Here is a 115,343-nt window from a genome sequence, read left to right on the forward strand (position 1 = left end):
GGCGCGTACTCAGCCCGGTGCTGTACGCCATCGTGCTGTACTTCTTTTTGTTCGGCAAACGCGCCCGGCGCAGCAGCTGGCTCTACCAGCAGCGGCTGGCCGACTGGAGCGGGCGCAACGAACTGCGCCCTACCCGCTGGCGGGTGTTCGGGCAGTACATGGCGTTCGCTGATGCCCTGCTCGACAAACTCGATGTATGGAACGGCCGCCTCAAGATCGAAGACATCGAAATCGTCGACCCCGCCCTGCTGCGCAATCAGTTGCGCGGCGAACGCGGGCAGATGCTGGTGGGCGCGCACCTGGGCAACCTCGAAGTGTGCCGCGCCCTCGCCGAGCTGGGCGAGCAGGTGACCATGAACGTACTGGTGCACACCCGCCACGCCGAGCAATTTAACCGTCTGCTGGGCGAAGCCGGGGCCAGCCACTTGCGCCTGATCCAGGTCAGCGAGCTCAACCCGGCGGTCATGCTGCAACTCAATCAGCGCCTGGAAAATGGCGAATGGCTGGCGATTGCCGGTGACCGTGTGCCGCTGCATGGCGGGCGCAATATCGAGGTCGACTTCCTTGGCCATCCGGCGCTCTTTCCACAAGGCCCGTGGCTATTGGCCGGGTTGCTCAAGTGCCCGGTCAACCTGATGTTTTGCCTCAAACATGAAGGGCGTTACCGGGTGATCCTCGAGCCCTTTACCGACGCCGTACTCTGGCGGCGCAGCGACCGCGAGCAGGTGATCGCCCATTGGGCCACTCGCTACGCCGAACGCCTGGGGCACTACTGCCTTGAAGCGCCGCAACAATGGTTCAATTTCTACCCATTCTGGAAGACCGATGACGACGCATCCGCATGAGCCAGTAACCTTCGGCCAAACCCCGTTGCGCATTGAAGACGTGCTGGCCCTGGCCAATCGTCAGGCGCCGACCCGTTTGCAGGACGACGCCGACTACCGCGAGCGCATCGCCAAGGGCGCGCGCTTTCTCGACTCGCTGCTGGACAAGGAAGGCGTGATCTACGGTGTGACCACCGGCTACGGCGATTCTTGCGTGGTGGCCGTGCCGCTGGAGCACGTCGAAGCCTTGCCGCGCCACCTCTACACCTTCCACGGTTGCGGGCTGGGCAAGTTGCTCGACGCCCAGGCCACCCGCGCTGTGCTGGCGGCGCGCTTGCAGTCGCTGTGCCACGGCGTGTCGGGTGTGCGCATCGAACTGCTGGAGCGGTTGCAGGCCTTTATCGCCCACGACATCCTGCCCCTGATCCCCGAAGAGGGCTCGGTGGGCGCCAGCGGCGACCTGACCCCACTGTCCTATGTGGCTGCAACCCTGTCAGGCGAGCGTGAAGTGCTGTTCAAGGGCGAGCGCCGCCTGGCAGCAGACGTACACCGCGAACTGGGCTGGACGCCGCTGGTACTGCGGCCCAAGGAAGCGCTGGCATTGATGAACGGCACTGCGGTGATGACCGGCCTCGCCTGCCTGGCCTATGCCCGCGCCGACTACCTGCTCAAACTGGCCACGCGCATCACCGCCCTCAACGTGGTGGCGCTGCAAGGCAACCCCGAGCACTTTGACGAGCGCCTGTTTGCCGCCAAGCCGCACCCGGGGCAGATGCAGGTTGCTGCGTGGATCCGCCAGGACCTGGCCATCGACGCCCCGACCGCGCCGCTGCATCGCCTGCAAGACCGTTACTCGCTGCGTTGCGCGCCCCATGTGCTGGGCGTGCTGGCCGACAGCCTGAACTGGCTGCGCGGGTTTATCGAGATCGAACTCAACAGCGCCAACGACAACCCGATCATCGACGCTGAAGAAGAGCGTGTGCTGCACGGCGGGCATTTCTACGGCGGCCATATCGCCTTTGCGATGGACAGCCTCAAGACCCTGGTAGCCAACGTCGCCGACCTGCTCGACCGCCAGCTCGCATTGCTGGTGGACGTGCGCTACAACCACGGTTTGCCGAGCAACCTGTCGGGCGCCAGCGCAGAACGGGCGATGCTCAACCACGGTTTTAAGGCGGTGCAAATTGGCACTAGCGCCTGGACTGCCGAGGCGTTGAAAAACACCATGCCGGCCAGCGTGTTCTCCCGCTCCACCGAATGCCATAACCAGGACAAGGTCAGCATGGGCACCATCGCTGCCCGCGATGCGATCCGCGTGCTGGAACTGACCGAGCAAGTCGCCGCCGCCACCCTGCTGGCGGCCAATCAGGGCGTATGGCTGCGCAGCCGTGCCGAAGACGCCCGCCCGCTGCCGCCAGCGCTGGCGCAGATGCATGCCGAACTGGCCAGGGACTTCCCCCCGGTGGTTGAAGACCGCGCCCTGGAAGCCGAGCTGCGCCTGTGCCTGAGCCGGATCGCCCAACAACACTGGAGGCTGCATGCGTAGCAAAGGGGTTTTGCACGTTGATACCGAGGTGCTGGTGCCGTTTTTCGACATCGACACCATGCATGTCGTATGGCACGGCCACTACGTCAAATACCTCGAAGTGGCCCGCTGCGCGCTGCTCGACCATATCGGCCACAACTACACGCAGATGCTCGATGCGGGCTATGCGTGGCCGGTGATCGATATGCAGTTGCGCTATGTACGCGGGGCCACGTTTGGCCAGCGGATCAACGTGCGCGCCAGCCTGGTGGAGTGGGAGAACCGCTTGAAGGTCAATTACCTGATTACTGACCTGGCCACCGGCGAACGGCTGACCCGGGCCGTGACCGTGCAAGTGGCGGTCGAGATTGCCAGCAAGGAGATGCAACTGGTGTCGCCCAGGTGCTTTACCGAGGCGGTGGCGAGGGTGCTGGCATGAACGCGATCATCTGTGGGAGCGGGCTTGCTCGCGATTGCATCACCGCAGTGTGGCAGAAGCTGCGCAGCGCCTGCATCGCGAGCAAGCCCGCTCCCACATTGGGGTGTGTGCTGTTGCTCGGATTCACTCCCATGGCCCACGCCTTCGACCTGCAACAACTGAGCGAGCAACTGGCCAGGCCCCAGGTGATCCACGGTGATTTCATCCAGGAAAAACACCTGCGCGCCCTGCCCAAGCCCCTGACCAGCACCGGCACCTTTGTGCTGGCCAGGGACCACGGCCTGCTCTGGCAACTCAAGACCCCGTTGCAGCAGGACTACCGTATCACCGCCCAGGGCATCGCCCGCCGCGACGGGACAAGCTGGCAAATGCTGCCCGGCAAAAGCGCCGGCGCCGAGCAGAACCGCCTGTTTCTCGCCGTGCTGCAAGGCGACAGCAGCGGCCTGCAACGGGATTTCGACCTGCAACTGCAAGGCATACCCGATCACTGGACGCTAACGCTGACTCCACGCTCCCTGCTGCTCAAGCAAGTGTTCAAACAGATCAATATTGAAGGCGGCGAGTTGGTGCAACGCATCGAACTGCAAGAAGCCCAGGGCGACAGCACGCAGCTGAAGATGCACAACAGCGTCAGCAACCAACCGTTGAGCGATGCGGAGCAGCACGATTTTGCGCAGTGAACGCTGGTTGCCCCGTGGCTTTCTGATCCTGCTGCTGGCCGTGCTCGCACTCGCCGGCTGGCAGTGGCGTCACGGTGCACCGCTGTCGGCCAATTTGATGGACCTGGTGCCCGGCGACGCGCCGGACGCGCTGGAGCTGAGCGCCGAGCAACGCATGCAGGAGCCGCTCAACCGCGAAATGCTGGTACTGGTGGGCAGCAGCGACCGTCAGCAAGCCATCGCCACGGCCCGGCAACTGGGCACGCAATGGCAGGCCAGCGGCCTGTTTGAAAAGGTCCAGTGGGACCTGCAGGCCGACCTCCCGGCCCTGCGCGAACAGCTGCTGCGCGGGCGTGTGGCCATGCTCTCGGCCGCCGACCGCACCCAGTTGATCGAACACCCCGAGGCTTTTATCCAGCAACGTGTGCAAGCGTTGTTCGACCCTTTTAGCGGGTTCAGCCTGGTGCCCAGCCAGGACGACTGGCTGGGCCTCACCGGGCGTATCCAGAACAGTCAGCCGCAACGTGGCACGGTACAACTGGATATCGGCAGCGGCGCGCTGATCGCCGAGGCCGACGGCAAACACTGGGTACTGCTGCGCGCCCGCACCCGGGGCAATGCCTTCGACATGAAGCTGCCCGTGCGGGTCGCCCAACTGCTCGAAGACAGCCGCACCCAAGCGGCCAACAATGATGTGCAACTGCTGGCCGCCAGCGGCCTGCTTTACGCCGCCAGCGGCCAACAGCAAGCCAGCCGTGAAATCACCTGGGTCGGTGGCGGCGCCACCGTGGGTATTCTGCTGCTGTTGCTGCTGGCGTTCCGGCGCTGGCGGGTGCTGCTGGCCTTTGTGCCAGTGCTGGTGGGCATGCTGTTTGGCGCCGTAGCCTGCGTCGCGTTCTTTGGCAGCATGCATGTAATGACGCTGGTGTTGGGCTCAAGCCTGATCGGCGTGGCGGTGGATTACCCGCTGCATTACCTGTCCAAAAGCTGGAGCCTGAAACCCTGGCGCAGCTGGCCCGCCCTGCGCCTTACCCTGCCGGGGCTGAGCCTGAGCCTGGCCACCAGTTGCATCGGTTATCTGGCCCTGGCCTTTACGCCGTTCCCGGCGCTGACCCAGATCGCCATTTTCTCCGCCGCTGGCCTTGTCGGTGCCTACCTGAGCGCCGTCTGCCTGCTGCCCGCATTGCTCAAAGGCGTGGATTTGCGCCCTGCGCAATGGCCGCTGCGTATCGCGCAAACCCTGCTCAATATGCGCGAAGCACTCCTGAACAAAATCCCCACCCCGGCGCTGCTGGTGTTGCTGCTGGCGTTCTGTGCCGCCGGCGTGTGGCAACTGACCAGCAAGAACGACATCCGCCAATGGGTCAGCGCGCCGCCCCAGCTGCTGACTGAAGCCCAGGCGATTGCCCGTATCACGGGTTATCAGCCCACCAGCCAGTTTTTCCTGGTGCGCGCCGATAACGAGCAGCAGTTGCTGGAGCGTCAACGCGCCCTCAGCGAGCGACTTGACCAGTTGGTCGGCCTGGGCAAGCTGCAGGGTTATATGGCCCTCAACCAACTGGTCAGCCTGCCCGTCGAGCAACAGCAGGTACGCGCCGCCCTCAACGTCTTGCCACAGCACTGGCAGCCGCTGCTGGAGCTGGGCGTGCCCGAAAGCGCCCTGCAAGCCGAACTGGCGCAACTGCAAGCCTTGCCCGGGCAGTCGATTGACGATGCGCTGAGCGGCCCGCTGGCCGAGCCGTGGCGGGCACTGTGGCTGGGCAAGAACGCCGAAGGCGTGGCGGCAATGGTCAGCCTGCAAGGTTTGAACAGCGCCAGCCTGTTGCGCATACAAGCACTGGACTTGCCCGGCGTGAAGCTGGTGGATCGCCTGGGCGATTTGAACAACGTATTTGCCGCCACACAAATCAGCGCCGCCGAACTGAAACTGCTGTCCTGCGTGCTGATCGTGCTGCTGCTGATCGCTCCGTTCGGCTTCGGCGGCGCGCTGCGTATCGTTGCGCTGCCATTGCTGGCGGCCTTGTGCAGCCTCGCCAGCCTCGGCTGGCTGGGCCAGCCCCTGACCCTGTTCAGCCTGTTCGGCTTGCTGCTGGTGACGGCCATCAGCGTCGATTACGCGATCCTGATGCGCGAGCAAATCGGCGGCGCCGCCGTCAGCCTGCTGGGCACCCTGCTGGCGGCACTGACCACCTGGCTGTCGTTCGGCCTGCTGGCGGTTTCCGGCACCCCGGCAGTCAGCAATTTCGGCCTGGCGGTCAGCCTGGGCCTGGCGTTCAGCTTTATCCTCGCGCCCTGGGCCGGCAAGCAGGAGCACCGCCAATGATGATCGCCGCATTCTGGCTGCTGGTTCTGGCCCTGTTTGCCGTGGCTACCCGGGTGGGCCGCCACTTTGGCGTGATCCCGATTGTCAGCCAGTTGCTGCTGGCGTCCATCGGCCTGCCGTTGCTGATGCTGCTGTGGATCGAACCGCACTGGCAGCTCAGTGGCGCACAACTGATCGCGCCGGTCTGGCTAAAAAGCCTGTACAGCCTGGGTTTTGCCCTGTTGCTGGGGACCATTTTGAGTGATGTGATCGACTTGCGCCTTGATCGCCAGAGCCTGAAAATCGCCCTGCCCAGTTTCGCCGTGCCGTTTGCCTGCGGGCTGGCCTGCGCAGTCTGGCTGCTGCCGGAACAACCCTGGCTCAGTTCACTGGCCATCGGGCTGGTGTTTGCCATCACCGCGATCCCGGTGTTGTACCTGTACTTGCGCCATATCCATTACCCGCCTGCGGCCACCCGGCGTCTGGTGCAAAGCGCGATCCTTATCGACCTGACCTGCTGGAGCCTGTTTGGCCTGGCCCAGGGCAGCCTCGATTTCAACAGCCTGCTGCTGCCCATTGCCGCAGCCTTGCTGCCATTGCTGTTGCGCGCCCTGCAGATTCGTCAGCCGCTGTGCTACAGCCTGAGTTTTTTCGCCCTGCTGGTGGTGGCCGAGCATTACCGCCTCAATGCGCTGATTTTCGGTGTCGGCTACCTGCTGTGCATGGCGTGGCTCAAGGTCGCGTGGGTGATGCCGCTAAAGACCCTGTGGCTTGGGCGCTTGCAAAGCCACCTCGCGGTGCCGTTGATCCTGGCCTTCGGGATTGTGCAGATCGATGTGCATAGTGCCCTGAGCGACATCAACATGCTGCAATTGGCGGCGCTGTTGCTGTTGCCCATGCTCAGCAAAGTGCTGGGCAACTGGCTCGGCTTGAGCTGGGCCACGCCGTCGTTTGCCGGCGCCAGTAAATGGCGTGAAAGCCTGTTACTCAATATTCGCGGGTTGAGTGAGATCGTGTTTCTCAACCTGCTGCTGCAACAACAGCTTATCAGCCCGGCGCTGTACTTTGCGCTGATGCTGATGGGCCTGATCGCCACGCTGTTACCGGCGCTGGCGGGCATGAACAAACCCCCTTTGAAGTCGGCTGTAGTCCCCGGCAAGGAGCCTCTGTGTCAGTAGTAGAAATGGAATGTCGTCAGGTTGTGGTCATTGGTGCCGGGCCTTCCGGGGCCATCGCCTCGGCGTTGCTCAAACGCAAGGGCCACGATGTGCTGATCATCGAGCGCCAGCACTTCCCGCGCTTTTCCATTGGCGAGAGCCTGCTGTCCCATTGCATCGACTTTATCGAGGAAGCGGGCATGCTGGAGGCCCTGCAGGCCGCCGGCTTCCAACTGAAAAACGGCGCGGCCTTCGCCTGGGGCGAGCAGTACAGCGCCTTCGATTTTGGCGACACCTTCAGCAACGGCAAACCCACTACCTTTCAGGTGCAGCGCGCCGATTTCGACAAGCTGCTGGCCGATCAGGCCGCCTTGCAGGGCGTTGAAATCCGCTACGGCGAAACCGTGATGACGGTTGACGTTGAACGGGAAAAACCGCTGCTGCAGGTTGAACGCGAAGATGGCAGCCGCTATCAGCTCGAAGCCGATTTCATTCTCGACGCCAGCGGCTACGGCCGTGTCCTGCCACGCTTGCTCGACCTTGAAGCACCGTCGAACTTTCCGCTGCGTCAGGCGGTGTTCACCCACGTTGAAGACCGCATCGACCACCCGGGTTTCGATCGCAACAAAATCCTCATCACGACCCACCCTACCCAACGGGATATCTGGTTCTGGAGCATCCCGTTCAGCAATGGCCGTTGTTCGGTGGGCGTGGTGGCCGCAGCAGAACATTTCAAAGGGCGTAGTGAAAACCTCGACGAATGCCTGCGCAGCTTTATCGATGAAACCCCAAGCCTGCAACATGTGCTGGTCAATGCCATATGGGACACCCCGGCGCGCACCCTGGGCGGTTACTCGGCCAACGTCAAAACCCTGCACGGCCCCGGCTTTGCCCTGCTGGGCAACGCCGCCGAGTTCCTTGACCCGGTGTTCTCCTCGGGCGTCACCATTGCCATGCGTTCGGCGAGCATGGCCGCCGGTGTACTGCACCGCCAGTTGCAAGGCGAAGCGGTGGACTGGCAAAGCGAATTTGCCGAGCCGCTCAAGCGCGGGGTCGACACCTTCCGTTGCTATGTCGAAGGCTGGTACGCCGGGACCTTTCAGGACGTGATCTTCCACCCCGGCAGCTCGCCGCACATCCGGCGCATGATCAGCTCGATCCTGGCCGGCTATGCCTGGGACGAAACCAACCCGTTTGTCAGCGAACCCAAGCGCCGATTGCGCATGCTGTCGGATATCTGCGCCACGGAGCCCGCATGAAACCTCTGAGCGATACCTACGTCGAAGAAACCCGCATCGGGTTCTGGTTCTTGCGCAGCCACACCTGGCAGCACCATGTGCTGCGGGTGGCCATCAACGACCTGCGCAGCCTGTTCAGCGAGCCGCTGCCCACCGCGCCGGTGATCCTCGATGCCGGTTGCGGCCAGGGCAAATCGTTCCAGTACCTGTACAAGACCTTCGCCCCCCAGCGCCTGATCGGCCTGGATGCCGACCCGCTGAGCCTGCAGCTGAGCGGCGAAGAAGCACAGCGCCAGGGCTTTGATGTGGAACTGATCGGCAGCGACTGCGCCGAACTGGACGTGCCCGACGCCAGCGTCGACATCCTGTTCTGCCACCAGACCTTTCATCATCTGGTGCAACAGGACCGTGCGCTGGCCGAGTTTTACCGGGTGCTCAAGCCCGGCGGTTACTTGCTGTTTGCCGAGTCTACCGAAGCCTATATCGATACCTGGGTGATCCGCTGGTTGTTCCGTCACCCCATGCATGTGCAGAAAAGCGCGGCGCAATACCTGGAAATGATCCGCGACCAGGGCTTTGAATTCGAGGCGCAGAACGTCTCTTACCCGTACCTGTGGTGGAGCCGCTCCAAAGACTTCGGCCTGCTGGAGCGGGTTGGCCTGTTCAAGCCAAAACCGGTGGGCCAGCGCGAAGAAACCCTGGTCAACGTGGTGGCACGCAAGCCCCTGCCAGGCCAGGCCCAATGATCAATTCAAACCCTGTAGCCGCTGCCGAAGGCTGCGATGGCATGCGAAGCAGGCCCGTTTTCTTGAAGGCCCTGCGGGCCTTTTCGCAGCCTGTCGGCAGCGGCTACAGGCTAAGCGCAGCACTGTGGATGCTCTTGCTGCTCAGCGCCTGCACCAGCCTGCCACTGCCACGGCACACGCCAACCCTGGCCTTGCCCATGCAATTGCATATCCAGCGCCAGCAGGCCGATCAGCGTCAGGACTGGTTGCTAGTCATCCAGCAACAAGACACCGCGCTGCGCTGGTCACTGATGGACCCGCTGGGCATTCCACTGGCGCGCCAACTGCTGCAAGACGGCAGCTGGCACGCCGACGGGTTGCTGCCGCCCAACCCCGAAGCCCGCGAGCTGTTTGCCGCGCTGCTGTTTGCACTCACACCAGCAACGCAGCTTGCGGATAATTATCCACAGGCCAAAACGGCGCCTGACCTGCGCTTCATCGAACAACGCTGGCAAGTGCACTACCCGCAACCCGAGGTGTTTCGCATCGACATGAAGGGCGATCTGCATTACACCGTAAGCCCCCTGGAGACCGCCCCATGACGGCTTACCTCAATGCTCTTGGCGTGGTCTGCGCCCTTGGCCGTGGCGCCGATGAAGTGGCACGCAAGCTGTTTGCCGGTGACTGCTCGGGCATGCTGCGCGCCAGCGGCTGGGTGCCCGAACGCTCAGTGACCATCGGTGCGGTGAACGGTGAGCTGGCTGCAATCCCGGCCGAACTCCATGCGCAAAACAGCCGCAACAACCAGTTGTTGCTCGAAGCCGCCCTGCAGATCCGCGACGCTATCGAGCAGGCCATCGCAACCTTCGGCCGCGAGCGCATCGCCATCGTGCTGGGCACCAGCACCTCGGGCATTGATGAGGCCAGCCAGGGCATTGCCCACTACCTGCAGAACCAGCAGTTCCCCGCTGACTACACCTATCAGCAACAGGAACTAAGCGCGCCGGCCACCTTCCTGGCCGACTGGCTGGGCATCAGCGGCCCGGCCTATGTGATTTCCACCGCTTGCACCTCCAGCGCCCGCGCCCTGATGAGCGCGCAGCGGCTGCTGGAAATGAACCTGTGCGACGCGGTGCTGTGCGGCGGCGTCGACACCCTCTGCAAATTGACGCTCAACGGCTTTTCGGCACTGGAAGCCGTGTCGGATGAGCGCTGTAATCCGTTTTCGGTAAACCGCCACGGCATCAATATTGGCGAAGCAGCGGTGCTCTTTGTAATGAGCAGGCAACCTGCCGCCGACCACGCCATCGCCTTGCTCGGCGCGGGGGCCAGCAGTGATGCCCACCATATTTCCGCCCCAGAGCCTGGCGGGCGCGGCGCCGTTCAAGCCATGCAACAAGCCTTGAAGCGCGCGGGCCTGCAGGCAGACCAAATCGGCTATCTGAACCTGCACGGCACCGCCACCCAGCACAACGATGCGATGGAAAGCCACGCCGTGGCCCAGGTATTCCCCGAAGGGGTACCGTGTTCATCGACCAAACCCATGACCGGCCACACCCTGGGTGCCGCTGGCGCGCTGGAAGCCGCCTTCTGCTGGCTGAGCCTGAACCACGACGGTGCCTTGGCGCCCCACGTCTGGGACGGCCACGGCGACCCGGCGCTGCCTGCCCTGAACTGGGTAACCCCCGGCCAGACCCTGGCCCCGACCTCACAACGCTGCCTGATGAGCAACTCGTTTGCCTTCGGCGGCAATAACGTCAGCCTGATTATCGGAGAGGCTCCATGATCGATTGGCCGCTCGCCGAACTGCTGCCCCACGCTGGCGACATGATCCTCATCGATCAGGTACTGGCGTTCGACGAAGAACAGATTCAAACCCGCCTCACCGTGCGCGCCGGCGGTTTGTTCAACCGCGAAGACGGCAGCCTGCCCGCCTGGGTGGGCGTTGAGTTGATGGCGCAAAGCGTCGCCGCCTACGCCGGTTGCCGCGCCCGCGTGCAGGGCAACCCCGTGGCCCTGGGTTTTTTGCTCGGCACGCGTAAATTTGAATGCAACGTCGAACACTTCCCTGCGGGCACCGAGCTGCATATCCACGCTCTGCGCTCGCTGGAAGACGACAACGGCATGGGCGTGTTCGAGTGCCACCTCACCGGCCCCGGCATCCATGCCAGCGCCCGCCTGAACGTGTTCCGCCCGCCCCGGGCCGAAAACTACCTTGCCCAGACACCCCAGGAGACCCGCCATGACTGAGTCCATTTTGGTCACAGGTTCCAGCCGTGGCATTGGCCGCGCCATCGCCTTGCGCCTGGCCCAGGCCGGTTTTGATCTGGTGCTGCATTGCCGTAGCGGCCGCAGCGAAGCCGATGCCGTAATGGCCGAAGTACACGCCTTGGGCCGCAATGCCCGGGTGTTGCAATTCGACGTATCGGAGCGCGCCCAATGCAAGGCCATTCTCGAAGCCGATGTCGAGACGCACGGGGCCTATTACGGCGTAGTGCTCAACGCCGGCCTGACCCGTGACGGTGCCTTCCCGGCGCTGAGCGAAGACGACTGGGACGTGGTCATGCGCACCAACCTCGACGGTTTTTACAACGTGCTGCACCCGGTGATGATGCCGATGATCCGCCGCCGCGCGGCCGGGCGCATCGTCTGTATTACCTCGGTTTCGGGCCTGATCGGCAATCGCGGGCAGGTCAACTACAGCGCCTCCAAGGCCGGCCTTATCGGCGCAGCCAAGGCCCTGGCCATCGAGCTGGGCAAACGCAAGATCACCGTCAACTGCGTCGCGCCGGGTCTGATCGACACCGCCATGCTCGACGAAAACGTACCGGTAGAAGAACTGATGAAAATGATCCCCGCCCAACGCATGGGCACCCCGGAAGAAGTCGCGGGGGCTGTCAACTTCTTGATGTCGGCCGAAGCGGGCTATATCACCCGCCAGGTGCTGGCCGTCAACGGAGGGTTGTGCTGATGAAGCGCGTCGTCGTCACCGGCATGGCCGGCATTACTTCACTGGGCAGTGACTGGGCCAGCATCGAGGCCAATTTTGTGGCCGGACGCAGCGGTATCCGGCGCATGGACGAGTGGGACCGTTTTACTGAACTCAACACTCGCCTGGCTGGCCCGATCGATGATTTTGCAGTGCCCGCCCACTGGACCCGTAAACAACTGCGCAGCATGGGCCGCGTCTCGCGCCTGGCCGTCGGCGCTGCAGAACAGGCCTTGCAGGACGCCGGCCTGCTCGGCAACCCGATCATCCGCGATGGCCGCATGGGCGTGGCCTGCGGCTCGTCCACCGGCAGCACCGACGAGATCAAGGCATTCGGCAACATGCTGCTCAACTCCGTCGCAGACGGCCTCAACGCCAACAGTTATGTGCGCATGATGCCCCATACCACGGCGGCCAATATCAGCATCTTCTTTGGCCTGACCGGGCGCCTGATCCCCACCTCCAGCGCCTGCACCAGCGGCAGCCAGGGCATCGGCTATGCCTATGAGTCGATCAAGTTCGGCCGCCTGCCGTTGATGCTGGCCGGTGGCGCCGAAGAACTGTGCCCCACCGAAGCGATGGTGTTCGACGCGCTATACGCCACCAGCCTGAAAAACGACGCCCCGCACACCAGCCCCCGCCCCTACGACAGCGGTCGTGACGGACTGGTGATAGGTGAAGGCGGCGGCATGCTGGTGCTTGAAGAACTGGAGCACGCCTTGGCCCGTGGCGCCCATATCCATGCGGAGATCGTCGGTTTTGGCAGCAATGCCGACGGCCAGCACACCACCCGCCCGGAAGTCGGCACCATGCGCCGGGCGATGGAGCTGGCACTGGAAGATGCAGGCATTGGCGCGGATGCCATCGGCTATGTAAACGGCCACGGCACCGCCACCGAACAGGGCGACATTGCCGAGACCCTGGCCACCAGCGAGTTGTTCGGCAAGCACATGCCGATCAGCTCGCAGAAGAGTTTCCTGGGCCACACCCTGGGTGCCTGCGGGGCGCTGGAGTCCTGGTTCAGCATCGAGATGATGAACCGCGACCGCTATGTCCCCACGCTCAACCTCGATGAAGTCGACCCCCGCTGCGGCGAACTGGACTACCTGCGCGGCGGGTTTCGCGTCATGCATAACGACTACGTCATGAACAACAACTTTGCCTTTGGCGGGGTCAACACATCGTTGATCTTCCGTCGTTGGTCCTGAGATTTCTGGAACCCACGCAATGACTTACCTGCTGCGCATCACCCTGATTGCTCTGGCCCTGCTGACCACTGTGTCCTGCACCAGCAAACGCATGCTCACCCCGGACCGCACGTTGCATGCCTCGATCCACAGTGACCGGGCGCAGATGCAACAAGCCATCGTCAAGGCGCTGGTCGGGCGCGGCTGGACTGTGCAAGAAATCACCCCGCAGCGGGTGCAGGCGCAGATCACCGTGCGCGAGCAATACCACGCCGAAATCGACATCCCCTACAGCGCCGACCACTACCGCATCCAGTACCGCAACAGCAGCGGCCTGGACTACAAGGACGGCAAGATCCACAAAAACTATATCCGCTGGGTGCGCCTGCTCGATCGCGACATCGTGCGCGACCTCAAGGACAACCAGAACGAGCGCACGGCCAGGCAATTGTCGGAGTCAGCGCTGGTAAAACCGTTGTAACCCTGCATTTTTAATCGTCAAGGAGACTACCCCGATGCACTTCAAAACCCTGGCTGCTGCCACCGCGATACTGCTCTGCGCCCTGCCAGCCGTGAGTCAGGCCCGCGACAGCGCGTTGTACCTGCCGTTTGAACAGGTCGTGAACGAAGCCATCAGTTCCGGCAAGATCGATGGCAGCGTCAAGTTCTACCTGGCGGGCAACACCCCGGGCGGTAAAGTCACGGTGCTCAGCCCCGGTGCCGTGACCAACAAGAAAACCAATGCGTTTAACAAGACCGATTACCAGGCCTGTTCCTGGGCGCTGCAATCGGCGCTGATTACCCTGCATGAAGCGGCGAAAAAAGTAGGCGCCAATGCGGTGACTGACATCGCCAGCTTCTACAAACGCAACGAACGCAAAGATCCGAAAACTTACGAGTGCCACGCCGGTGCCGTGATCGCAGGTGTCGCCTTGAAGGGTGATTTGTCGAAGGTGAATTGAAAGCCGCTGTAATGGCTTGACCCCAGACATGACAAAGGCGCCTTTCGGCGCCTTGTTTACAAACAGACAGGCTTGTCATCGCACTGTGTCTGTCCGGCTCTGCGATGGCTGGTTGCCCAGGATCCTCAGAGTCTCGCGCGCCTTGGCAACCCTGCCAAGGGCTTTAGCGATGAATGCCGGATCACCTCCAGCTTCGTCCCTGCTTGCTTCAAGGTAGTGCTGGATATCTTCTTCCGTCTTGAGGAATTCGGAACTGTCCCAACGCGTGAATGTTTCAATCACCTTCCATTCTCCTTAAATGCTTTGGCAATCAACCGGGCTTGCTTGATATCGCGGATTTGACTGTTCTTGTCTCCAGCGCACAATAAAACGATCCATTGATCACCATGCTTCATTAAGTACAACCGGTAGCCAGGGCCGTAATCGATCCGCGCTTCGCTTAACCCCGCACCCAGTGATTTAGTGTCCCCCAAATGGCCTTCAGCCATTCGATCAATCCTGACCGCAATTCGCGCTCGGGCACGGCTGTCGGGCAAGTTTGAAAGCCAGCGGGAAAAGGTAGAGCTGCGAATAATTTCAATCATTCGCAAAAGGTAAACTTAAGGCTACACCTGAAGAATCAGCCCATTACACTCCCTTTCGTCTGAAATAGCAGTTTGTTGATTCAGTCATCGGCGGCCATGTACAAGCACGATCCCTGTCATTCGCAGGACGATTCCTAGACCCTGGCCACGGTCTTGCGCGTCAGCAACTGCGCAAACGCATTCGCCATCGGCGAGTTGTTGCCCTTGCGCTGCACCAGCCACACGGCGGTATTGGCGTCCGGGTCCAGCAGCGGCCGATAGACCACACCCTTGATGCGCATATGCTGGAATGACGCCGGCAGCACCGACACCCCCAATCCCGCCGACACCAGGCCAATGATGGTCATGGCCTCCCCCGCTTCCTGGGAGATATGCGGGCTGAACCCCGCTACTCGCGCCAGGCTGAGCAATTGTGCGTACAAGCCGCTGCCGTAGCTGCGCGGGAAGAACACAAACGGCTCGTCCGCCAACGCCGCCAGTTGCATCCCCTCCTCACTGCCCTCGGCCAGGGGGTGATCGGCACGGATCACGGCCACCAGCGGCTCGCGAAACAGCTCCACGGCCAGCAGCGACTCCGGTAACGCCAGCGGGCGCATGATGCCGACTTCGATGGACTCGTCCTCCAGCCCCTCGGCCACCTCGCGGCTGCTCATTTCCTTGAGGTCCAGATGCACCGCCGGGAATGCCTGGCGAAAGGCAAAAATGGCCTGTGGGATGCTGGAGTTGAACGGCGCCGACGAGGTAAAGCCAATCTTCAGTTCGCCCAGCTCGCCCAACTGCGCACGCCGGGCCACGTCGGCGGCCTTGTCGACCTGGGCCAGCACCCGCCGCGCCTCTTCCAGGAACAATCGTCCGGCCTCGCTAAGCGCTACCCGACGGTTGGTGCGATCGAACAAACGCGCCCCCAGTTCCTGCTCCAGTGCCTGGATCTGCTGGCTCAGCGGTGGCTGGGATATGCCCAGCACCTGCGCCGCCCGGCCAAAATGCAGCTCTTCGGCCACGGCAATGAAGTAGCGCAAATGGCGCAGTTCCATACAACCTCCATTAAGTCGTAAAACCTCTTAAACAGGTCGAATAATATATTGGAAAGAATCGTTAGCCGCCTATATTCTTTTGCCATTGCCGTTCGGCTTTACCGCACTTTGAGGTCCCCGTGAAAACTGCCGCTGCACCCCTGGCCCACGAAATCCCGCCGTCCGCGCTGGATGATGTTGTTTCCCAACTCAATGATGTGTTTATCGAGAAAGGCACGCCGATGTTTATGCGCACGGTGCTGGCCCTGTTCTCGGGTGGGTTCGCGACCTTCGCCCTGTTGTATTGCGTACAGCCGATGATGCCGGTGTTGAGCCATGAGTACGGGATCAATGCCGCGCAAAGCAGTCTGATTTTATCCGTGGCCACGGCAATGCTGGCCATTGGTCTACTGATTACCGGGCCCATTTCTGACGCCTTCGGCCGCAAGCCGGTGATGGTGTTTGCGTTGTTTTCCGCGGCGCTGTTTACCGTGCTCAGCGCCATGATGCCAACCTGGGAAGGGGTGCTGGTAACCCGCGCGCTGGTGGGCTTGTCCCTGAGCGGTCTGGCTGCGGTAGCCATGACCTATTTGAGTGAAGAAATCCATCCGCAGCACATTGGCCTGGCGATGGGCCTGTATATCGGCGGCAACGCCATTGGCGGCATGAGCGGGCGCTTGATCAGCGGTGTATTGATCGACTTTGTCAGTTGGCACACCGCCATGCTGGTAATTGGCGTGCTGGCGCTGGTGGCCGCAGTGGTGTTTGTGAAAATCCTGCCCGAATCGCGCAACTTCCGCCCGCGCGCCATGAACCCGCGCAGCCTGCTCGACGGGTTCACCATGCACTTTCGCGATGCCGGGTTGCCGTGGTTGTTCCTGGAAGCCTTCCTGCTGATGGGCAGCTTTGTCACCCTGTTCAACTACATCGGTTATCGCCTGCTGGCTGACCCGTACAACATGAATCAGGCCGTGGTGGGCTTGCTGTCGATTGTTTATCTGTCGGGTATCTACAGCTCGGCGCAGATTGGCGCGCTGGCCGACAAGCTGGGCCGTCGTCGCGTGTTGTGGGCCGTCATTGTGCTGATGCTGGCCGGTATCGCGCTGACCCTGCTCACGCCCATCGCGTTTGTGATTATCGGCATGCTGATGTTTACGTTCGGCTTCTTCGGCGCCCACTCGGTGGCCAGTAGCTGGATCGGCCGCCGGGCCACCAAGGCCAAGGGGCAGGCGTCATCGCTGTACCTGTTCAGTTACTACGCCGGATCGAGCGTGGCCGGCACCCTGGGTGGCGTGTTCTGGCATCTGGCGGGCTGGAACGGCATCGGCGGGTTTATCACCGGCATGCTGGTGATTGCCCTGTTGGTGGCGTTGCACCTGGCCCGCTTGCCGGTGCTGCCGGGGAATGCGAAAAGTGCGTAACTTCCCGTCCTGCAGCCGCTGTCGAAGGCTGCAAGCGTGAAAGTCTCGGCGCAAGGCCCTGCGTCAGCTCGGGTTGTGGATCTGCAGCCGGGCCTGGAGGCTGCTATCACGCTTTTCCAGGCTCAGGCTTTCGAAACCTGAGCCCTCCAGCTCAATACGGTTGAGCCAGCCTAACAGCGCGGCCGCATCCCCGTTCAGAGTGATGCGCACAACGCCGGCATCCAGTTCAAACTGCTCAACAGTCAACCCCGAGCTGATGGCACTTTCACTCAGACGTGAGGCCAATGGTTGATCGGATACCCTGGTAACTGACCCGGGTCGCGCCTGCTGGATTTCAGCGGCAAGTGCCATCTGCTTGAAGAACAACCCCCGGGCCGCATCCAGTCGTTGCTGAGCCGGCAACCAAAGCCCGTAAATGCTGAACACAACCAGCAAAAATACCGCGAGAACACGGCACAATTGACGGTCACGGGACGGCAACTGCGACCATCGCTCACGCAACCCCACCTTCATGATTCGTCCCCCAGGGTCAGCATGGCCTGCACCCGGTTGCCCTGCTGACTCGCATTGTCCAGGGTGATCGGCAGTGCGCTTTGGGCGCCTCGCTCGCGCAACTGTTCAATCTGGGCAAAACTGCCGGCAGTGATGCTCAACACCCACCCGATGTTTGCCCGCCACTCCATGCGCTGCACTTGGACACTGCTGGCGCCGATAACCTGTTCGGTCAATTGAAGCAGCCGCACCATATGTCCGCCCTGCGTGCCCCTGGGGTCTTGCTGCAATGCCTTGAGTTGTGCGGGCAAATCAATAATGCGGGTTTGCTCCGGGTACAGGGTTTTGAAGCGCTGCTCGCTCATGGCATAAACCCGCGCGGCCTGGCCTTCCAGAAAACTGCTGCGCAGGTGGGTAAAACCCAGGGCAAGGGCAAACACCAGCAGCGCCGATGCGCTGAGCTGCTGCCACGGCCACCCCTGCACCTGACGTCGAAAGTCGCCTTGCAGCAGGTTGATGGCCCCTCCCGGCAACGCGCTCCAGTCAATGTTGCGGGCAACCAATGCTGTGCTCATGCGCGCCTTTATCAGCGCCAGCCCCTGCACTGAGACTGCCAACCTGGCCTCAAGCGCCCCGCCCACAATCCAGCGCCCGCCCCACCATGCCATGCAGGCCTGATCGTGAGGCAGAAGATCCGCGTCCACTTGCACGCTGACGATGTTCAAACCCCGCTCATGGAGTTGGTCCAGCAACGTTTTGAATCGCTGCTTGTGGACAATCAGCAAGGGATAACGCTGCTGTGCATCCACCGCTCCGACAGCGATATGCAAGTGCTCCAGATCTTCGGCCAGTTGCTCCTCCACCGCAAATGCAAGGGCTTGCGCGGTGGGTCGACGCTTGCCCGGCCAGGGCTCGGTCAGCAGCCAGCTGCACATTTCCATCGGCAGGATCAATGTGATACCCCGGCCTTGCAACCCGCCGACAGCCTCGCGCAATGTGGTGTGCGCAAACGGCTGCAAGTCGTGCCCGACGAGCACGGGGGCAGTATCGAAATCAAACTCGGCGCTATGGGAAAACCCCGTGGCGGTCAGGTAAAGCCAGCTGTTCATCAAGAATGCTCGTTGTGTTGGGGTGCTAAAAAACGACGCTGCAACAGACGCCACTGGCCCGTCTGAAGGTTGCCGACCATATCGCTTTCGAGGCAAAAACGGCTTTGCCCCACGCGCACATGGGTGGTGATCCGAAACCAGCGGCTGTTGATGCCCAGGCCCTCAGCCTGAATGCCCAACCCGATCAAGGCCGGGCTGAACGTGAAATCCTCGACGCTGGCATAGCCCTGCAACGGTCTGTTGGCCACCAGTTGGCGCGCCAGCTCGGGCGTCACGCCTTCCAGCGTGGCCAGCACGGTGGCAGGCGCGGTGTTGATATTGACGGGGGCTTCGTTGCCCAGCAGCGCGATCCACGGCCGCATGCGCTCGTACCACTGGCTGTCGACACCGGGCAGCCCACGCAACTGGCTGATCTCACTCAAGCCCTGGCCCTGCAGTACGCCGGCATCCAGCGCGGGCAACTCAAGCAGGGTTTGCAGGCGCAACCAGCGTTGCACCAGTACGGCGTCGGCAGGGCCTTTGCCAAGCAAGGCGGAAAGGTTGAAACGCCCGGCGAGGTCTTCAATGTCGACTTCGATTTGACCATTGTCGATGCGCAACTGTGGCTGGCCGCTGGTCCAGGCCTGACCGGCAGCTACGGCCACCTTGGGGTCGCGGATCAGGTTACGCAGGTGTTCACGGGCCCAGCTTTCGCCAGCAAATGCCAGGGTGCGCATCTGCAATTGGTGAATCTGCTGGGCGCTGCTGTGCAGGACCAGACGGTGACTGCGCAGCATGCCTGCGGTAATCAGCAGCGCCAGGCTCATGACCAGCAACACGGTCATCAGCGCGATGCCCTGCTGATTACGGCGCATCACGCGCCCTCCGGCAGCAACAGCACACGACGCACGCCCTCGAAGCGCCCCACGGAGAGTTGCAGTTCCAGTGCGTGTTGCGCTGCCTTGGGAGCAGGCGTGCCTGCATTGCGCCAACCCGTCTTGCGGTCAAAAATCCGCCAGCGTACTTCGCGCACATCAGCGAGCAGTTTTTGTTGCTGCAGTGGCGCGCCCTCCTCCAGCCCACGGCTATAACGCCAAAGCTCGCCGTTCTTGAGTTGATAACTGACGTCCTGCAGCTCACTGCGCGGCAGGCCTAACGGGTTGCGCCAGTTGGCGCGACGCACATTGAGCCGATCGGGGTACAGCGTGATCCCCGGGTCTTTGGCTGAGCCCTGAACCTGCAATACATCGCGCTCGATCAACGCCACTGTGCGTTGCAGGCTGCGCAGGGCCTGCTGATGCGCCGTGCTGCTGCGTTCGGCGCGCACAACGCTGTCAAACAGGCGCCAGCAGCCAAGGCCCAACAAGGCGAAAATTGCGATGGCGATCACCAGTTCAAGCAGGGTGAAACCGGCCTGGGGCTTAGTCATGCCTGACCGCCAGCCAATGGGTTACAGACTGCACCGCCTGTTCGCTGCCCGCCGGGCTGACCCGCAATTCCACCCGCAGCAGGCCCGTACCGGGTTCGACCGTGATATGTCGGCTCAAGCGCCAGTCACGTTGCGCATAGGTCACATCAAAGGTTTGTTGCCCCACTGCAGGAGGGACGCTTTGCAGCTGCATATCAGTGAGGTGATTGTCGGCCAGCCATGCGCCAAACAACCTCGCCTCGACCCTGGCACTCTGGCCCAGCACATACTGGCTGGCAGACATGACCGCCGCCGCCAGGGTGGCGAAGATGGCGAGCGCGACCATGACCTCCAGCAGGGTGAAACCTTTTTCAGCCTTCATGGGAGACCTCTGGCACAACGACCTGCGCATCGCCAAGGCCATCGCTGACAATGCTGCGCCAGCGCTGCGGCGGGCTGTCAAGGTGCAGGCTGAACGCGCTGTTTTCATCGCTGCTCAACCACAGCAACTGCGGTACTTGCGCCATTGGTAGCAGGGGCTGTGGGCGGCCTTCCAGGGCCAGGGCCAACACCAGCCCGGAAGGCAGTTGCACACGGCTGTCTGCCGGTTGCCAGCCAACGCGCTCAAAACGCATTACCTGATAGGCGTCAGGCTCCAGCCGCAGGCCATATTCCTGGCCGTCAAGGACTGCCTTTTCGCGCAAACCGTACATCACCTCCAGCAGGACATCGGCTTCCAGCCGGGCATTGCGGCTGTTGTTGTCACCCAGGCTGATATGCACCATTGAAGCAAGTACGCCGACCAGCACAATGACCACCATCACCTCGATCAGGGTGAAACCCGACGACAGTTTGCGCATGACTCAATCGCCCCAGTTGCCGATATCCGCGGCGTAGCCTTCACCACCAGGCATACCGTCCGAACCGAAGGACAGCAGGTCGTAACCCGTCGAGCGCGTGCCCGGGTTCAGGTATTGATAGGGCATGCCCCACGGGTCCAGCGGCAGGCTTTTGAGATACCCCTGCGGATTCCAGTTTTTCGCTGCAGGCCCCCCGGCCGGGCGCTTGCTCAAGGCTTCCAGGCCTTGCTGGGTTGAGGGGTAGCTGAAAGTGTCGAGGCGATACATTTCAAGCGCCGTGGCAATCGCCTGAATATCGGTGCGTGCCGCGGTCACCTTGGCCTGATCCGGGCGACTCATGAACTGCGGCACGACAATGGCACCCAGCACGCCGATGATGACGACCACGACCATGATTTCAATCAGGGTGAAGCCGCGTTGAGAAGACGTTGAAACAGTGCGCATCGGTCAGTTTACCCATTGGTTGAGGCCAAGAATCGGCAAGAGAATGGCCAGGACGATCAGCAGGACAATGCCGCCCATCAACACCAGCATGATGGGTTCGAGCAGGCTCACGACCAGCGCGATTCGCGCAGCCAGGGTTTTTTCCTGTTGCTCGGCGGCCCGCGCCAGCATGCTGTCCAGCTCGCCAGCCCGCTCGCCGCTGGCAATCAGGTGCAGCATCATCGGTGGGATATCACCACTACGCTCCAGCCCCCGGGCCAGGGTGCCGCCTTCACGCACTGAGCGGGCAACATCGAGCATGCGTCGGCGGATGGCCAGGTTACTGATGACCGTGGCGGCAATTTCCAGCGCATCCACCAGTGGCACGGCGCTTTTGCCCAGGATCGCCAGGGTGCTGGCAAACCTTGCCGCTTCCATTGCCCGCACCACCCCGCCTGCCAGCGGCAGATTGAGCAACAACACATGCCAGCGCAGCTTCAGCCGTGGCTGGCGCAATGCCCAACGGACCGCGCCGCAGGCGGCCAGCAGCACCATCAGCAGCAAACCGCCATGACTGCGCAGCCCATCACTGATGGCAATCATGGCCCGGGTCAGCACCGGTAATGGCTGGCCGCTATTGATGTAGATCTTGACCACATCGGGCACGACATAACCGAGCAGGAAACCGACAATCGACAACGAGGCAACCAGCAGAATCAGGGGGTAAACCAGTGCCAGCTGAATTTTTTGATGGGACGCCTGACGGGCTTCGCTGTAGTCGGCCAGTTGCTCCAGCACATGACCCAAATGGCCGCTGCGCTCGCCAGCAGCGACTGTGGCGCGAAACAGTTCCGTAAAGGCCTTGGGGAACGCCGACAGCGCGGCGGCCAGGGTATGGCCTTCAAGCACCCGGCTGCGCACAGCGGCAAGCAACTGGCTGAGCCGACGTTTTTCACTCTGGGCACTGACTGCAAGCAAGGCTTCATCGAGGGGCAGGCCGGCATGAATCAAGGTCGATAACTGCCGGGTGAGCAGCGCCAGCTCGCTTGCCCCCAGCCGGATACCCGATTGCGCATGGCTGGCGCCCTGGCGGTTTTTTCTGACGGCCCCCAGATGACTCAGGCGCAGGCCTCGCTCGCGTAAAAGCTGGCGGGCATGGCGCGCACTGTCAGCCTCTTGCAGGCCACGGCAATTGCGTCCATTGGCGTCCTGCGCACGGTACTCAAAGGCAGGCATGCTCAGTCCTCCCGGGTAATGCGCAGCAGTTCATCGACGCTGGTCAGGCCTTCTAGTACCAGACGCTGACCATCCTGAAACAGGCTACAAGACAGCTTTAGTGCTTCACGGGCCAAGTCCGGCTCGCTGGCCCCCTGATGAATCATCCCGGCGAGGGTCGGGGTGATGCTGACCAGTTCGTAGATACCGGTACGACCGCGGTAGCCTTGCTGGCAGTGCTTGCAGCCCTGGGCCCGATACAGGGTTGGCCAGGTTCCCGGGGCAAGACCAAGCCGTGCGCCCGTTGCCGGGTCGGCTGTATAGGCAGCCTTGCACTCCACACACAACGTGCGCAGCAGGCGCTGGGCCAGTACCCCCACCAACGAAGACGACAGCAGGTAAGCATCCACCCCCATGTCGACCAGGCGGGTAACGGCACCAATGGCACTGTTGGTGTGCAGGGTGGACAGCACAAGATGCCCGGTCAACGACGCTTGCACGGCAATTTCGGCGGTTTCGCGATCGCGGATTTCACCCACCATGACCACGTCCGGGTCCTGACGCAGAATTGCTCGCAGGCCACGGGCAAACGTCATGTCAGCCTTGGTGTTGACCGGTGTCTGACCAATGCCCGGCAGGTGATATTCCACCGGGTCCTCAACGGTCAGAATATTGCGGGTCTGGTGATTGAGGTGGCTGAGCGCGGCATACAGGCTGGTGGTTTTACCCGAGCCGGTCGGGCCCGTGACCAGAAAAATCCCGTGGGGCCGCGCAAGGATGTGCTCAAACCGGCGCAAAGTCGCAGCGGGCATGCCCAGGCAGTTTAAATCAAGGCGCACGGCCTGTTTATCGAGCAAGCGCATGACCACCCGCTCACCGTGGGCCGAAGGCAGGGTAGAGACCCGCACATCGACCTCATGCCCGGCCAGACGCAAGCTGATGCGGCCATCCTGAGGCACCCGCCTTTCGGCAATATCCAGACGCGCCATGACCTTGATCCGTGATACCAGCAAACTGGCCAGTTCACGTCTGGGCCTGAGCACTTCACGCAACTGGCCGTCAATGCGCATGCGTACGGACAAGTAATGCTCAAAGGTTTCCAGATGCACGTCCGATGCTTTTTCGCGCATGGCTTCACGCAGCAGGGCATTGATAAGGCGAATGATCGGCGCATCGTCTTCCTGCTCCAGCAGGTCGGCGGTTTGCGGCACCTGCTCGGCCAGACTCATCAGGTCGAGTTCTTCGTCCAGCCCCTGGGCCACTTGCTCGGCAGCGCTGTGACCTGCGCTATAGCTGCTGGCCAGGCGCTCGCCGAAGTGGGCATCGGTGAGGGGGCTGAAGGTCACTTCACGCCCAGCCCAACGCTGCGCTTCGGCCAGTGCGGTCAATGGCGTATCGGCGCGAATCAACAAGGTGGCAGGCGTGGACGAAGCGTCCAGCACTATCCCGAAGCGCCGGGCAAAGCCGAAAGGCAGGCACGCACCTGGCAGTGTCATGGCTGAACGGCTTTGGCTGGCTGCGCCTGTTTTTGCGCAGGGGTATCGAACATTTGCTGTGGGTTGTCGGGCAACAATTGATCGGGGTTGCCCTTGGCACCGGCTTGATCAAGGTTGCGCAATGCGTTGTAACGGCTTTGGCTGAGTTCACGCAGATCGTTTTTGCTGCGTACGATCGTCGGGCGCAAAAACACCATCAGGTTGGTTTTGGTACGGGTTTCCTTGTTCCAGCGAAACAGGGCGCCCAGATACGGAATGCTGCGCAACAAGGGCACGCCACTGACCTGGGTGCGCACACTGTCCTTGATCAACCCGCCAATCACGATGATTTCGCCGTCTTCGGCCAGGATGGTGCTTTTCAAGGCACGTTTGTTGGTGATGAGATCGGTTGAGTCGACACCTTGCAGTGTGGGGGCTATTTCGGAGTTTTCCTGGGCGACCTCCGGCGCATCAGGCTGCCGTCATTGATATGCGGTTTAACTTTGAGGCTGATGCCTATGTCTTGCCGGGTCACCGTGGTGAAGGGATTTTTGGTGTCATCACCAGAGCCGGCATAAGAGCCTGTTTTGAGCGGCACGTTTTGCCCGACCAGTATTTCGGCTTCCTGATTGTCCAGGGTCAGCAGGCTCGGTGTGGACAACACGTTGTTGTTGGTGTCACTGGCCAGGGCCGAAATCAGGGCGCTGAAACGATCATTACCCACTTTCAGCACGCCCCCTTCCGGCAGCTCAATGTCACTGTTTGAAAACGAGCCGATCTGAATGCCGGTACCCGGAAAAGTAATACCGCCTCTGGCCCTGCCTGTGTTGACGCTCCACTGCACACCCAGGGTTTTGGCAATGTCCCCGGATATTTCCACGATGGCGGCATGGATCAGGACCTGGGAGCGCGGCTGATCCAGTTCGCGCACGATGTTTTCCAGCGTACGAACCTTCGCCGGATCTGCCACGATCACCAGCGCGTTCTGACTTTCATCTGCCGCTACTGTCACTTCCCGTGGCGATGCTTTCTGGGTGCGGCCCTCTATGGCCACGTCCTGTTTCAAGCCTGACCCTACCGACTCCAGCACTGTGGCCAATTGCTTGGCATCGCTGTGACGAAGACGCAACACCCGCGAATTTTCCTGCTGGATGCTGCCCGGAGCATCCAGAGAGCGGGCAAGTTCGCTCAAGCGTTTGCGGACCGTGTCGCTGCCCAGAATCACCAGGCGATTGGTCGACGTGTCTGCAATCACCCGACTGCCTGCCCCCGCTTCGGTTTTATCCAGCGACTGCTCCATGATCGTGGCAATGTCGCTGGCCAGACCATGCTTGAGCACAACCATCGAATGGCCTGAGCGCGCGCCCGAATCCAGTTGCAGAACGATCTCGACAAGGCGGCGCGTATTGGCAGCAGTGTCGGTGATGATCAACGCATTGGCCGATGCCGAAGGGCCGATATACCCATTGCTCGATACCAGTGGGCGCAGCAGGCCTGCCAGATCGGCCGCAACGCTGCCATTGAGCACCATGACCCTTGTGACAAAGGCCTCTGCTTCAGTGACCCTGGTACCCGGGCTGCCAGCCCGGGTTTTGGCCTCGGCGGCAGGGATTATCAGCAAACGGTCGCCCTGGTCGATAACCGAAAATCCATGAGCATCAAGCACCGAGTAAAACAACTGACGTACACCTTCACGATCCAGCTCCTTTTCGGAAATAACCGTAATCCGCCCCTGTACCCTAGGGTCCAGAACCACGGTGGCACCGAGAATCGATGAAATCTCTTGCACGACATCACGCAATTCGGCCTCCTTCATCGACAACTTCCAGTACTGTTTTTGTGCCCACACCGGGGAATGCAGGAACATTGCGGTGCATAGCACGCAACAGGTCAAAAGTTGGCAAATGCCGAACGCATTGGGCTTGGTCATGGCGGTACTCTAGGGTTGCTCGGCAGTGGGCCGCAGGTAAAGGGAAGGTGCTTGCAGGGCGGCCCCGGAAGCAGCAGACACTGGCAGCACATGCTGGCCTTGAGGCTTGAACGCCAGGCGCTCCTCACGGCCATTGCGCCACAGCACCACATGATCGACCTCGATCCTGCGCAGAACACTGCCACTGGGCAGGCGTTCACCCTCTGCATAGAAACGCGCGGATTGCCCGTCGCCCAGCAAGGCTTGAGAGGCCCCCTGACTCGAGACAAAACTGGCGCGCCACTGCAAGGGCTCGGCACTCGGGACCCAATTGTCCTGAGCCGCGAGACCAAAGACCGCAGCAATGGCTTGGGGCTGGAAAGGCTGCGGTATCGCCGGGGCAGATGCATTAAATGGCGCGAACTCAAGTTGCACTTGTACAGACCTGAATATCTGCTCTTGCCACGCCAGGTAGCTGCCATAAACCAAGGGAACTATCAGCACTGTCCACTTGGAGAAAAAAAATTTATTAAACACTCGCATTGAACTGCCCATCACTGCTTCAGTGTTATAAGGCTTTGCCAAAAGCAAATATAAAGAGCAACGGCTCACGGACCGGGTACTGCTACTTATTCAACCCTGCAAAAAACAATAGCCAGCTGCCATACCCGTGCTGACCAAAAGCGAAAGCACTGTTCGGCAACCTGTCTTTTATAGTTTGGGCAAACACCCGACCACTGTTTATCAGTGGCCGGGTATTTACAGTGCTATCTACTTCTCGAGCCAGGCATCTTTCCAATTCGAGCCGGTGCCCGGTTCATAATGAGTCGCAGACGGAGAGTACTGCGCACAATAACCCGAGTACGGGAACGGCTTGCACTCATACACCAGGCCGGTCTTGGGTTGCAGGACGGTAGTCCCAGCCTTGTAAGCCTTGAAGCCTTCAGGGTAGACAGCGTCATAATTCTGGCTACCGCCCTCACCTGTCAGGCTGATGGTTTTAAGCTCCTGGAAGTTCTCGCGGCCGTTTTCACTGCTGGCGATCAACTTCAGGGCGTGGGCACCCGGGGCGCTTTTGACCGCTACGGTCAAGGGAGCCGTGGTCGAGTCAATCGTTTGCCTGGTGTAACCCACTGCCTTGTTGGCTTCGTTATAAACCGTGGCTTCAACCGTGATGTTCTTGTTGGTCATCAAGGTAAAGCCGACGTTGCCAACGCCTTTATCCAGTACATACTCGGCGGCGACATCATGAACATGCATGTAAGCCATCGGGTCCGGGACCAGAGTTGTTTGCATCTGATAGCTGGTCACACCGCTTTGCGCTTTGGCGTAGAAATTGTTGGTGCCCTTGGTCGGCTCAATACCACCCTCTTCGTTACGCACACCGGCCCTTACAGGCTCGTTCGCAGCGTTCACGGTTTCGGCCAGTTTAAACGCCCAGTTTGCAGGCTGCCCTTCTTCTACCGAATCGATACCCACGCTGAAGCTGTACTTCGCGCTTTCAGCACTGCCCATGAAAGCCCGCGCCTTGGCCGAATCACCTGGTAGCAGGGTCTGGGTCGGCACCATCACCCCCACGTTGGTCCAGCCATCGGGGTCTGTCGCCTCGACCTTGATGTTGACATCGACCACGTCGTAAAAGCTGGCACCCGTATCATCGATGGTCCAGGCCCCCAGAATGACATGCTGGCCTGTGCGGTCGGGCGGAATGACGCAGGCGTGTTTTTGCGCGATCTGGCCGTGGCCTCCCGCCGGGCCTTCAATTGGCACGGCACCACCGCCTTGTACAGTACAAAACGGCGTCAGTTCAAAGGTATCGCGAGCCAGTGGCAGGTTAGGGTTCCAGCCGGCCTTGGTGATGAAGTATTCCCACTTGGTGGTTTTATGAGCTGCCGTAAAGAACCAGCTGAATTCGGTCTTGCGGTCGTTGATTTCGGTCAGGTGCCAGCGATTTGCGGCCTGGGCATCCAGGGCACTGAATACGGCATTGGCGCCACTCGGGATCTTGCCATCGACCGGCCCCAGGGCCGGGAAACCTTTGGGGGCCTCGCCTACGGTTTGTGGCTCATATTGGGCCTGGCCGCAGTTGGTGTTCAGCCCCAGCTGGCAGGAATAGGCACGGGATGGCGGTGAATCCATATAACCGTGGGCGACCACCTGTTGAGAGGTGAAAACTGCGCTCATCAATGTTAATGAGCCTACGCACGACATAAAAGTACGGGGGTTTGAATGTGCTGACGTCATTGATCTATCTCAGACTATTTATTATTGGACCTTTATGAAGCCAACTTGCCTTACCCTTCAATTAACATAAACGGCAGAGCCAGCCAGCCAACATAACGGCATTGTCTTAACGACCAGTCGTACAACTGCAAATGCAAATGACCAAGCGCGCCATGAAGTTATTTCCACACCACTTTCCGGCAACTTTCATCTACAGGCTTTATGCAAAAGCGAAGGGCGATTGTCACGGGCGCAATAAAATATTAATGTAAGTTTTATCTTCCGGGCTTGTAGGATCCACCCTAATTTCTTGGCGCTCGCATAGTGAAAGGCTTACAAAACCGAAAAACAGCAAATCGGCTGTCCCAGAAATAAAAAAGCCCCGACATGTCGGGGCTTTTTTAGTGTTGATTGAGTTTACTGGTGATACTGCCCCGAGAACTCATGAACCGCACTGATAAAGGCGCCGGCGTGCTCCGGTTTCACTTCCGGGGTAATGCCGTGACCCAGGTTGAACACATGGCCCGAACCGTTGCCGTAGCTGGCCAGGATGCGCTTGACCTCGGTGCGGATCGCCTCCGGGTTGGCGTACAGCACCGTCGGATCCATGTTGCCTTGCAGCGCAACCTTGTTGCCCACACGCTTGCGGGCTTCGCCCAGGTCGCAGGTCCAGTCCAGGCCCAGCGCGTCTGCGCCAGCATCGGCGATGCTTTCCAGCCACAGGCCACCATTTTTGGTGAACAGGATGACCGGTACCTTGCGGCCTTCGTGTTCGCGGATCAGGCCGCTAACGATTTTGCGCATATAGGCCAGGGAAAACTCCTGATACGCCGCAGCCGACAGGTTGCCACCCCAGGTGTCGAAGATCTGCACAGCTTGTGCGCCCGCCAGGATCTGGCCATTGAGGTAGGAGGTCACCGACTGCGCCAGCTTGTCGAGCAGCAGGTGCATGGCCTGCGGGGTGTCGTAGAGCATGGCCTTGGTTTTGCGGAAGTCCTTGGACGAGCCGCCTTCAACCATATAAGTGGCCAGCGTCCACGGGCTGCCGGAGAAGCCGATCAATGGCACACGGCCATTTAGCTCCTTGCGGATGGTGCTGACAGCATTCATCACGTAGCCGAGGTCTTTTTGCGGATCGGGAATCGGCAACGCTTCGATGTCGGCCAGGGTGCTGACAACCTTTTTAAAGCGCGGGCCTTCACCGGTCTCGAAATACAGGCCCTGGCCCATCGCATCGGGGATGGTCAGGATATCGGAAAACAGGATCGCCGCATCCAGCTGCGGGAAGCGGTCCAGAGGCTGCATGGTGACTTCACATGCGAATTCGGCGTTCTTGCACAGGCTCATGAAATCGCCGGCCTTGGCACGGCTGGCGCGGTATTCCGGCAGGTAGCGACCGGCCTGACGCATCATCCAGACAGGCGTTACGTCTACAGGTTGCTTGAGCAAAGCGCGAAGGAAACGGTCATTCTTGAGAACAGTCATGTCAGCATCCGGAAAAAAAGTGGGGGCATTTTCTCAGAGACGGACGCAAAAGGCACGGCAAGTGCCGTGCCTTTTATCTATCGGGTCGATTTGCAGCGGTTTAACGGCTTATTTGGCAACACCGCGAAACAACTGTGGGAGCGGGCTTGCTCGCGATAAGGGCTTCACATTCAGCATCTGCACTGAATGGTCTGTCGCTATCGCGAGCAAGCCCGCTCCCACATTTTGATCTCATTCCCATTCGGGAAAGTGATCAGACACCCAGGTAATCCATGATCCCTTCCGCCGCGGTGCGGCCTTCGAAGATCGCGGTCACTACCAGGTCAGAACCGCGCACCATGTCACCACCGGCAAAAATCTTCGGATGGCTGGTCTGGTGCTTGTACTGCGATTGCTCGGGGGCAATCACACGGCCCTGGCTGTCAGTCTGGATCTCAAACTGCTCGAACCACGACGCCGGGCTTGGACGGAAACCAAAGGCGATGATCACGGCGTCTGCCGGGATGATCTCTTCTGAACCCGGAATCGGCTCGGGGCTACGACGGCCACGCGCATCCGGCTCGCCAAGACGGGTCTCGACCACCTTCACGCCTTCAACCTTGCCTTCACCGACAATGGCAATCGGCTGACGGTTGTAGAGGAATTTCACGCCTTCTTCCTTGGCGTTCTTCACCTCTTTGCGCGAACCCGGCATGTTGGCCTCGTCACGACGATAGGCACAGGTCACCGACTTGGCGCCCTGGCGAATCGAGGTACGGTTGCAGTCCATGGCCGTGTCACCACCGCCAAGCACCACAATCTTTTTGCCTTTCATGTCGACGAAGTCTTCCGGCGACTTTTCAAAGCCCAGGTTGCGGTTGACGTTGGCGATCAGGAAATCCAGGGCGTCATGCACGCCCGGCAGGTCTTCACCGGCAAAACCACCTTTCATGTAGGTGTAGGTGCCCATGCCCATGAACACGGCGTCGTATTCGGCCAGCAGCTGTTCCATGCTGATGTCCTTGCCGATTTCGGTATTGAGACGAAACTCGATACCCATGCCGGTAAACACTTCGCGACGGTGGCTCAGTACGGTTTTTTCCAGCTTGAACTCCGGGATGCCGAAGGTCAGCAGACCGCCGATTTCCGGGTTCTTGTCGAACACCACCGGGGTCACACCGCCACGCACCAGCACATCGGCACACCCCAGGCCCGCAGGCCCGGCACCGATAATGGCCACACGCTTGCCGGTGGGCACGACCTTGGACATGTCCGGGCGCCAGCCCATCGCGAACGCCGTGTCGGTGATGTACTTCTCCACCGAACCGATGGTCACTGCGCCAAAACCGTCGTTGAGGGTGCAGGCACCCTCGCACAGGCGGTCTTGCGGGCACACCCGGCCGCATACCTCAGGCAGGGTGTTGGTCTGGTGCGACAGCTCGGCGGCGGCGAGGATGTTGCCCTCGGCCACCAGCTTGAGCCAGTTGGGAATGAAGTTATGCACAGGGCATTTCCATTCACAGTACGGGTTGCCGCAACCCAGGCAGCGGTGGGCCTGCTCGGCCGACTGCTGGGGTTTGAAGGGTTCGTAGATTTCCACGAACTCTTTTTTGCGTTGACGTAACAGTTTCTTCTTCGGATCTTTGCGCCCGACATCGATGAACTGGAAGTCGTTACTCAGACGTTCAGCCATGGTTAAAACCTCATCAAACTTTTCAGGCGCATATCACTGCGGGTTGGCACGGATGCTGGAAAGCAACGATTTCAAGCTGGCAGCCTTGGGCTTGACCATCCAGAAACGACGCAGGTAATCATCGAGGTTTTCCGAGAGGTTGCGACCCCACTCGCTGTTGGTTTCCTCAACGTATTCGTCCAGCACGTGTTGCAGGTGATTACGGTAAGCCTCCATCGCTTCGCCACTGATCCGCTGGATTTCCACCAGCTCGTGGTTAACCTTGTCGACGAAGGTGTTGTCCTGATCCAGCACGTAGGCGAAACCGCCGGTCATGCCCGAGCCGAAGTTGTAACCGGTTTTACCCAGCACGCAGACAAAACCGCCGGTCATATATTCGCAGCAGTGATCGCCTGTGCCTTCCACCACGGTGTGGGCACCGGAGTTACGCACGGCGAAACGCTCGCCCGCCGTGCCCGCTGCGAACAGCTTGCCGCCGGTGGCGCCATACAGGCAGGTGTTGCCGACAATCGCGCTGTCCTGGGTTTTGTAGACGCTGCCTGCAGGCGGGACAATGACCAGCTTGCCGCCGGTCATGCCTTTGCCTACGTAATCGTTGGCGTCGCCTTGCAGGTACATGTGCAAACCACCGGCGTTCCACACACCAAAGCTCTGACCGGCAGTGCCTTTGAAGCGGAAGGTGATCGGTGCCTTGGCCATGCCCTGGTTGCCGTGGGTACGGGCGATCTCACCCGATATACGAGCACCGATCGAACGGTCGCAGTTGCAGATATCGAGGTCAAACTCGGCACCGCTCATGTCGTTGATCGCCGAGCGCGCCATGTCGAGCATCTGCTCGGCCAGCAGGCCCTTGTCGAACGGCGGGTTGCGGTCGACCTGGCAGAATTGCGGCTTGTCGGCCGGGATATGGTCGCTGCCCAGCAGTGGCGTGAGGTCCAGGTTGTGCTGCTTGGCGGTTTCGCCCTGGAGGATTTCCAGCAGGTCGGTACGGCCGATCAGCTCTTCCAGGGTGCGCACGCCCAGCTTGGCCAGCCATTCACGGGTTTCTTCGGCCACATAGGTGAAGAAGTTGACCACCATGTCGACAGTGCCGATGTAGTGGTTTTTACGCAGCGATTCGTTTTGCGTCGCAACGCCGGTGGCGCAGTTGTTGAGGTGGCAAATACGCAGGTATTTGCAGCCCAGGGCGATCATTGGCGCGGTGCCGAAGCCGAAGCTTTCAGCGCCCAGGATCGCCGCCTTGATCACGTCGAGGCCGGTTTTCAGGCCACCGTCGGTTTGCACCCGCACTTTGCCACGCAGGTCGTTGCCGCGCAGGGTCTGGTGGGTTTCAGCCAGGCCCAGCTCCCACGGTGCGCCCGCGTACTTGATGGAGGTCAACGGCGATGCGCCCGTGCCGCCGTCATAGCCGGAGATGGTGATCAGGTCGGCATAGGCCTTGGCCACGCCTGCGGCGATGGTGCCCACGCCCGCTTCTGCTACCAGCTTCACCGATACCAGCGCTTTCGGGTTGACCTGTTTGAGGTCAAAGATCAGCTGCGACAAGTCTTCGATGGAATAGATGTCGTGGTGCGGCGGTGGCGAAATCAGGGTCACACCCGGCACGGCGTAGCGCAGTTTGGCGATCAGGCCGTTGACCTTGCCGCCCGGCAGTTGCCCGCCCTCGCCCGGCTTGGCGCCTTGCGCAACCTTGATTTGCAGCACTTCGGCGTTGACCAGGTATTCCGGCGTCACACCGAAACGGCCAGTGGCCACTTGCTTGATCTTCGAGCTGCGGATAGTGCCGTAACGCGCCGGGTCTTCGCCGCCTTCACCGGAGTTGGAGCGTGCGCCCAAGCGGTTCATGGCTTCGGCCAGGGCTTCGTGAGCCTCGGGCGACAAGGCGCCCAGGGAAATACCGGCCGAGTCGAAACGCTTGAGGATCGAGTCCAGCGGTTCGATATCGTCGATCGACAGCGGGGTATCGAGGGTCTTGACCTTGAACAGGTCGCGGATCATCGACACCGGGCGCTTGTCCACCAGTGCGGTGTATTCCTTGAACTTGCTGTAGTCGCCCTGTTGCACGGCGGCTTGCAGGGTGGCCACTACATCCGGGTTGTAGGCGTGGTACTCGCCACCGTGTACGTACTTGAGCAGGCCGCCTTGCTGGATCGGCTTGCGCGCACTCCAGGCTTCGGCCGCCAGCAGCTTTTGCTCGGCTTCAAGGTCGACGAAACGCGCGCCCTTGATGCGGCTTGGCACGCCACGGAAGCTCAGTTCACAAATTTCTTCGGACAGGCCGATGGCTTCGAACAGCTGCGCACCACGGTACGAAGCGATGGTCGAGATACCCATTTTCGACAGGATCTTGAGCAGACCCTTGGTGATGCCTTTACGGTAGTTCTTGAATACCTCATAGAGGTCGCCCAGTACTTCACCGGTACGGATCAGGTCGCCCAGCACTTCGTAGGCCAGGAACGGGTAGACCGCCGAGGCGCCGAAACCGATCAGCACCGCAAAGTGATGCGGGTCACGGGCAGTAGCCGTCTCGACCAGAATGTTGCTGTCGCAACGCAGGCCTTTTTCGGTCAGGCGGTGATGCACGGCGCCCACAGCCAAAGAGGCGTGAACCGGCAACTTGCCCGGCGCGATATGACGGTCGCTCAGCACGATCTGGGTGCGACCGGCGCGTGCGGCTTCTTCGGCCTGATCGGCGATATTACGCACGGCCGCTTCCAGGCCGACGCTCTCGTCGTAGTTGAGGTCGATGATCTGACGCTCAAAGCCCGGCAGGTCGAGGTTCATCAGCGAACGCCACTTGGCAGGCGAAATCACCGGCGAACTGAGGATCACACGGGAAGCGTGCTCAGGGGATTCCTGGAAGATGTTGCGCTCGGCACCGAGGCAGATTTCCAGGGACATGACGATGGCTTCACGCAGCGGATCGATCGGCGGGTTGGTGACCTGCGCGAACTGCTGGCGGAAGTAGTCGTATGGCGTGCGAACACGTTGCGACAGCACGGCCATTGGCGTGTCATCGCCCATCGAACCTACGGCTTCGTAGCCTTGCTCGCCCAGCGGGCGCAGCACCTGGTCGCGCTCTTCGAACGTGACCTGGTACATCTTCATGTATTGCTTGAGCTGATCGACGTCGTAAAACGCGGAGCCGTGGTCGTTGTCTTCCATCGTCGCCTGAATGCGCAGGGCATTCTTGCGCAGCCACTGTTTGTACGGGTGGCGCGACTTGAGGCGGTTGTCGATGGAGTCGGTGTCCAGCACCTGGCCGGTTTCGGTGTCCACGGCCAGGATCTGACCCGGGCCGACACGGCCTTTGGCGATCACGTCTTCAGGCTTGTAGTCCCATACGCCGATTTCCGAGGCAATAGTGATATAGCCGTTGGTGGTGGTCACCCAGCGCGCAGGGCGCAGGCCGTTGCGGTCGAGCAGGCAGACCGCGTAGCGACCATCGGTCATGACCACGCCCGCCGGACCGTCCCACGGCTCCATGTGCATGGAGTTGTACTCATAGAACGCCCGCAGGTCGGGGTCCATGGTTTCAACGTTCTGCCATGCCGGTGGAATCAGCATGCGCACGCCACGGAACAGGTCGATGCCGCCGGTGACCATCAGCTCGAGCATGTTGTCCATGCTGGAGGAGTCGGAGCCTACGCGGTTGACCAGCGGGCCGAGTTCGTCGAGGTCGCCGATCAGATCGTTGGCAAACTTGGTGCGACGGGCCTGGGCCCAGTTGCGGTTGCCGGTAATGGTGTTGATCTCGCCGTTGTGGGCGAGAAAGCGGAATGGCTGGGCCAGCGGCCATTTCGGCAGGGTATTGGTCGAGAAGCGCTGGTGGAACACGCAGATCGCGGTTTGCAGGCGCTCATCACTCAGGTCCGGATAGAAGGCGGTAAGGTCCGCCGGCATCATCAGGCCTTTATAAATGATGGTCTTGTGGGAAAAGCTGCAGATGTAGTGATCGCTGTCAGCGGCGTTGCTCACCGACGAGCGGCGGCGGGCGCTGAACAACTTGATCGCCATGTCCTGATCGCTCAGGCCGTCACCGGCGATAAACACTTGCTCGATCTGCGGCAAACGCTCCAGCGCCAGGCGACCCAGCACGCTGGTATCGATCGGCACCTTGCGCCAGCCCACCAGTTGCAGGCCGGCGGCGAGGATTTCGCGATTCATGTTGCTGCGGGCCGCTTCGGCCTTGATCGGGTCCTGGTTGAAAAACACCATGCCGACCGCGTATTGCTTGGGCAAATCGGTACCGAACTGTTCCTTGGCGGTTGCACGCAGGAACAGGTCAGGCTTTTGAATCAGCAGGCCACAACCGTCACCGGTCTTGCCGTCTGCGTTGATCCCACCGCGGTGGGTCATGCAGGTCAGGGCTTCAATGGCGGTTTGCAGAAGAGTATGACTGGGCTCGCCCTGCATATGGGCAATCAGGCCGAAACCACAGTTATCCTTGAATTCATCGGGGTGGTACAGACCTGCTTTCATAGACACTTTCTCACCAGGCTGCCCCAAAAAGGGGCAAATTTCTTTTAATTCAACCACTTGCTTCCCGCGCTGAACGTACGCCAGCTTGGCAGGGGCAAAAGGGTGGTCATTCTACACACCGTCACAAAGACCCACAAATTTAGCGGCGATTAACCGTAAGTTCGTGTCGCATTTATGAAAGGTTTAAAGCGATTGCTCGTGCTAGTCAAAACATTTTTGATGTCGACTGCAGCGCGGCGCAGACACCACAAGGCACACGTCTTGGAAAGCACGTATGCACAAGCAGGGATTTGATGTGCTAGAACGGCGACCTGGGTAAGGTCGCCGGATCATCAGCGAGCTGTAGCCAGCTCTTTTTGAACGCTGGCGACAGTGCGAGGCCAAGGTTTACCAGCCTGCGTCTTCGCTGGCAAGTTCTTGATTGCTGCAGTGGCCGCAGCATGGCTTGGGAAGTTGCCGTAGGTGACGACGTACAACGGCTTGCCATTCAAGGTTTTCTTGAAGTAACGAGCGTCGCCGCCCAGTTCTTTGGCGACATTTTGTGCAGACGCTTCAGAACTGGTGCCGACGATCTGCACCACATAGTTATTGGCAGGCTGACTGCTGTACCAGCTACCGCCCGGTGCAGCCTTGGCCAGGGTGACCGGCTTCTCGGCCGGCTTGGCCACAGGCTTGGCGGCCGGTGCTGGAGCGGGTTTGGCAACCGGTGCTGGTGCTGGTTTGGCCGTAGCTACGGTCGGCGCCGGTGTCGGGCGCGGCGTGGCTACAGGCGCAGGACCCGCTGGCACGCCAACCGGTGGCGCGGTGGTGGTGACGGTCGGTGGCGAAGCTACGCCGCCATCAACCGCTGGCACACCGCCATCGTCGCCTTCAGCGATACCACCGGCTGCTTCAGCCAGCGGGCCACGCATGACCGGCTGCGATTGCCCAACCAGCGGCAACGGCATCGGCTGCGAAGAGCCGGCGAAATCAACCGAAGGCTGGGCACCGCTGTTCGGCGCGGCCTGACCCAATTGTGTCTGTTCAGTACCCGGCGCCGTTGGCGCCTTGCTGCGACCCGGAATCAGAACGGCAGCAGCGACGGCCACTACCACTACTGCACCAATGGCCAATACGTGTTTCTTCGGCATCTTGAACCCCATACTTGGACGCTTGACCGCTGAGCGGCTGGCAATCATGGCTTCGATCATTGCATCGCGGGCGACCTGGTTGATAATCCCGGGCCAGCCTTCGGAGCTCTCGTGTATATCTGAGATCTGCTGAGCGCTAAAGAGTTCGATCCCGCGCCCGGCACCTTCAAGACGCTGGGCCAGGTACTCGCGGGTTTCTTCGAGGTCATAGGGCTGCAGGTCGATGACATGGAAGCGCTCTTCATCAGCGCTCAGTTCCTCAAGACCGGCAATCATCGACGGCTCACCGAACAGGAACACATGCGGACGGCCTTCCGGCGTGCCCGCAGCCAGCGCCAGCAAAGCTTGCAGCGCAGACTCGTCGAGCTGCTCGGCATCATCGACCAGCAGGTAGACTTCCTGCCCGGTCAGTGCCAGTTGCACCACTTGCGCCAGGATGGAGCCTACGTCTGCACGGGCAACGTTCAGGGTTTGCGCCACTTGCTGCAGGATGCCGGCAGCATTGCCGGCCCCGCGCGCCGAAACCACGACACTTTGCACCGACTGCTTGTTGGTGCTCGCCACCAATGCCTGGCGCAGCAAGGTCTTGCCGCTGCCCTCAGGCCCGGTGACCACCAGCAGCAGCTGGCTGTAGCGGGCAAGGTGATGCAACTGCCCCAGCACCGGCTTGCGCTGCGCCGGAAAAAACTTGAAGCCCGGAACCCGTGGGGCAAAGGGGTCGTGGTTGAGCTGGAAGTGACCGAGGAACGCCTCGTCGGCATGCAAACTAGTCATCGGGATCTTATTAACCTTTAAGCTGAGCCAGCGCGCGGTAATCCGCACCCAGCGTGGCTTGTAGAACCTCTTGTGGATAATCGTCAGTCACTGTGGCTTCGCCCATACGGCGCAACAGCACCAGGCGCATACGACCGTCGATCACTTTTTTATCTACTGCCATGTGTTGCATGAAGTCGGCCGGGGTCATTTCGCTGGGCGGCACTACTGGCAAGCCGGCGCGCTGAAAAATGCGAATGCCGCGATCACGCTCCGCATGGCTGATCCAGCCCAGACGAGCGGACATTTCCAGCGCCATCACGGTGCCTGCAGCGACGGCCTCGCCATGCAGCCACACGCCATAGCCCATATGGGTCTCGATGGCATGGCCAAAGGTATGCCCCAGGTTGAGCGTGGCACGCACGCCCGACTCGCGCTCATCGGCGCCGACCACTTCGGCCTTGGCCGCACACGAACGCTGGATCGCTGCCGTCAGGGCAGTCTGGTCCAGGGAGCGCAAGGCATCCATGTTGTCTTCAAGCCAGGTCAGGAACGGCTCGTCGCAAATCAGGCCGTACTTGATGACTTCGGCCAGCCCTGCGGACAGTTCGCGGGCCGGCAGGGTGTTGAGGGTCTGGGTGTCGATCAGCACCAGGTTGGGCTGGTAGAACGCACCGATCATGTTCTTGCCCAGCGGATGGTTGATGCCGGTTTTGCCGCCCACCGACGAATCGACCTGGGACAGCAAAGTGGTCGGCACCTGGATAAAGTCGACACCACGCTGGTAACAAGCCGCTGCAAAACCGGCCATATCGCCGACAACGCCGCCGCCCAAGGCAATCACGGTAGTGCGTCGGTCATGACGGGCAGTGAGCAGGCCATCGAAAATCAGCTGCAGGGTTTCCCAGTTTTTGAACGACTCGCCATCGGGCAGGATGATCGGCAATACCGAGAACTGCGCAAGGCTACGGGTCAAGCGTTCAAGATAGAGTGGCGCGACCGTGGTGTTGGTCACAATTGCCACCTGGCGACCGGCGATGTGCGGAGCCAGCAACTGCGGCTGATCCAACAAACCTTCGCCAATATGAATCGGGTAGCTACGCTCGCCTAGATCAACCTTCACTGTCTGCATGAATCCCCGCGTTGAAGCACGGCGCCAGCGCCCTGCTTCGCAATTATCAAGTGATGGCACGCCGTGAAAAGGCATGCTCGGCGCCGAGAATAGCGCATTTCGTATCGCACTTTAATGGTCTTGCGAGCGCTTCGCCGCCCCGCGCCTCGCCAGGTGCTAGCGGGGAGGCAGCTGGGCCAGACGCTCAAGAATGTCGAGCACCACCATGCGCGGTGGCCGTTCATCGGTTTCAACCACCAGGTCGGCGATTTCCCGATAAAGCGGGTCGCGCACGGCCAACAGGTCGCGCAGGATTTTTTCCGGGTTGGCATTGCGCAGCAATGGCCGGTTGCGATCACGGGAGGTACGCGCCACCTGCTGTTCGATGGAGGCGTGCAAATACACCACACGCCCGCCATTGCGCAGCGCCTGCCGATTTTCCGGGCGCATGACCGCGCCACCACCGGTGGCCAGAACAATGCCGTTTTCATGGCATAGCTCGACAATCATGGCTGTTTCACGATCGCGAAAGCCCGGCTCGCCTTCTTTATCGAAGATCCACGGGATATTGGCACCCGTGCGCACTTCAATTTCCTTATCGGAATCTTTGAACGGCAGGTGCAGCTCTTTGGCCAGCAAACGTCCGATGGTGCTTTTTCCAGCCCCCATTGGCCCAACAAGAATCAAATTTCGCACAGAATCAATGACTCACAGCAATCGCCTGGTTGTTCATGATACGCGGAGTCAGGAACACCAGCAGTTCGGATTTTTTTTCCAGGACAACGTCTCTATGGAAAAGTCGGCCAACATACGGCAGATCGCCCAAAAATGGCACTTTATCTACCACTTTGCTTTGAGTTTTTGAGAACACCCCCCCAATCACGATGGTTTCGCCATCCTTGACCAACACCTTGGCCCTGACCTCGTTCTTCTTGATGGGCGGCACATCCTGCAACCGGCTCATGTAATCAGGCTCATCCTTGGTCACTACGACGGCCATGATGACACTGTTGTCCGGGGTGATTTGCGGCGTGACTTCCAGCGACAGCGAGGCCTCCTTGAACGAGACCGATGTAGCACCGGTTTTGCTGGCCTGTTGATAGGGAATTTGCGTGCCTTTGAGGATTTTTGCGGTTTCCTTGTCTGCGGTAACCACCTTGGGCTGCGAGATGATTTCGCCATTACCGGTTTTTTCCATGGCCGTCAGCTCCAGGTCCAGCAGCACATTGTTGGTCACAAAGGCGATGCCCAACCCCGATGAGTTGCGCGAAACCCCCAGGTCGACAAAAGGCGCGCTGGCGTTGCCGGGCGCAGCCCCTGACTGCAATGGCTGGGTGATGCCGCTGGCACTCCACAGGCCGCTGTTGCTTGATGCCCCACCCCAGCGAACACCCAGGCTTTTTTCGAAGTCCACTCCCGCCTCGACAATCCAGGCCTCAATCATCACCTGGCGCACCGGCACGTCCAGTTGGGCCACGATGCGCCGCAGCTCATCCAGCCGTTCACTGGATTCAAAGGCAATGATGTTATTGGTGCGCTCATCTACCGTGATCGTGCCCTGCCCCTCGAGACCGGCCTGAGCGCCGGTCACTGACTGGAACAGCATGACGATATCTGCGGCCCTGGCGTAATTGACCTGCACCAGCTCCCGACGCAAAGGCGCAGGCTCTGGCCGCTCGCGGGCGGCGATCTCGTCCAGGGGCGCGACCCACAGCACATTACCCTCAAGGCGCTTGCCCAGGCCCTTGCTGCCAAGCACCAGAGCCAGCGCCTGATCCCAAGGCACGTCCTGCAAACTGAGGGTGATACTGCCTTTCACGGTATCGCTGACCATCAGGTTGAACCCGTTAAAATCCGCCAGCGATTGCAGCACCGTGCGTACTTCAAGGTTCTGCACGTTCAGGGACATGGGTTCGCCCACATACTGCGCACTCGCGATGGATGAGGGCGCGGCCTGTCCGGCCGCCAGTGTTGCCTGCGAATTCAGCGCACTCCATAGCGCCAGTACGCAGACCGGTGAAATCCTTTTCATGTGTTTATCCGTTAAGACTGTTGTTTTAAAGGGATCGTCAGGGACCTTTCCAGCCAACCGCCCCGACCATCGGGAATCAATTCAAATACTTCAATCTGCTGCGCCTGGATCCAGGCAACCTGGCCATTGTTGCGCCCCAGGTAATCGCCCACTTTCACGCGGTGAATAACCCCATTGACCCGCAGCAAGGCGCTGGCCTGCGACTCACTGGACAGCGCGCCAACCATTTCGAACTGTTCCAGATCAAAGCCTTCCAGAAACTGCCGGGGCCGGTCCGCATCAAGCTCATCGCCAGCCAGGCTGACCTGCCAACTGCCGCCCCCTTGCCCCGCGATGGCCTGGAACGGATTGCGCAAAGCCATTGCATCGTAGGTAACCGCAGGCGCAGCCGTGATCACGGGGAGCGGCTCAATGGTTGTGCTTGCATGCCCCGGTGTGTCCTGCAAATAGCGGTGCAGCTCGGCGGCACTCTGGGAGCTGTCGCACCCCGCCAGGCCTGCCAGCAATCCGGCGCCAAACACCCGCCAACCCGCACTCACGGGGCCAGCCCCTGGTCATGGCTGCGGTAGGCCCTTGCCAGCAGCGTCATGCGCAGCTGACCGTCGCCTGTACCGTTGCTCGGCGCAAGGCTGAGGTCATGCACGGTGACAATGCGCGGCAGGCTGGCCAAGGCACTGACGAAAAGCCCAAGCTCGTGATAGCCGCCCACAAGGGTCATGTGCAGTGGCAGCTCGGCATAGAACGTTTGCAGGACTTCGGGGAGCCACTGAATGTGCTCGACCAGCAGGCCATTGCCCTGGCCCAACCGCGAAACCTCATCCAGCAATTCGGGCACTTGTGCCTGAGCGGGCAACTGTGCGTGCAACCCGTTGAACCCGGCTTGCAGCCTGTGTATTTGCAGCTCATAGGCCTCGAGACCGGCCACCTGTGCGGCCCTGGACTCAAACGTCGCCTTCAGCGTGGCTTGCGCCTCGTGCAACTGGTGCAAGCGCGCCACAGACACTTGAAGCAGCAGTGCATAGCCCGATATCAGCAGCAGGCCCAGCCACGCCATGGCTACGGTTGCCCTGCGCGCTGGCGACCAGGCTCCCGCGTTGGCGAGGTCCAGTTCCCGCAGGTCGACACTGCGCAAGCTGTCGAGCCAGTGCGCAGGCATCACAGCGCGCCCCCGGCAGGGGCATGCCGGGCTTCACGCACGGTCATCTGGAACAGTCGTTCCTGCCCCCCCGCCTGGGCAGGGTCTGCCTTGACGTCATTGAGTTGCGGTGTTTCCAGCCAGTGCGAAGCATCGAGATTGCGCATCAGCTGGGCGACAAGGTTGTTGGTCTGGGCAACCCCCGTGATGACAATGGTGCCCTCGGTCATTTTTACGTCGGTGAAATACACCCCCTCCGGCAAGCTGCGCGCCAACTGTTCCAGAATGATCCCGCTGCTCGAGCGGCTGGCCTGCAGCGTGCCTATTGTTTGCATGCGCTCAAGCAATTGCTCACGGCGCACCTTCAACTGGTCGATCTGCTGCGCACGGCCATCGAGCTGGAACGTGGCACTGCGGATCAGATCATTGCGCTCCAGCTGGCGTTCTACCAAGGTGTCAATAAAGTGATCGGCAGCAAACAGCCCCGCCACGGCCAATACAGACAAAACCGCCAGCACCGCCAAAAAACGCCTGCGCCGCTGTTCACGCAACAACGCGCGCCAGGGCAACAAATTGATTCTCGCCATTAATCGAACCCCCTCAAGGCCAGGCCGCAGGCAGTCAACAACAGTGGTGCATCGCAAAGCAAGGCTTCAGGGGTGAGCGCGGGGGCTTGGTCCATTTGTACAAACGGGTTGGCAATGCGGGTTGGCGTACCCAGGCGGGACTCGACCCGTTGCGCCAGCCCAGGAACCACGGCCGCCTCGCCGGCCAATACGATCAGGCCCACTGGCCCAAACAGCTCAAGCTCGTGCTGCAGATGCTCAACCAGCGTGGCCTTGGAGGCATGCGCCCCTGCCAGCTCCCGGGAGTAGATGACCCGGCCCTGCTGCACAATGCTCAATACGCCCGCACAGGCTGCACCGTCGACCACCGCCACGGCTACGTCCCGGGCCAAGCCTGCGGTCATGGCGCCAACGCCCCGCCCCAGGGCATGGCTCTGCACAGCGACCACGCGCGGGATCAGTCCGGCGCCGGTCAAGACCGAACGCTGCCACTCCAGCGCCTCCTGACGGCATGCCGCCATCAGCACGTTGACCCGCCCGGGCTCGCTCGACAAGTGCTCCAGCACCTCAAAATCCAGCGCCATGTCATCCAGCGCACAAGGGATATGCTGCTCTGCCTCAAGGCGCACATGCAGCTCAAGCTCGACCTCGCTCAAGCCTGCCTCCACCTCCAGGGTTTTGCAGATAACCTGCCCGTCTGGCACCGCGATAATGGCATCACGGGCTATCACTGCAGCCTGCTCCAGCGCCCTGACAAGCACTGGCACGACACTTTTGGCTTCGGCGCCGGTCTGATCATCCATAAGCCCGGCTGGCAAGGGCTCCATTGCATAGCCCTGGAGCTTGAACCGGCCCTGTGAACGGCTCAGTTCGACGATTTTGATCGCGTGCTGGCTGATATCTATGCCGATGCAGCGCTGGCGTGTTTGAGCAAATAATCCGGGCACCTTTGTTTTCCCTAATGCAATCCGTCACTTACGGAGGGTAAAAAATGAGATCCGTGCAAAACCTGTTCTGACATGCGGCTCATGACGTTCATGAGCGAAAAATGCTTATAATGCCGGGCGTTTTTTCCGTATCGTCGACCCGGCGCAACTGCGCACTACCCTGACGTGCAAACCCATTTCTTGATCTGGAAATCCAAAAGCCTTGATTCGTCTGCTGAAGTTTTTCGGGTGGTCTTTCGTTGCCGTGTTCTGCGGGCTGTTGCTCGTGTTGAGCGGCGCGTTTCTCTATCTTAGTCCTGGCTTGCCGTCCGTAGAGTCGTTGAGAAGCATCCAGTTGCAGATTCCTTTGCGGGTCTACACCAGCGACGGAAAGTTGATCGCAGAGTTTGGCGAAATGCGCCGCTCACCGATCAAGTTCGCCGACATTCCGCCCGATTTCATCAATGCCCTGCTTTCTGCAGAAGATGACAATTTCGCCAATCACTACGGGGTAGACCCCAGCAGCCTGATGCGTGCCGCCACCCAGTTGGTAAAAAGCGGACACATACAATCGGGCGGCAGCACCATCACCATGCAGGTGGCGAAGAACTATTTCCTCTCCAGCGAGCGCAGTTTTTCGCGCAAGACCAACGAAATCCTGCTGGCCCTGGAAATCGAACGCGAGCTGACCAAGGACGAGATCCTTGAGCTGTACGTGAACAAGATTTACCTGGGCAACCGCGCTTACGGTATTGAATCCGCGGCCCAGGTTTACTACGGCAAGTCGATCCGCGACCTGAGCCTGGCGCAAATGGCGATGATCGCCGGCCTGCCCAAGGCCCCTTCACGGTTTAACCCGCTGGCCAACCCGGTGCGCAGCAAAGAGCGCCGCGACTGGATCCTGGGGCGCATGTACAAGCTGGGTAAAATCGACCAGGCCAGCTATGAAGCGGCCATCGCCGAGCCGGTAAACGCGAGCTACCATGTGCCAACCCCGGAAGTGAGCGCGCCCTATATCGCTGAAATGGCCCGCGCCGAAATGGTCGGCCGTTACGGCAGCGACGCCTACACCGAAGGTTTCCGCGTAACCACCACGGTGCCCAGCGACCTTCAGGAGCTGGCCAACACAGCCGTGCATGAAGGCCTGATTGCCTATGACCAGCGTCACGGTTATCGCGGCCCCGAATCGCGCCTGCCGGGCAAGACCCTGGCCGCATGGACCCAGGAACTGGCCAAGCAGCGCCCGATCAGCGGCCTTGAGCCGGCCATCGTGACCCAGGTCGACAAGGACGGCATTCAAGTGCTGACCCGCACCGGTGAAGCCCACGTCTCATGGAACACCATGAAATGGGCGCGCAAGTTCCTCAATACCAACAGCATGGGTCCGATGCCCAAGCAGCCTTCGGATGTGGCTCAGGTCGGTGACCTGATTCGCGTTCAACCCCAGGCCGACGGCAGCTACAAATTCAGCCAGGTGCCCACCGTACAAGGCGCGCTGGTATCGCTGGACCCGGATAACGGCGCCATTCGCGCACTGGTGGGCGGCTTCGCCTTCGAGCAAAGCAACTACAACCGGGCGATGCAGGCCAAGCGCCAACCCGGCTCAAGCTTCAAGCCGTTCATCTACAGCGCCGCACTGGATAACGGCTACACCGCCGCCACCCTGGTCAACGACGCACCGATCGTGTTTGTCGATGAATACCTGGACAAGGTCTGGCGCCCGAAGAACGACACCAACACCTTCCTCGGCCCGATCCGCGTGCGTGAAGCGCTGTACAAGTCGCGCAACCTGGTTTCTATTCGTTTGCTGCAAAGCCTGGGCGTGGACCGCACTGTCGACTACATCAGCAAGTTCGGCTTCAACAAGCAGGATTTGCCGCGCAACCTGTCGCTGGCCCTGGGGACTGCAACCCTGACGCCAATGGAGATCGCCACTGGCTGGAGCACGTTCGCCAACGGTGGCTACAAGATCACACCGTATCTGATCGACAAGATCGAAAGCCGCAACGGCGAGACCCTGTTCGTGGCCAACCCGCCAAGCGTGCCTAAAAACGACACCAAAGACGTGCCGCCAGAAGCCGCCGCGCTGACCATCGACACCATCAATGCCGCACCCGGCCTGCCAACAGTGGAAACACAAGCGGTAGCCGAACGGATTGTCGACGGGCGTACCACTTACATCCTCACCAGCATGCTGCAGGACGTGATCAAGCTCGGCACTGGCCGCCGCGCCCTGGCGCTGGGCCGCACCGACCTGGCAGGCAAAACCGGTACTACCAACGAATCCAAGGATGCCTGGTTCTCCGGTTACAACGCCGATTACGTCACCACCGTGTGGACCGGTTTCGATCAACCCGAAAGCCTGGGCCGTCGCGAATACGGGGGCACCGTCGCCTTGCCGATCTGGATGACTTACATGGGTGGCGCGCTCAAGGGCAAGCCTGCCCATACGCAGCCTGAGCCCGAAGGCATCCTCAGCTTGCGGATCGATCCGTCGAGCGGGCGTATTGCCTCGCCAGGCACTCCGGGCGCCTACTTTGAGCTGTTCAAAAGCGAAGATACACCGCCGACCAACAGTGAACTGGGCAACAACGTAGCACCGGGCAGCCCGCTGCCAGCGGATGACGGGGCTCCAATAGATCTGTTCTGATAAACAGAGCGGCAAGCCCTTAAAAGCTTGCCGCTTGCCACCTCAAGCAAGCATATGCCCCTGGGGCATCCTGTCTTCGAGCAACTCATCAACAGGCGCCAAGGCCAACGGGTCAATACGCGTGCTTTCGCTGTGCGCCTCCCAGCGCGCCAGGCTTTGCGCCAACGCCTCGGGATGCAGCGCAAAGCGGCCAAACACATCTGCCTGGCTGGGCACTTTAAATCTGAGCGTGTACAACTGCTTGCGGGTCTGGTGGACATTGCCCATCTCGCGCATCAGCAGGTTCATGGTGTGCACCTGCGCTTCAAAGCTGCTGCGCTTGCGCGCCATTTCCTCACGGTATTTAACCCGTAGCTGTTGCGCCAGATGTTCAAGGGCCTGATCTACAAACAGCACTTCGCGCTCTGTCACCAGCGAGCGCCGGGCCTGCTGTGCTTGCTGGCTGCGGCGCAAGACCGCCCAACTACTGGGGATATAACTGTCGAGCATAAACTGCTGGCCAATCTCGACCCGTTGCCCAAGAAGCCCGTCAACCTCTGACAGCGCGCTTTTTTGTTCAAGCACCGCCCGGCTCAAGGCATGCTGGGTGACGGTATCGCTTAACGGCTCCCACAGCACATGGGACACCTGACCTTGAGCAAACTCCACAGGCATGAAGTGACGCAAGGTGCCGTGATGCTGATACGGCTCGCCGAGCAAACGACTCAGGCCGGGCACAAACACGCCAAACCCTGCAGGCACGCCAGTAAACGTCATCAGTGCCCCGGCATCGCAAGCCGACAGCCGCGTGCTCAACCAGCTCCCCGGCACACTGGGGACCGGGTCGTTATGGTTGACCATGCGCTGATGCACCAACCCCCGGGCGGCGCTGACAAACGTCGCGTCAGCTGCCCGCGGTGCGCCGTAGGAATACAGCTGCACTTCACAAGAGCGCCGCAGGCGCAGCATTTGCGCCAGGATCAAGGCAACGGCACCGCCCAGGCTATGGCCACAGATCAGCACGGGCTGCCCGGCATGGAATTTATCCATATAGGCCTCAACCAGCGTACACGCCTGCCTGGCCGCGTCGTAAAAGCCGCGATGCACCTTGCCCTCGCCTTCTGCAAACGGCACTTGCAGCGCATCAACATCGCGTACGAAGTCCGACCATGCACAGGTGCCGCGCACAACAACCAGCATAAGGTCATGGTTATGGGTGACGAAGGTCTGGACATCAGGGCCTGCTGGCCCCAGGCGTATGTCATCCCGGAAATGGACCGTGGCTGCAGTCTCCTGAGCCGCTTGCGAATGCGGGTCATTGGCCGGGTAAAGCACAGGGTCGAAGGGCACAATTTCCAGACGCCTTGAATACGCCACATTGTCATACAAGGGGTAATACGATTTTGCCTGCTCGGGGCTGACCTGCCAGTCCCCCATGCTCCGCTCCTCATCGAAGCCCCGGTCACGCGGCCTGCCTTTTGAATCACCAAAAGGGCAATCACTCAACGTGGCCATCAACGCCAATTGGTAGAGGTTAAGCGCACAGAACTGCGGGTCGGTTGACAGCAACGGGCACAAGGCTCGCAAAGGGCGAACCTCCAGCACGGTAAAACGGCCACAGGCCAGGGTGACGCCCGGCGCCCTGCAGCGCGGCGGGTATGCGCAATCGACCACGGGGGGTAAGTGCGAAACATGCTCGAGCAGATGTCGGACTTCAACCTGAAAGTAGTCGGCATCAGTGTCGACAGGTGCCGGCCTGGTCTGCGAACGTTCGCCGGCCGTGTTGAGCCAGCGGGTCTGTTCGGCCCTGACCTGAAGTTCGGTGATATAAAGCGGGTAATGCGGGCGATCCATCAACCGCGAATACACTGCACGACTGCGGTCGTGGGCCTGCGTAAACCTAATGGCAACAGGCCCGGCAATCTGCTTGCCTGCCTTGCCTGCCCCGCTGGCATCCAGATAGCCGTGGTGTACTTGCCCGTGCCGGTCGACAAGCTCATAGGCCAACCCTGCATAGGGCACTCCTGCGCCATGCTCATCAATCAGTTGAAAGCGGGTGTCGCGACAAGGGTGTGGGCGCCAGGGTTTGAACATCCATGCTTCCTAAATAAAGAGGGCTCACTTCTGAACAAAGTGTCCCCCCAGGACAAAGGACTGAAGCTAACGGATGCCTGACAGAATAAATGTAGGACGATTCCTATTACGCTAATGGACTTATCTTGATTTCAGGTTCACTGCCAGAAAAGCAAAAAACCCCGATGCCTCAACAGCATCGGGGTTTTTAGCGTGACGCTATACGGACTTAGCCGTTGAAGACGTCATCCACGCTCTTGAGCGGGTAGTTTTTCGGGTACGGCAGGGTTGCAACACCGGTCTCGATGGCAGCCTTGGCCACTGCATCGGAGATCAGGGTGATCAGGCGCGCATCCATTGGTTTCGGGATGATGTATTCACGACCGAATTCCAGCTTGATGCCGCCGTAAGCGTCACACACTTCCTGTGGCACTGGCAGCTTGGCCAGTTCACGCAGTGCGTTGGCTGCAGCGATCTTCATTTCTTCGTTGATGCGCTTGGCGCGAACGTCCAGGGCACCACGGAAGATGAACGGGAAGCCCAGTACGTTGTTGACCTGGTTCGGGTAGTCCGAACGGCCAGTGGCCATGATCACGTCGTTACGGGTGGCGTGAGCCAGTTCCGGGGAGATTTCCGGATCCGGGTTCGAGCACGCGAACACGATCGGGTTAGGCGCCATGCGCAGCAGGTCTTCAGCGCTCAGCAGGTTTGGACCCGACAGGCCGACAAACACGTCTGCGCCGTCCATGGCGTCAGCCAGGGTGCGCTTCTCGGTGGCGTGGGCGAATGCCGACTTGTACTGGTTCAGGTCGTCACGGCCGGAGTGGATCACACCGGTACGGTCGATCATGTAGATGTTTTCGATGGTTGCGCCCATGCTCACCAGCAGTTTCATGCAGGAGATGGCGGCAGCACCGGCGCCCAGGCAAACGATCTTGGCATCAGACAGGGTTTTGCCAGCGATTTCCAGGGCGTTGATCATGCCAGCCGCGGTCACGATAGCGGTGCCGTGCTGGTCATCGTGGAATACAGGGATATCGCACTGCTCGATCAGAGCACGTTCGATCTCAAAGCACTCGGGTGCCTTGATGTCTTCGAGGTTGATGCCGCCGAAGGTGATGGAGATGCGTTTTACGGTGTCGATGAAAGCCTGAGGGCTCTCGGAATCAACTTCGATGTCGAATACATCGATACCGGCAAAGCGCTTGAACAACACGCCCTTGCCTTCCATAACAGGTTTGGAGGCCAATGGGCCGAGGTTACCCAGACCCAGAATAGCGGTGCCATCAGAGATCACGGCTACCAGGTTGCCCTTGCCGGTGTACTTGTAGGCCAGTTCAGGGTCGCGGGCGATTTCGCGCACTGGTTCGGCTACACCCGGGCTGTATGCCAGCGCTAGATCGCGGGCAGTAGCGGTAGGTTTGGTAAGCTCGACACTCAGTTTGCCTGGACGTGGCTGGGCATGGTATTCGAGAGCGGCAGTTTTCAAATCAGACATGTGGGCATTCCGCTTTTTTTGCTGTTGGACAGACGAATCGCCGAGCATACGCGTGTCGCAAAGTCCCGACAAGACTGACCAGTCAGCAGTGTCAAGGCCTTTACCTTACGACTTTGGCCCAAGAGCCGCGCCCCACAAGGGCTAGAGTGTTCACAATCTACATTTAAAATTGTCTACAATTTTTAGCGCGCAATGACTTTCAGCATCCCCGGATGAGTCAAAGGCAACATCCAGCGCGCTTGTCCTGCCTTCGCGCCTGCGCGCCGGGAACGGTCCAGCACCCAGCCTCTGGCCTCGACTTTGGCACCTTGCAGACTGGCAAGTTGCTTTTGGTTGAAGCTGGCCAATTGCCTGGGACCAATATGCAGAACCAGGCCGCCCTGCAGATCGATCCAAAGCCCACCCTGGTTGCGCCGGACCTGACTGACCTTGCCCCCCACCAGGGCGAAACCCGAGCGGCGTATCTGTTGTGGCGCCAGCACCGGCGATTGTCGCCAAAGCCCCAGGCGAGCCTTGCGCGCACTGCGCTCAGCAGCCTGCTGACAGCCAAGCAGCGCCACATTCGGCGCGATTGCCACCTGATACCCCAGGCCTTCAGCCAGCAAGCGGGCCTCAAGGTTGCTGCCATCGGCACCAAACACATGGGCCAGCGTGCGGCCATAGCGGTCCCTGGACTGTTTGCCCGCCAGCAACCCGACACGACCATTGCTCTGCGCCACCAGCGTTTGCAGGCGCTTGCGCGCCGCGTCGGCAAAGGGTTCGGCAGACTGGCCCTGCTTACCGGTTTCCGGGGCATTGAGGCCGATCATGCGCACGCTGCGGCCATCTTTAAGGCGCAGGGTGTCGCCATCGGTCACCCGCTCCACCGTGGCGTAGGTCACTGCGCCCGGTGCCGGGCACAGCGGCGCGGCCCAAGCACTGCCCAGCCAAATCGCAGGCACAAAAAAGGCGCCCGCAAGGGACGCCTTTTTCAATAACCTGGCCAGACCCAAAAGCCTGCCCATGGTCATGCGCCTTACTCGGCGGCTTTTTTCGTAGCGCCGAAAGCACCGAAACGAGTTTTGAAGCGATCAACACGACCGCCAACGTCCAGAGTTTTCTGCTTACCGGTGTAGAACGGGTGGCACTCGTTGCATACGTCGGTGCCCAGTGGCTTGCACAGGTTCGAACGAGTTTCGAACTTGTTGCCGCAGCTGCAAGTTACCAGGATTGTTTCGTACGCTGGATGGATATCGGCTTTCATGGGGTATTCCTCTAGCGTGCCGCCACTCAACACCATTGTTGAATACCGCACGTAAAATTAGGGCGCCGATAATACCAGACCTTTGCATTGACGCAAGCGGCCAAGCATGCTCCACCTCAAATCATTCATCTTTCAGCATCCGACCTTTTAGTCCCTAAGGGCTTTGTCTGCTAGGCTCCGGGCCATCTTTGCCGTTCATCACTTGAGAGCCCCGCGTGCCCGACGCCATTTTGCGCCTTGCCCTGCCTTCCCCCCTGCGCCGCCTGTTTGATTACCGGGCGCCTGCCGGCGTGCTGCGCAGTCAATTACAGCCCGGCATGCGCCTGCGGGTGCCGTTCGGGCGAAGGGAGATGATCGGCATTCTGGTCGAAGTGGTCGATCACAGCGAAGTGCCGGCTGACAAGCTCAAACCTGCCATTGCCCTGCTCGACGCCGTGCCTCCGCTGCCCGCGTCCTTGTTCAAGCTGTGCCTGTGGACCTCGCAGTATTACCAGCACAGCCTGGGCGATACCTTGAGCTGGGCACTGCCGGTGTTGCTGCGCCAGGGCGAACTGGCCGAAACCCGCCAGGAACGGTTCTGGCAGATCGCCCCCGGCGCCCGCCTGGACGACCCCCGCGTCGCCCGCGCCCCGCGCCAACGTGAAGCCCTGGCCACCCTGGCCCAGCACCCCCACGGCGTGGCGCATCAACTGTTAAGCAAATTGATGCTGAGCAAGGACAGCCTCGACCTGCTGCTGGCCAAAGAGCTGGTCACGGTCGAGATTCGCCGCCATGCGCCCAGCGAGCGCCATGAACATTGGCTGGCCCAGCCCGAATTGCCGCTCAACACTGAGCAGCAGGCAGCCTATGAAGCCATTCGCGCAGGCTTCGACCACTTCCATGCCTTCCTGCTGGCCGGGGTCACCGGCAGCGGCAAGACCGAAGTGTATTTGCAGTTGATCCGCGAAACCCTGCAGGCCGGCAAGCAAGCGCTGGTGCTGATCCCCGAGATCAACCTTGGCCCGCAAACCCTGGCCCGCTTCGAACAGCGCTTCAATGCCCGTATCGCCCTGGTGCATTCGGCGGTCAACGACCGCGAGCGCCTCGAAAGCTGGCTGGCGGCTCGGGATGGCGAAGCCGACATTATTATTGGTACCCGCTCGGCGCTGTTCACCCCGATGAAAAACCCGGGCCTGATTATCATCGACGAAGAGCACGACGGTTCCTATAAACAGCAGGAAGGTTTGCGCTACCACGCTCGCGACCTTGCGCTGGTGCGCGCACGGCAGGAAAACATCCCGATCGTGCTTGGCTCCGCAACTCCATCACTGGAAAGCCTGCATAACGCCTACACCGGCCGTTATGGCTTGCTGCGCCTGAATGAGCGCGCGGGCGGGGCCAAACAGCCACGCTTCCTGCGCCTGGATGTAAAAAGCCGGCCACTGGACAGCGGGATTTCCGGGCCGATGCAGCAAGCCATCGGCCAGACCCTCGCAGCAGGCCAGCAAGTACTGGTGTTCCTCAACCGTCGGGGCTTCGCGCCCACCCTGCTGTGCCATGACTGCGGCTGGATGTCGGAATGCCAGCGCTGCGATGCACGCATGACCGTTCATCAGCGCTCCGGCGAACTGCGCTGCCATCACTGCGGCTATGTCGAGCGCGTACCGCGCAACTGCCCGCAGTGCGGCAAAGTCGACCTGCGGCCAGTAGGTGCCGGGACTGAGCGCGCCGAAGAGCGGTTGGGGATTCTCTTCCCCGACTACCCGGTGCTGCGGGTCGACCGCGACAGTACCTCGCGCAAGGACGCGATGAACCAGCTGTTTGCCACAATTCAAAAAGGCCAGCCGTGCATTCTTATCGGCACGCAAATGCTCGCCAAGGGCCATCACTTCCCCCGGGTGACGCTGGTGTCGATTCTGGATGCCGATGGCGGCCTGTTCTCCGGCGACTTTCGCGCCAGCGAGCGCATGGCCCAATTGATCGTGCAGGTCGCGGGCCGTGCCGGACGCGCCGAAGAGCCGGGCAAGGTAATTATCCAGACCCATCTGGCCGACCACCCGTTGCTGATCCAACTGACCGAGCAGGGTTACTTTGCCTTCGCCGAACAAGCCCTGAGCGAGCGCCGGGCGGCGGGGCTGCCGCCTTTCGCCCACCTCGCCCTGCTGCGCGCCGAGGCCCACAAGCCGGGGCAGGCAGAAGGTTTTCTGGATGAAGCCTGCAGCGAGGCCGAACGCCTGCTGGGCGAGCTGAACCTGGGCGGCATCGAACTGCTCGGCCCCGTGCCTGCGCCAATGGAGCGCAGGGCCGGACGCTATCGTGCTCAACTACTATTACAAGCCAACGCCCGCGCACCGCTGCACCGCTTGCTCAGCCAATGGCTGCTGGCCCTTGAGCAAATGCCCAGCGGGCGCCAGGTGCGCTGGTCGCTGGACGTGGACCCGGTAGACCTTTATTGAGTCACCTCGTGACACCCGTGGGAGCGGGCTTGCTCGCGATACAGACGACGCGAAGCAACTGAAAAACCGCAGCGATACCATCGCGAGCAAGCCCGCTCCCAGCGTTTTGAAGTAATAACCGAACACCGCAGATCCATAACCCGCCTGCTAAGGTTGGCAAGGCCGACCCGGCAACGGATAATGCCCAGTTTTTCCACCTGCGCACTGAAGCGCTACCGCGCTTGCGGTCGAAAGAGAAGACCATGAAAGACACCATTCGCCAGCTTATTCAACAAGCCCTAGCTCAACTCGTCACAGAAGGTGTGTTGCCTGAAGGCCTGACGCCAGCGATTCAGGTGGAAAACGCCCGTGACAAGACCCACGGCGACTTCGCCAGCAACATCGCCATGATGCTGGCCAAGCCTGCCGGCATGAAGCCCCGTGACCTGGCTGAAAAAATCATCGCCGCCCTGCCGGCCGATGAGCAGATCAGCAAGACCGAAATCGCCGGCCCGGGCTTTCTGAACTTTTTCCAGAACACCCAGGCCCTGGCCTCGCGCCTTGATGCCGCACTGGCCGACCCGAAAATCGGCGTGCGCAAAGCCACCCCGGCCATGCGTACCGTGATCGACATGTCCGCGCCCAACCTGGCCAAAGAGATGCATGTGGGCCATTTGCGCTCCACCATCATTGGTGACGGCGTGGCTCGCGTCCTGGAATTTTTGGGCGACGAAGTAATTCGCCAAAACCACGTTGGCGACTGGGGCACCCAGTTCGGCATGCTGATGGCCTACCTGGAAGAGAACCCGATCACCAGCGACGAGCTGAGTGACCTTGAAAACTTCTACCGCGCGGCCAAAAAGCGCTTCGACGAGTCACCTGAATTTGCCGATCGTGCCCGTAGCCTGGTGGTCAAGCTGCAAGCCGGCGACCCGGACTGCCTGGCGCTGTGGACCAAGTTCAAGGACATCTCGCTGTCGCACTGCCAGAAAATCTACGAGCAGTTGAACGTAAAACTGACTATGGCCGACGTGATGGGCGAAAGCGCCTACAACGACGATCTGATCAACGTGGTCAACGATCTCAAGGCCAAAGGCATGCTGGTCGAGAGCAACGGCGCCCAGTGCGTGTTCCTCGACGAGTTCAAGAATGCCGAAGGCGAGCCGCTGCCGGTCATTATCGTCAAGGCTGACGGCGGCTATCTGTACGCCACCACTGACCTGGCGGCCATCCGCTACCGCAGCGGTGTATTGAAAGCCGATCGCGCCCTGTACTTTGTCGACCAGCGTCAGGCTCTGCACTTCCAGCAAGTATTCGCAGTTGCGCGCAAAGCCGGCTTCATCACCCATCCGATGGAAATGGAACACATGGGCTTCGGCACCATGAACGGCGCCGATGGCCGTCCATTCAAGACCCGTGATGGCGGTACGGTCAAACTGATCGACCTGCTCAACGAAGCCAAAGAGCGTGCCTACACGCTGGTTAAAGAGAAAAACCCGGAACTGCCTGAAGACGAACTGCGTGCCATTGCCAAAGTTGTCGGGATCGGCGCGGTGAAATACGCCGACCTGTCCAAGCACCGTACCAGCGACTACAGCTTCAACTTCGACCTGATGCTCAACTTCGAAGGCAATACCGCGCCTTACCTGCTGTACGCCTACACTCGCGTTGCAGGCGTGTTTCGCAAACTGGGCAAGGGTTTTGAAGAAGTTCAGGGCCAGATCGTGCTTGAAGCCCCGCAAGAGCAGGAACTGGCCGCCAAACTGGCGCAGTTCAGCGAAGTGCTGAACAACGTGGCCGAAAAAGGCACGCCGCACACCCTCTGCACCTACCTGTACGAAGTGGCCGGTCTGTTCTCCAGCTTCTACGAGAACTGCCCGATCCTCAGCGCCGAGGACGAAGCACAGAAACAAAGCCGCTTGCGTCTGGCGGCACTGGCAGGCCGTACCCTCAAGCAAGGCCTGGAACTGCTGGGCCTGGAAACCCTGGAGCGCATGTAAGTTGGCCGCCAAGAAAAAACCAGCCCCCAAGCGCGGCGCCAGCCGGTATCAGGCGCCCGCCAAAAAGCCGATCCCGGGCTGGCTATGGATGGCCATCGGCCTGACCGTGGGCGCCTTTATCGTGTTTCTGATGAAGCTCGAACCCGGCCAGGGCGATGACGTCAAACGGGTCAAGCAGGAGCAGCAGAAAGCCACGAAAGTGGCCGAAGCCAACAAGACCGCGCCCAGCCCGACCCAGCCGGCCAAGCCCAAGTACGACTTCTACACCTTGTTGCCCGAGTCTGAAGTGATCGTGCCGCCGGAAGCCGTGCCTGAGAAGACCCCGCCTACACCGCAAACTGCGCCGCTGACTCCGGTAACGCCGGCCGAAGCAGCGAAAATCGATACCGTGCGTGCCCAGGCCGCGTTGAACGGCCTGACCCCTCCACCTGCGCCGCCGGTTGTCAAAGCAGCGCCAGTGACCAAGTTCTTCCTGCAGGCGGGCTCGTTCCGCAAACAGGCGGATGCGGAGAAAGTACGGGCACAAATCATCCTGCTGGGCCAGACCGCTACGGTTGAAGCTGGCACAGTGAAGGACGAAACCTGGTACCGGGTGCTGGTCGGCCCGTTCAGCAATCGCGACCAGTTGACCGTGGCCCAAAAACAATTGGCGGGCGGCGGCTTCAACAACTTGTTATTGCAACAGCGCCGCTGATACCAGCCGCTCCCACGGGGCTCCACTACCCCCCTGTGGGAGCGGGCTGGCTCGCGATGGCATCACCGCGATCAGCCTGACACTCCGGGGCGCCGGCATCGCGGGCAAGCCCGCTCCCACAACACCCTCGCCAAATCCTGCCTCCCCGTTCATCCCCATTCCCTCCCCGCTGTTGAAAAATCCGCGACAACCCCCATATGTATTCCCATCAGGCATTTTCGCCCCGCTGCGTGGAGACTCTCCCTTGACCACCATCGTTTCAGTACGCCGCCACGGCAAAGTCGTCATGGCTGGCGACGGCCAGGTTTCCCTGGGCAATACCGTAATGAAAGGCAACGCGAAAAAAGTCCGTCGCCTCTACCACGGCCAGGTCATCGCCGGTTTCGCCGGTGCCACCGCTGATGCATTCACCCTGTTCGAACGTTTTGAAGGCCAGCTTGAAAAGCACCAGGGCCATCTGGTTCGCGCCGCTGTCGAGTTGGCCAAAGAATGGCGTACCGACCGCTCGCTGAGCCGCCTGGAAGCCATGCTGGCCGTAGCCAACAAGGACGCGTCCTTGATCATCACCGGTAACGGTGACGTGGTTGAGCCAGAAGACGGCTTGATCGCAATGGGTTCGGGCGGTGCATTCGCCCAGGCAGCGGCCCGCGCCCTGCTGATGAAAACCGAGCTGTCGGCCCGCGAAATCGCCGAAACCGCCCTCGGTATCGCTGGCGACATCTGCGTGTTCACCAACCACAACATCACTATTGAGGAGCAGGACCTCGCTGAATAAGACGTCTGCCGGGCTGGCCAGCCAGCCCGTATGGGAACCTTACTTTAGCTAGAGGAACGCCAATTATCATGTCCATGACTCCCCGCGAAATTGTCCACGAACTCAATCGCCACATCATCGGCCAGGACGACGCCAAGCGCGCCGTAGCCATCGCGCTGCGCAACCGCTGGCGCCGGATGCAACTGCCCGAAGAACTGCGCGTTGAAGTCACGCCAAAAAACATCCTGATGATCGGCCCGACCGGTGTCGGTAAAACCGAAATCGCCCGTCGCCTGGCCAAGCTGGCCAACGCGCCGTTTATCAAGGTTGAAGCGACCAAGTTCACCGAAGTTGGCTATGTAGGCCGCGACGTTGAATCGATCATCCGCGATCTGGCTGACGCTGCCATCAAGCTGTTGCGTGAGCAGGAAATCGTCAAGGTTCGCCACCGCGCCGAAGACGCCGCTGAAGAGCGCATCCTCGACGCCCTGCTGCCACCTGCCCGCACGTTCGGCGAAGAAGCGGCCGTACCGCAGGACTCCAACACTCGCCAGCTGTTCCGCAAGCGTCTGCGCGAAGGCCAGCTGGACGACAAGGAAATTGAAATCGAAGTGGCCGATGCCGTGGGCGTCGACATCTCCGCGCCGCCAGGCATGGAAGAAATGACCAACCAGCTGCAAAGCCTGTTTGCCAACATGGGCAAAGGCAAGCGCAAGAGCCGCAAGCTGAAAGTCAAAGAAGCCCTGAAAATGGTGCGTGACGAAGAAGCCGGCCGCCTGGTCAACGACGAAGAACTCAAGGCCAAGGCCCTGGAAGCCGTTGAGCAGCACGGCATCGTGTTTATCGACGAAATCGACAAGGTGGCCAAGCGCGGTAATGTCGGCGGTGCCGATGTGTCCCGCGAAGGCGTGCAGCGCGACCTGCTGCCGCTGATCGAAGGTTGCACAGTCAATACCAAGCTGGGCATGGTCAAGACCGACCACATCCTGTTTATTGCGTCCGGTGCATTCCACCTGAGCAAGCCGAGCGATCTGGTGCCTGAGCTGCAAGGCCGTCTGCCAATCCGCGTCGAGCTCAAGGCGCTGTCGCCACAGGATTTCGAACGCATCCTCAGCGAGCCGCACGCATCGTTGACCGAGCAGTACCGCGAGCTGCTGAAAACCGAAGGCCTGAACATCGAGTTCATGCCTGAAGGCATCAAGCGCCTGGCGGAAATCGCCTGGCAAGTGAACGAGAAAACCGAGAACATCGGTGCCCGTCGCCTGCACACGCTGCTTGAGCGTTTGCTGGAAGAGGTGTCCTTCAGTGCCGGTGATATCGCCAGCGCGCAGAATGAAGAGCCGATTCGCATCGATGCCGAATACGTCAACAGCCACCTGGGCGAGCTGGCCGAGAACGAAGACCTCTCGCGCTACATCTTGTAAGCCGAACCCCTGTAGCCGCTGCCGCAGGCTGCGATAAGGCGAAAGCCTTCAACGATCTCCGGATCTTGCGCCAACTGTGTTGGCGATCGCAGCCTGCGGCAGCGGCTACACTGTTTGTGCAATGACCGAAGGTTATGACCATGATTCCCAGCGCCATCAACCTGCATAAAGCCTCAAAAACCCTCACCCTCAAATACCCGTCCGGCGAAGAGCACCACCTGCCGGCCGAGTTTTTGCGCGTGCACTCCCCCTCTGCCGAGGTCCAGGGCCACGGCAATCCGATTCTGCAATTCGGCAAGATCAATGTCGGCTTGAGCAAGATCGAACCCGCAGGGCAATACGCGCTGAAACTGACCTTTGATGACGGTCACGACAGCGGGCTGTTTACCTGGGACTACCTTTACCAGCTGGGCGTACGCCAGGAAGAACTCTGGGCGGACTACCTGCAGGAACTGAAAAAAGCCGGCAAGTCCCGCGACCCTTCGGTTTCAGTGGTCAAGTTGATGCTCTGAGCCGGATTCATACATCCCTGTAGCAGCTGCCGCAGGAACGAGGCTGCGTCCGAGTGCGAAGCGCTCGCAAATCCAGTCATCGCGGTGTGTCTGAAGCACCGGGACATCCTGGCTTTACGACTGCTTCGCAGCCGAACGCAGCCTCGTTCCTGCGGCAGCTGCTACAGAAGCATGCGTACCTGCGATTAAACGGATGCAGTAGGTGCTGGCGCAGTTGCCTCGACCACTGGAGCCTTAGGCGCGGCGGCTGACTTCTTCGCCGCAGGTTTTTTGGCGGCCGGTGCGGGCTTGCTCGCTGCAGGCGCTTTGGCAGCCGCAGGTTTGGCTAGAGGCTTAGCCGCAGGTTTAGCCGCTGCTTTCACCGCAGGCTTGGCGACGGGCTTGGTGGCCGCTTTAACTGCCGGCTTGGCAACCGCAGGTTTTGCCGCAGCCTTGGCCGGTGCCGCCTTGCTCGCAACAGGCGCCTTGCTGGCCGCAACCTTGGCAGCCGCCGCTGTCAGCTTCTCGATATGCTTGGTCAGGGTCTCGACCTTGGCATGCAGCGCCTTGACCTCTTCACGGCTGGGTACACCCAAACGGGTAATGGCGCTGTTTAGGCGCTTGTCGAAAGCCTCTTCGAGCTCGCCCCACTTTTCCAGGGCCAGATCCTTGACATCCTCAACCCGGGAACGGGCGGACGAGGTCGACGATTTAACCCCCTCGGCCACTTTATGCCCGGCCTCCTTGGCCAGCTTTTCCGCCTTTTCACCGTCCTTGACCAGCGTATCGAACAGCTTGCTGCCGTCAGTATCAATCTTCGAGTACACACCCAAACCTGCGAGCCAGATTTTGCGTGAGTACTCTTCAACCTTGCCTACCCAGGTGTTGCTGTCTTTAGCAGTCGGTTTCTTCGCAGCCATCGTGTTCCCCTCAATGTCATGTCGCGACGCCGGTGAGCAGGATCGTCGAATCATCAAGATGAACAAAGGTGCTCACCTGCATCAGGTTTAGACGTTAAACCGCCTTGTATCAAGGGCGCGGCCGCTATTAGACCGGCAGGACGACTACGACAGCGCCTTATCCAGCGAGCGTTCGATTTCCGACTGGATCATGCCGCTCATCGCCGACATCAGCAGGCCCAGCTCAACATCGACCTTGACGTTGTTCTCGCTGATTTGCAGGGTGCCATTCACCCCGGAGCGCTTGAGTTTTACCGTGTCGCCCGCCCAGGTCGGGGTCAGACCGTACTGGCCGGCCAGTTTCTCGACCAGAGGCCGGGCTTTTTCACGTGCGGCCTCAAGGCCCAGTTTGTGGGTACGTTCAACGCTGATACGCGCCATGGCGTCGCTCCTGATAAATAAAGCCGCCACTATACATTCACCCTCGCCAAGACAAAGCCGGCCACCGGGATTAGAATGGCCAGCATTCTCTTTTGGTGACAGCGATATGACTGATCAGCGCAAAGGCAGCGATGCCGAACCCACCACTCACTTCGGTTTCAAAAACGTACCGGAAAGCCAGAAGGCCGAGAAAGTCGCCGAAGTTTTCCACTCTGTAGCCGGCAAATATGACCTGATGAACGACGTTCTGTCGGGTGGCATGCACCGTCTGTGGAAGCGTTTTACCATCGAACTGTCCGGTGTTCGCCCCGGCAACAAGGTGCTGGACATCGCTGGCGGTACCGGCGACCTGGCCCGCAAGTTTTCCCACCTGGTAGGCCCTACCGGCCAGGTCGTGCTGGCCGATATCAACGCCTCCATGCTCAAGGTTGGCCGTGACCGCCTGCTCGACAAGGGCGTGGCCGGCAATATCGAGTTCGTTCAGGCCGACGCTGAAAAGCTGCCGTTCCCGGACAACTACTTCGATTGCGTGACCATCGCCTTTGGCCTGCGCAACGTCACCCACAAGGAAGACGCCCTGCGCTCCATGCTGCGCGTGCTCAAGCCGGGCGGCCGCCTGTTGGTGCTGGAGTTCTCCAAGCCGACCAACGCGCTGATGTCCAAGGTCTACGACACTTACTCGTTCGCCTTCATGCCGATGGTGGGCAAGCTGATCCTCAACGACCCGGACAGCTATCGCTACCTGGCCGAATCGATCCGCATGCACCCTGACCAGGAAACCCTGAAGTCGATGATGGTCGAGGCCGGTTTTGACCGCGTGACTTACCACAACATGACTTCCGGCATCGTCGCCCTGCACCGCGGCATCAAGCCCTGATGTTGCTGCGCGGCCTTCTCGCCAGCGTCGAACACGGCGTCAACCGCGTTTTGCGGCTCGACAGCACGGCCCTGGCGCGCTTGCGCCCCTTGACCGGCAAATTGATTGCCGTCGATTGCGCGAGCCCCTCGCTGCAGCTGTTTATTCTGCCCAGCGATGAAGGCCTGATGCTGGCCAGCCAGTGGGCGGCCGAGCCTGACTGCACTCTGCGTGCCCCCGCCAGCAGCCTGTTGCGCCTTGCCCTGAGCAAGGACAAGAGCGCCATCCTGCACAGCCCTGAAGTCGAACTCGAAGGCGACAGCGCGGTGCTTATGGAACTGGCGGCGGTGCTGCAAGACCTGGAGCTGGATTGGGAGTACGAACTCTCGAACTGGATCGGGCCGGTGGCTAGCGCCTTGATCGGTGGCCATGTCCGCAGCCGCGCCAACTGGTATCAGCAAGGGTTCGCCAGCCTCAATCAGAACCTGGCCGAATACCTGAGCGAAGAAGCCCGCACGCTGGTCGGCGAACGTGAAGCGCAAGCGCGCTTTGACGAGCTGGACCAACTCAAACTCGACCTGGATCGCCTTGAGGCGCGCTTCGAGCGCCTGGCCCGATCCCTCAATTCCAGCGATAACGCATGAAGCTGCTTGCCATACGCCGTTTGTTTCGCATCCAGCGCGTCGTCATTCGCTACCGACTCGATGACCTGCTGTTCGCCCTGCCCTTGCCGTGGTGGATGCTGTCCCTGCGCTATGCCTTGCCGTGGCGCTGGTTTCCGCGCAAAAAGCTGGAGCTGAGCCGTGGTGCGGCCCTGCGCCTGGCCTTGCAGGACCTGGGGCCGATCTTTATCAAGTTCGGGCAGATCCTCTCGACCCGTCGCGACCTGCTGCCCGCCGATATCGCCGACGAGCTGATGCTGCTGCAAGACCGCGTGCCACCGTTTGACCCGCAGTTGGCGGTCAAGCTGATCGAAGAACAGCTCGGCGCCAAAATCAGCGAGGTGTTCAGCCGTTTCGACATCGAACCGCTGGCCTCGGCCTCGGTGGCCCAGGTTCACTCGGCCAAGCTCAAGACCGGCGAAGAAGTGGTGGTCAAGGTGGTGCGCCCGGGCCTCAAGCCGATCATCGGCTCTGATCTGGCCTGGCTCTTTATCCTTGCCCGTACCGCCGAGCGCCTGAGCGCCGACGCCCGCCTGCTGCACCCGGTGGATGTGGTCAGCGACTACGAAAAAACCATTTACGACGAACTCGACCTGTTGCGCGAAGCGGCCAACGCCAGCCAGTTGCGCCGCAACTTCGAAGGCTCGCCGCTGATGTATGTACCTCAGGTCTACTGGGACTGGTGCCGCCCCAAAGTGCTGGTGATGGAGCGTATCTACGGGATCCAGGTCACCGACCTTGAGGCCCTGGCCGACCAGCGTACCGACATGAAGATGCTGGCCGAACGTGGCGTGGAGATTTTCTTCACCCAGGTGTTCCGCGACAGCTTCTTCCACGCCGACATGCACCCCGGCAATATTTTTGTCAGCACCGTGAACCCGTGGGCCCCGCAATACATCGCCATCGACTGCGGCATCGTCGGCAGCCTGACTCCCGAGGACCAGGACTATCTGGCGCGCAACCTGTTTGCCTTTTTCAAGCGCGACTACCGCCGTGTGGCGCAGTTGCACATTGACTCTGGCTGGGTACCGGCGCACACCAAGCTCAACGAATTTGAAGCGGCGATCCGTACCGTGTGCGAGCCAATCTTTGAAAAGCCATTGAAGGAAATTTCCTTTGGCCAGGTGCTGATGCGCCTGTTCCAGACCGCTCGACGCTTCAATATGGAAGTCCAGCCGCAGTTGGTACTGCTGCAAAAAACCCTGCTCAATATCGAAGGCCTGGGCCGCCAGCTGTACCCCGACCTGGACCTGTGGAGCACCGCCCAGCCGTTCCTGGAGCGCTGGATGCGTGAGCGCGTCAGCCCCAAGACCCTGCTGCGCAACCTGCACAGCCAGGTCGAGCAGATCCCGCACCTGGCCGGCATGACCCGCGACTTGCTCGAACGCATGTCGCAGCCCCACGCCCACAACAAGCAGTTGATCGTGCGTGAACCCCGTGACAGCTGGTTCCTGCGCCTGATCGGGGCCGGGCATCTGGCTGCCGGTGCCTTGCTGGCCAGCCTCGGGCCGTTGCACACTGCCGGTTACTGGCCTGCCGGCATAATGCTGGCCGTGGGCTTGTATCTGATCGTGCGCCGATAGCCAGCTCGGGGCCAGGCTGGCAAACTGTGAATTCACCAGGCCTCAGCCACAGGGCTGAGGCAGGTTGTCGGAGTCGAACATGAAAGACTGGCTGGACGAGATCAAATGGGACAACGACGGCCTGGTGCCGGCGATTGCCCAGGACCACAAAACCGGGCGCGTACTGATGATGGCCTGGATGAACCGCGAGGCGCTGAGCCTGACCGCGGCCGAGAACCGTGCCATCTACTGGTCACGTTCCCGTGGCAAACTGTGGCGCAAGGGCGAAGAGTCCGGCCATGTGCAAAAGCTGCATGAAATGCGCCTGGACTGTGACGCCGATGTGATCATCCTGATGGTCGAACAAATCGGTGATATCGCCTGCCATACCGGTCGTCAGAGCTGCTTCTACCGCGTGTACGAAAACGCCGAGTGGAAGACCGTCGACCCGGTACTTAAAGATCCGCACGCCATTTATCAAGCAGGACACTCCCATGACTGACACCCTGAGCCGCGTAGCCCAAGTGCTCGAAGCGCGCAAAGGCGCGACACCTGACAGCTCCTATGTGGCCAGCCTGTACCACAAGGGCCTGAACAAGATTCTGGAAAAGGTCGGCGAAGAGTCGATCGAAACCATCATTGCCGCCAAAGACGCCGCCATCAGCGGTGATTGCAGCGATGTGATCTACGAAACAGCCGACCTGTGGTTCCACAGCATGATCATGCTGGCCCAACTGGGGCAGCATCCTCAGGCCGTCCTGGATGAACTGGAACGTCGTATCGGCACCTCCGGCCATGTGGAAAAAGCCTCGCGGCCGTCCGCCTAACCCTTATTTGCAAAGGAACAGATCATGGGCATTTTTGACTGGAAACACTGGATCGTCATTCTGGTAGTCGTCGTCCTCGTGTTCGGCACCAAAAAACTGAAAAACCTGGGCACGGATGTCGGCGAATCGATCAAGGGCTTTCGCAAGGCCATGAACGACGACGAGAAACCCGCCGAGCCTGTGGTTCCGCCTGCGCAGCCAACTGCCGCGCCGCAGCCACACACCACTTCGACCCTGAACGAGCCGCACACCATCGACGTGCAGGCGCAAAAAGTCGAAGAGCCGACCCGTAAAGACGTGTGAGCCAAAACTAATGTTCGGTATCAGCTTCAGTGAACTGCTGCTCGTCGGCCTGGTGGCCCTGCTGGTGCTCGGCCCCGAGCGCCTGCCGGGTGCCGCGCGCACGGCAGGCCTGTGGATCGGGCGCCTGAAACGCAGCTTCAATGCGATCAAACAGGAAGTTGAACGGGAAATCGGTGCTGACGAAATTCGTCGGCAGCTGCACAACGAACATATCCTGTCGATGGAAGAGGAAGCCAAGAAAATCCTGGCTCCGCTGCAGGACGCCGTGAAGCCGTTAACACCCGCCGAGCCAGCAGCGCCAACAGAGCCTGCGAGCCCTGCGCCCGTGAGCCTGAGCAAGCCCGCATCCGACCCTGCGCCTCAACCGGCAGCGCCACACGACCCCACCCTGCCACCGCGAGCCCCTTAAGCGCATGAGCGATAAGCCTGAACACGACCAGCCAATGCCGCTGGTTTCGCACCTGACCGAGCTGCGTACCCGCCTGTTGCGCTGCATCGCGGCGATTTTCATCATTTTTGCCGGGCTGTTTGCCTTTACCCAGCAGATCTACACCCTGGTCTCCACGCCGCTGCGCGAATACCTGCCGGTGGGTGCGACGATGATCGCCACCGACGTGGCCTCGCCGTTCCTGACGCCGCTCAAGCTGACCATGATGGTCTCGCTGTTTATCGCCATCCCGGTGATCCTGCATCAGATCTGGGGCTTTATCGCGCCCGGCCTGTACAAGCATGAAAAACGCATCGCCGTGCCGCTGCTGGTGTCGAGCATTTTCCTGTTCTACGCCGGCATGGCCTTCGCCTACTTCCTGGTGTTCCCGCTGGTGTTCAAGTTTTTCGCCGCCGCCACCCCGGAAGGCGTGGCGATGATGACCGATATCAGCAGCTACCTCGACTTCGTCATGACCCTGTTCTTTGCCTTCGGCGTGGCCTTTGAAATCCCCGTGGCCGTGGTGCTGCTGGTATGGATCGGCATTGTCGATGTGCAGTACCTGCGCAAGATCCGCCCCTATGTGATCATCGGCTGCTTCGTGGTCGGCATGATCCTGACCCCGCCGGATATCTTCTCGCAAACCCTGCTGGCGATCCCGATGTGGATGCTGTTTGAAATCGGCATCCTGTTTGGCAGCCTGGTCAGCAAGAACAAGCGCGGTGATGACGCAGACGAGCCATCGGCTGACAACGACGCCCAACCGCCAGCAGCACAACCGTGAACCTGCTGCTCCTCGAAGAGGCTGATTTCATTGCAGCCGATCGCGTGATCCTGCGTGACCGGCGTCTGACGCATATGCAGGAAGTCCACCGTGCTGCTGTCGGCGACAGCCTGCGCGTGGGCCGTATCGGCGGGTTGATGGGCAACGCCGAGCTGGTACGCCTGGAGGCCAAAGAAGCCGAGCTGGTGATCCACAGCCTCGACCAGCCGCCACCCGCCAAGCTGCCGTTGACCCTGCTGCTGGCCCTGCCACGCCCGAAAATGCTGCGCCGGGTGCTGCAAACCGTGGCCTCGATGGGTGTGCCCAAGGTGATTCTGGTCAACAGCTACCGGGTTGAAAAAAGCTTCTGGCAGACCCCGTTCCTGGAGCCCGAAGCCATCCGCGAGCAGTTGATCCTGGGGCTGGAGCAGTCCCGGGACAGCGTATTGCCCGAGGTCATCATCGAAAAACGCTTCAAGCCGTTCGTCGAAGACCGCCTGCCGGCGCTGGTCGAAGGCACCCTGGGCCTGGTCGGCCACCCGGGGGATTACCCGGCCTGCCCGCGCGGGCTGGACGAGGCCGTGACCCTGGCCATCGGCCCGGAAGGTGGCTGGATCCCTTACGAGATCGACCTGCTGGCCAAGGCCGGCTTGCAGCCGGTGCAACTGGGCGCACGCATCCTGCGGGTTGAAACCGCCGTTACCGCCCTGCTCGCCCGGTTGTTCTGACGCCAAAACCCGTGGTCGCTGCAGCAGCGGCTACGGGTTGTTGATCTGCATCACACATTCGACCACCCCCCCTTCAGTTCTACTCCTGCGCGCCGATGCCCTGATAACCCATCAAAGACCGTCACGAGTCTCGGTTAGTAAAGGAGTATCACCATGTACCGTTGGCTGGCCACACTGCTCGGCAATATAAGCGTCAATCGCAAACTCAGCCTGGGTTTCGGCCTGGTACTGGTGCTGACCCTGCTGATTGCCGGCACGGGCTGGAAGGGGCTGGTCGCAGTGATCGACCGTGGCGACAAGCTGGCCAATATTTCGAAAATCATCAGCCTGACCAAAGACCTGCGCATTGCCCGCCTCGAATATGAACGCCAGCCCGGCGAAAGCGCACTTGCCGGCGTGACCACTCAACTGACCGAACTGGACAACGCACTGGAGCAAACGCGCTCGCAACTGACCGCGCCCGACGATCTGGCCCTGGTTGAGCAGCAACTCAACGCCGTGGCCGAGTACAAACGCGCCTTCGCCGATCTTATCCAGGGCTCCCAGGCCAGCGATCAAGCCGTTGAGCGCATGCACCAGCAGGGCAATGTGTTGATCGAGCAAAGCCAGAAACTCTCGGCCCTGCAGGCAACCAAACGCAACAACGAAAGCCGCCAGGCCACGAATCTGCTGATCGGCTGTACGCTGCTGGCACTGGTACTGGGCATCATTGCTGCCTGGGTCATCACCCGCCAGATCGTGATCCCGCTGCAACGCACGCTCAAGACCGTTGAGCGCATTGCAGCCGGTGACCTGACCCACGACCACCACACCGACCGCCGCGACGAACTGGGGCAGCTACAACAAGCCATTCAACTGATGACCCAGGGCCTGCGCGAACTGATTGGCGGAATCAGCGATGGGGTGACGCAAATCGCCAGTGCTGCTGAAGAGCTATCTGCCGTGACCGAGCAAACCAGTGCCGGGGTCAACAACCAGAAGGTCGAGACTGATCAAGTGGCCACCGCCATGAACGAAATGGCCGCCACCGTGCAGGAAGTCGCGCGCAACGCCGAAGAAGCCTCTGAAGCCGCAGTGGCCGCAGACCAGCAGACCCGCGAAGGGGATGCCGTAGTGGCGCAGGCCATTGCCCAGATCGAGAAGCTGGCGGTTGAGGTGGGCCACTCCACCGAGGCCATGAGCCATCTCAAGCGTGAAAGTGACAAGATCGGCAGCGTGCTGGACGTGATCAAGTCTGTGGCCCAGCAAACCAACCTGCTGGCCCTGAACGCGGCAATTGAAGCAGCACGGGCCGGTGAAGCCGGGCGTGGCTTTGCCGTGGTGGCCGATGAGGTACGCAGCCTGGCGCAGCGCACGCAAAAATCCACTGAAGAAATCGAAGAGCTGATTGCCGGTCTGCAGAGCGGTACCCAGCAGGTATCCAGCAGCATGGACAGCAGCCGCGCGCTGACCGACAACAGCGTTGAGCTGACCCGTCGTGCAGGCGAGTCTCTGGGCACCATCGCCCGTACCGTGTCGACGATTCAGGGCATGAACCAGCAGATTGCAGCCGCCGCCGAGCAACAGAGTGCGGTGGCTGAAGAGATCAACCGCAGCGTGTTGAACGTGAGGGATATATCGGACCAGACCGCCGCCGCCAGCGAAGAGACGGCGGCGTCGAGCACGGAGCTGGCGCGGTTGGGCACGCATTTGCAGACACTGGTGGGGCGGTTTAAGGTCTAGCCCCCTGCCCCTGTGGGAGCGGGCTTGCTCGCGATTGGATCGACGCGGCTATCCTGACAAACCGCGGCGCCTGTATCGCGAGCAAGCCCGCTCCCACAAAAGCAGGTAGGCCCTGCTTTAAAGCACCTGACGCAAAAACGCCTGGGCGCGCAGGTCTTTGGGCGAGGTAAAGAACTCTTCCGGGGCGGAGTCTTCCAGCAGCTTGCCGTGGTCAAAGAACAGCACGCGGTTTGCCACTTCACGCGCAAAGCCCATTTCGTGAGTCACGCAGACCATGGTCATGCCTTCGCGGGCCAGGGTCTTCATCACGTCCAGCACTTCACCGACCATTTCCGGGTCAAGCGCCGAGGTAGGCTCGTCAAACAGCATCACCTTGGGTTCCATCGCCAACGCCCGGGCAATCGCCACACGCTGTTGCTGGCCCCCCGAAAGGCGCGACGGGTACTCATTGGCCTTTTGCCCGATCCCGACCTTGTCCAGCAACGCCCGGGCCTTGGCCTCGCGCTCGGCCTTGCCGCGCTTGCGCACCACCTTCTGCGCCAGGCACAGGTTTTCCAGCACGGTCATGTGCGGGAACAGGTTGAAATGCTGGAACACCATGCCGACTTCACGCCGGTAAGCGTTGACGTCGGTCTTGGGGTTGGCCAGGTCCAGGCCGTCGATGCTGACGGAGCCCGAGTCGAAGTCTTCCAGGCCATTGAGGCAGCGCAGGAAGGTCGATTTGCCAGAGCCCGACGGGCCGATCACCACCAGCACTTCGCCCTGGGCGACGGTGGTGCTGACGTTGTCCACGGCGCGCACGATATGGCCGCGGGTGTCGAAGACTTTTACCAGTTCGCGAACTTCAATCACTTTGCGCGAGCCTCCGCTCAAGCCGGCTGGCGAAGTGCGACAGCGGCAGGTTGATCAACAGGTACAGGCCCGCTACGCAGAACAGGATTTCGAACGGCGAAAACGAGGTGGTGATGACTTCACGGCCACTCTTGAGCAGCTCGGTAATGGCGATCACCGACACCAGCGAGGTGTCCTTGACCAGGCTGATAAATTGCCCGGCCAATGGCGGCAGTACGCGCTTGAACGCTTGCGGCAACACCACATAGCGCATCGACTGGCTGCCGTTGAGGCCCAGCGAGCGGGCTGCTTCGTTTTGCCCGCGAGCGATGGACTGCACGCCCGAGCGGATGATTTCAGCCACGTACGCACCGGTGAACAGCGACAGCGCGGCAATACCGGCAAATTCGCGGGACAGGTTGAGTACAGTGCCGATAAAGAAGTAGAAGATAAAGATCTGCACCAGCAGCGGCGTGCCGCGTACCAGTTCTACATACAGCGTCGAGAGGTCACGCAGGGTCGGGTTGTTCGACAGCCGGCACAGGCCGGTGGCCAGGCCGATGATCAAACCCAGCACGCCAGACACCAGCGACAGCCAGACCGTGGTCCACAAGCCCCACAGCAGCGGCCCGGCAGCCCAGTGGCGGTTGACGCCAATTACATCACCTTCGTCGACTTCGTCGCCTTCAGCCAGTTGCAGGCTGTTGCCGGCAACGGTTACCCGTTGTTCATTGCCATCTTCGCCACGCAGCACCACTTCGGCGCTGTCGCCCTTGCGTACCAGTTCGATGATGGTCGAGTGTTCAGCTGCCCGCTGGGCTTCTTCGGCCTGATAGGCGAAGTACTGCGGAACGCGGTTCCAGCGCCATTCGTAAGACATCAGCGAGGTGGCGTAATACAACGCACCCGCCAGGCCGATGAGCACCAGCACGGTCAATACGTGCCAGGGCCACTGGACTTTTTTTTGTTTGATCACTTTCAGGTTCCACGTTTTGTGTCGCTAGGGAGGCCGTCATCGCGGGCAAGCCCGCGATGATTCAATCAGCCTTATTCCATGTCTTTGAGCCAGGCGGTGTCTTTGAACCACTTGTCATGGATGCGATCGTAAGTGCCGTCTTCGTGGATCTGGTGCAGGAAGTTGTTGATGAAGTTGATGCTGTCGTAGTCACCTTTCTTCAGACCGAAGGCCAGTGGCTCGTAGGTGAACGGCTGGTCAAGGAACACCAGTTTGCCGTTGCCGAACTTGTTGACTGCAACCACGTTGTAAGGCGCGTCGTATACAAAGGCATCAGCCTTGCCGTTGACCACGTCCAGTACACCTTCAGGCTCGTTGTCGTAGCCGTGGTACTGGGCTTTGGACATCAGCTTGCGGGCGATCATTTCGCCGGTGGTGCCGATTTTCGAGGTCAGGCGGTATTGCGGGTCATTGAGGTCTTTGTAGGACTTGATCTTGTCAGCCAGTTCCTTGCGTACCAGCAGGGTTTGGCCCACAACAATGAAGGGTTCGCTGAAGTTCAGGCGCAGGTTGCGCTCCTGGGTCAGGGTCATGCCGCTGCCGATCATGTCGAACTTGTTGGTCATCAGGGCCGGGATGATGCCGTCATAACCGGTAGACACCAGTTCCAGCTTGACGCCCATGGATTTGGCCATCGCCTTGAGCAGGTCAACTTCGAAGCCAATGATCTGGCCGCGCTTGTTGGTCATTTCGAAGGGCATGTAGGTCGGGTCCATGCCCACCTTCAACGTGCCGCGCTTAACCGCGTCATCAATAGCGCCTGCATGGGCAGCGCTGATCGCCAGCAGTGCCGTGACGCCACACAGCAGTTTCGAGACAAACTTCTTCATCATCAACTCCCCCTCACCTACTCAATTAAGGTGTTGGCCTGCGGCTGGCTTGATGCATAAAGCCAATAAAGCCGGGCACTCACCCATTCGAAAACGGATGCTAACTCACTGAGGGTTGGGACACGAGTTTTGCGAGAGAAAAGCGCGATGGCCGTGGGATGCAGGACTGAGGAGATCCTATGGGAGCGGGCTTGCTCGCGATGCAGGCAACGCGTTGCAGCAGGTAGGACGCGGTGAAGCCATCGCGAGCAAGCCCGCTCCCACAAAGGGGAAACGGGTTGCCCGCGATCAATCAGGCAGCAGGCTGCAACGGCAACAACGGTGCGTGAGGGTCAGCGGCAACCGACTCACGCCAGGCGTTCAGCCAGCCTTCATGACCTTCGCTCCACACCAGCGCATGCAGGCGCGCCAGAGCAACCGGGTCGCTGAGCAACTGCATGCGCTCGTTGTTGGTGACACCCTGCGGGCCGACTTTGAGCGCATGACGCACACGCTCGGTACGCAGCCATTCGATCGGCTCAGCTTCACGGTGACGGGACGTCGCCAGGGCACAGGCCAATGCGTTCTGCTGCGGATCGACCACGGCCCGGACAAAACCGTCATGCAGCGCGTGGTAGCGGTTCTCATGGGTGTATTCGGCGGTGGCCGACAATTCACGCGGCGGTGCGTATTCCTCAGGAATCAGGAACAGGCTTTCGTCGCGGGTCTTGAGGCCCAGTTTCACCCGGCTGGAAATCACCGATACCGGGATCGACAGCATCAGCGAGCCGACAATCGGCACCAACCACCACAAGAAGCTCGGGTTCAACCACAGCACCAACGCTGCCCAGGCAGCACCCAGCAGAGTTTGCGGACCATGACGGCGCACCGCTTCGCTCCACGGCGTGGAGTCGTCGTCACGCTGTGGCGAGTTCCAGGTTGCCGCCCAGCCCAGAAACGCAGCCAGTACAAAGCGGGTGTGGAAGATCATGCGCACCGGTGCCAGCAGCATGGAGAACAACATCTCCAGCAGCATCGACAACGTCACCTTGAACTTGCCACCGAACTCTTTGGCACCCTTGGCCCAGATCAGGATGATGCTCAGCAGTTTAGGCAGGAACAACAGCACGATCGTGGTCGAGAACAGCGCGACGGCTTTGTCCGGGTGCCATTGTGGCCACAGCGGATACAGCTGACGCGGTTCCATGAAGTACTGCGGCTCCATCAGCGTGTTGACTGCCAGCAAGGCCGTCGACAGCAGCAGGAAGAAGAACCACAGCGGCGCCGACAGGTATGACATCACCCCCGTGAGGAACACCGCACGGTGTACCGGGTGCATGCCCTTGACCAGGAACAGGCGGAAGTTCATCAGGTTACCGTGGCACCAGCGACGGTCACGCTTGAGCTCATCCAGCAGGTTAGGCGGCAGTTCTTCGTAGCTGCCCGGCAAATCGTAGGCAATCCACACGCCCCAACCGGCACGACGCATCAACGCGGCTTCAACGAAGTCGTGAGACAGGATCGCACCCGCAAACGCACCTTTACCCGGCAACGGCGCCAGGGCGCAGTGCTCGATAAAAGGCTTCATGCGGATAATTGCGTTGTGCCCCCAGTAGTGGGATTCACCCAACTGCCAGAAGTGCAGACCGGCGGTAAACAGCGGGCCGTACACACGGGTGGCGAACTGCTGCATGCGTGCATACAGCGTGTCCATGCCCGAGGCACGCGGCGCAGTCTGGATGATGCCGGCGTCTGGCGTGGCTTCCATCAAGCGCACCAGGCTGGTCAGGCATTCACCGCTCATCACGCTGTCTGCGTCGAGCACCACCATGTACTTGTAGTCACCGCCCCAGCGACGGCAGAAGTCGTCGAGGTTGCCGCTTTTACGCTTCACACGGCGACGGCGACGGCGGTAGAAAATGCGCCCGAAGCCTTCGGTTTCGCGGCACACATCCAGCCAGGCCTGTTGCTCGGCCACGCAGATATCGGGGTCGTTGCTGTCACTGAGAACGAAGAAGTCGAAGCGATCCAGGTCGCCGGTGGCGGCCACCGACTCGTAGGTCGCGCGCAAACCCGCGAATACACGGGTGACGTCTTCGTTGCAGATCGGCATCACCAGCGCAGTACGCGCCTGCTCCGGGATTGGCTCATCACCGGCGCTGGCGCCGGAAATGCGGTATTTGTCATGCCCGGTCAACAACTCCAGAAAGCCCATCAGGGCTGTCCAGAAACCTGCCGATACCCAGCAGAACAAAATCCCGAACAGGATCAGGATGCTGGTTTGCAGGGCATAGGGCAGCACTTGCTGGGCCGTTTGCATCAACGGCTGGTGCAGCACTTCTTCAAGATCAACGAAGGCCCAGCCCTGGTACGGCATGATGCCTTTCATGTACCAGCCGGCGACGATGGTCTGGCCGAGCATCAAGACCAGCAGGATGTAACGGCGGATCGAGCCCACCGTACGCCAGCGGGCCTTGGGCAGGACGCGTTCGTCGATTTCCGGCTTGGGCGGGTTGCTGCGCCCGGTCAGGCGCCGCCAGCCACGCACCAGAATATTGGTGCGCCACGGCTCGGGCACCACCTTGGTGCGGCGAATCGGTGGCGTGGCCTTGAGCATCACCCGGCCGCTGGCGTCGAGGGCGAGCATTTCTGCTTCCTCAAGTTCAGCCGCCGAGGTCAGGTTCAGACGCGTGCCCACCGAGGCCTGAGCGGCCTCGGCAGCATCCACGTCGCTCTGCGCCGACAAGCGTGCATGCAACTCGGCGAACGAGGTGCAGCTCGCCAGTTCAGCGCGCTGCTCATCGCTCAGTGGCAAATGCGCCAGGTACTCGCCAAGCGAGACCTCATGGGGCTGAGCATTACTCATCGGCTGGCAACTGGTAGCTCCAGGTCTCGGTCAGCACTTTTTCAGTCTTGACCGGCTCCGGAGTGGCTGGTGTCGCTTCAGGCGCCTTGGCGTCCTTGGCTGCATGGTCTTTCTTTTCCAGCGCCTTGGCCGCAGCTTTCTCGGCTTTGGTCTCAGGTGCCTTATCAGCTTTGGCGGCGGCAGCCTGCTCGACATCCTGAACCAGCGCCGCGCGCAGTTCGGTGGACTTGCTCGGGTCTTTGACCTTCAGGCGCAGGGTCAAGCGCCAGCCCTTGGTTTCAGGGTTGTAGCGCACGTTGTTTTCTACCAGCTCGGCGTTGTCACCCACGCTGACCTGGCTGCGCACGGCGGCGTTTTCCGGCAAGGCCTTGAGGGACGGGCCCTCGAAGTCCACCAGGTAGGCAACGCTACCGTCGGGCTGGCGAATCAGGTTGGATTGCTTGACGTCACCGGTCGAACGCAGGGTCTGTTGGGCCCAGGCGCTATCGGCCGGGTGCAGGGCCGCTTCGTCCATGGTCCAGTGCAGGCGATAGGCGAAATCGAATGGCTTGAGCGGCTCTGGCAGGGTGTCCGGGCTCCAGAACGCAACGATGTTGTCGTTGGTTTCGTCAGCGGTCGGAATTTCTACCAGGTCAACCGAGCCTTTGCCCCAGTCGCCCTGCGGTTCGATCCAGGCGCTTGGGCGCTTATGGTAGTTGTCGTCCAGGTCTTCGTAGTGGCTGAAGTCGCGACCACGTTGCAGCAAGCCAAAGCCACGCGGGTTTTCAACCGAGAAGTTGCTCACCGACAGGTGTTTCGGGTTGTTCAGCGGGCGCCAGATCCACTCGCCGTTGCCGGCATGGATCGCCAGGCCCGAGCTATCGTGCAGCTCGCGACGGTAGTTGAGGACTTTGGACGGCTGGTTGGCGCCGAACAGGTACATGCTGGTCAGCGGAGCGATGCCCAGCTTGCCCACTTTGTCACGCAGGAACATCTGCGCCTTGACGTCCACCACCGTGTCCACGCCCGGGCGCAGGGTAAAGCGGTAAGCACCGGTCGCCCGTGGCGAATCCAGCAGGGCGAAGATCACCAGGTGCTTGTCGTTTGGCTTGGGTTTTTCGATCCAGAATTCGGTGAAGCGCGGGAACTCTTCGCCCGACGGCAATGCGGTGTCGATCGCCATACCACGGGCCGACAGGCCATAGATCTGGCCCTTGCCCACAACGCGGAAGTAACTCGCGCCGAGCATGGTCATGATTTCGTCCTGCTTATCCGCCTTGTTGATCGGATACAGCACGCGGAAACCCGCCCAACCGAGGTTTTCGGTGGCTTTAGGGTCAAACTGGACGTCGCCGAAATCGAAACGGCTCGGGTCGTACTTGATCTCTTCAACCGTGGTGGCGGTCACTTCGTTGATTTTCACCGGGGTGTCGAAATGCATGCCCTGGTGATAGAAGGACAGTTTGAACGGGGTTTTATCGCCCGCCCACTGGGCCTTGTCGCGGTTGAACTGGATTTTCTGGTAGTCCGCGAACTTCATGTCGCGGAACTCTTTTGGCAAATTGCTGCGCGGCGCTTGGTACTTCTGCTCGGCGAGGGTTTTAGCCTCAGCCGCCACGTCATCCAGACTGAATGCCCACAGTTGACCCGCACCGAACAAGCAAAAGAGCGCAGAGCCCGTCACCAGTGCGTTACGCAACCGCTTGGCAGACATTTTTGGTGCATTTAATGGACTAACAATCACGAGCAAACCTCGCCGAAAACAGATGATGAAACCAACGGCCAGCGATCTAAATGCCAGGTTGGCGAGCACTGTTCCGACCGTCAAAGGATAGAATGATTCCCCAGACGTGTCGGATTAGTCTCTGTGTAGCGCAGGATTATCTAGTAGCCCGCGTTACAACGCATCTACTGTCAGCAAGTATTTCTCGTTAAAAACCCCTGTTTTCAGACGAAAACACGGTTTTTCAGGGTTTTAGGTTTGTAACAGAAATGTCACAGGGCCATCATTGGTCAAATGCACCTGCATATCGGCGCCAAAACGCCCCGATGCCACGGTTGGGTGCAACCGTTTTGCCTCGCCCAGCAAGTGATCGAACAACGCCTGGGCCAACGCCGGGGGCGCTGCTGTGGAGAAGCTGGGACGCAGGCCGTTTTTGGTGTCTGCCGCCAGGGTAAATTGCGAAACCAGCAGCAAGCCACCGCCGATATCGGCCAGTGACAGGTTCATTTTGCCTTCGCAATCACTGAATACCCGGTAGTTGAGCAGCTTGTGCAGCATCTTGGCCGCGCTGGCCTCGGTATCGCCGGGTTCGACGGCGACCAGCACCAGCAAGCCCTGATCGATCGAACCGACAATCTCCCCCGCTACCTCTACCCGTGCGCCACTGACGCGCTGCAACAGGCCCCTCATGCTTCGTCGGGCTGCAAGTTGAGCAGGCGCCGGGCCATTTGCTCGGTGGCGCGCACCAGGGCGTCGGTAATCCCGGGTTCGGTGGCCACATGACCGGCTTCGCGGATAATTTGCAACTCACTGCCCGGCCAGGCCTGGTGCAGCTCCCAGGCGTTATCCAGCGGGCAGATCATGTCGTAGCGGCCATGCACGATCACGGCCGGCAGGTGAGCGATCTTGTGCATGTCGCGCAGCAACTGGTTAGGTTCCAGGAACGCGTTGTTCATAAAGTAGTGGCATTCGATACGGGCAATAGACAATGCCCGGTGCGGGTCGCAGAAGCGCTCGACCACCTGCGGGTTGGGCCGCAGGGTGGCGGCGCGGCCTTCCCAGGTCGACCATGCCTTGGCCACATGCATCTGGGCAATCTGGTCGTTGCCCGTGAGGCGCTTGTGAAAGGCACTCATCAGGTCGTCACGCTCCTCCTCAGGGATCGGCGCGATATATTCCTGCCAGTAGTCGGGGAAAATCCGGCTGGCCCCTGCCTGATAGAACCATTCGATTTCCTGCGGCCGTGCCAGAAAGATCCCACGCAGAATCAGGCCGTGCACTTGCTCTGGATGGCTTTGCGCGTAGGCAAGAGACAGGGTCGAGCCCCACGAGCCGCCAAACAGCACCCATTTTTCGATGCCCAGAAACAGACGGATCCGCTCCATGTCGGCGACCAGGTCCCAGGTTGTATTGCTGTCCAGGCTGGCGTGGGGGGTAGAGCGCCCGCAACCGCGCTGATCGAAAGTGATGATGCGATACAGGCCCGGGTCGAAGTAGCAGCGGCTGTTGGCATCGCAGCCAGAGCCCGGCCCGCCGTGGACAAACACCACCGGCAAGCCGTCTGGCGAACCGCTCTCGTCAACGTAAAGCACATGCGGGCCATCGACCGCCAGCTCGTGCCGGGCGTAGGGTTTGATCTGCGGGAACAAGGTCTGCATTACGCACTCCAGGGAGGGGTCGAAAGAGATTGCCGTCAGGCATCATAAACCCGATTGGAGGTGTTGAGCATGCCCTTATAAGTCCTGGGGGCAAGACCACTGAACCTGTGGGAGCGGGCTTGCCCGCGATAGTCGCGACACGGTGTATCTGTAGCCCCGCAGCGATCCAATCGCGAGCAAGCCCGCTCCTACAAGTACTGGGCTTTCTTCTCCCGGGCCATCAGGCGTAGCGTTCACGCCCCCACTCGATCACCTGCGCCAGCAATTGCCTGAGCACCACCCGGGTCGGTGCGGCGAGGTCTTCGCGGTAGTTGAACGGCTCGACCTCTTCCATATAAGTACATTGCGCCAGTTCCAGCTGCACAGCGTGGATGTTATCCACAGGGCTGCCGTAATGACGAGTGATATGGCCACCCTTGAAGCGCCCGTTCAGTACATGGCTGTAGGCCGGATGCCCGGCACAAATGGCTTCCAGGTCACGGGCCAGCGCAGGGTCGCAACTGGCGCCATTGAAGGTGCCCAGGTTGAAGTCCGGCAGGCGGCCGTCAAACAGATGAGGGATTTGCGAGCGAATGGAGTGCGCATCGAACAGCAGCGCATAGCCAAACTCGTCTTTCATGCGCTGGAGTTCCTGTTGCAGGGTCTGGTGATAAGGCTTCCAGATCTGTTCCAGGTACGTCGCACGCTCCTCTTTCGTAGGCACCTGCCCCTCACGAAACAATGGCACGCCCTCAAACAGCGTGGCCGGGAACAAGCCTGTGGTCGCGCCCACATACATCGGCGCATCGTCCTGCGGGCGATTGAGGTCAATTACAAAGCGCGAATACTCGGCCGCCAGGGTGCTGGCCCCCAGCTCACTGGCAAAGTCGTAAAGCTGCGGGATATGCCAGTCGGTGTCCGGCAGGCTTTGCGCCTCGGGGATCAGCCCGGCCTTGACCGCTGGCGTCAGTTTCAGACCGGCATGGGGCATGCTGATCAGCAATGGCACGCGGCCTTGTTTGAATGTCAGAACCTTGTCCACAAGCTTTCTCCTAAAGCGTTACGTCAACGCCGCTGCGCACAACGCGTTTGTCCAGATCACCGCCCAGCCAGTAGGCCAGGTCTGCAGGGCGATCAATGTTCCAGGCGACAAAGTCGGCCACCTTGCCAGGCTCAAGCGAGCCGTGGGTCTCGCCCATGCCCAATGCCATTGCCGCGTGCAGGGTGACCCCGGCCAGGGCTTCTTCGGGGGTCATGCGGAACAGGGTGCAGGCCATGTTCAGCATCAGGCGCAGCGACAAGCCCGGCGAGGTGCCCGGGTTGAGGTCGCTGGCGATGGCGATTTTTACCCCGTGCTTGCGCAGGGCTTCCATCGGCGGCAATTGCGTTTCACGCAAAAAGTAGAACGCGCCCGGCAAGAGTACGGCCACGGTGCCGGATTCGGCCATGGCAATGGCGTCTTCTTCGGTCATGAATTCCAGATGATCGGCCGACAGCGCCTGATAACGCGCCGCCAAGCTGGAGCCATGCAATGAAGACAGCTGCTCGGCGTGCAATTTGACCGGCAGGCCCAGTTGCTGCGCCACCTTGAACACCCGCTCCACCTGCTCAGGCGAAAATGCCAGGTATTCGCAGAAGGCATCCACGGCGTCCACCAGCCCTTCGGCCGCCAGCGCGGGCAGCATCTCGTTACAGATATGCTCGATATAGTCGTCGGCGCGATCCTTGTACTCCGGCGGCAAGGCATGGGCGGCCAGGCAGGTGCTGCGCACCGTCACCGGCAACTCTTCACCCAGGCGGCGGATCACCCGCAAAATCTTGCGCTCGCTTTCAAGGCTCAGACCGTAACCGGATTTGATCTCGACACTGGTCACGCCATCGCGCAGCAAACACAGCAAGCGCTGACGGGCGCTGTCGAACAACTCGTCCTCGCTGGCCGCACGGGTCGCACGCACGGTGCTGGCAATACCGCCACCGGCGGCGGCGATTTCGGCATAGCTCACACCTTGCAAGCGTTGCTCGAATTCACCGCTGCGGTTGCCGCCAAATACCGTGTGCGTATGGCAATCGATCAGCCCCGGCGTGACCCACGCGCCTTCAAGGCCGTGGGTTTGCCCATATTCACCCGCCGGCAACTGCTGACGCGAACCAAGCCACTCAATGTAGCCGTCACGGGTGACGATGGCGGCATCCTCGATGATCGAGTACATGCCATTGGCCATTGTTGCGACATTGCAGTGCTGCCAAAGGGTTTTCATCGCGTCACTCCGTCAAAAATCAATAACTCAGGAAAGCTCGGGCGCCACTTCAATCGCCCGCCCTGCTGCCGGCTTTACCCACAACAGGTAAGCCACAACCAGCATGAGAATCCAGACCACGCCTACCATCAGCGCTGCCTGTGTCTCAGGGAAATAGCCCAGCACACCGAAGATAAACACCATAAATACAATGGCGGCAATCGGCGCATAGGGCCAGAACGGTACCGGGAACTTGAGCTCGGCCACCTGTTCACGGGTCATGGAGCGACGCATGGCCACTTGAGTCACCAGGATCATCAACCACACCCACACCGTGGCAAAGGTCGCAATCGAAGCAATCACCAGGAAGATGTTTTCCGGGATCAGATAGTTAAGCACCACACCGACCAGCAAGGTGGCGCCCATAACCAGAACGGTCATCCACGGCACGCCATGCCGGGAAATTTTGGCAAAGCCCTTGGGCGCCTGACCTTGCTGGGCCAGGCCATACATCATGCGGCCGGCGCCGAAAATGTCGCTGTTGATCGCCGACACTGCCGCCGAGATCACCACGATATTGAGGATGGTGGCCGCCGAGCTGATGCCCAGGCTGTCAAAAATCTGCACAAAGGGGCTGCCCTGGCTGCCGATCTGGGTCCACGGGTAAATGGCCATCAACACAAACAGGGTCAGCACGTAAAACAGCAGAATACGCAGCGGCACTGCGTTGATCGCCTTGGGGATCACACGCTGCGGGTCTTTGGCCTCACCGGCGGTAATACCGATGATCTCAATACCGCCAAAGGCAAACATCACCACGGCAAACGAGGCGATCAGACCGCCCACGCCATTGGGCATAAAGCCGCCGAAGGACCAAAGATTACTGATGCCGGTCGCCACCGCATCGGAGCTGCCCGAGGTGCCGATGCCAAACAGCATGATGCCGAAACCGGCCAGGATCATCGCCACGATGGCGGCAACCTTGAGCAGCGACAGCCAGAATTCCATTTCACCGAAGACCTTGACGCTGCACAGGTTCAGGCCGCCAATCAGCAGCACGATGCCCAGCACCCAGATCCAGCGCGCCACTTCCGGGAACCAGAAGCCCATGTAGATGCCGAACGCGGTGACATCGGCCAGACACACGATGATCATTTCGAAGGCATAGGTCCAGCCGAGGATAAAGCCCGACATGGGCCCCAGGTAGGTGCTGGCGTAGTGCCCGAACGAGCCGGACACCGGGTTGTGCACGGCCATTTCGCCCAGTGCACGCATGACCATGAAAACCGCCGCGCCACCAATCAGGTAAGCCAGCAAGACAGCAGGCCCAGCCATCTGAATGGCAGCGGCTGAACCATAAAATAGACCCGTCCCGATCGCTGAACCCAGCGCCATGAAACGGATGTGGCGAGCGGATAGCCCGCGCTTCAAACCTTGAGTGTGGTTTTGCATTTCGCGTCCTTGATTATTTTTGTCAGCGAAAACAGAGACGCAGAGAGCCCGTAGGCCCTCTGCGTTTTTTGGATTACAGGCTTGGCAGAGCGTGTGCAGGCAGCAGAGCGTTCAGGCAACGGGACGCCAGCAGTTGCATGGCGATTTCGATGTCCGGGGCGAAGAAGCGGTCTTTCTCATAGTGCGCGACCTTGCTGCGCAGGGTGGTGCGGGCGATTTCCAGCTTGGCGGACGTTTTCAGACCATCACGCAGATCCAGGCCCTGGCACGCGGCCAGCCATTCGATGGCCAGAACACCGCGAACGTTTTCAGCCATTTCCCACAGACGCTTGCCAGCAGAAGGCGCCATCGAAACGTGGTCTTCCTGGTTGGCCGAGGTCGGAATGCTGTCGACGCTATGCGGGTGGGACAACGCCTTGTTCTCGCTAGCCAGGGCCGCAGCCGTCACTTGAGCGATCATAAAGCCGGAGTTGACGCCGCCATTGGCCACCAGGAACGGCGGCAGTTGCGACATGTGCTTGTCCATCATCAACGAGATGCGACGCTCGCTCAGCGAACCGATTTCAGCAATCGCCAGGGCCATGTTGTCAGCTGCCATCGCCACCGGTTCGGCATGGAAGTTGCCGCCGGAGATCACGTCGCCCTGCTCGGCGAACACCAGCGGGTTATCCGATACTGCGTTGGCTTCAATGCCCAGCACCTCGGCGGCCTGGCGGAACTGGGTCAGGCAGGCGCCCATCACTTGTGGCTGGCAGCGCAGGGAGTACGGGTCTTGTACCTTGTCGCAGTTTTTGTGCGACTCGGACACTGCGCTGCTGGTGCCCAGCAGGTCGCGATAAATCGCGGCGGCGTCGATCTGGCCGCGTTGGCCGCGGGCCGCATGAATGCGCGGGTCGAACGGCGAGCGCGAACCCAGTACGGCTTCAACGGTCAGGCCGCCACAGGCCATCGCGGCGGCAAACAGGTCTTCGCCTTCAAACAGGCCGCGCAGGGCGTAGGCCGTCGACACCTGAGTACCGTTAAGCAGGGCCAGGCCTTCCTTGGCAGCCAGGGTCAGCGGCTCAAGACCCGCCTGTTTCAGGGCGCTGACAGCATCCAGCCACTCACCTTTATAACGGGCCTTGCCTTCGCCCAGCAGCACCAGCGACATATGCGCCAACGGCGCCAAGTCGCCCGATGCACCCACCGAGCCTTTGAGCGGGATATGCGGGTAAACCTCGGCATTGATCAGGGCGATCAATGCATCGATAACCACGCGACGGATCCCGGAGAAACCACGGCTCAGGCTGTTGACCTTGAGCACCATGATCAGGCGCACCAGATCATCGCTGATTGGCTCGCCGATACCGGCTGCGTGGGAAAGCACCAGGGAACGCTGGAGGTTTTCCAGGTCTTCGCTGGCGATTTTGGTCGAAGCCAACAAGCCAAAACCTGTGTTGATGCCATAGGTGGTGCGGTTTTCGGCGAGGATCTGCTCAACGCACGCCACACTGGCATCGATCTGCGCAGAAGCGCTCTCGTCCAGGCTGAGGGTAACCGGCTGCTGATAAATGTCACGCAGCTGGGCAAGGCTCAGTTGGCCGGGGATCAGGTTTAACTCAAGCACGTTAATACTCCTTCACGCGTGTTACCGAAATTATAGAAATTGTTCGTAACCTTGTGGGAGCCGGGCTGGCCCGCGATGGCATCATCTCGGACTGCCTGAAGCACCGAGGCGTCTGCATCGCGAGCAAGCCCGCTCCCACAGGATTCGTGCCCGCAGGTCAGCCGTTGATCATCGGCAGGTTCAAGCCCTGCTCGTTGGCGCAGTCGATGGCGATGTCGTAACCGGCATCGGCATGGCGCATCACGCCGGTGGCCGGGTCGTTGTGCAGAACGCGGGCGATGCGCTCGGCCGCTTCGTCGGTACCGTCACACACGATCACCATCCCCGAATGCTGGGAGAAGCCCATGCCCACGCCGCCGCCGTGGTGCAGCGACACCCAGGTCGCGCCGCTGGCGGTGTTGAGCAGGGCATTGAGCAGTGGCCAGTCGGACACAGCATCCGAACCGTCCTGCATGGCTTCGGTTTCGCGGTTCGGGCTGGACACCGAGCCGGAGTCCAGGTGGTCGCGGCCGATCACGATCGGTGCTTTGAGCTCACCGCTGCGCACCATTTCGTTGAATGCCAGGCCCAGCTTGGCGCGCTGGCCCAGACCGACCCAGCAGATACGTGCCGGCAGGCCCTGGAAGCTGATGCGCTCGCGGGCCATGTCCAGCCAGTTGTGCAGGTGGGCGTCGTCGGCGATCAGTTCCTTGACCTTGGCGTCGGTTTTGTAGATGTCTTCGGCATCGCCCGACAGCGCGACCCAGCGGAACGGCCCTACACCACGGCAGAACAACGGACGGATATAAGCAGGGACAAAACCCGGGAAGTCGAAGGCGTTTTCTACGCCAACTTCTTTAGCCATCTGACGGATGTTGTTGCCGTAGTCGAAGGTTGGAATGCCAGCCTTCTGGAAGGCCAGCATCGCTTCAACGTGCTCGCCCATCGAGGCCTTGGCGGCTTTGACCACAGCAGCCGGATCGGTCACGGCGCGGTCGCGGTACTGTTCCCAGGTCCAGCCTTTTGGCAGGTAGCCGTTCAATGGGTCGTGGGCGCTGGTCTGGTCGGTGACCATGTCCGGGCGCACGCCACGGCGGACCATTTCTGGCAGCAGTTCAGCAGCGTTGCCGCACAGGGCAATGGAAATTGCCTTGCCTTCAGCGGTGTATTTGGCGATACGGGCCAGCGCGTCATCCAGGTCCGCAGCTTGCTCGTCGACATAACGAGTGGCCAGGCGGAAATCGATACGGCTTTGCTGGCATTCGATGTTCAGCGAGCAGGCACCGGCCAGGGTTGCCGCCAGCGGTTGTGCGCCGCCCATGCCGCCCAGGCCTGCGGTCAGTACCCACTTGCCGACCAGGCTGCCGTTATAGTGCTGGCGACCGGCCTCGACGAAGGTTTCGTAGGTGCCCTGGACGATGCCCTGGCTGCCGATATAGATCCAGCTGCCGGCGGTCATCTGGCCGTACATGGCCAGGCCCTTGGCATCCAGTTCGTTGAAATGCTCCCAAGTGGCCCAGTGCGGTACCAGGTTGGAGTTGGCGATCAGTACCCGCGGTGCGTTGCTGTGGGTTTTGAATACGCCAACCGGCTTGCCCGATTGCACCAGCAGGGTTTCGTCATCGTTGAGGTTGGTCAGGCTTTCGACGATCTTGTCGTAGCATTCCCAGTTGCGCGCAGCCCGGCCAATACCGCCATACACCACCAGCTCGGTCGGGTTCTCGGCCACTTGCGGGTCGAGGTTGTTCATCAGCATCCGCAGGGGCGCTTCGGTCATCCAGCTTTTGGCTGTGAGCTGGGTGCCGCGGGCGGCGCGGATCTCACCATCACGGTGGCGGGTGAACTCGGCAGGCGATTTTGGGGTAGTTGAAGTCACGGGTAACTCCTCAGCGATGGTCGGATGCGTCGGGTGTGAGAAGAGGATCGACGCACACTTATGTACTTGTACATACAAGCATATGCAAGTTAGCGGCCAGCTTTTGAATTCAACCTGTAAAAACGCTGAAATGCCCGGAAACAAAGGGCCTCGGAGCGTAGAAAATTTTCAGGGCGGGAGTTGTGTGAAGCGCGAGGATGTTACGGAGGATGACCAATGCAACATTTTGGGGCGTTTGGTAACACGTTGTGGCTTTAAGACCTGTGGGAGCGGGATTGCTCGCGATGCAGACGATGCGGTCTTACAGATAAGCCGCAGTGATACCATCGCGAGCAAGCCCGCTCCCACATTCAGTAGCTCAGACCGCGCTCAACTCAATCACGCAGCACAGGCCTGTCAGGGTGATTTCCAGCAACTGGCGATTGCCGCTCAGTTGCAGGCAGTCATAGAGGCCCAGGTGTTCGTGGCAGGTGTTACCCAAGCCCACATGAACTTCGCCCGCACTGAACACCAGCACGGTATGCGCCGAACTGAACAGGCGTTGCGGGGTGGTTGCATCCAGCCATTGCAGGCGGGACGTGTAACGCTGCGGGGCGTAGATCAGGTTGAAGTCGCGGATCGGCCCGTCAATCAGGCTGCAACTGACGGCACTTTCGCCCTTGAACGCAAAGGCATCGAACGGTCGCAATGCCCGCGTGCTCAGCCCATCAACCTGCAGGTGCATGCCCGCGCCCTGCAGCACGCTGATGATCCGCTGATAACCCTCAAAACGGGAAAAGCCGCCGGACTCGCCAATATCGGCAATCGACAGGCGCCAGCCAAAGCCTTCAAGGCCCTCGCCTGCGTCACGGGTGATTTCTTCAGTGCTGCCGCCGCCATTTTTCCAGGGCATGCGTGGGTAATCGGCGGCGCGCAAAACAACGGGTTGGCTCATTTATTGAAGCGTCCTTCGAGGCGATGACGGGAACCGGGATGGATCAGACGGGCAGCGGTAACCGGTTGACGGCCCGACCAGGTGCGGCGGCGAATCAGCAGGCACGGTTCGCCGGGCTCGATTTGCAGTAATTTGCACTCTTGGGGGTCCGCCAGGATCGCTTCCACCACATGCTCGCCTTCGGTCAGCGGTGCGACCTGAGACAAATAAGCGTAAGGCGTTTGCAGGGTGAAATCCTGCTTGAGGTAGTCCGGCGCCACCTGGGCGTTGACGAAACGGTCCTCGATTTGCACGGCAATTCCGTTTTCGTAATGCACGATCAATGAATGAAAGACCTTTTGCCCTTCACGCATATCGAGCACGGCGGCGCGTTCCGAGCCGGCCATTTCTTCACCCAGGCTGATCACCTTGCACGTGTGCGTATGCCCACGGGCGGCGATTTCATCGGCGATGTTGTTGACTTCAAACAGCGCGGATTGCGTCTTGGGCTCGGCCACAAACGTGCCGACACCCTGCATGCGCACCAGCAAGCCGTCGGCGGTCATTTCACGCAGCGCACGGTTGATGGTCATGCGGCTGAAACCCAGCTGGGTCACCAGTTCACTTTCGGATGGCACGCGGTAATGCGGCGGCCAGTTTCCACTCTGGATTTGTTGAGTGATCATTTGCTTCACGCGGGCGTAAAGCGGGGCCGGGCTGTCGCCCATGTGGGCGGCCAGCGGGGACACGACAGGCGGAGTCGACACAGGCAATCCTTGTTCATGAGTAAAGGGCGTAGCTTGCCGGAGTTTACCGGGCAGGCAAACGTCTGTATATGTATATACAAATAACAAGCTTTGGGGTACCGAACCGATGTCCGTCTTCTTTGCCGAGCGCGCCCTGCTACCGACTGGCTGGTCTGCCAATGTCCGAATCGAGGTGGGTGCCGATGGTTGCCTGACACAAATTACAGCCAATTCCGATGCTCAAGGCGCCGAATATCTGTCAGGCCCTGTGCTGCCGGGCATGCCGAACCTGCACTCCCATGCCTTCCAGCGGGCGATGGCAGGTTTGGCCGAAGTGGCAGGCAACCCCAACGATAGTTTCTGGACGTGGCGCGATCTGATGTACCGGCTCGTCGGAAAAATCAGCCCCGAACAGCTCGGCGTTATTGCCCGCCAGTTGTACATCGAAATGCTCAAGGCCGGTTACACCTCGGTGGCCGAATTCCATTATGTACACCACGATCTGTCGGGCCAGCCCTATGCCAACCCGGCAGAGCTGGCGCTGCGCATTAGTGAAGCGGCGCGTTCGGCCGGTATCGGCCTGACCCTGCTGCCAGTGCTGTACAGCCACTCGGGCTTTGGCGGCCAGGCGCCCAATGAGGGCCAGCGGCGTTTTATCAACAGCACCGAGCAGTATCTGAAATTACAGCAACAGCTCAAGCCATTGCTCGCGCAACAGCCGGCGCAGGCCCTGGGGCTGTGCTTCCACTCGTTGCGCGCCGTCACGCCCGAACAGATCCACGAAGTGCTGCAGGCCAGCGACACGGCTTGCCCGGTGCATATCCATATCGCCGAGCAGCAAAAGGAAGTCGACGACTGCCTGAGCTGGAGCGGCAAGCGCCCGATCCAGTGGCTGTATGACAACGTCGAGGTCGATCAGCGCTGGTGCCTGGTGCATGCAACCCACGCCAATGCGCACGAAGTTCAACGGATGGCGCAGAGCAAGGCCGTTGCCGGGTTGTGCCTGACCACCGAAGCCAACCTGGGTGACGGTATTTTCCCGGCAGTGGATTACCTCGCTCAAGGCGGGCGCATGGGCATCGGCTCGGACAGCCATGTATCACTGAGCGTGGTCGAGGAACTGCGCTGGCTGGAGTACGGCCAACGTTTGCGAGACCAACGCCGCAACCGGATGTACCGCAGCGACCAGCCGATGGTCGGCCGCACGCTGTACGACTCAGCACTGGCGGGCGGCGCCCAAGCAATGGGGCAAACGGTTGCCGGGCTGGCCGTGGGCCAGCGCGCCGACTGGCTGGTGCTCGACGGCAACGATCCGTACCTGGCTACCGCCCAGGACGATGCGATTCTCAACCGCTGGTTGTTTGCTGGAGGTGATCGCCAAGTGCGCAACGTGATGGTCAACGGCCAGTGGGTTGTGCGCGATGGCCATCATGCCGATGAAGAGGCCAGCTGCCGCGACTTCACCCGCGTACTGCGGGAGTTGCTGGGGTAGGTGCATAACCCTTTGTGGGAGCGGGCTTGCTCGCGATGGCAACGACGCGGTTTCTCTGTCAAACCACGGCGATCCAATCGCGAGCAAGCCCGCTCCCACACCACCTACAGGTAGTTGAATTACAGCTCGTTCAGATGCTTCGCAGCCCAATCCCGGACTTCGGCATAGGGATAATTCTCCAAGACCGCAAACCCCGGAATGGCCCGCGCTTTCATTTTGGTGAACATCGGTACGCTGATCCCGCACAAAAACCGGGTCAGGCGTTCTGCCGGGGGATAACTACCCGTGTAGTCCTGATGCTTGTGGATAAAAGCGCCACAAAGGGTTTCAAAGTTTTTATCCACAAGCGGTGACAGTGCGGGCGGTTCCGGCAAATAAGCGACCTGCCCTGCACACACCGAACAATGGCCACACTGCCGGGGTGCCTGCTCATCACCAAAATACTGCGCCAGCCGGTAGCTCAAACAGGTTTCGCTGGCAAACAGCGCCAGCATGGCGTGAATCCGTTCGATTTCGCCACGCTCGTGGGCCGTGAAGTAAGCGTGCAGTTCCTGACTTAACGCCGCTGCATCAAAATCCGCCACCAACAGGCTGTAAACCTCGGTCATCTGCTTGCTTTCAAGCTCGATCCAGCCCTTCTCCTGAAAATAATCCAGCGCCTTGACCACCCGATTGCGGTCGGCCTGATGCTGGTTGTACAGGGTATCGAAATTCACCGTGGCCCAGGTTCTGGCGCGACTGGAAGTCTGGATGATGGCCGAGACAAACTCTTGGCGCTCACCCTCGAACTTGGCCAGCAGCACCTCGGGCTCGATCAGAAACTTGAAACGGTATTCGGCAAAGTAGGCATAGCGCGGCGCTATCAAACCGCGCAATTCCAGCTGCACCAGCAAGGTTTTAAGCGGTAGCTGACGGATATTGCTCTGATCGGATAATGGCAACAGCATGAATTCCCACTGCCCTTCAGGAATCGCCTCACGCAACTCATCGAGCACATAGCGAATACCTTGCAGCTCCGGCGTATCGCCGTACACAAAGTTTTCCAGCACATTGAGGCTGTCGCGATTGGCCAGCACCAAACAATCCGAAGGCTGGCCATCACGCCCGGCGCGGCCGATTTCCTGGCTGTAGTTTTCAATCGACTTGGGCAAGTCGAAATGCACCACATTGCGGATATCGCTTTTATCAATGCCCATCCCGAAGGCGATGGTGGCAACGATGCAGTTCAACTGCCCGCCCATGAACTGGCGCTGGATGCCCTCGCGCTGCTCATGGGGCAAACCGGCGTGGTAAGCGTTGGCGCTGATGCCGTGCTGGTTGAGGTGTTCGGCAATCTGCTCGGCGGTCCGTTGCAGCGTGACATAGACGATGCTCGGCTGGCCGATGCGCGCGCCCATCCACTGCACCAGGCGCTGGCGCTTGGCTGTACCGCTGACCGGCTCGACCCACAGGTTAAGATTGGCGCGATAGAAACCGGTAGTGATGACATCCGCCTCGGCAATGGCGAATTTGGCCTGCATATCCGCAATGACATTGGGCGTGGCAGTCGCCGTCAACAGCAAGGCCTGCGGGATATTGAACTGACGCTGGTAGTCGGGGAGCTTCAGATAGTCCGGGCGGAAGTTATGCCCCCACTCGGAAATACAGTGCGCTTCGTCCACCACCAGCAGGGAAATCGGTACTTGCTGCAAAAAGTTACGGAAGCGCTCGTTTTTCAGGCGCTCGACCGAGATCATCAGGATCTTCAATTCGCCCGCTTTGGCCCGGGCCATGACGTCGCTGGCGTCCTCACGGCTTTGCGCCGAATCGATGCTGGCCGCGGCAATGCCGTGGCGCTGCAAAAACGTCAGTTGGTCCTGCATAAGGGCCAATAGCGGCGAAACCACCAGCGTCAGGTGAGGCAGCAACAAAGCCGGGAGTTGATAACACAACGACTTGCCCGAGCCCGTGGGGAAAATCGCTGCCGCCGAACGCCCGGCCAAAACGGCACTGACCACCGCCTCTTGCCCGGCACGAAACTGTGGATAACCGAAAACCTGTTCCAGGGTGTTGTGCATCACTGTCACTCCATTGACCGCTGCAAAGCGCAGAACTTTAACGCGAGGTTTGCAGACGATCGAGAAAAGGCCGGGGGGCAAATTGAGAGGGGATGATACAGGGTCATGCCGCAAAGCCTTGAACAACCCTTTGTCTGAAGAAAACGCAAAATCTGGCAACAAACTGGCTTAGCCAGTAGTATTTATTGTGCATACGATAAATAGATGCGAATAACCTACGACATCATCAAGCGCAACAAGACGCTACTCGAGCGAGGCCTCGATTTCGCTGACGCAAAAACCGTATTTTCGGGTCATCACCTCACCGCTGAAGACTCTCGCCAAGATTACGGAGAAGTCCGACTAATCAGCATCGGTTTGTTAAAGGAACGCATGGTGGTTTTGGTCTGGACTCCGCGCGGCGCGGATCGCCGTATTATTTCCATGAGGAAAGCCAATGAGCGCGAACAAGCACTCTACGCACATCGACTGGGCTGACCCCGATGACGCGCCGGAGCTGACGGAAGCATTTTTTGAAGCTGCCGATGAATTCAAAGGCCCGCAGTTGATTAAACGTGGCAGGCCCAAGGCTGAAAAAGTACTGACACGTATCACTATCCGGCTTGCGCCAGAGGTTGTGGAGCAATTCAAGGCGTCCGGGCCAGGCTGGCAAACACGGATGAATTCAGCATTAGCCGATTGGCTGAAGACTCATTCGCCTGGAGAACTACCATGAAGTACTTTTCGGACCTCTGCCGATGAAACTCGCCGCCGACCTCCCCGACACCCCCACCCTGCGTGAACTGCTGCAGTTGCTGCACGAAGAAATCGGCTTGCCGGAACACAAAACCATCAGCCTCAAGACCGCAATCAATGCTGACCTGGGCTGCAATGGCGCGGATGCCCAGCATTTGATGGAGGCCCTGGAAGAGCGTTTCGGCCTGGAATTGGCCGACTACGATGCCTATCGCTATTTCCAGCCCGCTGGCAATGACCCGCACCTCAAGCGCAAGGCCAAGGGTCGGGAGAGCAAAGTAGCGTTGACCATCGGCATGCTCTACGCGGCGATCAGCAGCGGTCATTGGAATACGCAAGAACTGGAAGCCTAAGCGAGGCTGTCTGTGGGAGCGGGCTCGCTCGCGATGGCATCGCTGTGGTGAATCAGACAAACCGCAGCGTCTGCATCGCGAGCAAGCCCGCTCCCACAACAAGCCCCCCACAGGATGCCTACCCACAGAAAATTCCAGGCACAAAAAAGCCGCCCTTTCAGGCGGCTTTTTTGTGAATCAAAACACTGATCGATGGCTTACGCCTTCGGGCCAGCAGCCTTGATCGCGTCGCTGACGTCGAACTTCTTGAAGTTCTCGACGAACAGGCCGGCCAATGCCTTGGCAGCTTCGTCGTAGGCCGCTTTGTCAGCCCAGGTGTTACGCGGGTTGAGCAGGACAGTTTCAACGCCAGGTACGGCTTTAGGCACGTCCAGGTTGATGATGTCCAGGTGCTCGGTTTCAGCGCCGATCAGAGCACCGCTCTGGATCGCAGCAATCACCGCACGGGTAGTCGGGATGTTGAAACGCTTGCCAACGCCGTAGCCACCGCCGGTCCAGCCGGTGTTGACCAGGTACACCTTGGAGCCGAAGCCGCGGATGCGCTTGATCAGCAGCTCTGCGTATTCGCCAGCCGGACGCGGGAAGAACGGTGCGCCGAAGCAGGTGGAGAAGGTCGACTTGATGCCGCTGCCCGAACCCATTTCAGTCGAGCCCACCAGTGCGGTGTAGCCAGACAGGAAGTGGTAGGCCGCCTGCTCTTCGCTGAGGATCGACACCGGTGGCAGTACGCCAGTCAGGTCGCAGGTCAGGAAGATCACGGCGTTTGGCTCGCCGCCCAGGTTTTTCTCGGAACGCTTGGCAACGTGTTCCAGCGGGTAGGCAGCACGGCTGTTCTGGGTCAGGCTGACATCGGCATAGTCAGGGTGTCCGGCAGCGTCGAGCACAACGTTTTCCAGCACCGCACCGTGCTTGATGGCTTTCCAGATAACCGGCTCGTTCTTCTCGGACAGGTCGATGCACTTGGCATAGCAACCGCCTTCGATGTTGAACACCACACCCTCGCCCCAGCCGTGTTCGTCGTCACCGATCAGGTAACGGCTTTCGTCGGCGGACAGGGTGGTTTTACCGGTGCCGGACAAACCGAAGAACAGGGTCACGTCGCCCTCTTCGCCGATGTTGGCAGCGCAGTGCATCGGCAGCACGTCAGCAGCAGGCAGCAGGAAGTTCTGTACCGAGAACATGGCTTTTTTCATTTCACCGGCGTAACGCATGCCGGCGATCAGCACTTTTTTCTGGGCGAAGTTGATGATCACGCAACCGTCAGAGTTGGTGCCATCACGCTCAGGAACGCACTCGAAGTTGGCCACGTTAAGCACTTGCCACTCATCACGACCGGCCGGGTTGTACTTGGCCGGGTTGATGAACAGGCAACGACCGAACAGGTTCTGCCAGGCAGTCTGGGTGGTCATTTTCACGGCCAGGTAGTGGTCTTCGGAAGCACCTACATGCACATGGGAAACGAAATGCTCTTGCGCGCTGTTGAATGCCTCGACGCGGTCCCACAGGGCATCAAACTTGTCGGCCGGGAACTTGCGGTTGATCGGGCCCCAGGCAATGGCAGCCTGAGTGGACGGTTCTTCAACAATGAAGCGGTCAGCCGGCGAACGGCCTGTACGGTGGCCAGTTTCGACAACCAGTGCGCCATTGTCGGCAAGCACGCCTTCACCACGGCTCAGGGCTTCTTTGACCAGATCGTCGATGCTCAGATCGGTGTACACGGCGTTATTAGCTTGCGTCATGAGGTTCCCCGTCGGCCATTGGCCGAGTGCGCCAAACGTTTTGTAGTAGAAAAATTTGCACTACTACCGCGAAAAAAGTGGGCCGGATTATGCCAGAAAACCCCAAAAAGAGTAGGCCCCACCTGTCAGAACCGCGCAAGAACGGGCTTTGACAGGTGTTTTACCTAGGCTGAAACGTTTTAGTGATGAGTGCCCGACGGGGATTCAACACCTGCGCCAGCGAACAATTGATCGACGTCAGCGGCATCAAACAGATAGCGCTCGTTGCAGAACTGGCAGTCGATTTCGATATGACCGCCATGCTCGGTCACCAGATTGAGCGCATCGGCGTGGCCCAGGCTGGTCAGGGCGTTACCCGAACGCTCACGGGAGCAGCTGCACTTGAATTCAATGGCCTGATGATCAAACAGGCGCACGGTTTCTTCGTGATACAAACGGTGCAGGATGGTCTCGTTGTCCAGCCCCAGCAGCTCTTCAGACTTGAGCGTATCGCCCAGCATCAGCAGGCGGTCCCAGCTGTCGACGCGCTCGTCTTCATCCTTGACCACGTCGGCAGGCAACTGCTGCAGGAACATGCCGCGCGCACGCTGGCCATCGGCAACCAGCCAGAAACGGGTCGGCACTTGCTCGGACATGACGAAATAGTTGGTGAAGCAGTCCGCCAGGGTCTCGCCGTTCAGGTCCACGATGCCCTGGTAGCGCTTGCCAACGGTAGGATCGATGGTAATGGCCAGTACGCCATTGGGCAGCAGGTCGGCCAGCGTGGCGTCCGGGGCAATGCTGGCCGCGTCAAAACGGGCCAGGCCACGGATTTCTCGATCGCTGGTGCATTCGATCATCAGCAGCGGCACCGGGCCTTCGGAACGGGCCTGCAGGCTCAGCAAACCATCGATCTTCTGGTTGCCCACCAACAGCGCGGCCGCAGCCATCAGCTCGCCCAGCAATTGCTGAACCGGCTGTGGATAAGCGTGCTTGGCCAACACGTCAGCGTAGCTGTGCTCCAGCGAGGCCAGCTCGCCACGGGCGTCGCTGGTGTCGAACATAAAGCGTTGTGTGGCATCGGTTTTGAGTAAATCGGACATAAGAATAGAGTTCTGAATTGGTGACAAAATGTGTACGAGTCATTGAATGTCGTGCAGGTCTGATGACCCTATATGGCGCCATACCTGCGTGATTACAAGTTATGCAGCCACAGACTCGACGTACGGTTTACAGGCTTCGGCCGGCTCACTCGGCCCCACTGGCGTCATGAAACTGATGCAGTTGGCGCCGCTGCTTCTTGGTCGGCTTGCCATCGGTACTGATCCCCATAGCCCCGGATTTACGCAGGGCGGCGGCGTTTTCACGCTTGGCGATGCTGTGTTCGGTTTCGGCGTAGAGCAATTGGGCTTCAGGGGCGCCACGGCGAACCACGGACAGCGCCTTGACTTCGACAGTGCGCTCTTCAAGGCCCACACGAATTTGCAGTTCATCGCCCAGGCGAGGCTCTTTGCTGGGCTTGCAGCGCTCACCCCGGCAATGCACCTTGCCGCTTTCAATCGCAGCCTTGGCCAATGCACGGGTCTTGTAAAAACGCGCAGCCCAGAGCCACTTGTCCAGGCGAACCTTGTCGTCCTCTTCCTGCTTTTGCGCCACTGGAATTCCTCTTCACTTAAATAGTCAGAACTGTACTACTGCTTGCAATGAACAACTGAAGCATTCGGCCCGATAGAATGCCTGCTTGCCGAGCAGCCTACACTCAGATAACTGTCGCCATTTGCCGGATATTCTGCGTGAATGCGCTTTGTACGCTGCCAAATCGGCATCGCCAATTGTTTTACCTGCAGGGTTCCTCCTGCGGCCTGAATACGTTAATCGCTGGTTACTTATATTGAAGACTTTTGATCACTTGACCGTTGTCGGTCTGCGCGAGTGGGTGGCGCTTCCCGATTTGGGAGTCGCCGGCCTGCGCGCGAAAATCGACACCGGTGCCAGTACCTCCAGCCTGCACGCCACCGAAATCGAGCCTTTTGTGCGCGATGGTGTCGAGTGGGTACGTTTCAATGCCCATCTGGGCACCCTGGTACAACTGCGTCACCGTCACTGTGAAGCCCCTTTGGTGGCGATTAAAACCATTAAAAGCTCCAATGGCCACACCCAGGTTCGCTATGTGATCCGCACCGGCCTGGCGCTGGGTGATCGGGTCTGGGAGGTGGAGTTCACGCTCGCCTGTCGCAAATCGATGCGTTATCGCTTGCTGCTGGGCTCAAAAGCCCTGATTGAGGGCCAGCTGGTCGTCAATCCAGAACACAAATACGTTCAAGACAAGCCGGTGTTTCCGGTCACTACTACCTCTGCCACAGGTGTTGCATGAAGATCGCTGTGCTGTCGCGTAACCCGCGTCTGTATTCCACTCGTCGTCTGGTTGAAGCCGGTACCGAACGAGGCCATGAAATGGTAGTGATCGATACCCTGCGCGCCTATATGAACATCGCCAGTCATAAGCCGCAGATCCACTATCGTGGCAAGCCGCTGGAAGGCTTCGATGCCGTGATCCCGCGCATCGGTGCCTCGGTCACGTTCTACGGCTGCGCGGTGCTGCGTCAATTCGAAATGATGGGGGTTTTCCCGCTCAACGAATCGGTGGCCATTGCCCGCTCGCGGGACAAATTACGTTCGCTGCAACTGCTGTCGCGCCGCGGCCTGGGGTTGCCGGTGACCGGTTTTGCCCACTCGCCGGATGATATCCCCGACCTGATCGAAATGGTTAACGGCGCGCCATTGGTGATCAAGGTGCTGGAAGGCACCCAGGGTATCGGCGTGGTGCTGTGTGAAACCGCCACTGCCGCCGAGTCGGTGATTGAGGCCTTTATGGGGCTCAAGCAAAACATCATGGTGCAGGAGTACATCAAGGAAGCGGGCGGCGCCGATATTCGCTGTTTCGTGGTCGGCGACAAGGTGATCGCGGCCATGAAGCGTCAGGCCAAGCCGGGCGAGTTCCGTTCCAACCTTCACCGTGGCGGTAGCGCCAGCCTGATCAAGATCACCCCCGAAGAGCGCATGACCGCCATTCGTGCAGCCAAGGTCATGGGCTTGAGTGTGGCGGGGGTTGATATCCTGCGTTCCAACCACGGCCCGCTGGTGCTGGAGGTCAACTCATCGCCAGGCCTGGAAGGCATTGAGACCACCACCGGCAAGGATGTGGCCGGGATCATCATCCAGCATCTGGAAAAAAACAGCAGCCCGCATATGACGCGGACCAAGGGCAAAGGCTGACTGCACACCAACCCTTTGGCGAGCAGACTTGTTGTGGGAGCGGGCTTGCTCGCGATGCTGGCGCCGCGGTGTGTCTGACACACTGCAGCGATGCCATCGCGGGCAAGCCCGCTCCCACAGGGTCAAAAAAGCTATACCGCTCCTCTTGGCAGCATTAGCCCCAGCGGCAAACGTACACGGGCTTCGAGCCCTCCGCCGCTGCGGTTGCGCAGCTCGACATTGCCGCCATGCATGGAGGCAATTCGCTTGACGATCGCCAGGCCCAGGCCCGTACCTTTACCGCCACGGGCACGGTCGCCGCGGATAAACGGGTTGAAGATGTCTTCCAGCTCCGCCGGATCAATCCCCGCCCCCCGGTCCATCACGCTCAGCACCACATACGGCGCGCTGACATCCCCCGACACATAAGCCGCAACCTCGACGTCTTCGCCAGCATGGTGCAAGGCATTACCAATCAAGTTATTGAGCAGACGCTTCATCGACACCCGTCGCAACGCAAACGGCTGAATCGGCTGCAGGCGCAGGCGTACTTGCTCGCCGTTCTGGTTATAGGGCGCCACGACTTCGCGGATCAATTCACACAGATCAACTTCTTCGACCGGCTCGTCACGACCATCGCGAATAAAGGCCAGGAACTGATCGAGGATCGCGTCCATGTCCTCGATATCACGCACCATATCGTCGGTCAGGTCATTGTGGTTGCCCATCAGCTCCAGGGACAGGCGCAAGCGGGTCAGCGGGGTGCGCAGGTCATGGGACACGCCGGCCAGCATCAGCTCGCGCTCGCGGCCCGCCTGCTCGACGTCTTCAGCCATCTGGTTGAAGGCGCTGTACACCTCGGTCATTTCGCTGGGCGTATCACCAACCGGCAAGCGCACACTGCGCCCCTGCCCCAGCTGGCGGGCCGCATACACCAGACGCTTGAGCGGCTGGTTGAGCTGACTGACGAAAATCCAGGCCGATGCGGTGGATAACAGGCCAATGGCCAGGAACCAGCCCAGTACGTTCCAGATTTTCTGCCCACGCAGCGGGTGTGGATACAGCGGTACTTTCAGCCAGCCGTCGCCCAGGCTAGGGGCACGCACCCACAACGCCGGGGAGGTGTGCATGCGCAAACGCACTTCAGTATCCGGGCCAAGTTCGGCCTGCATCTGGCGCTGATAAATTTCGCTATAAGGCCAGTGCTGCTCACCCTCGGGCACACCGCCGCCCACAACGCGCACCAGATCAACGGCATCGATAATCTTGTTGCGGTTTTCCTCATCTGCGGCCCAATAAGCGCGCAGGGTCAGTGCCACGCCGTGGCTGTACTGGCGATCGACCAGCACATCCTCGTTCATAAGCAGGTAAACCAGCGTCAACGCCTTGGAAAACAGCACGACAATCAGGACAAGCCAGAGCGTGCGCGAGAAGAAACTTTGGGGGAACCAGACAGGGGTTTTCATAGACAGCCGCTTTTAGACTTTGCAGGAGCGAGCCCGCAGGCCCGCAAAAAAATGAATCGCGAGCCGCCGGGCGACTCGCTCCTACAAATGATCTGTCACTTGGTTGCATTGCCATCCGGCACAAACACATAACCCACGCCCCAGACAGTCTGGATATAGCGAGGCTTGGATGGGTCCGGCTCGATCATGCGGCGCAGACGGGAAATCTGCACATCGATCGAACGCTCCAGCGCATCCCATTCGCGACCACGCGCCAGGTTCATCAGCTTGTCGCGGGTCAACGGCTCGCGGGCATGCATGACCAGGGCCTTGAGCACCGCAAATTCGCCGGTGGTGAGCATGTGAACTTCGTCGCCACGCTTGAGTTCGCGGGTTGCCAGGGACAGCTCGTAATCGCCGAATGTCACGCTTTCGTCTTCACTGCCCGGTGCGCCCGGCACTGGCGGTGCCTGGCGACGCAGTACCGCGCGCACCCGCGCCATCAGTTCGTCGGGGTTGAACGGCTTGGCCAGATAATCGTCGGCGCCCAGCTCCAGGCCCTTGATACGGCTCAGCTCGTCGCCCTTGGCGGTCAGCATGATGATCGGCACCCGGTTGCCCGCCGCACGCAAACGGCGGCAGGCAGACAAGCCGTCTTCGCCGGGCAGCATCAGGTCCAGTACCACCAGGTTGAATACCTCGCGAGCCAGCAAACGATCCATTTGCTCGACGTTCGGCACAGCCCGGGCGCGATAGCCCTTGCTGACGAAGAAGCGCTCCAGCAGGCTGCTTAGCCCCGGATCGTCATCCACGATAAGAATTTTTTCGCCTTCAGCCGTTTGTGCAATGCTGCTCATTAGATGCTCCTGTGATCTCGGCGCGCATTATGGCTTAGCCGCTGTAATACGTATGGTGTGCATTGTTAGCAGATTTTTCCTCCTTAAACAGTAGCCCAACCCATGAGGCAACAGCGTGCAGTGCCCTGAAACCGGGAACGCTGGTTATAATGCTGCGCCTTTTGTGTCAGGCAAACGCGAATTTTCAAGGGTTGCGCCAGGCTTTATTTTTTCCGGCGCCAGGCGTAATCCGCTGACTTCACGGGTCAACAGGCTGCCCTTTTGGCCCAGGTAGCGGCCCCTTTCGGGCTGCTCAACCAGCCTCGCAAGCCTTCAAGCCCGGGCCTGCGAGCCTGCATCACAATTTGTCAGGTGGTTTTATGGACAGCATCAACAGCCGCATCGCCGAAGAACTTGGCGTGCGCCCGCAGCAGGTCGAAGCGGCCGTCGCTCTTCTCGATGAGGGCTCCACCGTACCCTTCATCTCCCGCTACCGTAAGGAAGTGACCGGCAGCCTGGATGACACCCAGTTGCGCCACCTCGAAGAGCGCCTGCGCTACCTGCGCGAACTCGACGAACGGCGTGCGAGCATCCTCGCCAGCATCGAGGAACAAGGCAAGTTGACGCCAGAACTGGCCCGCGACATCAAGCTCGCCGACACCAAGACCCGCCTCGAAGACTTGTACCTGCCGTACAAGCAAAAGCGCCGCACCAAGGGTCAGATCGCCCTGGAAGCCGGCCTCGGCGAGCTGGCAGACGGCCTGTTCAACGACCCGACACTCACGCCCGATACCGAAGCCGCCCGTTTCGTCGACGCCGAAAAAGGCGTGGCAGACGTCAAGGCGGCCCTTGATGGCGCCAAGTACATCCTCATGGAGCGCTTCGCCGAAGACGCCAGCCTGCTGGACAAGCTGCGCAGCTTCCTCAAGCAGGAAGCCATCCTCAGCGCCCGCGTGATTGCAGGCAAGGAAGAGGAAGGCGCCAAGTTCCGCGACTACTTCGAGCACGACGAACCGCTTAAAAGCATGCCGTCGCACCGTGCCCTGGCGATTTTCCGCGGGCGCAACGAAGGCATTCTCAGTTCTTCGCTCAAGGTCGGTGAAGAATTGCCCGGCACGATGCACCCCGGCGAAATGATGATTGCCCAGCGCTTCGGTCTGGAAAATCAAAACCGCCCGGCTGACAAATGGCTGGGTGAAGTGGTGCGCTGGACCTGGAAGGTCAAGCTCTACACCCACCTTGAAACCGACTTGCTGGGCGAGTTGCGCGACGCTGCCGAAACGGAAGCGATCAACGTTTTTGCCCACAACCTGCATGACCTGCTGCTGGCCGCACCAGCCGGCCCGCGCGCCACCCTGGGCCTGGACCCGGGCCTGCGCACCGGTTGCAAGATTGCCGTGGTCGATGCCACCGGCAAGCTGCTGGAGTACGCCACCGTGTACCCGCATGTGCCGCACAACAAGTGGGACCAGACCATTTCGGTCATGGCCGCCCTGTGCGCCAAGCATTCGGTCGACCTGATTGCCATCGGCAACGGCACCGCCAGCCGTGAAAGCGACAAGCTGGTGATCGATCTGATGAAAAAATACCCGGCCCTGAAAGTCACCAAAGTAATGGTCTCCGAAGCTGGTGCTTCGGTGTACTCGGCATCGGAACTGGCAGCCAAGGAATTCCCGGATCTGGACGTTTCTATCCGTGGCGCCGTATCGATCGCCCGCCGCCTGCAAGACCCGCTGGCCGAACTGGTAAAAATCGACCCTAAATCCATCGGTGTCGGCCAGTACCAGCACGACGTGTCCCAGCTCAAGCTGGCACGCGGCCTGGACGCGGTGGTTGAAGATTGCGTGAACGCCGTGGGCGTGGACGTGAACACCGCATCGGTAGCGCTGCTGGCGCGAATTTCGGGCCTCAATGCCACACTGGCGCAAAACATCGTCGCGCACCGCGACGAACACGGCGCCTTCAAAACCCGTGCGGCGCTGAAAAAAGTCAGCCGCTTGGGCGAAAAAACCTTCGAGCAGGCGGCAGGTTTCTTGCGCGTGATGAATGGTGACAACCCGCTGGACAGCTCGGCGGTTCACCCCGAAGCCTACCCGCTGGTCAAGCGCATCGCTTCGGACACCGAGCGTGACATTCGCTCGCTGATCGGCGACGCCAGCTTCCTGAAACGTCTTGATCCGAAGAAATTCACCGACGAGACCTTCGGCCTGCCGACCGTGACCGACATTCTCCAGGAACTGGAGAAACCGGGCCGTGACCCGCGCCCGGAGTTCAAGACTGCCGAGTTCCAGGAAGGCGTCGAAGACCTCAAGGACCTGCAACTGGGGATGATCCTCGAAGGTGTGGTGACCAACGTGACCAACTTCGGTGCTTTCGTCGATATCGGCGTGCATCAGGATGGTCTGGTGCATATTTCGGCGCTGTCCGAAAAATTCATCAAGGACCCGCGTGAAGCCGTGAAAGCCGGTGATGTGGTCAAGGTCAAGGTCATGGAAGTCGACATCCCGCGCAAACGCGTAGGCTTGTCGATGCGCATGAGCGACACTCCGGGTGAGAAGATCGACGGTGCCCGCGGCGCACGCCCGGGCTCGGCACCGCGTCAGCAAAGTACCGCACCGCGCAAGGAAAGCGTGGCCGCAGCACCGAGCAATAACGCCATGGCCTCGTTGTTCGCCAACGCCAAACAGTTGAAGAAACGCTGATGGCCCTCCCGGACGGTCTGACCCAGAGCGCCTTCAGCCAGTTGCTCGGCTGCCGCGTGCAAGCGCTGGAAGACGGCGTGGCGCACGTTGCCCTGAGCCTGGAGCCGCAACTGCGCAACCGCGCCGGCAAGCTGCACGGTGGCGTGTTGTTCAGCCTGGTGGATATCAGCATGGGCCTGGCCTGTTCCAGCTCCCACGGCTTCGATCAGCAGAGCGCGACCATCGAGTGCAAAATCAACTACATCCGCGCGGTGGCTGAAGGCGAAGTGCTATGTATCGCCAAGGTCATCCACCCCGGGCGACGCACGCTGGTCGTCGAAGCGGATGTATTGCAGGGCGACAAGCTTGTCGCAAAAGCACAAGGCACGTTCGCGGTCCTGTAGCGGCCAACCGCTGATTTGAGTTAATTTCGGCACTGCCAATGCAGTGCCGAAATGCGCTTGGAGCGCCGCGGCGCCAAATCAGGGACGGGACTGAGCGATGCCAACAAAACCAGGCGACCACGCCAGTTTCAACTTCACCCTTGTAGACCGTCCTGACCACCCCCATATTGGGGCGACTGACGCGTGAAGGAATCCAACTTGAGCCAACTTCTCAACCGCCGCCTGGCTCTGCTCAGCGAGCGCGCCAACCTCTCTCTGCTGGAGCAGTGCCTGCACGGCATCGAGCGCGAATGCCTGCGCGTCACGGCCGATGCTCGCCTGGCGCAGACCCCGCACCCGGAAGAACTGGGCTCGGCCCTGACCAACGATCAAATCACCACCGACTATTCCGAGTCGCTGCTGGAGTTTATTACCCCGGCCCTGCCTGACCCTGCGCAGACGCTGGCCAGCCTCGACAAGATCCACCGCTTTGCCTACAGCAAGCTCGGCAACGAGTTCCTGTGGAGCCCTTCGATGCCGTGCCCGTTGCCGGCCGAAGAAGACATCCCTATTGCCTACTACGGCACGTCCAATATCGGACAGCTCAAGTACGTTTATCGCAAAGGCCTTGCCCTGCGCTACGGCAAGACCATGCAGTGCATTGCCGGTATCCACTACAACTTCTCCCTGCCAGAGGCCCTGTGGCCTGTGCTGATGCAGGCTGAAGGCTTTGTCGGCACCGAGCGCGACTATCAGTCCAATGCCTACATCGCCCTGATTCGCAACTTCCGTCGCTACAGCTGGCTGCTGATGTACCTGTTCGGTGCCTCGCCGGCGCTGGATGCAGGCTTTTTGCGCGGTCGTTCGCACCAGTTGGAACAACTGGATGCAGACACCCTCTACCTGCCGTATGCCACCAGCCTGCGCATGAGCGACCTGGGATACCAGAGCAACGCCCAGGCGGGCCTGACGCCGTGCTACAACAACCTCGACAGCTACACCGACAGCCTGCGCAAGGCCGTGGCCACGCCCTACCCGCCGTATGTCGAAATCGGCACGCACAAGGATGGCGAGTGGGTACAGCTGAACACCAACATCCTGCAGATCGAAAACGAGTACTACTCCAACATTCGCCCCAAGCGCGTGACCTACACCGGCGAAAGGCCGATTCAGGCCCTGGTGTCCCGTGGCGTGCAGTACGTTGAAGTGCGCCTGCTGGATATCAACCCGTTCCTGCCGGTGGGCATCGATTTGCCTGAAGCGCGTTTTCTCGACGCCTTCCTGCTGTATTGCGCACTGCAGGACAGCCCGCAGTTCGACAATACGGAATGCGGCAGCTGTTCATCCAACTTCCTGAGCGTGGTCAAGGAAGGTCGCCGTCCGGGCCTGCAATTGCAGCGTGATGGTGCAGCGGTAGACATGAAGGAATGGGCAACCGAGCTGCTGGAAAACATCGCCCCGCTGGCCGCCCTGCTCGACCAGAGCCACGGTGGCGACAACCACAGCAAGGCAGTCGACGAACAACTGGCGAAGATCAAGGACGTGTCGCTGACGCCGTCGGCCAAAGTGCTGGCCAGCATGGCCGAGCACAAGGAGAGCTTCGCCCAGTTCTCGATGCGCCAGAGCCTGGCCCATGCCGAATTCTTCCGTAGTGAACCGCTGAGTGTTGAAGACCAGGCGGTGTTTGAAGAAAAAGCGCGCAAGTCACTGCTAGAGCAGGCCGAGACAGAACAAACGGAAGAAGGCGACTTCGACCTGTTTGTGGCCTCGTATCAGGCGAGCATTTTGGCGATCAGTAACTAAAAGCCCCTCACCCTAACCCTCTCCCGTAGGGAGAGGGGACTGATCGGTGGTGTGCTTGCGAGCACGAGCATGCTCTCCCCGCAGTTGCAGTTGTTCGTAGCAGCTGACGAGTGGAACGAGGCTGCGTTCGGCGGCGAAGCCGTCGTAAAGTCAAAAAACCGTGGTGTGCCAGTTAAACTTGGAACTCTGGTTTTACGGTCGCTGCGTCGCAGTGGCGCACCAAACCGAACGCAGCCTCGTTCCACTCGTCAGCTGCTACGAATCTCCTCCAGCCCAGCGCCTGAACAGTAGGCGCCTTACAACGTCTTTTCGAAGATCTTCGAATTACGCTGATAGTTGTACAGCGACGCCCGCGCCGCCGGCAAACGCTCTACACCACTCGGCTCAAACCCGCGCTCACGGAACCAGTGCGCAGTACGCGTGGTTAACACGAACAAGGTTTTCAGCCCCTGAGCCCGAGCGCGGTTTTCGATGCGCTCCAGCAACTCATCGCCACGGCGCCCATGACGGTACTCCGGGTTCACCGCCAAACATGCCAGCTCCCCCGCATCCGAATCGGCAATCTGATACAGCGCCGCACAGGCGATGATCATGCCTTCGCGCTCAACCACGCTGAACTGCTCGATCTCACGCTCCAGCACTTCACGCGAACGACGCACCAGAATGCCCTGCTCTTCCAGCGGGCTGATCAATTCAAGCAGGCCGCCGACGTCTTCAATCGCCGCCTCCCGCGTAACTTCAAATTGCTCCTGCGCCACCAGCGTACCGCCACCGTTACGGGTGAACAGCTCGGTCAGCAGCGCACCGTCTTCGGCATAACTGACGATATGGCTACGCGCCACACCACCGCTGCAGGCTTCGGCGGCGGCTTCCAGCAATTCGGCCTGGTAGTCGCTGCCCAGGCGTTTCATATGCGCCGGCACCTGCTGTGGGCGCAACTCGCGCACCAAACGCCCTTCGGCATCGAGCAACCCCGATTCAGCACCGAACAGCAGCAGTTTGTCCGCCGCCAGGTCGATGGCAGCACGGGTGGCCACGTCTTCACAGGCCAGGTTGAAAATCTCACCGGTGGGCGAGTAACCCAGGGGCGACAGCAGCACTATCGAACGCTCATCGAGCAGGCGGTTGATGCCCTTGCGGTCGACCCGACGCACTTCGCCGGTATGGTGGAAGTCCACGCCATCAAGCACGCCGATCGGCCGCGCCGTCACCAGGTTGCCGCTGGCCACCCGCAGGCGCGAGCCCTGCATCGGCGAGGACGCCATGTCCATCGACAAACGCGCTTCAATCGCAATGCGCAACTGCCCTACGGCGTCGATCACGCATTCCAGGGTGGTCGCATCGGTAACACGCATGCCGTTGTGGTAATGCGGCACCAGGCCACGCGCCTCAAGGCGGCTGTCGATCTGCGGGCGCGAGCCGTGAACCAGCACCAGCCGCACACCCAGGCTGTGCAGCAGCACCAGGTCGTGGACGATATTGCCAAAGTTGGGATGGGCCACACCGTCGCCAGGGAGCATGACGACAAAAGTGCAATCGCGGTGGGCATTGATGTAGGGAGACGCGTGACGCAACCAGTTAACGTAATCGTGCATAACCAGAGCCTGTAGAAAATAAGTCGCCTAAAAAGGGCTAGAACAGCAAACGCACAACGGGCTGATGGTTATCGTCGAAACATTGTTGGCAACACGCGTACTCTCCTTTTCCGTTATTTAAGACAATAGTGTTCTATCAGTTGTGTCAGTAGACGCACCGTCGGCTGCAAACGTGACATTTCCAGGTATTCCCCCGGCTGATGCGCACAGGCGATGTCGCCCGGGCCCAATACCAGCGTTTCGCAGCCAAGCTGCTGAAGATAAGGTGCTTCGGTGCCAAACGCTACTGCCTGCGCAACATGCCCGGTCAGCCGCTCGGCCACCCGCACCAGCTCGGCATCGGCCGCCTGCTCAAAAGGCGGTACACCGGCGGCAATGGGGGCGAAATCAATTTTTACCTGATGGCGCTCGGCCAAAGGCTGCAATTTGCCACGGATGATGGCCCGCAGCGCGTTGGGGTCCATGCCCGGCAGCGGCCGCAGGTCGAATTCCAGCGAGCATTGGCCACAAATCCGGTTGGGGTTGTCACCGCCATGGATGCAACCAAAGTTCAGGGTCGGCTGCGGTACGCTGAACTGCGGGTTGCGGTATTCATTGAGCCACTGCTGGCGCAGGCCTTTAAGTTCGCTGATCGCGTCATGCATGGCCTCCAGTGCGCTGTGGCCAAGGCTTGGGTCTGATGAATGACCGCTTTGCCCCAGAATCTCGATGCGCTCCATCATCACGCCCTTGTGCATGCGGATCGGCTTGAGCCCGGTCGGCTCGCCGATCACCGCCGCACGGCCCAACGGCCGGCCCGCTTCAACCAGGGCCCTGGCGCCGGCCATCGAGGTTTCTTCGTCACAGGTGGCGAGGATCAGCAGCGGCTGCTTGAACGGTTGGTCGAGCAACGGGCGTACGGCTTCGATCACCAGCGCGAAAAAACCCTTCATGTCGCAACTGCCCAGGCCGACCCAGCGGTTATCCACTTCTGTCAGCTTGAGCGGATCGGTCTGCCACAGCGCTTCATCGTAAGGCACGGTATCGCTGTGCCCGGCCAGCACCAGCCCGCCGGGGCCTGTGCCAAAGCTGGCGAGCAGGTTGAATTTGCCGGGGCTGACCTGCTGGATATCGCAGTTGAAACCCAGGTCGCCCAGCCAGGTGGCCAGTAAATCGATCACCCCACGGTTGGACTGATCCAGTGAAGGCTGGGTGCAACTGACCGACGGTACGGCGATCAAGGCAGCGAACTGCTCTTTCATGGAAGGTAGGGGCATGCGCTGACTTCCTGTTGGCGGGGCGAGGCCCATCATAGAGCCATCTGCGCCGCAGAATAAACCCGTTCGGCGCGCCGGGGCGGCTTGTCCTGTACACTGCACGGCCTTGGCAGCCACACTTTTCCCGGCTGCGCACCGATCCTGGATTTTCCGGCCATGCAGAAAGAAACCGAAATTAAACTCCGTGTCAGCCGCGAAACCCTCGCCGCCCTGCGCGAGCACCCCTTGCTGAAAAAGCGCAACAAAAGTGGCTGGGAAAGCCGTGAGTTGCTCAACCAGTACTTCGACACGCCTGAGCGCGACCTGGCCAAGGCCAAGGTAGCCCTGCGCCTGCGCCGCGATGGCGAAGACGTAATCCAGACCCTCAAGACCCGTGGCGAAAGCATTGCCGGCCTGTCGGTACGCAATGAGTACGACTGGAACCTGCCCAAAGCCAAGCTCGACATCAAGAAGCTCGACGGCGAATGCTGGCCACAAGAGCTGGCCGAGCTGGACAAGAAAACCCTCAAGCCGATCTTCACCACGGATTTCGTGCGCGAACGCGCCGAGATTTCCTGGGGTCGCGGCAAGGCCAAGGTGGTGATCGAAGCCGCTCTGGACCTGGGCCATGTCATTGCCGGCAAGCAGAAAGAAGAAATCTGCGAGCTGGAACTTGAACTGCGCGAAGGCGAGCCGGCAGCCCTGCTGGAACTGGCCGCCGAACTGGCCGAGAAGCTGGCCCTGATGCCGTGTGACATCAGCAAGGCCGAGCGCGGCTATCGCCTGTTCGACGCCAACAGCTACGCCGTCACCCTGCCAGCCCCTGTGCTGACACCCGAAACACCCCTGGACGACGCCTTCGCCGCCCTGGCCTGGCACTTGCTGGGCAACAGCCAGCGTCTGGCCGAGCAATATCGCTTCAATGGCCATTGGCGTTTGCTGCAGGACTGGGTTCAGCAGTTGATCGACCTGCGCGCGCTGGTCAGCAGCCTGGGCCAGGCTGCACCACGCCAATCCACCAATGCCCTGCGTGCTGCGCTGGACGCCCTGCTCGAAGACTGGCGCCCGCTGGTACAGATCGGCCAGGACGACGAAGACGTGCGCAAAGCCGCACCCGAGCAGTTCCTGGAAGAGCTGGAAGACCCGCGCTGGGGCCAGTTCTCCCTGAACACCTCGCGCTGGTTGATGGAGCGCAGCTGGACCGTGGATCGCGGCACCACCCGTGGCAACCGCCAGGGTGCTGCGCAACTGCAAAGCTGGTTGCCGCGTTTGCTATCGGATGAAGCAATTGCCTTGCGTCTGAACCGTTACCAGCAGCAACCCGAAGACCTGGCCGAGCAACTGCCGCGCATCGAGCGCATTCAGGCCTGGTTGCGTCTGGCGCGTAACGTGCTGGAAATCCCGGAACTGGACCGTCTGTACGGCGAGATGAACAAGTTGCAGGAACTGGCCAACATGCCGATTTCTGAAGATGCCGAGAGCAACGACGAACTGCTCAACGCCCGCAAGCAGCAAGCCATCGCCGTTTATCAGAACCGCGCCTGGAAGACCCTGCTGCGCGCTTAAGCGCCCGGCCTGTGCCCCTCAGCGCCCGCTGAGGGGCATTGTTGCCTTACTTCGCGCCCTTGGGCATGTCCGCATCCGGCGTGCGCCAGATCAAGCGTGTGGTGTCATAGCCTTGCTGTTGCGCCTTGCTGAGCAGCTCGTCACGGGTTTGCTGATCAACCTGCGGTTTACGCGACAGCAACCACAGGTATTTACGGTCGGGGTTGCCTACCAGCGCCGTGCTGTAGTTATCCCCCAGGTACAACACCCAATAATCGCCCTTGGTCACACCCGGCAACAGGGTCGATACCCAATTGTCGAACTCGACCCACAGCTTGTCGGTCTTGCCCTCCACTTGCGGCGTTGCCGTTCCCTTGGCTTCCTCCCACTTGCCCTCTGCGGTGCGGCAACGGTTCAACACCGCCACATTGCCGTCCGGCTTGAGGCTGTAATGGGCTTCGGACTGCGCGCAATTGCGCTGGAAGAACATCGGCAACCGTGCAAGTTCATACCAGGTGCCCTGATAGCGCTTGAGGTCGACACTGGAGACGGTGTTGGGCGCCAGCGAATCGCTGCTGGAACTTGCACACCCGCCCAGCAACAGCGCGGCCCCGAGACTGACTAAAAGACGTTTCATCGCAAACGCTCCTGATCGGTCTTACTTCAAACCCTGGCCCGAGAAAATCAGCACTTTGTCGCCTGCGTACTGCACGCTGATAAAGCTCTTCTGATCGCCCCATGTGCAGCTCGACATGCCCAGCGCGCCCGAGCAATCGGTTGGGGTGCCCAGCAACTGCTCAACTTCGGCCTTGGTCATGCCGGTCGACAGTTTCGAGTAGTTTTGCTGATTGATTTTGCTGCACGCGGCCAGCAAGACACAGAACGACAACAACGCCAGAGAACGCAACTTCATGGAAAGCTCCTGAAAAAGAAAGTCGGCAGCGCCGCTTGATCCAAGCTTAGAAGAGAAAAGCGCAGGCTGGTTCCCGCAGGACGCAGGGATTTATTTCAGGAGGGAGAACAACTGTGGGAGCGGGCTTGCTCGCGATGCATGCAACCCGGTATGTCTGACATACCGTGTCGATGCTATCGCGAGCAAGCCCGCTCCCACAGGGGCTTACGCTTTGTGGTAAGCGGTGATGCGCGCGACTTCTTCTTTCGAGCCCAGGTACACGGCTACACGCTGGTGCAAGCCTTCCGGCTGGATGTCGAGAATGCGCTGATGGCCATCAGTCGATGCGCCGCCAGCCTGTTCCACCAGGAACGACATCGGGTTGGCTTCGTACATCAAACGCAGCTTGCCCGGCTTGGACGGCTCACGGCTGTCGCGCGGGTACATGAACAAACCACCACGGGTGAGGATACGGTGCACGTCGGCAACCATGGCGGCAATCCAGCGCATGTTGAAGTTTTTCTTCAACGGGCCTTCTTCACCGGCCAGCAGTTCGTCAACGTAGCGCTGTACCGGGGCTTCCCAGTGACGCTGGTTGGACATGTTGATGGCAAATTCCTGGGTAGCGTCAGGAATGGTGATGTCTTCGTGGGTCAGGACGAAGCTGCCCATTTCGCGGTCCAGGGTAAAGCCTTTGACGCCGTCGCCCAGGGTCAGTACCAGCATGGTCTGCGGGCCGTAGATGGCGTAACCGGCAGCGACCTGTTGGGTGCCTGGCTGCAGGAAGGCCTTTTCATTCAAAGGCTCGTTCTGGGTCAGGTATTCGTTCGGGCAACGCAGTACCGAGAAGATGGTGCCAACTGGCGCGTTGATGTCGATGTTCGACGAGCCGTCCAGCGGGTCGAATACCAGCAGGTACGCGCCTTTCGGGTATTTGCCCGGGATCTGGTAGGCATTGTCCATTTCTTCGGACGCCATGCCGGCCAGGTGACCGCCCCATTCGTTGGCTTCGAGCAGGATCTCGTTGGAGATCACGTCGAGCTTCTTCTGCACTTCACCTTGCACGTTTTCGGTGCCCATGCTGCCCAGCACACCACCCAGGGCGCCTTTGGACACGGCGTGGCTGATCTCTTTGCAAGCACGCGCCACCACTTCGATGAGGAAACGCAAATCAGCAGGCGTGTTGTTGCTGCGGGTCTGCTCGATCAAATAGCGACTCAGGGTAACGCGGGACATGTAAGGCTCCGAACAAGGGGGAGGGGGCGAAAAACCCGCGCAGTTTAGCGCGAGTTGCCGTGCAAATCTTCTAATCAGACTGAGAACTGGCCGAACGGGTTCCAAAACAGCCACCAGAGACCCGTGGGAGCGGGCTTGCTCGCGATGCCGGCGATGCGGTTTTCAGCTCAACCGCGTCGCCGGCATCGCGAGCAAGCCCGCTCCCACAGTGTGTGAAACTTCCTACAACGCTTTCCAGATATCGGTCGCGTATTCACGAATGGTCCGGTCTGATGAGAACCAGCCCATGCGCGCCGTATTCAACACGGATTTGCGCCACCATTCTTCCTTGTCGTGCCACAGTTGCTCCACGCGCATCTGGGCATCCCAGTACGCATCGAAGTCGGCACATACCAGGAAGCGGTCATATTCGATCAGCGAATCCACCAGGCCGGTGTAGCGAGCCGGATCATCGTGGGAGAACACCCCGCCACGAATCGCCTGCAACACGTCATTAAGCCGGTGTGAAGCGGCCACGTCCGGCGCGGCATGGAACTCGCCATTGCGCTTGCGCGCTTCAACCTGCTGCGAACTGAGGCCGAAGATAAACATGTTTTCGGTCCCCACCCGCTCGCTCATTTCAACGTTGGCGCCATCCATCGTGCCAATGGTCAGCGCACCGTTGAGGCCGAACTTCATGTTGCTGGTGCCCGATGCTTCGTAGCCGGCAGTGGATATCTGCTCGGACAGGTCCGCCGCCGGGATGATGCTTTCGGCCAGGCTGACGTTGTAGTTGGGGATAAACACCACCTTGAGCAGGCCGCGCACGGTGGGGTCGTTGTTGACGGTGCGGGCGATGTCATTGGCCAGCTTGATGATGAGTTTGGCCTGCTCATAACTGGCCGCCGACTTGCCGGCAAAAATCTTCACCCGTGGCACCCATGGGTTGCCCGGCTCGGCCCGGATGGCCTGATACAGCGCCACGGTGTGCATCAGGTTGAGCAGTTGGCGCTTGTATTCGTGTATCCGTTTGACCTGTACATCGAACAGGGCCTCAGGGTTGACCACAACCCCCAAACGCTCATAAATCAGCGCCGCCAGGGTGCATTTGTTTTGCAGGCGCTGTTCGGCGAAGCGTTTGCGAAAGTCTGCCCGCCCGGCAAAAGGCTCCAGCTTGATCAGTTTGTGTTCGGTTTCATCGAGCACATCAGGCCCCAGTGCATCCACCAGCATGGCAGTCAGCGGCGGGTTGGCCTGGAACAGCCAGCGGCGGAAGGTTACGCCGTTGGTCTTGTTGTTGATGCGATCGGGGTAGAGCTTGTGCAGCTCGGCGAACACGGTGCTGCGCATCAATTGCGTGTGCAGCCCGGAAACCCCGTTGACGCTGTGGGAGCCTAAAAATGCAAGGTTGCCCATACGCACCCGGCGGCCGTGGTCCTCCTCGATCAGCGACACCGCGCGCAGCACGTCAAAGTCGTGAATACCCTTGGCCCGCAGGGCGTCGATGTGGTGCGCATTGATCAGATAAATAATCTGCATATGCCGCGGCAACAGCCGCTCCATCAAACCGACGGGCCAGGTTTCCAGCGCTTCGGGCAATAGCGTGTGGTTGGTATACGACAGGGTATCAACGGTGACCTGCCACGCGGCATGCCACTCGACGCCGTGCTCGTCGACCAGGATGCGCATCAGCTCGGCAACGGCGATCGAGGGGTGGGTGTCATTGAGCTGGATCGAGACGTGCTCGGCCAGGTTCATCAACGTGTCGTGAACGTGCAGGTGGCGGCGCAGCAGATCCTGCAGCGAGGCCGAAACAAAGAAGAACTCCTGGCGCAGACGCAGCTCTTGCCCGGCCTCATTGCTGTCCGCCGGGTACAGCACGCGGGAGATGCTTTCAGCGCGCACCACTTCGGCCACCGCGCCCAGGTGGTCACCGGCGTTGAAACGACCAAGGTTCAGGTCGTGCAGTGCCCTCGCCCGCCACAGGCGCAGGGTGTTCACACTGGCACCGCGCCAGCCCACTACCGGCGTGTCATAGGCAATCGCCCGCACTGTCTCGCCCGGCCACCAGATTTGCCGCAACTGGCCTTGCTCATCCTGCTTGGTTTCGACCGAGCCGCCAAAGCCCACCGAGTACAGCACTTCGGCGCGCTCGAACTCCCAGGGGTTGCCGAAGTCCAGCCAGTTCTCGGTTTGCTCCTGTTGCCAGCCGTCGACAATGCTCTGGCGAAACAGCCCGTGTTCGTAGCGGATGCCATAACCGTGGGCGGCGATGCCCAGGGTCGACATGCTTTCCATAAAGCACGCCGCCAGCCGGCCGAGGCCGCCGTTGCCAAGGGCCGCATCCGGCTCCAGCACACGGATGCGCTCCAGATCCACGCCCAGCTCGCCCAACGCTTCCCGTGCCACCTCCAGCAGCCCCAGGTTGCTCAGGCTGTCGTACAGCAGGCGACCGATCAGGAACTCCAGCGACAGGTAGTACACCCGCTTCTGGTCCTTGCGGTAAATCTGCCGGGTGCTGTCCATCCAGTGCTCGACCATATGGTCGCGGGCGGCCAGGGCTATGGCTTCAAACCAGTCATGGTCAAACGCGTGTTCCGGGTCCTTACCCACCGCGTAAGTCAGTTTGGCTACTACAGCGGCACGGAAAGCCGCCACCTGTGCGTCACGAACAAGCGGTTCCTGGGACATCGATACAACCTCAATCGAGATGGGGCGATTTGAAGAACGAGTGGATTCAGCCTAGACCCTTGGCCAGAAATAAAGCGCTTTGTTTACGGCTTTTTTGGCGGTTTGCCTGAAAAAACTGATCAACCAAGCCCTGCCCCAAAACGAGGCACATTCGCAGTCGAACGCTTTAAAACATGGTCCTGATCGAAAAACCGGCAAATGGTTGTTCACACATTCACCAACCCCGGTATGATCGCGCGCCCTGATGCACGCTGGAATACAAGCCTGATGAAGTCCAACCTGATCGCCGCCGCGGAAATCGACCGTCTCGATACCTGGGCCAAATACTCCGCGCCCATGTGCGGCTCCTGTGTTTCCAGCTGCTGCACGCTGCCGGTCGAGGTCAAGATCAAAGACCTGATCCGCATCGGCATCGTCGATGAGTTCGAGATGGGCGACCCGCCGAAGAACATCGCCAAGCGCCTGCAAAAAGAAGGGATCGTGGAGCGCTTTAACCAGAAGTCGGGGATTTTCACCCTGCAGCGCATGAGTAATAACGACTGCCTGTACCTGGATCGCAAGTCGCGCATGTGCACCATCTACGACATCCGCCCGGACACCTGCCGCAACCACCCGCGGATCGGTCCGCGCCCTGGTTATTGCGCCTATGTGCCCAAGGCTGTTGAGCGCAAGAACAGCAGCGTCAAGCTGATGGATTTTTAACCTGCAGCGCAGAATCGACTGACAGATCGCTTCGCGGGCAAGCCCGCTCCCACAATTACCACAGCCCCCTGTGGGAGCCGGGCTTGCCCGCGATGGCCTTTACGCAAATGCCCTGACAGACCGCGCTCGTCGCAGCGCGGGCAACGATAAATGCGTCAAATCCCGGCCATAAAAAAACGCCCCCGACCGCAAGGTCGGGGGCGTTTTTGTAACCGCTAACTAAGTAACTTAGTTTTTGGCCTTTTTAGCAGCGCGGGTACGCTCGCCTTCGTCCAGGATCTTCTTGCGAAGACGGATGGACTTAGGAGTTACTTCGCACAGCTCGTCGTCCTGGATGAATTCCAGAGCCTGTTCCAGAGTGAAACGAACAGGTGGAACCAGAGCGATGGTTTCGTCTTTACCCGAAGCACGCATGTTGTCGAGCTTCTTGCCCTTGGTAGGGTTAACGCCCATGTCGGTGTCACGGCTGTTCAGACCAACGATCTGACCGTTGTAGATCTCTTGACCGTGCTCAACGAACAGCTTGCCACGCGCCTGCAGGGTTTCCAGGGAGTAGGTCAGTGCCTTGCCAGTCTCAACCGATACCAGAACGCCGTTCTGACGGCCGGACATGTGGCCCGACTTCATCACGTCGTAACGGTCGAAGATGGAGGTCAGGATGCCAGCACCATTGGTCAGGGTCAGGAACTGGTTACGGAAACCGATCAGACCACGAGCAGGGATGTTGTATTCCAGACGCACACGGCCTTTGCCATCCGGCACCATGTTAGTCAGGTCGCCTTTACGCAGACCCATCTCTTCCATCACCTTGCCCTGGGATTCTTCTGGCAGGTCGATGGTGACGTTTTCGAACGGTTCGTGCTTGACGCCGTCAACCAGGCGGATGATTACTTCTGGACGACCAACGCCCATTTCGAAGCCTTCACGACGCATGGTTTCGATCAGTACGGACAAGTGCAGCTCGCCACGGCCCGATACCTTGAACTTGTCAGCCGAGTCGCCTTCTTCAACGCGCAGTGCAACGTTGTACAGCAGCTCTTTGTCCAGACGTTCCTTGATGTTACGGGAAGTCACGAACTTGCCTTCTTTACCGCAGAATGGCGAGTCGTTTACCTGGAAGGTCATGGAAACGGTTGGCTCGTCAACGGTCAACGGCTTCATCGCTTCAACGTTCATCGGATCACACAGGGTGTCGGAGATGAACAGCGAATCCATACCGCTGATGCAAACGATGTCGCCTGCCGAAGCTTCTTCAACGTCTACACGGTGCAGACCGTGGTGACCCATCAGCTTCAGGATACGACCGTTGCGGCGCTTGCCGTCAGCGTCGATGGCAACAACCGGGGTGTTCGGCTTGACGCGACCACGAGCGATACGGCCAACGCCGATAATGCCCAGGAAGCTGTTGTAGTCCAGTGCCGAGATTTGCATCTGGAACGGACCGTCACGGTCTACAGCTGGTGCTGGTACGTTGTCGACGATCGACTGGTACAGCGGGGTCATGTCTTCAGCCATGTCGGTGTGGTCAAGACCAGCAATACCGTTCAGGGCAGAGGCGTAAACCACTTTGAAGTCCAGCTGTTCTTCGGTAGCACCCAGGTTGTCGAACAGGTCGAAGATCTGGTCCAGAACCCAGTCCGGACGCGCGCCAGGACGGTCAACCTTGTTGATGACCACGATTGGACGCAGGCCGGCTTCGAAAGCCTTCTTGGTCACGAAACGGGTTTGCGGCATAGGGCCGTCTTGAGCGTCAACCAGCAGCAGAACGGAGTCAACCATCGACATTACGCGTTCAACTTCGCCGCCGAAGTCGGCGTGGCCCGGGGTATCCACGATGTTGATGTGGTAGCCGTTCCAGTTGATGGCGGTGTTTTTCGCCAGAATGGTAATACCGCGCTCTTTCTCCTGGTCGTTGGAGTCCATTACGCGTTCGTCGTTAAGCTCGTTGCGCTCCAGGGTGCCGGATTGACGCAAGAGTTTGTCTACCAGGGTGGTTTTACCGTGGTCAACGTGAGCAATGATGGCGATGTTACGTAGATTTTCGATCACTTGTGTATCTCGATCAGAGGATTCGGTGTGCTGACTGAGTCCAGGCAGCGATTAACAGTAGAGTCCGTGCAAGCCGTTACAGCTTGACGGCGGCGTCGGGGGGCCGGTGACGCAGGCCACAGGCATACAGCCCCGGGCTCTTAGCTCGGTCGATAAACGCGCACATTGGCATGTCCCTCACTGAGCAAATGGTGAGCATGCAGGCGACTCATCACGCCTTTGTCGCAATACAACAGGTACTGACGGGTGTCATCCAGTTCCTTGAAGCGGCTGTTCAAAGCATAGAACGGCAACGCTTGTACTTCGATGCCAGCCAGTTCCAGCGGTTGATCTTCCTGAGCATCCGGGTGACGGATGTCGATTACGATCTGGCCCGCCAGCACTTCGCTGACTTCTTCGACTTGCAAGTCCTGGCCCAATTCATCGATCACCCGATCAATCGGCACCAGTTTGGCCCGCTCAAGCGCACGCTCGAGCACGGCCATATCAAACTGTTGTTCTTCATACTCCACGCGGTTGCGCTTGGCGTGGGTCTTGGGGTTGACCGAAATCACCCCGCAATATTCAGGCATGTGCTTGGCAAAATCGGCCGTACCGATTTCTTCCGCCAAATCAATGATGTCCTGCTTGTGGCTCGCGATCAGCGGGCGCAGCACCAGTTTGTCCGTAGCTGAATCGATCAGCGACAAATTGGGCAGTGTCTGGCTGGACACCTGGGAAATCGCTTCCCCGGTCACCAGCACTTCGATATCCAGGCGTTCGGCAATACGTGTTGCAGCGCGCAACATCATACGCTTCAAAATGACGCCCATATGACTGTTATCGACTTTGCCGAGAATTTCGCCCAAAACTTCTTCGAACGGAACGCTGACAAACAGCACGCGCTGGGAGCTGCCGTACTTCTTCCATATATAGTGCGCGACTTCCATCACGCCCAGTTCATGGGCACGTCCGCCCAGGTTGAAGAAGCAGAAGTGGCTCATCAGGCCGCGACGCATGATCTGGTAGGCCGCCACGGTGGAATCGAACCCACCCGACATCAGCACCAGGGTCTGCTCAAGCGAACCCAGCGGGTAGCCACCAATACTGTCGTGCTGATTGTGAATCACAAACAACCGTTGGTCGCGAATTTCAATTCGAACTTCAATTTCGGGCTTTTTCAGCTCGATTCC

At 60.2% G+C, this 115,343-nt stretch carries 103 protein-coding genes and 1 pseudogene (2 of these 104 cut by a window edge); 44 read left to right on the forward strand and 60 right to left on the reverse strand.

Going from position 1 to position 115,343, the window contains the following annotated elements; genetic code table 11:
* From BLU25_RS12800 to BLU25_RS12870, 15 genes are all read left to right on the forward strand, one after another.
* Positions 1-845, forward strand: partial view of an LpxL/LpxP family acyltransferase gene (locus BLU25_RS12800; RefSeq protein WP_016783222.1) — the 3' portion only. It extends 94 nt beyond the left edge of the window; 845 of the gene's 939 nt are visible here — the last part of the coding sequence; the start codon falls outside the window, past its left edge; it ends in the stop codon at positions 843-845.
* On the forward strand, positions 826-2,370 hold the full coding sequence (locus BLU25_RS12805) for an HAL/PAL/TAL family ammonia-lyase (protein WP_016783221.1): 1,545 nt from the start codon (positions 826-828) through the stop codon (positions 2,368-2,370). The genes BLU25_RS12800 and BLU25_RS12805 overlap by 20 nt, the downstream gene beginning before the upstream one ends.
* The gene (locus BLU25_RS12810; protein WP_016783220.1) at positions 2,363-2,788 is read left to right on the forward strand and encodes an acyl-CoA thioesterase; all 426 of its coding nucleotides are present in this window, start codon (positions 2,363-2,365) and stop codon (positions 2,786-2,788) included. The genes BLU25_RS12805 and BLU25_RS12810 overlap by 8 nt, the downstream gene beginning before the upstream one ends.
* Positions 2,785-3,468: an outer membrane lipoprotein carrier protein LolA gene (locus tag BLU25_RS12815; protein WP_029611698.1), complete on the forward strand. Its 684-nt coding sequence runs from the start codon at positions 2,785-2,787 to the stop codon at positions 3,466-3,468. Before BLU25_RS12810 ends, BLU25_RS12815 begins: the two co-directional genes overlap by 4 nt.
* On the forward strand, positions 3,440-5,770 hold the full coding sequence (locus tag BLU25_RS12820; protein WP_371836897.1) for an MMPL family transporter: 2,331 nt from the start codon (positions 3,440-3,442) through the stop codon (positions 5,768-5,770). The genes BLU25_RS12815 and BLU25_RS12820 overlap by 29 nt, the downstream gene beginning before the upstream one ends.
* On the forward strand, positions 5,767-6,927 hold the full coding sequence (locus BLU25_RS12825; RefSeq protein WP_016783217.1) for a hypothetical protein: 1,161 nt from the start codon (positions 5,767-5,769) through the stop codon (positions 6,925-6,927). Before BLU25_RS12820 ends, BLU25_RS12825 begins: the two co-directional genes overlap by 4 nt.
* Complete coding sequence (locus tag BLU25_RS12830) at positions 6,918-8,165, forward strand: NAD(P)/FAD-dependent oxidoreductase (protein WP_029611697.1); 1,248 nt, start codon at positions 6,918-6,920, stop codon at positions 8,163-8,165. Before BLU25_RS12825 ends, BLU25_RS12830 begins: the two co-directional genes overlap by 10 nt.
* Entirely contained in the window at positions 8,162-8,890 is a 729-nt protein-coding gene (locus BLU25_RS12835) for a class I SAM-dependent methyltransferase (RefSeq protein WP_083369669.1), read from the forward strand. Before BLU25_RS12830 ends, BLU25_RS12835 begins: the two co-directional genes overlap by 4 nt.
* Positions 8,891-9,018: 128 nt before the next feature.
* Entirely contained in the window at positions 9,019-9,471 is a 453-nt protein-coding gene (locus BLU25_RS12840; protein WP_083369868.1) for a DUF3261 domain-containing protein, read from the forward strand.
* Positions 9,468-10,655 (forward strand): beta-ketoacyl-[acyl-carrier-protein] synthase family protein, encoded by a 1,188-nt coding sequence (locus BLU25_RS12845; protein ID WP_016783214.1) that lies wholly within the window; start codon positions 9,468-9,470, stop codon positions 10,653-10,655. Before BLU25_RS12840 ends, BLU25_RS12845 begins: the two co-directional genes overlap by 4 nt.
* On the forward strand, positions 10,652-11,119 hold the full coding sequence (locus BLU25_RS12850; RefSeq protein ID WP_016783213.1) for an ApeP family dehydratase: 468 nt from the start codon (positions 10,652-10,654) through the stop codon (positions 11,117-11,119). The genes BLU25_RS12845 and BLU25_RS12850 overlap by 4 nt, the downstream gene beginning before the upstream one ends.
* A complete protein-coding gene (gene fabG / locus BLU25_RS12855; RefSeq protein WP_016783212.1) occupies positions 11,112-11,840 on the forward strand; it encodes a 3-oxoacyl-ACP reductase FabG in 729 nt (242 codons plus the stop codon). Before BLU25_RS12850 ends, fabG begins: the two co-directional genes overlap by 8 nt.
* Positions 11,840-13,066 (forward strand): beta-ketoacyl-ACP synthase, encoded by a 1,227-nt coding sequence (locus tag BLU25_RS12860; RefSeq protein WP_016783211.1) that lies wholly within the window; start codon positions 11,840-11,842, stop codon positions 13,064-13,066. The genes fabG and BLU25_RS12860 overlap by 1 nt, the downstream gene beginning before the upstream one ends.
* A 19-nt stretch (positions 13,067-13,085) precedes the next feature.
* Positions 13,086-13,526: a hypothetical protein gene (locus tag BLU25_RS12865; protein WP_016783210.1), complete on the forward strand. Its 441-nt coding sequence runs from the start codon at positions 13,086-13,088 to the stop codon at positions 13,524-13,526.
* Positions 13,527-13,560: 34 nt separating this feature from the next.
* Positions 13,561-14,007, forward strand: coding sequence for a hypothetical protein (locus tag BLU25_RS12870; RefSeq protein WP_016783209.1), 447 nt, complete (start codon positions 13,561-13,563; stop codon positions 14,005-14,007).
* A 75-nt stretch (positions 14,008-14,082) separates the two neighbouring features.
* Here BLU25_RS12870 and BLU25_RS12875 read toward each other — a convergent pair whose 3' ends face one another.
* The 3 genes from BLU25_RS12875 to BLU25_RS12885 form a co-directional block, all read right to left on the reverse strand.
* Positions 14,083-14,289 (reverse strand): helix-turn-helix domain-containing transcriptional regulator, encoded by a 207-nt coding sequence (locus tag BLU25_RS12875; RefSeq protein ID WP_016783208.1) that lies wholly within the window; start codon positions 14,287-14,289, stop codon positions 14,083-14,085.
* On the reverse strand, positions 14,286-14,591 hold the full coding sequence (locus BLU25_RS12880; RefSeq protein WP_029611696.1) for a type II toxin-antitoxin system RelE/ParE family toxin: 306 nt from the start codon (positions 14,589-14,591) through the stop codon (positions 14,286-14,288). Before BLU25_RS12880 ends, BLU25_RS12875 begins: the two co-directional genes overlap by 4 nt.
* A gap of 134 nt (positions 14,592-14,725) precedes the next feature.
* Complete coding sequence (locus tag BLU25_RS12885; protein ID WP_083369670.1) at positions 14,726-15,625, reverse strand: LysR family transcriptional regulator; 900 nt, start codon at positions 15,623-15,625, stop codon at positions 14,726-14,728.
* A 140-nt stretch (positions 15,626-15,765) separates the two neighbouring features.
* On the opposite strand from BLU25_RS12885, the gene BLU25_RS12890 reads away from it, so the two are divergent.
* The gene (locus BLU25_RS12890) at positions 15,766-17,025 is read left to right on the forward strand and encodes an MFS transporter (RefSeq protein WP_186349628.1); all 1,260 of its coding nucleotides are present in this window, start codon (positions 15,766-15,768) and stop codon (positions 17,023-17,025) included.
* A gap of 63 nt (positions 17,026-17,088) precedes the next feature.
* Here BLU25_RS12890 and gspM read toward each other — a convergent pair whose 3' ends face one another.
* The 23 genes and pseudogenes from gspM to pilM all read right to left on the reverse strand — a co-directional run bounded on the left by gspM (position 17,089) and on the right by pilM (position 43,431).
* The gene (gene gspM, locus BLU25_RS12895; protein ID WP_016783204.1) at positions 17,089-17,538 is read right to left on the reverse strand and encodes a type II secretion system protein GspM; all 450 of its coding nucleotides are present in this window, start codon (positions 17,536-17,538) and stop codon (positions 17,089-17,091) included.
* The gene (gene gspL, locus BLU25_RS12900) at positions 17,535-18,626 is read right to left on the reverse strand and encodes a type II secretion system protein GspL (protein ID WP_016783203.1); all 1,092 of its coding nucleotides are present in this window, start codon (positions 18,624-18,626) and stop codon (positions 17,535-17,537) included. The genes gspM and gspL overlap by 4 nt, the downstream gene beginning before the upstream one ends.
* Positions 18,626-19,480 carry a type II secretion system minor pseudopilin gene (locus tag BLU25_RS12905; RefSeq protein WP_016783202.1) on the reverse strand — a complete coding sequence of 285 codons (855 nt, stop codon included), beginning with the start codon at positions 19,478-19,480 and terminating at the stop codon, positions 18,626-18,628. The genes gspL and BLU25_RS12905 overlap by 1 nt, the downstream gene beginning before the upstream one ends.
* On the reverse strand, positions 19,480-20,034 hold the full coding sequence (locus tag BLU25_RS12910; RefSeq protein WP_016783201.1) for a type II secretion system protein GspJ: 555 nt from the start codon (positions 20,032-20,034) through the stop codon (positions 19,480-19,482). The genes BLU25_RS12905 and BLU25_RS12910 overlap by 1 nt, the downstream gene beginning before the upstream one ends.
* Positions 20,027-20,395 carry a type II secretion system minor pseudopilin GspI gene (gene gspI, locus BLU25_RS12915; RefSeq protein ID WP_016783200.1) on the reverse strand — a complete coding sequence of 123 codons (369 nt, stop codon included), beginning with the start codon at positions 20,393-20,395 and terminating at the stop codon, positions 20,027-20,029. The genes BLU25_RS12910 and gspI overlap by 8 nt, the downstream gene beginning before the upstream one ends.
* Complete coding sequence (gene gspH, locus BLU25_RS12920; RefSeq protein WP_016783199.1) at positions 20,385-20,873, reverse strand: type II secretion system minor pseudopilin GspH; 489 nt, start codon at positions 20,871-20,873, stop codon at positions 20,385-20,387. Before gspH ends, gspI begins: the two co-directional genes overlap by 11 nt.
* A gap of 3 nt (positions 20,874-20,876) precedes the next feature.
* Positions 20,877-21,317, reverse strand: coding sequence for a type II secretion system major pseudopilin GspG (gene gspG, locus BLU25_RS12925; RefSeq protein WP_016783198.1), 441 nt, complete (start codon positions 21,315-21,317; stop codon positions 20,877-20,879).
* Between the two features lie 3 nt (positions 21,318-21,320).
* A complete protein-coding gene (gene gspF, locus BLU25_RS12930; RefSeq protein WP_083369671.1) occupies positions 21,321-22,532 on the reverse strand; it encodes a type II secretion system inner membrane protein GspF in 1,212 nt (403 codons plus the stop codon).
* 2 nt (positions 22,533-22,534) lie between these two features.
* Positions 22,535-24,007 carry a type II secretion system ATPase GspE gene (gene gspE, locus BLU25_RS12935; protein WP_083369672.1) on the reverse strand — a complete coding sequence of 491 codons (1,473 nt, stop codon included), beginning with the start codon at positions 24,005-24,007 and terminating at the stop codon, positions 22,535-22,537.
* A pseudogene (gene gspD / locus BLU25_RS12940) lies at positions 24,004-25,853 on the reverse strand (type II secretion system secretin GspD). The gene gspE and the pseudogene gspD overlap by 4 nt, the downstream one beginning before the upstream one ends.
* 72 nt (positions 25,854-25,925) lie before the next feature.
* A complete protein-coding gene (locus tag BLU25_RS12945; protein WP_228795883.1) occupies positions 25,926-26,330 on the reverse strand; it encodes a type II secretion system protein N in 405 nt (134 codons plus the stop codon).
* A gap of 336 nt (positions 26,331-26,666) precedes the next feature.
* Positions 26,667-28,079 (reverse strand): N-acetylglucosamine-binding protein GbpA, encoded by a 1,413-nt coding sequence (gene gbpA, locus BLU25_RS12950; protein ID WP_228795882.1) that lies wholly within the window; start codon positions 28,077-28,079, stop codon positions 26,667-26,669.
* Positions 28,080-28,535: 456 nt separating this feature from the next.
* Positions 28,536-29,603, reverse strand: coding sequence for a uroporphyrinogen decarboxylase (gene hemE / locus BLU25_RS12955; protein ID WP_016783195.1), 1,068 nt, complete (start codon positions 29,601-29,603; stop codon positions 28,536-28,538).
* A 253-nt stretch (positions 29,604-29,856) separates the two neighbouring features.
* Complete coding sequence (locus BLU25_RS12960) at positions 29,857-31,275, reverse strand: FAD-dependent oxidoreductase (RefSeq protein WP_016783194.1); 1,419 nt, start codon at positions 31,273-31,275, stop codon at positions 29,857-29,859.
* 33 nt (positions 31,276-31,308) lie between these two features.
* Positions 31,309-35,757 carry a glutamate synthase large subunit gene (gltB, locus tag BLU25_RS12965; RefSeq protein ID WP_083369674.1) on the reverse strand — a complete coding sequence of 1,483 codons (4,449 nt, stop codon included), beginning with the start codon at positions 35,755-35,757 and terminating at the stop codon, positions 31,309-31,311.
* A 332-nt stretch (positions 35,758-36,089) separates the two neighbouring features.
* Positions 36,090-37,661 carry an AAA family ATPase gene (locus BLU25_RS12975; RefSeq protein ID WP_016783192.1) on the reverse strand — a complete coding sequence of 524 codons (1,572 nt, stop codon included), beginning with the start codon at positions 37,659-37,661 and terminating at the stop codon, positions 36,090-36,092.
* A 10-nt stretch (positions 37,662-37,671) separates the two neighbouring features.
* Positions 37,672-38,772: a 3-dehydroquinate synthase gene (gene aroB, locus BLU25_RS12980; RefSeq protein WP_016783191.1), complete on the reverse strand. Its 1,101-nt coding sequence runs from the start codon at positions 38,770-38,772 to the stop codon at positions 37,672-37,674.
* A gap of 156 nt (positions 38,773-38,928) precedes the next feature.
* On the reverse strand, positions 38,929-39,447 hold the full coding sequence (gene aroK / locus BLU25_RS12985) for a shikimate kinase AroK (protein WP_029611693.1): 519 nt from the start codon (positions 39,445-39,447) through the stop codon (positions 38,929-38,931).
* A gap of 4 nt (positions 39,448-39,451) precedes the next feature.
* A complete protein-coding gene (locus BLU25_RS12990) occupies positions 39,452-40,783 on the reverse strand; it encodes a type IV pilus secretin PilQ (RefSeq protein WP_016783189.1) in 1,332 nt (443 codons plus the stop codon).
* Between the two features lie 11 nt (positions 40,784-40,794).
* Entirely contained in the window at positions 40,795-41,322 is a 528-nt protein-coding gene (locus tag BLU25_RS12995) for a pilus assembly protein PilP (RefSeq protein WP_016783188.1), read from the reverse strand.
* Positions 41,319-41,939 (reverse strand): type IV pilus inner membrane component PilO, encoded by a 621-nt coding sequence (locus BLU25_RS13000; RefSeq protein WP_016783187.1) that lies wholly within the window; start codon positions 41,937-41,939, stop codon positions 41,319-41,321. The genes BLU25_RS12995 and BLU25_RS13000 overlap by 4 nt, the downstream gene beginning before the upstream one ends.
* Entirely contained in the window at positions 41,939-42,505 is a 567-nt protein-coding gene (locus BLU25_RS13005; RefSeq protein ID WP_016783186.1) for a PilN domain-containing protein, read from the reverse strand. The genes BLU25_RS13000 and BLU25_RS13005 overlap by 1 nt, the downstream gene beginning before the upstream one ends.
* Positions 42,505-43,431, reverse strand: coding sequence for a type IV pilus biogenesis protein PilM (gene pilM / locus BLU25_RS13010; protein WP_016783185.1), 927 nt, complete (start codon positions 43,429-43,431; stop codon positions 42,505-42,507). The genes BLU25_RS13005 and pilM overlap by 1 nt, the downstream gene beginning before the upstream one ends.
* Positions 43,432-43,636: 205 nt before the next feature.
* On the opposite strand from pilM, the gene BLU25_RS13015 reads away from it, so the two are divergent.
* Positions 43,637-46,060: a penicillin-binding protein 1A gene (locus tag BLU25_RS13015; RefSeq protein ID WP_369782715.1), complete on the forward strand. Its 2,424-nt coding sequence runs from the start codon at positions 43,637-43,639 to the stop codon at positions 46,058-46,060.
* A 42-nt stretch (positions 46,061-46,102) separates the two neighbouring features.
* Here BLU25_RS13015 and BLU25_RS13020 read toward each other — a convergent pair whose 3' ends face one another.
* From BLU25_RS13020 to rpmE, 4 genes are all read right to left on the reverse strand, one after another.
* On the reverse strand, positions 46,103-48,133 hold the full coding sequence (locus tag BLU25_RS13020) for a lipase family protein (RefSeq protein ID WP_016783183.1): 2,031 nt from the start codon (positions 48,131-48,133) through the stop codon (positions 46,103-46,105).
* A gap of 208 nt (positions 48,134-48,341) precedes the next feature.
* Complete coding sequence (locus BLU25_RS13025; protein WP_016783182.1) at positions 48,342-49,610, reverse strand: malic enzyme-like NAD(P)-binding protein; 1,269 nt, start codon at positions 49,608-49,610, stop codon at positions 48,342-48,344.
* Between the two features lie 182 nt (positions 49,611-49,792).
* On the reverse strand, positions 49,793-50,620 hold the full coding sequence (locus BLU25_RS13030; protein WP_029611691.1) for a thermonuclease family protein: 828 nt from the start codon (positions 50,618-50,620) through the stop codon (positions 49,793-49,795).
* 5 nt (positions 50,621-50,625) lie between these two features.
* Positions 50,626-50,853, reverse strand: coding sequence for a 50S ribosomal protein L31 (gene rpmE, locus BLU25_RS13035; RefSeq protein WP_016783180.1), 228 nt, complete (start codon positions 50,851-50,853; stop codon positions 50,626-50,628).
* Positions 50,854-51,068: 215 nt separating this feature from the next.
* Between rpmE and BLU25_RS13040 the strand changes: the two genes are divergently transcribed.
* From BLU25_RS13040 to BLU25_RS13065, 6 genes are all read left to right on the forward strand, one after another.
* Positions 51,069-53,288: a primosomal protein N' gene (locus BLU25_RS13040; RefSeq protein ID WP_016783179.1), complete on the forward strand. Its 2,220-nt coding sequence runs from the start codon at positions 51,069-51,071 to the stop codon at positions 53,286-53,288.
* 242 nt (positions 53,289-53,530) lie between these two features.
* A complete protein-coding gene (argS, locus tag BLU25_RS13045; RefSeq protein WP_016783178.1) occupies positions 53,531-55,267 on the forward strand; it encodes an arginine--tRNA ligase in 1,737 nt (578 codons plus the stop codon).
* A 1-nt stretch (position 55,268) separates the two neighbouring features.
* Positions 55,269-55,961, forward strand: a complete 693-nt coding sequence (locus BLU25_RS13050) for an SPOR domain-containing protein (RefSeq protein WP_016783177.1) — start codon at positions 55,269-55,271, stop codon at positions 55,959-55,961.
* Positions 55,962-56,205: 244 nt separating this feature from the next.
* Complete coding sequence (gene hslV, locus BLU25_RS13055) at positions 56,206-56,736, forward strand: ATP-dependent protease subunit HslV (protein ID WP_016783176.1); 531 nt, start codon at positions 56,206-56,208, stop codon at positions 56,734-56,736.
* A 68-nt stretch (positions 56,737-56,804) separates the two neighbouring features.
* The gene (gene hslU / locus BLU25_RS13060; protein ID WP_083369675.1) at positions 56,805-58,139 is read left to right on the forward strand and encodes an ATP-dependent protease ATPase subunit HslU; all 1,335 of its coding nucleotides are present in this window, start codon (positions 56,805-56,807) and stop codon (positions 58,137-58,139) included.
* Between the two features lie 140 nt (positions 58,140-58,279).
* On the forward strand, positions 58,280-58,651 hold the full coding sequence (locus tag BLU25_RS13065; RefSeq protein ID WP_169845140.1) for a gamma-butyrobetaine hydroxylase family protein: 372 nt from the start codon (positions 58,280-58,282) through the stop codon (positions 58,649-58,651).
* A gap of 185 nt (positions 58,652-58,836) precedes the next feature.
* On the opposite strand, the gene BLU25_RS13070 is transcribed toward BLU25_RS13065, so the two are convergent.
* The gene (locus tag BLU25_RS13070; protein ID WP_083369677.1) at positions 58,837-59,550 is read right to left on the reverse strand and encodes a phasin family protein; all 714 of its coding nucleotides are present in this window, start codon (positions 59,548-59,550) and stop codon (positions 58,837-58,839) included.
* A 144-nt stretch (positions 59,551-59,694) separates the two neighbouring features.
* Complete coding sequence (locus tag BLU25_RS13075; RefSeq protein ID WP_016783173.1) at positions 59,695-59,970, reverse strand: polyhydroxyalkanoic acid system family protein; 276 nt, start codon at positions 59,968-59,970, stop codon at positions 59,695-59,697.
* A 106-nt stretch (positions 59,971-60,076) separates the two neighbouring features.
* On the opposite strand from BLU25_RS13075, the gene ubiE reads away from it, so the two are divergent.
* From ubiE to BLU25_RS13125, 10 genes are all read left to right on the forward strand, one after another.
* Positions 60,077-60,847 (forward strand): bifunctional demethylmenaquinone methyltransferase/2-methoxy-6-polyprenyl-1,4-benzoquinol methylase UbiE, encoded by a 771-nt coding sequence (ubiE, locus tag BLU25_RS13080; protein WP_016783172.1) that lies wholly within the window; start codon positions 60,077-60,079, stop codon positions 60,845-60,847.
* Positions 60,847-61,470 carry a ubiquinone biosynthesis accessory factor UbiJ gene (locus tag BLU25_RS13085; protein ID WP_016783171.1) on the forward strand — a complete coding sequence of 208 codons (624 nt, stop codon included), beginning with the start codon at positions 60,847-60,849 and terminating at the stop codon, positions 61,468-61,470. The genes ubiE and BLU25_RS13085 overlap by 1 nt, the downstream gene beginning before the upstream one ends.
* On the forward strand, positions 61,467-63,071 hold the full coding sequence (gene ubiB, locus BLU25_RS13090; RefSeq protein WP_016783170.1) for a ubiquinone biosynthesis regulatory protein kinase UbiB: 1,605 nt from the start codon (positions 61,467-61,469) through the stop codon (positions 63,069-63,071). Before BLU25_RS13085 ends, ubiB begins: the two co-directional genes overlap by 4 nt.
* Positions 63,072-63,150: 79 nt before the next feature.
* Positions 63,151-63,552, forward strand: coding sequence for a phosphoribosyl-AMP cyclohydrolase (gene hisI / locus BLU25_RS13095; protein WP_016783169.1), 402 nt, complete (start codon positions 63,151-63,153; stop codon positions 63,550-63,552).
* Complete coding sequence (locus BLU25_RS13100; RefSeq protein WP_016783168.1) at positions 63,545-63,877, forward strand: phosphoribosyl-ATP diphosphatase; 333 nt, start codon at positions 63,545-63,547, stop codon at positions 63,875-63,877. Before hisI ends, BLU25_RS13100 begins: the two co-directional genes overlap by 8 nt.
* Before the next feature lie 24 nt (positions 63,878-63,901).
* Positions 63,902-64,180 carry a twin-arginine translocase TatA/TatE family subunit gene (locus BLU25_RS13105; protein ID WP_019825245.1) on the forward strand — a complete coding sequence of 93 codons (279 nt, stop codon included), beginning with the start codon at positions 63,902-63,904 and terminating at the stop codon, positions 64,178-64,180.
* Positions 64,181-64,190: 10 nt separating this feature from the next.
* A complete protein-coding gene (gene tatB / locus BLU25_RS13110) occupies positions 64,191-64,589 on the forward strand; it encodes a Sec-independent protein translocase protein TatB (RefSeq protein ID WP_016783166.1) in 399 nt (132 codons plus the stop codon).
* A 4-nt stretch (positions 64,590-64,593) separates the two neighbouring features.
* On the forward strand, positions 64,594-65,391 hold the full coding sequence (gene tatC / locus BLU25_RS13115; RefSeq protein ID WP_029611690.1) for a twin-arginine translocase subunit TatC: 798 nt from the start codon (positions 64,594-64,596) through the stop codon (positions 65,389-65,391).
* Entirely contained in the window at positions 65,388-66,098 is a 711-nt protein-coding gene (locus tag BLU25_RS13120) for a 16S rRNA (uracil(1498)-N(3))-methyltransferase (protein ID WP_016783164.1), read from the forward strand. Before tatC ends, BLU25_RS13120 begins: the two co-directional genes overlap by 4 nt.
* A 153-nt stretch (positions 66,099-66,251) precedes the next feature.
* On the forward strand, positions 66,252-67,820 hold the full coding sequence (locus tag BLU25_RS13125) for a methyl-accepting chemotaxis protein (RefSeq protein WP_016783163.1): 1,569 nt from the start codon (positions 66,252-66,254) through the stop codon (positions 67,818-67,820).
* Between the two features lie 117 nt (positions 67,821-67,937).
* On the opposite strand, the gene BLU25_RS13130 is transcribed toward BLU25_RS13125, so the two are convergent.
* The 14 genes from BLU25_RS13130 to hutC all read right to left on the reverse strand — a co-directional run bounded on the left by BLU25_RS13130 (position 67,938) and on the right by hutC (position 85,471).
* The gene (locus BLU25_RS13130; RefSeq protein ID WP_016783162.1) at positions 67,938-68,672 is read right to left on the reverse strand and encodes an amino acid ABC transporter ATP-binding protein; all 735 of its coding nucleotides are present in this window, start codon (positions 68,670-68,672) and stop codon (positions 67,938-67,940) included.
* The gene (locus BLU25_RS13135; RefSeq protein WP_369782716.1) at positions 68,665-69,624 is read right to left on the reverse strand and encodes an amino acid ABC transporter permease; all 960 of its coding nucleotides are present in this window, start codon (positions 69,622-69,624) and stop codon (positions 68,665-68,667) included. Before BLU25_RS13135 ends, BLU25_RS13130 begins: the two co-directional genes overlap by 8 nt.
* A 74-nt stretch (positions 69,625-69,698) precedes the next feature.
* Complete coding sequence (locus tag BLU25_RS13140) at positions 69,699-70,496, reverse strand: transporter substrate-binding domain-containing protein (RefSeq protein WP_016783160.1); 798 nt, start codon at positions 70,494-70,496, stop codon at positions 69,699-69,701.
* A 292-nt stretch (positions 70,497-70,788) separates the two neighbouring features.
* On the reverse strand, positions 70,789-73,341 hold the full coding sequence (gene mdoH, locus BLU25_RS13145) for a glucans biosynthesis glucosyltransferase MdoH (protein ID WP_016783159.1): 2,553 nt from the start codon (positions 73,339-73,341) through the stop codon (positions 70,789-70,791).
* Positions 73,334-75,064, reverse strand: a complete 1,731-nt coding sequence (locus BLU25_RS13150; RefSeq protein ID WP_029611689.1) for a glucan biosynthesis protein G — start codon at positions 75,062-75,064, stop codon at positions 73,334-73,336. Before BLU25_RS13150 ends, mdoH begins: the two co-directional genes overlap by 8 nt.
* A 231-nt stretch (positions 75,065-75,295) precedes the next feature.
* Positions 75,296-75,733, reverse strand: coding sequence for a D-aminoacyl-tRNA deacylase (gene dtd / locus BLU25_RS13155; RefSeq protein WP_029611688.1), 438 nt, complete (start codon positions 75,731-75,733; stop codon positions 75,296-75,298).
* Entirely contained in the window at positions 75,730-76,701 is a 972-nt protein-coding gene (pip, locus tag BLU25_RS13160; RefSeq protein WP_083369678.1) for a prolyl aminopeptidase, read from the reverse strand. The genes dtd and pip overlap by 4 nt, the downstream gene beginning before the upstream one ends.
* A gap of 220 nt (positions 76,702-76,921) precedes the next feature.
* Positions 76,922-77,722 (reverse strand): N-formylglutamate deformylase, encoded by an 801-nt coding sequence (hutG, locus tag BLU25_RS13165; protein ID WP_016783155.1) that lies wholly within the window; start codon positions 77,720-77,722, stop codon positions 76,922-76,924.
* A 10-nt stretch (positions 77,723-77,732) separates the two neighbouring features.
* Positions 77,733-78,938 (reverse strand): imidazolonepropionase, encoded by a 1,206-nt coding sequence (hutI, locus tag BLU25_RS13170; RefSeq protein WP_016783154.1) that lies wholly within the window; start codon positions 78,936-78,938, stop codon positions 77,733-77,735.
* Positions 78,939-78,965: 27 nt separating this feature from the next.
* On the reverse strand, positions 78,966-80,369 hold the full coding sequence (locus BLU25_RS13175; protein ID WP_016783153.1) for an amino acid permease: 1,404 nt from the start codon (positions 80,367-80,369) through the stop codon (positions 78,966-78,968).
* A gap of 73 nt (positions 80,370-80,442) precedes the next feature.
* A complete protein-coding gene (gene hutH, locus BLU25_RS13180) occupies positions 80,443-81,975 on the reverse strand; it encodes a histidine ammonia-lyase (protein WP_016783152.1) in 1,533 nt (510 codons plus the stop codon).
* Positions 81,976-82,132: 157 nt separating this feature from the next.
* Positions 82,133-83,830 (reverse strand): urocanate hydratase, encoded by a 1,698-nt coding sequence (gene hutU, locus BLU25_RS13185; RefSeq protein ID WP_016783151.1) that lies wholly within the window; start codon positions 83,828-83,830, stop codon positions 82,133-82,135.
* 358 nt (positions 83,831-84,188) lie between these two features.
* A complete protein-coding gene (locus BLU25_RS13190) occupies positions 84,189-84,764 on the reverse strand; it encodes a HutD/Ves family protein (RefSeq protein WP_016783150.1) in 576 nt (191 codons plus the stop codon).
* A complete protein-coding gene (gene hutC, locus BLU25_RS13195; RefSeq protein ID WP_169846197.1) occupies positions 84,761-85,471 on the reverse strand; it encodes a histidine utilization repressor in 711 nt (236 codons plus the stop codon). Before hutC ends, BLU25_RS13190 begins: the two co-directional genes overlap by 4 nt.
* Positions 85,472-85,616: 145 nt before the next feature.
* Between hutC and BLU25_RS13200 the strand changes: the two genes are divergently transcribed.
* The gene (locus BLU25_RS13200) at positions 85,617-86,981 is read left to right on the forward strand and encodes a formimidoylglutamate deiminase (RefSeq protein WP_016783148.1); all 1,365 of its coding nucleotides are present in this window, start codon (positions 85,617-85,619) and stop codon (positions 86,979-86,981) included.
* Positions 86,982-87,100: 119 nt separating this feature from the next.
* Here BLU25_RS13200 and BLU25_RS13205 read toward each other — a convergent pair whose 3' ends face one another.
* Positions 87,101-89,038 carry a RecQ family ATP-dependent DNA helicase gene (locus BLU25_RS13205; protein WP_016783147.1) on the reverse strand — a complete coding sequence of 646 codons (1,938 nt, stop codon included), beginning with the start codon at positions 89,036-89,038 and terminating at the stop codon, positions 87,101-87,103.
* A 204-nt stretch (positions 89,039-89,242) separates the two neighbouring features.
* Here BLU25_RS13205 and BLU25_RS13210 point away from each other — a divergent pair, with 204 nt between their 5' ends.
* The 3 genes from BLU25_RS13210 to BLU25_RS13220 are packed head-to-tail and all read left to right on the forward strand — an operon-like array spanning position 89,243 to position 90,126.
* A complete protein-coding gene (locus BLU25_RS13210; protein WP_016783146.1) occupies positions 89,243-89,515 on the forward strand; it encodes a BrnT family toxin in 273 nt (90 codons plus the stop codon).
* Positions 89,475-89,753, forward strand: a complete 279-nt coding sequence (locus BLU25_RS13215) for a BrnA antitoxin family protein (protein WP_029611686.1) — start codon at positions 89,475-89,477, stop codon at positions 89,751-89,753. The genes BLU25_RS13210 and BLU25_RS13215 overlap by 41 nt, the downstream gene beginning before the upstream one ends.
* Positions 89,754-89,775: 22 nt before the next feature.
* Positions 89,776-90,126: a DUF1493 family protein gene (locus BLU25_RS13220; RefSeq protein ID WP_016783145.1), complete on the forward strand. Its 351-nt coding sequence runs from the start codon at positions 89,776-89,778 to the stop codon at positions 90,124-90,126.
* 197 nt (positions 90,127-90,323) lie between these two features.
* Here BLU25_RS13220 and BLU25_RS13225 read toward each other — a convergent pair whose 3' ends face one another.
* The 3 genes from BLU25_RS13225 to BLU25_RS13235 form a co-directional block, all read right to left on the reverse strand.
* On the reverse strand, positions 90,324-91,865 hold the full coding sequence (locus BLU25_RS13225; RefSeq protein ID WP_016783144.1) for a phosphoenolpyruvate carboxykinase: 1,542 nt from the start codon (positions 91,863-91,865) through the stop codon (positions 90,324-90,326).
* 179 nt (positions 91,866-92,044) lie between these two features.
* Positions 92,045-92,947 (reverse strand): Hsp33 family molecular chaperone HslO, encoded by a 903-nt coding sequence (hslO, locus tag BLU25_RS13230; RefSeq protein WP_016783143.1) that lies wholly within the window; start codon positions 92,945-92,947, stop codon positions 92,045-92,047.
* Positions 92,948-93,092: 145 nt separating this feature from the next.
* The gene (locus BLU25_RS13235; protein ID WP_016783142.1) at positions 93,093-93,500 is read right to left on the reverse strand and encodes an RNA-binding S4 domain-containing protein; all 408 of its coding nucleotides are present in this window, start codon (positions 93,498-93,500) and stop codon (positions 93,093-93,095) included.
* A gap of 235 nt (positions 93,501-93,735) precedes the next feature.
* On the opposite strand from BLU25_RS13235, the gene rimB reads away from it, so the two are divergent.
* Entirely contained in the window at positions 93,736-94,218 is a 483-nt protein-coding gene (gene rimB / locus BLU25_RS13240; protein WP_016783141.1) for a retropepsin-like aspartic endopeptidase RimB, read from the forward strand.
* A complete protein-coding gene (rimK, locus tag BLU25_RS13245) occupies positions 94,215-95,120 on the forward strand; it encodes a 30S ribosomal protein S6--L-glutamate ligase (protein ID WP_016783140.1) in 906 nt (301 codons plus the stop codon). The genes rimB and rimK overlap by 4 nt, the downstream gene beginning before the upstream one ends.
* 131 nt (positions 95,121-95,251) lie before the next feature.
* On the opposite strand, the gene BLU25_RS13250 is transcribed toward rimK, so the two are convergent.
* Both BLU25_RS13250 and ompR read right to left on the reverse strand, forming a co-directional pair.
* Positions 95,252-96,565: an ATP-binding protein gene (locus tag BLU25_RS13250; RefSeq protein WP_016783139.1), complete on the reverse strand. Its 1,314-nt coding sequence runs from the start codon at positions 96,563-96,565 to the stop codon at positions 95,252-95,254.
* 95 nt (positions 96,566-96,660) lie between these two features.
* Positions 96,661-97,401, reverse strand: coding sequence for an osmolarity response regulator transcription factor OmpR (ompR, locus tag BLU25_RS13255; protein WP_016783138.1), 741 nt, complete (start codon positions 97,399-97,401; stop codon positions 96,661-96,663).
* A gap of 359 nt (positions 97,402-97,760) precedes the next feature.
* Between ompR and BLU25_RS13260 the strand changes: the two genes are divergently transcribed.
* The 3 genes from BLU25_RS13260 to gshA all read left to right on the forward strand — a co-directional run bounded on the left by BLU25_RS13260 (position 97,761) and on the right by gshA (position 102,247).
* A complete protein-coding gene (locus tag BLU25_RS13260) occupies positions 97,761-100,082 on the forward strand; it encodes a Tex family protein (RefSeq protein WP_016783137.1) in 2,322 nt (773 codons plus the stop codon).
* Complete coding sequence (locus BLU25_RS13265) at positions 100,082-100,465, forward strand: PaaI family thioesterase (protein WP_016783136.1); 384 nt, start codon at positions 100,082-100,084, stop codon at positions 100,463-100,465. Before BLU25_RS13260 ends, BLU25_RS13265 begins: the two co-directional genes overlap by 1 nt.
* A gap of 198 nt (positions 100,466-100,663) precedes the next feature.
* A complete protein-coding gene (gene gshA / locus BLU25_RS13270) occupies positions 100,664-102,247 on the forward strand; it encodes a glutamate--cysteine ligase (RefSeq protein ID WP_016783135.1) in 1,584 nt (527 codons plus the stop codon).
* A gap of 296 nt (positions 102,248-102,543) precedes the next feature.
* On the opposite strand, the gene argA is transcribed toward gshA, so the two are convergent.
* Both argA and argE read right to left on the reverse strand, forming a co-directional pair.
* Entirely contained in the window at positions 102,544-103,842 is a 1,299-nt protein-coding gene (argA, locus tag BLU25_RS13275) for an amino-acid N-acetyltransferase (RefSeq protein WP_016783133.1), read from the reverse strand.
* A gap of 113 nt (positions 103,843-103,955) precedes the next feature.
* Positions 103,956-105,098 (reverse strand): acetylornithine deacetylase, encoded by a 1,143-nt coding sequence (gene argE / locus BLU25_RS13280; RefSeq protein WP_083369679.1) that lies wholly within the window; start codon positions 105,096-105,098, stop codon positions 103,956-103,958.
* A gap of 156 nt (positions 105,099-105,254) precedes the next feature.
* Here argE and BLU25_RS13285 point away from each other — a divergent pair, with 156 nt between their 5' ends.
* Positions 105,255-106,643: a CYTH domain-containing protein gene (locus tag BLU25_RS13285; RefSeq protein WP_016783132.1), complete on the forward strand. Its 1,389-nt coding sequence runs from the start codon at positions 105,255-105,257 to the stop codon at positions 106,641-106,643.
* Between the two features lie 46 nt (positions 106,644-106,689).
* Here BLU25_RS13285 and BLU25_RS13290 read toward each other — a convergent pair whose 3' ends face one another.
* From BLU25_RS13290 to BLU25_RS13305, 4 genes are all read right to left on the reverse strand, one after another.
* The gene (locus tag BLU25_RS13290) at positions 106,690-107,259 is read right to left on the reverse strand and encodes a lipocalin family protein (protein ID WP_016783131.1); all 570 of its coding nucleotides are present in this window, start codon (positions 107,257-107,259) and stop codon (positions 106,690-106,692) included.
* Positions 107,260-107,280: 21 nt separating this feature from the next.
* Positions 107,281-107,535 (reverse strand): outer membrane protein assembly factor BamE domain-containing protein, encoded by a 255-nt coding sequence (gene bamE, locus BLU25_RS13295; RefSeq protein ID WP_016783130.1) that lies wholly within the window; start codon positions 107,533-107,535, stop codon positions 107,281-107,283.
* Between the two features lie 204 nt (positions 107,536-107,739).
* Positions 107,740-108,750, reverse strand: a complete 1,011-nt coding sequence (locus BLU25_RS13300; RefSeq protein WP_016783129.1) for a class 1 fructose-bisphosphatase — start codon at positions 108,748-108,750, stop codon at positions 107,740-107,742.
* A 222-nt stretch (positions 108,751-108,972) separates the two neighbouring features.
* A complete protein-coding gene (locus tag BLU25_RS13305) occupies positions 108,973-111,420 on the reverse strand; it encodes a glycogen/starch/alpha-glucan phosphorylase (protein ID WP_016783128.1) in 2,448 nt (815 codons plus the stop codon).
* A 264-nt stretch (positions 111,421-111,684) separates the two neighbouring features.
* Between BLU25_RS13305 and BLU25_RS13310 the strand changes: the two genes are divergently transcribed.
* On the forward strand, positions 111,685-112,122 hold the full coding sequence (locus BLU25_RS13310; protein ID WP_029611685.1) for a YkgJ family cysteine cluster protein: 438 nt from the start codon (positions 111,685-111,687) through the stop codon (positions 112,120-112,122).
* A 228-nt stretch (positions 112,123-112,350) separates the two neighbouring features.
* Here the strand turns inward: BLU25_RS13310 and typA are convergent, their stop codons facing one another.
* Together typA and thiI are read right to left on the reverse strand one after the other, a co-directional pair.
* Positions 112,351-114,171, reverse strand: a complete 1,821-nt coding sequence (typA, locus tag BLU25_RS13315; protein WP_016783126.1) for a translational GTPase TypA — start codon at positions 114,169-114,171, stop codon at positions 112,351-112,353.
* Between the two features lie 140 nt (positions 114,172-114,311).
* Positions 114,312-115,343, reverse strand: partial view of a tRNA uracil 4-sulfurtransferase ThiI gene (gene thiI / locus BLU25_RS13320; RefSeq protein WP_029611684.1) — the 3' portion only. Its footprint extends 423 nt past the window's final position; the window shows 1,032 of its 1,455 coding nt (coding positions 424-1,455); its start codon lies off the right edge, out of view; the stop codon is at positions 114,312-114,314.

The organism is Pseudomonas fragi, from assembly GCF_900105835.1.
Lineage (GTDB): Bacteria > Pseudomonadota > Gammaproteobacteria > Pseudomonadales > Pseudomonadaceae > Aquipseudomonas > Aquipseudomonas fragi.

What these genes read in the sequence shown, in the direction of transcription:
- BLU25_RS12805 (WP_016783221.1), top strand. Translation starts at nt 826, where the DNA reads ATGACGACGCATCCGCATGAGCCAGTAACCTTCGGCCAAACCCCGTTG.
- BLU25_RS12810 (WP_016783220.1), top strand. Translation starts at nt 2,363, where the DNA reads ATGCGTAGCAAAGGGGTTTTGCACGTTGATACCGAGGTGCTGGTGCCG.
- BLU25_RS12815 (WP_029611698.1), top strand. Translation starts at nt 2,785, where the DNA reads ATGAACGCGATCATCTGTGGGAGCGGGCTTGCTCGCGATTGCATCACC.
- BLU25_RS12820 (WP_371836897.1), top strand. Translation starts at nt 3,440, where the DNA reads ATGCGGAGCAGCACGATTTTGCGCAGTGAACGCTGGTTGCCCCGTGGC.
- BLU25_RS12825 (WP_016783217.1), top strand. Translation starts at nt 5,767, where the DNA reads ATGATGATCGCCGCATTCTGGCTGCTGGTTCTGGCCCTGTTTGCCGTG.
- BLU25_RS12835 (WP_083369669.1), top strand. Translation starts at nt 8,162, where the DNA reads ATGAAACCTCTGAGCGATACCTACGTCGAAGAAACCCGCATCGGGTTC.
- BLU25_RS12840 (WP_083369868.1), top strand. Translation starts at nt 9,019, where the DNA reads ATGCTCTTGCTGCTCAGCGCCTGCACCAGCCTGCCACTGCCACGGCAC.
- BLU25_RS12845 (WP_016783214.1), top strand. Translation starts at nt 9,468, where the DNA reads ATGACGGCTTACCTCAATGCTCTTGGCGTGGTCTGCGCCCTTGGCCGT.
- BLU25_RS12850 (WP_016783213.1), top strand. Translation starts at nt 10,652, where the DNA reads ATGATCGATTGGCCGCTCGCCGAACTGCTGCCCCACGCTGGCGACATG.
- fabG (WP_016783212.1), top strand. Translation starts at nt 11,112, where the DNA reads ATGACTGAGTCCATTTTGGTCACAGGTTCCAGCCGTGGCATTGGCCGC.
- BLU25_RS12860 (WP_016783211.1), top strand. Translation starts at nt 11,840, where the DNA reads ATGAAGCGCGTCGTCGTCACCGGCATGGCCGGCATTACTTCACTGGGC.
- BLU25_RS12865 (WP_016783210.1), top strand. Translation starts at nt 13,086, where the DNA reads ATGACTTACCTGCTGCGCATCACCCTGATTGCTCTGGCCCTGCTGACC.
- BLU25_RS12870 (WP_016783209.1), top strand. Translation starts at nt 13,561, where the DNA reads ATGCACTTCAAAACCCTGGCTGCTGCCACCGCGATACTGCTCTGCGCC.
- BLU25_RS12880 (WP_029611696.1), bottom strand. Translation starts at nt 14,591, where the DNA reads ATGATTGAAATTATTCGCAGCTCTACCTTTTCCCGCTGGCTTTCAAAC.
- BLU25_RS12885 (WP_083369670.1), bottom strand. Translation starts at nt 15,625, where the DNA reads ATGGAACTGCGCCATTTGCGCTACTTCATTGCCGTGGCCGAAGAGCTG.
- gspM (WP_016783204.1), bottom strand. Translation starts at nt 17,538, where the DNA reads ATGAAGGTGGGGTTGCGTGAGCGATGGTCGCAGTTGCCGTCCCGTGAC.
- gspL (WP_016783203.1), bottom strand. Translation starts at nt 18,626, where the DNA reads ATGAACAGCTGGCTTTACCTGACCGCCACGGGGTTTTCCCATAGCGCC.
- BLU25_RS12905 (WP_016783202.1), bottom strand. Translation starts at nt 19,480, where the DNA reads ATGCGCCGTAATCAGCAGGGCATCGCGCTGATGACCGTGTTGCTGGTC.
- BLU25_RS12910 (WP_016783201.1), bottom strand. Translation starts at nt 20,034, where the DNA reads ATGACTAAGCCCCAGGCCGGTTTCACCCTGCTTGAACTGGTGATCGCC.
- gspI (WP_016783200.1), bottom strand. Translation starts at nt 20,395, where the DNA reads ATGAAGGCTGAAAAAGGTTTCACCCTGCTGGAGGTCATGGTCGCGCTC.
- gspH (WP_016783199.1), bottom strand. Translation starts at nt 20,873, where the DNA reads ATGCGCAAACTGTCGTCGGGTTTCACCCTGATCGAGGTGATGGTGGTC.
- gspG (WP_016783198.1), bottom strand. Translation starts at nt 21,317, where the DNA reads ATGCGCACTGTTTCAACGTCTTCTCAACGCGGCTTCACCCTGATTGAA.
- gspF (WP_083369671.1), bottom strand. Translation starts at nt 22,532, where the DNA reads ATGCCTGCCTTTGAGTACCGTGCGCAGGACGCCAATGGACGCAATTGC.
- gspE (WP_083369672.1), bottom strand. Translation starts at nt 24,007, where the DNA reads ATGACACTGCCAGGTGCGTGCCTGCCTTTCGGCTTTGCCCGGCGCTTC.
- gbpA (WP_228795882.1), bottom strand. Translation starts at nt 28,079, where the DNA reads ATGAGCGCAGTTTTCACCTCTCAACAGGTGGTCGCCCACGGTTATATG.
- hemE (WP_016783195.1), bottom strand. Translation starts at nt 29,603, where the DNA reads ATGACTGTTCTCAAGAATGACCGTTTCCTTCGCGCTTTGCTCAAGCAA.
- BLU25_RS12960 (WP_016783194.1), bottom strand. Translation starts at nt 31,275, where the DNA reads ATGGCTGAACGTCTGAGTAACGACTTCCAGTTCATCGATGTCGGGCGC.
- gltB (WP_083369674.1), bottom strand. Translation starts at nt 35,757, where the DNA reads ATGAAAGCAGGTCTGTACCACCCCGATGAATTCAAGGATAACTGTGGT.
- BLU25_RS12975 (WP_016783192.1), bottom strand. Translation starts at nt 37,661, where the DNA reads ATGACTAGTTTGCATGCCGACGAGGCGTTCCTCGGTCACTTCCAGCTC.
- aroB (WP_016783191.1), bottom strand. Translation starts at nt 38,772, where the DNA reads ATGCAGACAGTGAAGGTTGATCTAGGCGAGCGTAGCTACCCGATTCAT.
- BLU25_RS12990 (WP_016783189.1), bottom strand. Translation starts at nt 40,783, where the DNA reads ATGAAAAGGATTTCACCGGTCTGCGTACTGGCGCTATGGAGTGCGCTG.
- BLU25_RS13000 (WP_016783187.1), bottom strand. Translation starts at nt 41,939, where the DNA reads ATGCCTGCGCACTGGCTCGACAGCTTGCGCAGTGTCGACCTGCGGGAA.
- BLU25_RS13005 (WP_016783186.1), bottom strand. Translation starts at nt 42,505, where the DNA reads ATGGCGAGAATCAATTTGTTGCCCTGGCGCGCGTTGTTGCGTGAACAG.
- BLU25_RS13020 (WP_016783183.1), bottom strand. Translation starts at nt 48,133, where the DNA reads ATGTTCAAACCCTGGCGCCCACACCCTTGTCGCGACACCCGCTTTCAA.
- BLU25_RS13025 (WP_016783182.1), bottom strand. Translation starts at nt 49,610, where the DNA reads ATGTCTGATTTGAAAACTGCCGCTCTCGAATACCATGCCCAGCCACGT.
- BLU25_RS13030 (WP_029611691.1), bottom strand. Translation starts at nt 50,620, where the DNA reads ATGACCATGGGCAGGCTTTTGGGTCTGGCCAGGTTATTGAAAAAGGCG.
- rpmE (WP_016783180.1), bottom strand. Translation starts at nt 50,853, where the DNA reads ATGAAAGCCGATATCCATCCAGCGTACGAAACAATCCTGGTAACTTGC.
- argS (WP_016783178.1), top strand. Translation starts at nt 53,531, where the DNA reads ATGAAAGACACCATTCGCCAGCTTATTCAACAAGCCCTAGCTCAACTC.
- hslU (WP_083369675.1), top strand. Translation starts at nt 56,805, where the DNA reads ATGTCCATGACTCCCCGCGAAATTGTCCACGAACTCAATCGCCACATC.
- BLU25_RS13065 (WP_169845140.1), top strand. Translation starts at nt 58,280, where the DNA reads ATGATTCCCAGCGCCATCAACCTGCATAAAGCCTCAAAAACCCTCACC.
- BLU25_RS13070 (WP_083369677.1), bottom strand. Translation starts at nt 59,550, where the DNA reads ATGGCTGCGAAGAAACCGACTGCTAAAGACAGCAACACCTGGGTAGGC.
- BLU25_RS13075 (WP_016783173.1), bottom strand. Translation starts at nt 59,970, where the DNA reads ATGGCGCGTATCAGCGTTGAACGTACCCACAAACTGGGCCTTGAGGCC.
- ubiE (WP_016783172.1), top strand. Translation starts at nt 60,077, where the DNA reads ATGACTGATCAGCGCAAAGGCAGCGATGCCGAACCCACCACTCACTTC.
- BLU25_RS13085 (WP_016783171.1), top strand. Translation starts at nt 60,847, where the DNA reads ATGTTGCTGCGCGGCCTTCTCGCCAGCGTCGAACACGGCGTCAACCGC.
- ubiB (WP_016783170.1), top strand. Translation starts at nt 61,467, where the DNA reads ATGAAGCTGCTTGCCATACGCCGTTTGTTTCGCATCCAGCGCGTCGTC.
- hisI (WP_016783169.1), top strand. Translation starts at nt 63,151, where the DNA reads ATGAAAGACTGGCTGGACGAGATCAAATGGGACAACGACGGCCTGGTG.
- BLU25_RS13100 (WP_016783168.1), top strand. Translation starts at nt 63,545, where the DNA reads ATGACTGACACCCTGAGCCGCGTAGCCCAAGTGCTCGAAGCGCGCAAA.
- BLU25_RS13105 (WP_019825245.1), top strand. Translation starts at nt 63,902, where the DNA reads ATGGGCATTTTTGACTGGAAACACTGGATCGTCATTCTGGTAGTCGTC.
- tatB (WP_016783166.1), top strand. Translation starts at nt 64,191, where the DNA reads ATGTTCGGTATCAGCTTCAGTGAACTGCTGCTCGTCGGCCTGGTGGCC.
- tatC (WP_029611690.1), top strand. Translation starts at nt 64,594, where the DNA reads ATGAGCGATAAGCCTGAACACGACCAGCCAATGCCGCTGGTTTCGCAC.
- BLU25_RS13125 (WP_016783163.1), top strand. Translation starts at nt 66,252, where the DNA reads ATGTACCGTTGGCTGGCCACACTGCTCGGCAATATAAGCGTCAATCGC.
- BLU25_RS13140 (WP_016783160.1), bottom strand. Translation starts at nt 70,496, where the DNA reads ATGAAGAAGTTTGTCTCGAAACTGCTGTGTGGCGTCACGGCACTGCTG.
- mdoH (WP_016783159.1), bottom strand. Translation starts at nt 73,341, where the DNA reads ATGAGTAATGCTCAGCCCCATGAGGTCTCGCTTGGCGAGTACCTGGCG.
- dtd (WP_029611688.1), bottom strand. Translation starts at nt 75,733, where the DNA reads ATGAGGGGCCTGTTGCAGCGCGTCAGTGGCGCACGGGTAGAGGTAGCG.
- pip (WP_083369678.1), bottom strand. Translation starts at nt 76,701, where the DNA reads ATGCAGACCTTGTTCCCGCAGATCAAACCCTACGCCCGGCACGAGCTG.
- hutI (WP_016783154.1), bottom strand. Translation starts at nt 78,938, where the DNA reads ATGAAAACCCTTTGGCAGCACTGCAATGTCGCAACAATGGCCAATGGC.
- BLU25_RS13175 (WP_016783153.1), bottom strand. Translation starts at nt 80,369, where the DNA reads ATGCAAAACCACACTCAAGGTTTGAAGCGCGGGCTATCCGCTCGCCAC.
- BLU25_RS13190 (WP_016783150.1), bottom strand. Translation starts at nt 84,764, where the DNA reads ATGAGCCAACCCGTTGTTTTGCGCGCCGCCGATTACCCACGCATGCCC.
- hutC (WP_169846197.1), bottom strand. Translation starts at nt 85,471, where the DNA reads ATGGGCGACAGCCCGGCCCCGCTTTACGCCCGCGTGAAGCAAATGATC.
- BLU25_RS13200 (WP_016783148.1), top strand. Translation starts at nt 85,617, where the DNA reads ATGTCCGTCTTCTTTGCCGAGCGCGCCCTGCTACCGACTGGCTGGTCT.
- BLU25_RS13205 (WP_016783147.1), bottom strand. Translation starts at nt 89,038, where the DNA reads ATGCACAACACCCTGGAACAGGTTTTCGGTTATCCACAGTTTCGTGCC.
- BLU25_RS13210 (WP_016783146.1), top strand. Translation starts at nt 89,243, where the DNA reads ATGCGAATAACCTACGACATCATCAAGCGCAACAAGACGCTACTCGAG.
- BLU25_RS13215 (WP_029611686.1), top strand. Translation starts at nt 89,475, where the DNA reads ATGAGCGCGAACAAGCACTCTACGCACATCGACTGGGCTGACCCCGAT.
- BLU25_RS13220 (WP_016783145.1), top strand. Translation starts at nt 89,776, where the DNA reads ATGAAACTCGCCGCCGACCTCCCCGACACCCCCACCCTGCGTGAACTG.
- BLU25_RS13225 (WP_016783144.1), bottom strand. Translation starts at nt 91,865, where the DNA reads ATGACGCAAGCTAATAACGCCGTGTACACCGATCTGAGCATCGACGAT.
- hslO (WP_016783143.1), bottom strand. Translation starts at nt 92,947, where the DNA reads ATGTCCGATTTACTCAAAACCGATGCCACACAACGCTTTATGTTCGAC.
- rimK (WP_016783140.1), top strand. Translation starts at nt 94,215, where the DNA reads ATGAAGATCGCTGTGCTGTCGCGTAACCCGCGTCTGTATTCCACTCGT.
- BLU25_RS13250 (WP_016783139.1), bottom strand. Translation starts at nt 96,565, where the DNA reads ATGAAAACCCCTGTCTGGTTCCCCCAAAGTTTCTTCTCGCGCACGCTC.
- ompR (WP_016783138.1), bottom strand. Translation starts at nt 97,401, where the DNA reads ATGAGCAGCATTGCACAAACGGCTGAAGGCGAAAAAATTCTTATCGTG.
- BLU25_RS13260 (WP_016783137.1), top strand. Translation starts at nt 97,761, where the DNA reads ATGGACAGCATCAACAGCCGCATCGCCGAAGAACTTGGCGTGCGCCCG.
- BLU25_RS13265 (WP_016783136.1), top strand. Translation starts at nt 100,082, where the DNA reads ATGGCCCTCCCGGACGGTCTGACCCAGAGCGCCTTCAGCCAGTTGCTC.
- argA (WP_016783133.1), bottom strand. Translation starts at nt 103,842, where the DNA reads ATGCACGATTACGTTAACTGGTTGCGTCACGCGTCTCCCTACATCAAT.
- argE (WP_083369679.1), bottom strand. Translation starts at nt 105,098, where the DNA reads ATGCCCCTACCTTCCATGAAAGAGCAGTTCGCTGCCTTGATCGCCGTA.
- BLU25_RS13285 (WP_016783132.1), top strand. Translation starts at nt 105,255, where the DNA reads ATGCAGAAAGAAACCGAAATTAAACTCCGTGTCAGCCGCGAAACCCTC.
- BLU25_RS13290 (WP_016783131.1), bottom strand. Translation starts at nt 107,259, where the DNA reads ATGAAACGTCTTTTAGTCAGTCTCGGGGCCGCGCTGTTGCTGGGCGGG.
- bamE (WP_016783130.1), bottom strand. Translation starts at nt 107,535, where the DNA reads ATGAAGTTGCGTTCTCTGGCGTTGTTGTCGTTCTGTGTCTTGCTGGCC.
- BLU25_RS13300 (WP_016783129.1), bottom strand. Translation starts at nt 108,750, where the DNA reads ATGTCCCGCGTTACCCTGAGTCGCTATTTGATCGAGCAGACCCGCAGC.
- BLU25_RS13305 (WP_016783128.1), bottom strand. Translation starts at nt 111,420, where the DNA reads ATGTCCCAGGAACCGCTTGTTCGTGACGCACAGGTGGCGGCTTTCCGT.